Source organism: Altererythrobacter sp. TH136 (assembly GCF_007065885.1).
Classification (GTDB): Bacteria; Pseudomonadota; Alphaproteobacteria; order Sphingomonadales; family Sphingomonadaceae; genus Tsuneonella.
Genome location: NZ_CP041409.1, coordinates 1963797 through 2075220, shown reverse-complemented (window position 1 = coordinate 2075220; position 111424 = coordinate 1963797). Strand labels below are relative to the sequence as shown.

At 67.2% G+C, this 111424-nt stretch carries 107 protein-coding genes, 2 tRNA genes and 1 pseudogene (2 of these 110 only partly in view); 45 read left to right on the top strand and 65 right to left on the bottom strand.

Annotated features, from left to right (window positions below; all coding sequences use genetic code 11):
• Nucleotides 1-257, top strand: partial view of a leucyl/phenylalanyl-tRNA--protein transferase gene (gene aat, locus C0V74_RS10035; protein ID WP_143251650.1) — the end only. Its footprint begins 457 nt before the window's first position; only the last 257 of its 714 coding nucleotides appear in the window; the start codon falls outside the window, past its left edge; the stop codon is at nt 255-257.
• A gap of 35 nt (nt 258-292) precedes the next feature.
• Here aat and C0V74_RS13190 read toward each other — a convergent pair.
• The 4 genes and pseudogenes from C0V74_RS13190 to C0V74_RS10015 form a co-directional block, all read right to left on the bottom strand.
• Nucleotides 293-466 (bottom strand): annotated as a pseudogene (locus C0V74_RS13190) (DUF2155 domain-containing protein); the annotation flags it as partial.
• 224 nt (nt 467-690) lie between these two features.
• Entirely contained in the window at nt 691-1104 is a 414-nt protein-coding gene (locus C0V74_RS10025; protein WP_131621473.1) for an NADH:ubiquinone oxidoreductase subunit NDUFA12, read from the bottom strand.
• 40 nt (nt 1105-1144) lie between these two features.
• Complete coding sequence (locus C0V74_RS10020; protein ID WP_143251649.1) at nt 1145-1624, bottom strand: DUF192 domain-containing protein; 480 nt, start codon at nt 1622-1624, stop codon at nt 1145-1147.
• Nucleotides 1621-2175, bottom strand: a complete 555-nt coding sequence (locus C0V74_RS10015; protein WP_143251648.1) for a RecX family transcriptional regulator — start codon at nt 2173-2175, stop codon at nt 1621-1623. The genes C0V74_RS10020 and C0V74_RS10015 overlap by 4 nt, the downstream gene beginning before the upstream one ends.
• Before the next feature lie 133 nt (nt 2176-2308).
• On the opposite strand from C0V74_RS10015, the gene C0V74_RS10010 reads away from it, so the two are divergent.
• The 4 genes from C0V74_RS10010 (at nt 2309) to C0V74_RS09995 (ending at nt 6463) form a co-directional block, all read left to right on the top strand.
• Nucleotides 2309-4048 (top strand): fatty acyl-AMP ligase, encoded by a 1740-nt coding sequence (locus C0V74_RS10010; protein ID WP_143251647.1) that lies wholly within the window; start codon nt 2309-2311, stop codon nt 4046-4048.
• 102 nt (nt 4049-4150) lie between these two features.
• Nucleotides 4151-5359 (top strand): toxic anion resistance protein, encoded by a 1209-nt coding sequence (locus C0V74_RS10005; protein WP_143251646.1) that lies wholly within the window; start codon nt 4151-4153, stop codon nt 5357-5359.
• 13 nt (nt 5360-5372) lie between these two features.
• On the top strand, nt 5373-6155 hold the full coding sequence (locus tag C0V74_RS10000) for a hypothetical protein (protein ID WP_143251645.1): 783 nt from the start codon (nt 5373-5375) through the stop codon (nt 6153-6155).
• Nucleotides 6155-6463, top strand: a complete 309-nt coding sequence (locus C0V74_RS09995; protein ID WP_143251644.1) for a polyhydroxyalkanoic acid system family protein — start codon at nt 6155-6157, stop codon at nt 6461-6463. Before C0V74_RS10000 ends, C0V74_RS09995 begins: the two co-directional genes overlap by 1 nt.
• 24 nt (nt 6464-6487) lie before the next feature.
• On the opposite strand, the gene C0V74_RS09990 is transcribed toward C0V74_RS09995, so the two are convergent.
• The gene (locus tag C0V74_RS09990; RefSeq protein WP_143251643.1) at nt 6488-6928 is read right to left on the bottom strand and encodes a DUF2721 domain-containing protein; all 441 of its coding nucleotides are present in this window, start codon (nt 6926-6928) and stop codon (nt 6488-6490) included.
• An 84-nt stretch (nt 6929-7012) separates the two neighbouring features.
• Here C0V74_RS09990 and C0V74_RS09985 point away from each other — a divergent pair, with 84 nt between their 5' ends.
• From C0V74_RS09985 to ligD, 3 genes are read left to right on the top strand one after another with little or no spacing between them, the layout of a single operon-like run.
• On the top strand, nt 7013-7906 hold the full coding sequence (locus tag C0V74_RS09985) for a Ku protein (RefSeq protein ID WP_143251642.1): 894 nt from the start codon (nt 7013-7015) through the stop codon (nt 7904-7906).
• Nucleotides 7906-8376, top strand: a complete 471-nt coding sequence (locus C0V74_RS09980; protein ID WP_143251641.1) for an MgtC/SapB family protein — start codon at nt 7906-7908, stop codon at nt 8374-8376. The genes C0V74_RS09985 and C0V74_RS09980 overlap by 1 nt, the downstream gene beginning before the upstream one ends.
• A complete protein-coding gene (gene ligD, locus C0V74_RS09975) occupies nt 8373-10943 on the top strand; it encodes a DNA ligase D (RefSeq protein WP_143251640.1) in 2571 nt (856 codons plus the stop codon). Before C0V74_RS09980 ends, ligD begins: the two co-directional genes overlap by 4 nt.
• Nucleotide 10944: 1 nt before the next feature.
• Here the strand turns inward: ligD and C0V74_RS09970 are convergent, their stop codons facing one another.
• Together C0V74_RS09970 and C0V74_RS09965 are read right to left on the bottom strand one after the other, a co-directional pair.
• Nucleotides 10945-11736 (bottom strand): SDR family oxidoreductase, encoded by a 792-nt coding sequence (locus tag C0V74_RS09970; RefSeq protein ID WP_143251639.1) that lies wholly within the window; start codon nt 11734-11736, stop codon nt 10945-10947.
• A 23-nt stretch (nt 11737-11759) separates the two neighbouring features.
• Entirely contained in the window at nt 11760-12923 is a 1164-nt protein-coding gene (locus tag C0V74_RS09965) for an acyl-CoA dehydrogenase family protein (protein ID WP_131621450.1), read from the bottom strand.
• A 94-nt stretch (nt 12924-13017) separates the two neighbouring features.
• Here C0V74_RS09965 and C0V74_RS09960 point away from each other — a divergent pair, with 94 nt between their 5' ends.
• Nucleotides 13018-13908: an alpha/beta hydrolase gene (locus C0V74_RS09960; protein WP_143251638.1), complete on the top strand. Its 891-nt coding sequence runs from the start codon at nt 13018-13020 to the stop codon at nt 13906-13908.
• Here the strand turns inward: C0V74_RS09960 and C0V74_RS09955 are convergent, their stop codons facing one another.
• The 3 genes from C0V74_RS09955 to C0V74_RS09945 all read right to left on the bottom strand — a co-directional run bounded on the left by C0V74_RS09955 (nt 13909) and on the right by C0V74_RS09945 (nt 17258).
• Nucleotides 13909-15225 (bottom strand): cation:proton antiporter, encoded by a 1317-nt coding sequence (locus tag C0V74_RS09955; protein WP_246844832.1) that lies wholly within the window; start codon nt 15223-15225, stop codon nt 13909-13911. It lies immediately after the preceding gene.
• A 99-nt stretch (nt 15226-15324) separates the two neighbouring features.
• Nucleotides 15325-16485, bottom strand: coding sequence for a CaiB/BaiF CoA-transferase family protein (locus tag C0V74_RS09950; RefSeq protein ID WP_143251637.1), 1161 nt, complete (start codon nt 16483-16485; stop codon nt 15325-15327).
• Nucleotides 16485-17258, bottom strand: a complete 774-nt coding sequence (locus C0V74_RS09945) for a crotonase/enoyl-CoA hydratase family protein (RefSeq protein ID WP_143251636.1) — start codon at nt 17256-17258, stop codon at nt 16485-16487. The genes C0V74_RS09950 and C0V74_RS09945 overlap by 1 nt, the downstream gene beginning before the upstream one ends.
• 99 nt (nt 17259-17357) lie before the next feature.
• Here C0V74_RS09945 and C0V74_RS09940 point away from each other — a divergent pair, with 99 nt between their 5' ends.
• From C0V74_RS09940 to C0V74_RS09915, 6 genes are all read left to right on the top strand, one after another.
• Nucleotides 17358-18617 carry an acetyl-CoA C-acetyltransferase gene (locus C0V74_RS09940; RefSeq protein ID WP_131621639.1) on the top strand — a complete coding sequence of 420 codons (1260 nt, stop codon included), beginning with the start codon at nt 17358-17360 and terminating at the stop codon, nt 18615-18617.
• Nucleotides 18618-18718: 101 nt separating this feature from the next.
• Complete coding sequence (hppD, locus tag C0V74_RS09935; protein ID WP_143251635.1) at nt 18719-19834, top strand: 4-hydroxyphenylpyruvate dioxygenase; 1116 nt, start codon at nt 18719-18721, stop codon at nt 19832-19834.
• Entirely contained in the window at nt 19831-20400 is a 570-nt protein-coding gene (locus tag C0V74_RS09930; RefSeq protein WP_143251634.1) for a VOC family protein, read from the top strand. Before hppD ends, C0V74_RS09930 begins: the two co-directional genes overlap by 4 nt.
• 35 nt (nt 20401-20435) lie before the next feature.
• Nucleotides 20436-21554 carry a UDP-N-acetylglucosamine 2-epimerase (non-hydrolyzing) gene (gene wecB, locus C0V74_RS09925; RefSeq protein ID WP_246844831.1) on the top strand — a complete coding sequence of 373 codons (1119 nt, stop codon included), beginning with the start codon at nt 20436-20438 and terminating at the stop codon, nt 21552-21554.
• Between the two features lie 69 nt (nt 21555-21623).
• The gene (gene wecC / locus C0V74_RS09920) at nt 21624-22922 is read left to right on the top strand and encodes a UDP-N-acetyl-D-mannosamine dehydrogenase (protein WP_143251632.1); all 1299 of its coding nucleotides are present in this window, start codon (nt 21624-21626) and stop codon (nt 22920-22922) included.
• An 86-nt stretch (nt 22923-23008) separates the two neighbouring features.
• Complete coding sequence (locus C0V74_RS09915; protein ID WP_282595919.1) at nt 23009-23245, top strand: hypothetical protein; 237 nt, start codon at nt 23009-23011, stop codon at nt 23243-23245.
• On the opposite strand, the gene C0V74_RS09910 is transcribed toward C0V74_RS09915, so the two are convergent.
• Together C0V74_RS09910 and C0V74_RS09905 are read right to left on the bottom strand one after the other, a co-directional pair.
• Nucleotides 23198-24037, bottom strand: coding sequence for a nucleotidyltransferase family protein (locus C0V74_RS09910; RefSeq protein WP_143251630.1), 840 nt, complete (start codon nt 24035-24037; stop codon nt 23198-23200). The two genes, C0V74_RS09915 and C0V74_RS09910, sit on opposite strands and share 48 nt — an antisense overlap.
• Nucleotides 24034-25086: a phosphoribosylglycinamide synthetase gene (locus tag C0V74_RS09905; RefSeq protein ID WP_143251629.1), complete on the bottom strand. Its 1053-nt coding sequence runs from the start codon at nt 25084-25086 to the stop codon at nt 24034-24036. Before C0V74_RS09905 ends, C0V74_RS09910 begins: the two co-directional genes overlap by 4 nt.
• A 100-nt stretch (nt 25087-25186) precedes the next feature.
• On the opposite strand from C0V74_RS09905, the gene C0V74_RS09900 reads away from it, so the two are divergent.
• Nucleotides 25187-26617, top strand: coding sequence for a hypothetical protein (locus C0V74_RS09900; protein WP_143251628.1), 1431 nt, complete (start codon nt 25187-25189; stop codon nt 26615-26617).
• Nucleotides 26618-26880: 263 nt separating this feature from the next.
• Here C0V74_RS09900 and C0V74_RS09895 read toward each other — a convergent pair whose 3' ends face one another.
• From C0V74_RS09895 to C0V74_RS09875, 5 genes are read right to left on the bottom strand one after another with little or no spacing between them, the layout of a single operon-like run.
• Complete coding sequence (locus C0V74_RS09895; protein WP_143251627.1) at nt 26881-28722, bottom strand: ATP-binding cassette domain-containing protein; 1842 nt, start codon at nt 28720-28722, stop codon at nt 26881-26883.
• 56 nt (nt 28723-28778) lie between these two features.
• Nucleotides 28779-30176: an efflux transporter outer membrane subunit gene (locus tag C0V74_RS09890; RefSeq protein ID WP_143251626.1), complete on the bottom strand. Its 1398-nt coding sequence runs from the start codon at nt 30174-30176 to the stop codon at nt 28779-28781.
• The gene (locus C0V74_RS09885; protein WP_143251625.1) at nt 30176-31201 is read right to left on the bottom strand and encodes a biotin/lipoyl-binding protein; all 1026 of its coding nucleotides are present in this window, start codon (nt 31199-31201) and stop codon (nt 30176-30178) included. The genes C0V74_RS09890 and C0V74_RS09885 overlap by 1 nt, the downstream gene beginning before the upstream one ends.
• Nucleotide 31202: 1 nt before the next feature.
• Entirely contained in the window at nt 31203-31937 is a 735-nt protein-coding gene (locus C0V74_RS09880) for an ABC transporter ATP-binding protein (protein WP_143251624.1), read from the bottom strand.
• Between the two features lie 11 nt (nt 31938-31948).
• Entirely contained in the window at nt 31949-33085 is a 1137-nt protein-coding gene (locus C0V74_RS09875; protein ID WP_131621422.1) for an ABC transporter permease, read from the bottom strand.
• A 71-nt stretch (nt 33086-33156) separates the two neighbouring features.
• On the opposite strand from C0V74_RS09875, the gene C0V74_RS09870 reads away from it, so the two are divergent.
• Nucleotides 33157-33789 carry a TetR/AcrR family transcriptional regulator gene (locus C0V74_RS09870; protein ID WP_143251623.1) on the top strand — a complete coding sequence of 211 codons (633 nt, stop codon included), beginning with the start codon at nt 33157-33159 and terminating at the stop codon, nt 33787-33789.
• 40 nt (nt 33790-33829) lie between these two features.
• Here the strand turns inward: C0V74_RS09870 and C0V74_RS09865 are convergent, their stop codons facing one another.
• A complete protein-coding gene (locus tag C0V74_RS09865; protein WP_246844830.1) occupies nt 33830-34561 on the bottom strand; it encodes a dienelactone hydrolase family protein in 732 nt (243 codons plus the stop codon).
• A 52-nt stretch (nt 34562-34613) separates the two neighbouring features.
• Between C0V74_RS09865 and C0V74_RS09860 the strand changes: the two genes are divergently transcribed.
• On the top strand, nt 34614-34877 hold the full coding sequence (locus C0V74_RS09860) for a hypothetical protein (protein WP_131621418.1): 264 nt from the start codon (nt 34614-34616) through the stop codon (nt 34875-34877).
• 106 nt (nt 34878-34983) lie between these two features.
• On the opposite strand, the gene C0V74_RS09855 is transcribed toward C0V74_RS09860, so the two are convergent.
• From C0V74_RS09855 to C0V74_RS09835, 5 genes are all read right to left on the bottom strand, one after another.
• A tRNA-Lys gene (locus C0V74_RS09855) sits at nt 34984-35059 on the bottom strand.
• A 13-nt stretch (nt 35060-35072) separates the two neighbouring features.
• Entirely contained in the window at nt 35073-35603 is a 531-nt protein-coding gene (gene folK, locus C0V74_RS09850) for a 2-amino-4-hydroxy-6-hydroxymethyldihydropteridine diphosphokinase (protein WP_143251622.1), read from the bottom strand.
• Nucleotides 35578-36447: an N-carbamoylputrescine amidase gene (gene aguB / locus C0V74_RS09845; protein ID WP_143251621.1), complete on the bottom strand. Its 870-nt coding sequence runs from the start codon at nt 36445-36447 to the stop codon at nt 35578-35580. Before aguB ends, folK begins: the two co-directional genes overlap by 26 nt.
• 10 nt (nt 36448-36457) lie before the next feature.
• Nucleotides 36458-37222: an SIMPL domain-containing protein gene (locus C0V74_RS09840; protein ID WP_143251620.1), complete on the bottom strand. Its 765-nt coding sequence runs from the start codon at nt 37220-37222 to the stop codon at nt 36458-36460.
• 61 nt (nt 37223-37283) lie between these two features.
• Nucleotides 37284-38129: a class I SAM-dependent methyltransferase gene (locus tag C0V74_RS09835; protein ID WP_143251619.1), complete on the bottom strand. Its 846-nt coding sequence runs from the start codon at nt 38127-38129 to the stop codon at nt 37284-37286.
• Nucleotides 38130-38229: 100 nt separating this feature from the next.
• Here C0V74_RS09835 and msrA point away from each other — a divergent pair, with 100 nt between their 5' ends.
• The gene (gene msrA, locus C0V74_RS09830; protein ID WP_143251618.1) at nt 38230-38760 is read left to right on the top strand and encodes a peptide-methionine (S)-S-oxide reductase MsrA; all 531 of its coding nucleotides are present in this window, start codon (nt 38230-38232) and stop codon (nt 38758-38760) included.
• A 56-nt stretch (nt 38761-38816) separates the two neighbouring features.
• On the opposite strand, the gene C0V74_RS09825 is transcribed toward msrA, so the two are convergent.
• From C0V74_RS09825 to C0V74_RS09815, 3 genes are all read right to left on the bottom strand, one after another.
• Nucleotides 38817-39809 (bottom strand): TerC family protein, encoded by a 993-nt coding sequence (locus C0V74_RS09825; RefSeq protein ID WP_143251617.1) that lies wholly within the window; start codon nt 39807-39809, stop codon nt 38817-38819.
• A gap of 3 nt (nt 39810-39812) precedes the next feature.
• Nucleotides 39813-39992, bottom strand: coding sequence for a hypothetical protein (locus C0V74_RS09820; protein WP_143251616.1), 180 nt, complete (start codon nt 39990-39992; stop codon nt 39813-39815).
• Between the two features lie 197 nt (nt 39993-40189).
• Nucleotides 40190-41428 (bottom strand): transcription antitermination factor NusB, encoded by a 1239-nt coding sequence (locus C0V74_RS09815; protein WP_143251615.1) that lies wholly within the window; start codon nt 41426-41428, stop codon nt 40190-40192.
• 56 nt (nt 41429-41484) lie between these two features.
• Here C0V74_RS09815 and C0V74_RS09810 point away from each other — a divergent pair, with 56 nt between their 5' ends.
• Complete coding sequence (locus C0V74_RS09810; protein WP_131621361.1) at nt 41485-41640, top strand: DUF1674 domain-containing protein; 156 nt, start codon at nt 41485-41487, stop codon at nt 41638-41640.
• A 9-nt stretch (nt 41641-41649) separates the two neighbouring features.
• On the opposite strand, the gene C0V74_RS09805 is transcribed toward C0V74_RS09810, so the two are convergent.
• Genes C0V74_RS09805 through C0V74_RS09790 form a run of 4 tightly spaced genes read right to left on the bottom strand, consistent with a single transcriptional unit; the run spans nt 41650 to nt 47374 of the window.
• Entirely contained in the window at nt 41650-43068 is a 1419-nt protein-coding gene (locus C0V74_RS09805) for a cytochrome P450 (protein ID WP_143251614.1), read from the bottom strand.
• A 36-nt stretch (nt 43069-43104) separates the two neighbouring features.
• Nucleotides 43105-44112: a ferrochelatase gene (hemH, locus tag C0V74_RS09800; RefSeq protein ID WP_143251613.1), complete on the bottom strand. Its 1008-nt coding sequence runs from the start codon at nt 44110-44112 to the stop codon at nt 43105-43107.
• On the bottom strand, nt 44109-46385 hold the full coding sequence (locus C0V74_RS09795) for a molybdopterin cofactor-binding domain-containing protein (protein WP_143252260.1): 2277 nt from the start codon (nt 46383-46385) through the stop codon (nt 44109-44111). The genes hemH and C0V74_RS09795 overlap by 4 nt, the downstream gene beginning before the upstream one ends.
• A 2-nt stretch (nt 46386-46387) precedes the next feature.
• Nucleotides 46388-47374, bottom strand: coding sequence for an Mrp/NBP35 family ATP-binding protein (locus C0V74_RS09790; RefSeq protein WP_143251612.1), 987 nt, complete (start codon nt 47372-47374; stop codon nt 46388-46390).
• A gap of 76 nt (nt 47375-47450) precedes the next feature.
• On the opposite strand from C0V74_RS09790, the gene hflK reads away from it, so the two are divergent.
• The 3 genes from hflK to C0V74_RS09775 all read left to right on the top strand — a co-directional run bounded on the left by hflK (nt 47451) and on the right by C0V74_RS09775 (nt 51112).
• Complete coding sequence (hflK, locus tag C0V74_RS09785; RefSeq protein WP_246844829.1) at nt 47451-48590, top strand: FtsH protease activity modulator HflK; 1140 nt, start codon at nt 47451-47453, stop codon at nt 48588-48590.
• Nucleotides 48590-49438, top strand: a complete 849-nt coding sequence (locus tag C0V74_RS09780) for a protease modulator HflC (protein ID WP_131621351.1) — start codon at nt 48590-48592, stop codon at nt 49436-49438. The genes hflK and C0V74_RS09780 overlap by 1 nt, the downstream gene beginning before the upstream one ends.
• A 123-nt stretch (nt 49439-49561) precedes the next feature.
• A complete protein-coding gene (locus C0V74_RS09775; protein ID WP_143251611.1) occupies nt 49562-51112 on the top strand; it encodes a Do family serine endopeptidase in 1551 nt (516 codons plus the stop codon).
• A 56-nt stretch (nt 51113-51168) separates the two neighbouring features.
• On the opposite strand, the gene C0V74_RS09770 is transcribed toward C0V74_RS09775, so the two are convergent.
• From C0V74_RS09770 to C0V74_RS09750, 5 genes are all read right to left on the bottom strand, one after another.
• A complete protein-coding gene (locus tag C0V74_RS09770) occupies nt 51169-53367 on the bottom strand; it encodes a PBP1A family penicillin-binding protein (protein ID WP_143251610.1) in 2199 nt (732 codons plus the stop codon).
• Nucleotides 53368-53430: 63 nt separating this feature from the next.
• Nucleotides 53431-53859 carry a peptide-methionine (R)-S-oxide reductase MsrB gene (gene msrB, locus C0V74_RS09765; RefSeq protein WP_143251609.1) on the bottom strand — a complete coding sequence of 143 codons (429 nt, stop codon included), beginning with the start codon at nt 53857-53859 and terminating at the stop codon, nt 53431-53433.
• Between the two features lie 45 nt (nt 53860-53904).
• Nucleotides 53905-54576 carry a glutathione S-transferase family protein gene (locus C0V74_RS09760; protein WP_143251608.1) on the bottom strand — a complete coding sequence of 224 codons (672 nt, stop codon included), beginning with the start codon at nt 54574-54576 and terminating at the stop codon, nt 53905-53907.
• Between the two features lie 69 nt (nt 54577-54645).
• Nucleotides 54646-55065, bottom strand: a complete 420-nt coding sequence (locus C0V74_RS09755) for a hypothetical protein (protein WP_143251607.1) — start codon at nt 55063-55065, stop codon at nt 54646-54648.
• 95 nt (nt 55066-55160) lie between these two features.
• Nucleotides 55161-55529 carry a hypothetical protein gene (locus C0V74_RS09750; protein ID WP_143251606.1) on the bottom strand — a complete coding sequence of 123 codons (369 nt, stop codon included), beginning with the start codon at nt 55527-55529 and terminating at the stop codon, nt 55161-55163.
• Nucleotides 55530-55625: 96 nt separating this feature from the next.
• Between C0V74_RS09750 and C0V74_RS09745 the strand changes: the two genes are divergently transcribed.
• The 3 genes from C0V74_RS09745 to C0V74_RS09735 all read left to right on the top strand — a co-directional run bounded on the left by C0V74_RS09745 (nt 55626) and on the right by C0V74_RS09735 (nt 58021).
• A complete protein-coding gene (locus C0V74_RS09745) occupies nt 55626-57056 on the top strand; it encodes an NAD-dependent succinate-semialdehyde dehydrogenase (RefSeq protein ID WP_143251605.1) in 1431 nt (476 codons plus the stop codon).
• Nucleotides 57057-57143: 87 nt separating this feature from the next.
• On the top strand, nt 57144-57518 hold the full coding sequence (locus C0V74_RS09740; protein ID WP_131621337.1) for a VOC family protein: 375 nt from the start codon (nt 57144-57146) through the stop codon (nt 57516-57518).
• A 5-nt stretch (nt 57519-57523) separates the two neighbouring features.
• A complete protein-coding gene (locus C0V74_RS09735) occupies nt 57524-58021 on the top strand; it encodes a prolyl-tRNA synthetase associated domain-containing protein (protein ID WP_143251604.1) in 498 nt (165 codons plus the stop codon).
• Here C0V74_RS09735 and C0V74_RS09730 read toward each other — a convergent pair.
• From C0V74_RS09730 to lptB, 6 genes are all read right to left on the bottom strand, one after another.
• The gene (locus C0V74_RS09730; protein WP_143251603.1) at nt 58018-58719 is read right to left on the bottom strand and encodes a tRNA (guanine(46)-N(7))-methyltransferase TrmB; all 702 of its coding nucleotides are present in this window, start codon (nt 58717-58719) and stop codon (nt 58018-58020) included. The genes C0V74_RS09735 and C0V74_RS09730 overlap by 4 nt on opposite strands.
• 170 nt (nt 58720-58889) lie before the next feature.
• A complete protein-coding gene (locus C0V74_RS13030) occupies nt 58890-59072 on the bottom strand; it encodes a hypothetical protein (protein ID WP_210413404.1) in 183 nt (60 codons plus the stop codon).
• A 143-nt stretch (nt 59073-59215) separates the two neighbouring features.
• A complete protein-coding gene (locus C0V74_RS09720) occupies nt 59216-59422 on the bottom strand; it encodes a DUF2945 domain-containing protein (RefSeq protein ID WP_131621331.1) in 207 nt (68 codons plus the stop codon).
• A gap of 140 nt (nt 59423-59562) precedes the next feature.
• Nucleotides 59563-60258, bottom strand: a complete 696-nt coding sequence (ctrA, locus tag C0V74_RS09715; protein ID WP_131621329.1) for a response regulator transcription factor CtrA — start codon at nt 60256-60258, stop codon at nt 59563-59565.
• 149 nt (nt 60259-60407) lie between these two features.
• Nucleotides 60408-61853 carry an RNA polymerase factor sigma-54 gene (gene rpoN / locus C0V74_RS09710; RefSeq protein ID WP_143251602.1) on the bottom strand — a complete coding sequence of 482 codons (1446 nt, stop codon included), beginning with the start codon at nt 61851-61853 and terminating at the stop codon, nt 60408-60410.
• A gap of 8 nt (nt 61854-61861) precedes the next feature.
• The gene (gene lptB, locus C0V74_RS09705) at nt 61862-62659 is read right to left on the bottom strand and encodes an LPS export ABC transporter ATP-binding protein (protein WP_143251601.1); all 798 of its coding nucleotides are present in this window, start codon (nt 62657-62659) and stop codon (nt 61862-61864) included.
• 167 nt (nt 62660-62826) lie between these two features.
• On the opposite strand from lptB, the gene C0V74_RS09700 reads away from it, so the two are divergent.
• Nucleotides 62827-63234 (top strand): hypothetical protein, encoded by a 408-nt coding sequence (locus C0V74_RS09700; RefSeq protein ID WP_207912080.1) that lies wholly within the window; start codon nt 62827-62829, stop codon nt 63232-63234.
• Nucleotides 63235-63304: 70 nt separating this feature from the next.
• Entirely contained in the window at nt 63305-64648 is a 1344-nt protein-coding gene (locus C0V74_RS09695) for a TldD/PmbA family protein (protein WP_143251600.1), read from the top strand.
• Here C0V74_RS09695 and ppa read toward each other — a convergent pair whose 3' ends face one another.
• Both ppa and C0V74_RS09685 read right to left on the bottom strand, forming a co-directional pair.
• On the bottom strand, nt 64649-65200 hold the full coding sequence (gene ppa, locus C0V74_RS09690) for an inorganic diphosphatase (RefSeq protein WP_143251599.1): 552 nt from the start codon (nt 65198-65200) through the stop codon (nt 64649-64651).
• A gap of 48 nt (nt 65201-65248) precedes the next feature.
• Nucleotides 65249-67186: a M61 family metallopeptidase gene (locus tag C0V74_RS09685; RefSeq protein WP_143251598.1), complete on the bottom strand. Its 1938-nt coding sequence runs from the start codon at nt 67184-67186 to the stop codon at nt 65249-65251.
• A gap of 96 nt (nt 67187-67282) precedes the next feature.
• Between C0V74_RS09685 and hisS the strand changes: the two genes are divergently transcribed.
• The 6 genes from hisS to metK all read left to right on the top strand — a co-directional run bounded on the left by hisS (nt 67283) and on the right by metK (nt 74528).
• Nucleotides 67283-68599 carry a histidine--tRNA ligase gene (gene hisS / locus C0V74_RS09680; RefSeq protein WP_143251597.1) on the top strand — a complete coding sequence of 439 codons (1317 nt, stop codon included), beginning with the start codon at nt 67283-67285 and terminating at the stop codon, nt 68597-68599.
• Nucleotides 68596-69666, top strand: a complete 1071-nt coding sequence (prfA, locus tag C0V74_RS09675) for a peptide chain release factor 1 (RefSeq protein ID WP_143251596.1) — start codon at nt 68596-68598, stop codon at nt 69664-69666. Before hisS ends, prfA begins: the two co-directional genes overlap by 4 nt.
• A 12-nt stretch (nt 69667-69678) precedes the next feature.
• The gene (prmC, locus tag C0V74_RS09670; protein ID WP_143251595.1) at nt 69679-70509 is read left to right on the top strand and encodes a peptide chain release factor N(5)-glutamine methyltransferase; all 831 of its coding nucleotides are present in this window, start codon (nt 69679-69681) and stop codon (nt 70507-70509) included.
• Between the two features lie 251 nt (nt 70510-70760).
• The gene (locus C0V74_RS09665; RefSeq protein ID WP_143251594.1) at nt 70761-71663 is read left to right on the top strand and encodes a DUF4167 domain-containing protein; all 903 of its coding nucleotides are present in this window, start codon (nt 70761-70763) and stop codon (nt 71661-71663) included.
• Between the two features lie 10 nt (nt 71664-71673).
• Complete coding sequence (gene lnt / locus C0V74_RS09660; protein WP_143251593.1) at nt 71674-73263, top strand: apolipoprotein N-acyltransferase; 1590 nt, start codon at nt 71674-71676, stop codon at nt 73261-73263.
• A gap of 47 nt (nt 73264-73310) precedes the next feature.
• Nucleotides 73311-74528, top strand: coding sequence for a methionine adenosyltransferase (metK, locus tag C0V74_RS09655; protein WP_143251592.1), 1218 nt, complete (start codon nt 73311-73313; stop codon nt 74526-74528).
• A gap of 9 nt (nt 74529-74537) precedes the next feature.
• Here the strand turns inward: metK and C0V74_RS09650 are convergent, their stop codons facing one another.
• From C0V74_RS09650 to C0V74_RS09630, 5 genes are read right to left on the bottom strand one after another with little or no spacing between them, the layout of a single operon-like run.
• Nucleotides 74538-75809, bottom strand: coding sequence for an MFS transporter (locus tag C0V74_RS09650; protein ID WP_168194196.1), 1272 nt, complete (start codon nt 75807-75809; stop codon nt 74538-74540).
• Nucleotides 75806-76936, bottom strand: a complete 1131-nt coding sequence (locus tag C0V74_RS09645; RefSeq protein WP_143251590.1) for a nitronate monooxygenase — start codon at nt 76934-76936, stop codon at nt 75806-75808. The genes C0V74_RS09650 and C0V74_RS09645 overlap by 4 nt, the downstream gene beginning before the upstream one ends.
• Entirely contained in the window at nt 76933-77580 is a 648-nt protein-coding gene (locus C0V74_RS09640; protein ID WP_143251589.1) for a CoA transferase subunit B, read from the bottom strand. The genes C0V74_RS09645 and C0V74_RS09640 overlap by 4 nt, the downstream gene beginning before the upstream one ends.
• Before the next feature lie 11 nt (nt 77581-77591).
• A complete protein-coding gene (locus C0V74_RS09635; RefSeq protein ID WP_143251588.1) occupies nt 77592-78461 on the bottom strand; it encodes a hypothetical protein in 870 nt (289 codons plus the stop codon).
• An 11-nt stretch (nt 78462-78472) separates the two neighbouring features.
• Nucleotides 78473-79189, bottom strand: coding sequence for a CoA transferase subunit A (locus C0V74_RS09630; protein ID WP_143251587.1), 717 nt, complete (start codon nt 79187-79189; stop codon nt 78473-78475).
• Between the two features lie 403 nt (nt 79190-79592).
• Between C0V74_RS09630 and C0V74_RS09625 the strand changes: the two genes are divergently transcribed.
• Nucleotides 79593-81941, top strand: coding sequence for a CDC48 family AAA ATPase (locus C0V74_RS09625; RefSeq protein WP_143251586.1), 2349 nt, complete (start codon nt 79593-79595; stop codon nt 81939-81941).
• On the opposite strand, the gene C0V74_RS09620 is transcribed toward C0V74_RS09625, so the two are convergent.
• From C0V74_RS09620 to polA, 3 genes are read right to left on the bottom strand one after another with little or no spacing between them, the layout of a single operon-like run.
• Entirely contained in the window at nt 81938-82999 is a 1062-nt protein-coding gene (locus C0V74_RS09620) for a mechanosensitive ion channel domain-containing protein (protein ID WP_143251585.1), read from the bottom strand. The two genes, C0V74_RS09625 and C0V74_RS09620, sit on opposite strands and share 4 nt — an antisense overlap.
• 48 nt (nt 83000-83047) lie before the next feature.
• Nucleotides 83048-84340, bottom strand: coding sequence for a CHASE3 domain-containing protein (locus C0V74_RS09615; protein WP_143251584.1), 1293 nt, complete (start codon nt 84338-84340; stop codon nt 83048-83050).
• 32 nt (nt 84341-84372) lie between these two features.
• Nucleotides 84373-87216 carry a DNA polymerase I gene (gene polA / locus C0V74_RS09610; protein ID WP_143251583.1) on the bottom strand — a complete coding sequence of 948 codons (2844 nt, stop codon included), beginning with the start codon at nt 87214-87216 and terminating at the stop codon, nt 84373-84375.
• Nucleotides 87217-87413: 197 nt separating this feature from the next.
• Here polA and C0V74_RS09605 point away from each other — a divergent pair, with 197 nt between their 5' ends.
• Entirely contained in the window at nt 87414-87686 is a 273-nt protein-coding gene (locus C0V74_RS09605; RefSeq protein ID WP_143251582.1) for a hypothetical protein, read from the top strand.
• Nucleotides 87687-87863: 177 nt separating this feature from the next.
• Here the strand turns inward: C0V74_RS09605 and C0V74_RS09600 are convergent, their stop codons facing one another.
• Entirely contained in the window at nt 87864-88868 is a 1005-nt protein-coding gene (locus C0V74_RS09600) for a serine hydrolase (RefSeq protein WP_131621292.1), read from the bottom strand.
• Between the two features lie 269 nt (nt 88869-89137).
• Nucleotides 89138-89545 (bottom strand): host attachment protein, encoded by a 408-nt coding sequence (locus C0V74_RS09595; protein WP_143251581.1) that lies wholly within the window; start codon nt 89543-89545, stop codon nt 89138-89140.
• Nucleotides 89546-89658: 113 nt separating this feature from the next.
• Between C0V74_RS09595 and C0V74_RS12915 the strand changes: the two genes are divergently transcribed.
• Entirely contained in the window at nt 89659-89832 is a 174-nt protein-coding gene (locus C0V74_RS12915) for a hypothetical protein (protein WP_168194195.1), read from the top strand.
• 115 nt (nt 89833-89947) lie between these two features.
• On the opposite strand, the gene groL is transcribed toward C0V74_RS12915, so the two are convergent.
• The 3 genes from groL to C0V74_RS09580 all read right to left on the bottom strand — a co-directional run bounded on the left by groL (nt 89948) and on the right by C0V74_RS09580 (nt 93446).
• Nucleotides 89948-91594 (bottom strand): chaperonin GroEL, encoded by a 1647-nt coding sequence (groL, locus tag C0V74_RS09590; RefSeq protein ID WP_131621288.1) that lies wholly within the window; start codon nt 91592-91594, stop codon nt 89948-89950.
• Nucleotides 91595-91647: 53 nt separating this feature from the next.
• A complete protein-coding gene (gene groES / locus C0V74_RS09585) occupies nt 91648-91935 on the bottom strand; it encodes a co-chaperone GroES (RefSeq protein WP_131621286.1) in 288 nt (95 codons plus the stop codon).
• A gap of 116 nt (nt 91936-92051) precedes the next feature.
• The gene (locus tag C0V74_RS09580) at nt 92052-93446 is read right to left on the bottom strand and encodes an MATE family efflux transporter (protein WP_143251580.1); all 1395 of its coding nucleotides are present in this window, start codon (nt 93444-93446) and stop codon (nt 92052-92054) included.
• 107 nt (nt 93447-93553) lie between these two features.
• Between C0V74_RS09580 and C0V74_RS09575 the strand changes: the two genes are divergently transcribed.
• From C0V74_RS09575 to C0V74_RS09555, 5 genes are all read left to right on the top strand, one after another.
• Nucleotides 93554-94087, top strand: a complete 534-nt coding sequence (locus C0V74_RS09575; RefSeq protein ID WP_143251579.1) for an acyloxyacyl hydrolase — start codon at nt 93554-93556, stop codon at nt 94085-94087.
• A 62-nt stretch (nt 94088-94149) separates the two neighbouring features.
• The gene (locus tag C0V74_RS09570; RefSeq protein ID WP_143251578.1) at nt 94150-94572 is read left to right on the top strand and encodes a c-type cytochrome; all 423 of its coding nucleotides are present in this window, start codon (nt 94150-94152) and stop codon (nt 94570-94572) included.
• Nucleotides 94572-96383, top strand: coding sequence for a cation:proton antiporter (locus tag C0V74_RS09565; protein ID WP_143251577.1), 1812 nt, complete (start codon nt 94572-94574; stop codon nt 96381-96383). Before C0V74_RS09570 ends, C0V74_RS09565 begins: the two co-directional genes overlap by 1 nt.
• Nucleotides 96380-97561 carry a saccharopine dehydrogenase NADP-binding domain-containing protein gene (locus tag C0V74_RS09560; RefSeq protein ID WP_143251576.1) on the top strand — a complete coding sequence of 394 codons (1182 nt, stop codon included), beginning with the start codon at nt 96380-96382 and terminating at the stop codon, nt 97559-97561. Before C0V74_RS09565 ends, C0V74_RS09560 begins: the two co-directional genes overlap by 4 nt.
• Before the next feature lie 64 nt (nt 97562-97625).
• Nucleotides 97626-98150, top strand: coding sequence for a DoxX family protein (locus C0V74_RS09555; RefSeq protein WP_143251575.1), 525 nt, complete (start codon nt 97626-97628; stop codon nt 98148-98150).
• Nucleotides 98151-98172: 22 nt separating this feature from the next.
• Here the strand turns inward: C0V74_RS09555 and C0V74_RS09550 are convergent, their stop codons facing one another.
• Complete coding sequence (locus C0V74_RS09550; protein ID WP_143251574.1) at nt 98173-100347, bottom strand: TonB-dependent receptor; 2175 nt, start codon at nt 100345-100347, stop codon at nt 98173-98175.
• A gap of 164 nt (nt 100348-100511) precedes the next feature.
• Nucleotides 100512-100586: transfer RNA gene (locus C0V74_RS09545), tRNA-Gly, on the bottom strand.
• A 200-nt stretch (nt 100587-100786) separates the two neighbouring features.
• Between C0V74_RS09545 and C0V74_RS09540 the strand changes: the two genes are divergently transcribed.
• Together C0V74_RS09540 and C0V74_RS09535 are read left to right on the top strand one after the other, a co-directional pair.
• The gene (locus C0V74_RS09540) at nt 100787-101686 is read left to right on the top strand and encodes a tetratricopeptide repeat protein (protein WP_143252258.1); all 900 of its coding nucleotides are present in this window, start codon (nt 100787-100789) and stop codon (nt 101684-101686) included.
• A gap of 2 nt (nt 101687-101688) precedes the next feature.
• Nucleotides 101689-102300 (top strand): LON peptidase substrate-binding domain-containing protein, encoded by a 612-nt coding sequence (locus C0V74_RS09535; protein WP_246844828.1) that lies wholly within the window; start codon nt 101689-101691, stop codon nt 102298-102300.
• Nucleotide 102301: 1 nt separating this feature from the next.
• On the opposite strand, the gene C0V74_RS09530 is transcribed toward C0V74_RS09535, so the two are convergent.
• The 5 genes from C0V74_RS09530 to argB form a co-directional block, all read right to left on the bottom strand.
• Nucleotides 102302-102934: a MarC family protein gene (locus tag C0V74_RS09530; protein WP_143251572.1), complete on the bottom strand. Its 633-nt coding sequence runs from the start codon at nt 102932-102934 to the stop codon at nt 102302-102304.
• A 7-nt stretch (nt 102935-102941) separates the two neighbouring features.
• On the bottom strand, nt 102942-103661 hold the full coding sequence (locus tag C0V74_RS09525; RefSeq protein ID WP_143251571.1) for a hypothetical protein: 720 nt from the start codon (nt 103659-103661) through the stop codon (nt 102942-102944).
• A 48-nt stretch (nt 103662-103709) separates the two neighbouring features.
• On the bottom strand, nt 103710-104603 hold the full coding sequence (gene folD / locus C0V74_RS09520; RefSeq protein WP_143251570.1) for a bifunctional methylenetetrahydrofolate dehydrogenase/methenyltetrahydrofolate cyclohydrolase FolD: 894 nt from the start codon (nt 104601-104603) through the stop codon (nt 103710-103712).
• On the bottom strand, nt 104603-104884 hold the full coding sequence (locus C0V74_RS09515; protein ID WP_143251569.1) for a YggT family protein: 282 nt from the start codon (nt 104882-104884) through the stop codon (nt 104603-104605). Before C0V74_RS09515 ends, folD begins: the two co-directional genes overlap by 1 nt.
• A 76-nt stretch (nt 104885-104960) precedes the next feature.
• Complete coding sequence (gene argB / locus C0V74_RS09510; RefSeq protein ID WP_143251568.1) at nt 104961-105857, bottom strand: acetylglutamate kinase; 897 nt, start codon at nt 105855-105857, stop codon at nt 104961-104963.
• A 148-nt stretch (nt 105858-106005) separates the two neighbouring features.
• Between argB and C0V74_RS09505 the strand changes: the two genes are divergently transcribed.
• Nucleotides 106006-106446 carry a nuclear transport factor 2 family protein gene (locus C0V74_RS09505; RefSeq protein ID WP_143251567.1) on the top strand — a complete coding sequence of 147 codons (441 nt, stop codon included), beginning with the start codon at nt 106006-106008 and terminating at the stop codon, nt 106444-106446.
• A 31-nt stretch (nt 106447-106477) separates the two neighbouring features.
• Here the strand turns inward: C0V74_RS09505 and C0V74_RS09500 are convergent, their stop codons facing one another.
• Entirely contained in the window at nt 106478-107011 is a 534-nt protein-coding gene (locus tag C0V74_RS09500) for a hypothetical protein (protein ID WP_143251566.1), read from the bottom strand.
• A gap of 89 nt (nt 107012-107100) precedes the next feature.
• Nucleotides 107101-111424, bottom strand: partial view of a DNA-directed RNA polymerase subunit beta' gene (gene rpoC, locus C0V74_RS09495; protein WP_143251565.1) — the 3' portion only. The gene runs 26 nt beyond the window's last position; only the last 4324 of its 4350 coding nucleotides appear in the window; its start codon lies beyond the right edge, outside the window; its stop codon occupies nt 107101-107103.

Here is a 111424-nt window from a genome sequence, read left to right as displayed (position 1 = left end):
TCGCGCTCGCCTGGCTGGTCGGATTGCTGAAGCGGGGGGGATCAGTCCTGCTGGACTGCCAGTTCATGACCGAGCATCTGGGCTCGCTCGGCGCGGTAGAAATCCCGCAACCTCGTTATGTAGCGTTGCTCGAAGACGCGGCGGGTGTCGGCGCTGCTTCGCTCCCGGCAGCGTTCGGTGCACTCGACGAAGCGGCCGCCGGTCGAGGCTCGTCGCCCGGAAAGCTCATCTTACAGTCCTTGACCCAGACGTCGTAGATCGGGTGCTCGACCACGTTCAGGCTGGGCGATTCCTTGAACAGCCAGCCTGAAAACTGCTTCTTCCAGGTATCGTTGTCCCCGGCTCCGCGGACGAAAACCTGGGCGAAGGCGCCTGTCTGCTTGGGAAACTCCCACGGCGCCGTTCGCTCACAAGCGGCCAGGCGGACGATGACGTTATCCCACCGCTGCGCTTCGCCAGGCTTCATGGTGAAATCGCGCGACAGGTTGTTCCGCTTGTTCAGCACCCCGATCACCGCGACGCGGTCCTTCATCGGGCTGCCCTCTCCGGCATCGACCGGCCGAACGGATTGCGTGCTGCGCAGATCTTCCGGAATATCGGTTTCGACGGGGCGCGGCGCCGGCGGACCTTTCGAACAGGCGCCCAGCGCGATGAGCGCCGGTGCCATCAGAGCGACCTTGAGCGACATCGTCAGGCTTCCGGGTTCCACGCTTCGTAGTCACCGGTCGCCGCCGCGCGCCGCCCACCCCGCTCCAGCGCCCCTTGCGGACGATATGCCTGGAGTGTGCCGGTCGCGTTGGGAGAGTGTTCGGCCTCCCAGATGCGCGCGGGCGGCAGGCGGCTTTCGGGCACGCCGTCGAATTGTCCGTGCAGCCAACCGTGCCATTCGGGCGGCACGTTGCTGGAATCGTTCGCGCCCGAGTAGATCACCCAGCGCCGCTCGCTACCCGCGAACGGCTGGCCCGGTTTCACCCGCTTCTTGGCGCGGAAATACCGGTTGCCGGCCAGATCGCTGCCGACCTCCTCGCCATTGAGGGCGCTGAACAGCGAGGTGCCGATGGTCGCACCGTTCCACCAGGTGAAGATTTTGGAAAAGAAACCCATGGCCGGCGCGGTTAGCCGATTCGCGCACCAGCGCCAAGCGCTACCACGAGACCCGTGCCCCCGGCCCGATGCCGAGTTCGGCGGCGCGGCCACCGGGGATTTCCAGCACGGCGCTCGACAGACCGACCGCCCCCACCGAAGCCAGCGAATACGGCGTGGTGCGGGCGGCGATGTTCAGCACCCGCCTGTCCGGACCGATGAAGATGATGTCGAGGGGCAGCGGCGTGTTCTTCATCCAGAAGCTGGGCACATCGTTCGGCTGGCGAGGAAAGATCATCCCTTCATCAGGCCCAAGCTTGGTGCGGAACATCAGCCCCTGGGCCTGCTCTTCAGCGCTGCGAGCAACTTCGACCTGAAACGTGTGGCTCCCCTGGGGGGTGGCCACCGTCAGCGGAACGACCGGCAAGCCCGACACCGGGTGGGCTGAGGCGACGGTCGGCGCCGAACCCGCCTGTGTCGCAGGCTGGGGTGAACAGGCAGCGAGCGCTGCTACGGCGGCTGCGGCGATCATGCGTTTCATGGGGTTTCCTCGGGCTCTGCAGCCCACTGCTCGGCCGCGGCGATACTTGGCGCTTCGATTACCGCGCGCGCCGCGTCAAAGCCATGCCCCGCGCGCAGCATCGCGGCGAGTTGTTTCTGGCGCAGGTCACGGTCGGACGGCGGGCCCCACGGCCCCAGCCTGCGGCGGGCGGCAAGCGCGATCGCGGCGCGGCGTTCCTCGCCCTTGTCAGCCCGGATTTCGTCGCGCACTTCCGCCGCGATCCCGTCCGCGTTCAACGCCTGGGCGACCCGGCGCGGGCCGTATCCCCGGCGCAGCAGGCCGCCGCTCTTGGTGCGGGCGTAAGCCTCGTCGTCCAGATAACCCAGATCGACGAACCGCCGGGCTATGGCCGACGGGTCGGCGGATCGTTCGCCGTCCCAGCCCCGCTCCCGGATCTTGCGCACGAGGTAGGCCTCGAGCTTCGCCTCGCTGGTGGCGAACCGCGCGACATACGCCAGCGCCAGTTCCTCCAGCCGCGCGGAGTCGAGCGGACGGGGCTTGCGAGGGCGACGGGAGCGGTCATCTGGCATGGCTCGCCATATTCGTGCCACACTGTATCACGATTGGGAAATATGAACCATACGGGGGTTGGGACGCGCACCGGCTCGAACCGCGGGCGATAAGCGCCGGGACTGTGCGCTGACGACGGGTTTCTCACCAGACATGACAGATACAAAGCAGATGCAAACGCCGAACGACTGTCCCCTGCCCCGCCGGCGGGCCGACTTTGCGAGTTTCGCGGAGGCGATCGATTACGCGGCGCGCAGCGCCAAGGGGCTGAATTTTCACGACATGCGCGGGGACCTTGAACGTCCCTACTCGTTTCGCGAGATGCGCGACGATGGCCTCGCGATGGCCCGGCGTCTGGTCGCCGCCGGCATTGGCAAGGACGATCGCATCGCCCTGATCGCGGAGACCAGCCCCGAATTCGCCGCGCTGTTCTGCGGGTGTATCTATGCAGGTGCCTGGCCCGTGCCCTTGCCGCTGCCGACGACGTTTGGCGGCAAGGAAGGCTATATCGAGCAGCTGGCGGTGCAGCTTGAAAGCGCCGATCCGGCGATCCTGTTCTTCCCCGCAGAGATCGGTGAGATGGCGCAGGCCGCGGCCGATCGGCAGGGCTGCAAGGGTGTAAGCTGGGAGGATTTCGCGCGGGCCGATGCGCCGGATTGCGCTCTTCCCGAGGCGCAGCCGGACGACATCTGCTATCTCCAATATTCCAGCGGATCGACCCGTTTCCCGACTGGCGTTGCGGTCACTCACCGCGCGCTGCTGCATAACCTGTGCGGTCACGCCACCGGGGTGGATCTGGGCACGAACGACCGGGTGGTAAGCTGGTTGCCGTGGTATCACGACATGGGCCTGGTCGGTTGCTTCCTGTCACCGATCGCCAATCAGGTAAGCTGCGACTACCTCAAGACCGAGCACTTCGCGCGGCGGCCCCTCGCCTGGCTCGATCTCATCAGCCGCAATCCCGGCAACACGCTGAGCTATTCCCCCACGTTCGGGTACGACATCTGCGCGCGGCGTATTTCCAGCCAGAGCCAGGTCGCCGAACGGTTCGACCTATCGCGTTGGCGGACCGCAGGCAACGGGGCGGACATGATCCGGCCCGACGTGATGCAGAGCTTCGTCAACGCGTTCGCGCAGGCCGGGTTCAAGGCAAGCGCGTTTACGCCGAGCTATGGCTTGGCCGAGGCGACGCTGGCGGTCACCGTCATGCCTCCGGGCGAAGGCATCCGGGTCGAACTGGTTGAGGAGGAAGCGCTGTCAGGCGCCCCGCGCGATCTCAGCCGCCCTGCGCGCTACCGGGCGATCGTGAACTGCGGCAAGCCGCTTCCGGGAATGGAAGTCGAAATCCGCGGCGAGCAGGACCGGGTCAAGGGCGACCACCAGATCGGCAAGGTGTGGTGCCGGGGCGAAAGCGTGATGCACTCGTACTTCCGCAACGAGGAAGCGACCAACGACTGCCTGGTAGGCGGATGGCTCGACACCGGGGACATGGGTTACATGGCGGACGGTTATCTGTTCATCGTCGGGCGGGCGAAGGACATGATCATCATCAACGGCAAGAACCACTGGCCGCAGGACATCGAGTGGGCGGTGGAGCAGCTTCCCGGCTTCAACCACGGCGATATCGCGGCTTTCTCGGTCGAATCGGAGAACGGTGAGGAGGTGCCCGCGGTGCTGGTCCATTGCCGGGTGTCGGACCCTGAGGAACGGGTTAGGTTGCACGACCAGATCCGCGACAAGGTGCGTTCCATCACCGGCATGAACTGCGTGGTTGAACTGGTTCCGCCGCGCACCCTGCCGCGCACCAGTTCAGGTAAGCTGTCCCGCGCCAAGGCCAAGCGGCTGTACCTGTCGGGCGAAATCGAGCCGATCAAGCTGCTCGAAGCCGCCTGAAGTCCACGCACAAAAGGTTCAACCTCGCGTCTGGCGTGCTAGACGGGCTTGAAACACGCGCTACCTGTTTTATGTAGCTAACACAGCGTGCCGAGAGGACCCATGGCCGAAACCCAGACCAAGACCGCCACCGCGACCGAATTCGAACTGACCCCGCCCGATCCGGTGCCGGTTGTTTCGGCTGAAAAGGCTGCCGGTCTGGTGCCGGTGGGCGACGACAAGAAATCCAAGCTGGAGGAAAAGGCCGACGCGTTCGTCGCCGACCTCGTGGCGCAAGATGCCAATTCCCCGGAATTCGGGCGCAAGGTCGACCAGATCACCAACATGGGCCGCAAGGAGATCATGGCGGCCGCCGGGCATTCCAACCGGTTCCTCGACCGGCCGGTCCGGGCAATGGACAAGGATGAGGGCGTCGGCGCGAACCTCGCTGAACTGCGGCGGGTGGTGGAGGATCTCGATCCCGGCCGGCGCGGGGCGAAAAGCGGGACACGCAAGATCCTGGGAATCATCCCGTTCGGGAACAAGCTGACCAATTATTTCCGAAGCTACCAGTCCGCGCAGACTCACATCCAGTCGATCCTGGGCAACCTGGCCAGCGGCAAGGACGAGCTGCTGATGGACAATGCCGCGATCGACGTCGAGCGGCAGAAGCTGTGGGAGGCGATGGGCAATCTGGAACAGATGATCCACATTTCCAAGACGCTCGACGAGAAGCTGGAGGACAAGGCCAACGAACTCGACGCGACCGATCCCGCCAAGGCGCGGGCGATCCGCGAAACCGCGCTGTTCTATGTCCGCCAGCGCACCCAGGACCTCCTGACCCAGATGGCGGTCAGTGTGCAGGGGTACCTGAGCCTGGACCTGGTCAAGAAGAACAACGTCGAGCTGGTGAAGGGCGTCGACCGCGCCAGCACCACCACCGTAGGCGCGTTGCGCACCGCCGTCACCGTGGCCGAGGCGATGACCAACCAGCGGCTGGTGCTCAACCAGATCACCGCGCTCAATTCCACCACTGCCAACATCATCGACAGCACATCGAAGCTGCTGCGCGAGCAGACCGGCAAGATCCACGAACAGGCCGCCGCCAGCACGATCCCGCTGGAAACGCTGCAGCGCGCGTTCCAGAACATCTACGACACGATGGACGAGGTGGACGCGTTCAAGCTGCGGGCGCTGGATTCGATGAAGCAGACGGTGACCACGCTGTCAGGCGAGGTCGAACGGTCGAAGGGCTACATCGCCCGCGCCGAAGGGCAGGCCAAGGCCGCCGCGCAGATGACCGAATCCAAGCTGCTGAGCGTCGAGAGCTAAAAGGAATAGCCGCTTGGCCAACCTAACCCGCGATACCGATCGAGCGCTGGCCGAAGCACGCCGGGTGCGTGACGACAACCGCGCCGGCGGGCGTCACCGGCGCGCCGCGCAGGCATCCATCGGGCGCGAATCCAAGCGGATGAAAAGTCGCCATCTCGGCAAGAAAATCCGCAACATCCTCATCGCGCTGTTCGCGCTGTGGATCGCCAGCGGCGTGTTCGGGACGATCGTGGGCGGCATCGGCTTCATGGGGGTCATGGCGCTGATCGTGGCCAGCGTGGTGGCGCTGGTGGTGCTGACCAGGTTCCCCCGGATGAAGGTGCCCCAGCGCGCCGACCTTGCCCGCGCGACCGATGCGCAGCAACTGGTCGGCCGCACCGAACTGTGGCTGGAAGCGCAGCGCCCCGCCCTGCCCGCCCCGGCCGCCGAAATGGTGGGCAAAATCGGCGTCCAGCTCGATGCGCTGGGCCTGCAGCTCGGCGGCATCGACCCTGCTCACCCCGCCGCGCACGAGGTCCGCACCCTGGTGGGCGAAACCCTGCCCGAAGTGGTCGACAGCTATCGCCGCATCCCGCAGCACCTGCGGACCGAACAGCGCGCCGGCGCCACCCCGGACGACCAGCTCGCCGGGGGCCTCAGCAAGATCAGCGACGAGATCGACCGGGTGACCCGGCAGCTCGCCGAAGGATCGCTCGATGATCTGGCGATCAAGACCCGCTACCTCGATTACAAGTACGGCGAGGGCGACGTCGCTCTGCCCGCTCCCCCGATCTCCCCAGCCAAGGACCCCGCCTGATGCGCGTCGCCATTCCGCATACGCTTGAAAACGACGTGGTGCGCGATCGGCTCAAGTCGAAAAGCCACAAGATCGCCGACAGCATTCCCGGCGGCGGGACGGTGCGGACCATGTGGCCGAGCGAGAACCGGATGACGATGGACATCATGGCGATGGGCCAGACGCTGCATGCGCACGTCGATCTGGAACCGGGGCAACTGGTGTTCGAAGTGCCGCTGCCGGCGGCGCTGTCGTTCGTCGAGCCGATGATCGCCAGCGCGATTCAGTCGCAGGGCAAGAAGCTGGTCGCCCCGCCGAAGGACGCGTAACCGCTCCCCCTGCGGGAGACACCCCTACAGCGGCCGTTCCTGCTCCAGGTATTCCGCGGGGATCCGCAGCGCGGCCGAGGCGGTCTGCGTTTCGCGCAGGAACAGCACCAGCGCCCACATCAGCAGGCCGATCGAGGCCATAAAGGTGCCGGCGGCCACGCGCTGCAAATCGAGCCCGGCCAGCTCCTCTAGGAACAGCAGCGCTACGGTCAGTCCGATCGCCAGGCTGCCCACGACCAGGCTGCGCATCGAGCGGCCGATCAGGTTGATCCGCCGGTCGATCATGCGGATTTCGCGCACGACCATGTCGTGATCGGCGCCCTCGGTTTCCGCATGGCGGCCTTGCAGCGCACGGCTGCGATCGACCACCCGGCTGAGCCGGGTGGACAGCAGGTTGAGGATGTTGCTGATCGCCACCAGCACGAACACCGGCGCGAGCGCGAGTTGGATGGTCTGCGCGATCATGTCCGCCGCAGATAGGTACCCCGGGCACCGATTGGAACCGAATCTGCCGATGAATCGCTGACCCTGCACAGCAAGGGGATAACCATGGCCGCACGCGCATATTGGACGGGTCAGATCAGGCTGGCGCTCGTCTCCATTCCCGTCGAAATCTATTCCGCCACCAAGAGCGGCGCGGCGATCCAGTTCCACCAGATTCACGAACCCAGCGGCAAGCGGATCAATTACGAAAAGGTCGTCCAAGGCATCGGTCCGGTCGACCGGGACGAGATCGTCAAGGGCTTCGAGGTATCCAAGGGCAATTACGTCTTGCTGGAAGAGGACGAGATCGAGGCGGTCAAGATCGAGAGCAAGCGCACGCTGGAACTGGTGCAGTTCGTCGACACCAACGAGATCGACGTGTTCTATTTCGAAAAGCCGTATTACGTCGTGCCGCAGGACGAGCTGGCGGAAGAAGCCTTTGTGGTGCTGCGCGAAGCCTTGCGCGCCCGCAAGAAGACTGCGCTGGGCCAGCTGTCGATGCGCGGCCGCGAACAGCTCGTGTCCCTGAAACCCTGCGGCAAGGGGATCGTACTGGAGACCTTGCGCTACGAGGACGAGGTCAGGAAAGCGCAGGATTATTTCAAGGACATTCCCGCCACCAAGCCGGCGAAGGAGATGCTGGAACTGGCGGGATCGCTGATCGACCAGAAAAGCGCGCCGTTCGATGCGAGCGAGTTCCATGACCGCTACGTCGACGCCCTGCGCGGGCTGATCGAGAAGAAGGCGAAGGCCAAGGGCAAGAAGATCCTGGAAGAAGTGGAAGAGCCCGCCTCCGCGCGCGGGTCCAACGTGATCGACCTGATGGCGGCGCTGAAGAATTCGGTCGGCGGCGGCGACAGCGGCAAGAAGGCGGCGAAGCCCGCCGCCAAGGCCAAGACGCCGGCCAAGAAGCCAGCAGCCAAGAAGGAGGCTGCACCCAAGGCGAGGAAACGCGCCTGATGGAGCTCAACGATCCGATCCTGGTGCACTGGCTCGACACCGATGTGCTGATGCGCATCGGGATCGCCGCCATCATCGGGCTGCTGCTGGGGATCGACCGCGAAGTTCACCGCCGCGCGGCGGGCCTGCGCACGCACGGTCTGATCTGCGTGTCGGCGGCGACCATGACCGTGTCGATGATCTCGCTATACAACCAGATCGGCGGCGAGCGGGCCGATGTGCTGCGCATCTTCGAGGCGACCGGATCGTTCATCGGCATCATCGGCGCGGGGCTGATCGTGTTCAGCAAGGGCCGGGTGCAGAACCTGACCACGGCGGCGCATCTGGGGCTGACCGCGGTGATCGGAATCGCCTGCGGCGCCGGGCAGTGGCCGCTGGTGCTGATCGGGTCGCTCGTCTCGATCGTCATGCTGACCGTGCTGGGGGAACTCGCCAAACGCTTTTGGCCCGATCAGGAGGTCGTGGAATGACCAGCGCCCGCACGAAAGCCGCCGATCCGCTCAAGGAATACAACGCCAAGCGCGATTTCAAGAAGACCGCCGAACCCGCCGGCAAGCGGGCTGCCAGCGCCAAGCAGGAAGGCGGGCGGCTGGTGGTGCAGAAACACGATGCGACGCGCCTGCACTGGGACTTGCGGCTGGAAGCGGACGGCGTCCTCAAAAGCTGGGCGGTGACCAAGGGCCCCAGCCCCGATCCCGACATCAAGCGGCTCGCGGTCCAGACCGAGGACCACCCGATGTCCTATGGCGATTTCGAAGGGACCATCCCCAAGGGCGAATACGGCGGCGGCACGGTGATGCTGTGGGATCGCGGCACCTGGGAGCCGGTCGAGGGCAAGAGCTGGAAAGATCTTGAGAAGGGCCACCTCCATTTCCGCTGCGACGGGGAGCGGATGAAAGGCGAATGGCTGCTGATCCGCCTCAAGCGCCGGCCGAAGGAAAAGCGCGACAACTGGCTGCTGCGCAAGATCAACGATGAATACGCAGCCGAGGGCGATCCGTTGGTCGACCACGCCCTCACCAGCGTGCTGACGGGTCGCTCGATGGCGGAGATCGCCGCCGACGCGGACGGGGCGCATTCGCTGAAGGGCAAGCGCGGCGATACCTTTGCCAGGGAAATGGCCAAGGCTGCGAAGCACAACGCCGGCAAGGCCAAGCCGAAGCCGCGCGCGAAACAGAAGTCCGGCAAGCCGCCGGCCTTCCGCGAACCGCAGCTCGCGACGCTGGTCGACAGCGTGCCGGCGGGCAACAAGTGGATGCACGAGATCAAGTTCGACGGCTATCGCGCGCTGATCGCGGCCGCCGGCGACAAGGTCCAGGTGTGGACCCGCGGCGGCAAGGACTGGAGCGACAAGTTTGGCCCCCTTGTCGAAGCGGTCGCCGCGCTCGACCTGCCGCCGTGCCTGGTCGACGGCGAGATCATCGCCTGCGACGCCAAGGGCAATCCCGACTTCTCCTCGCTCCAGGCGGTGCTGAAGCGCGGCCACGGCAGCCAGAAGCCGAGCGACAAGCTGTCGTTCCACGCCTTCGACCTGCTGGAGGCGAATGGCGAGGACCTGACGAAGCTCCCCAACATCGAACGCAAGGAGCGGCTGGAGGCGCTGCTCGCCGCTGCGCAGCCGCCGATCCACGTCGCCGATCACGTGCTCGGCGCGGGCGAGAAGCTGTTCCGGGCGATGTGCGACGCGGACCAGGAAGGGATCATCTCCAAGGCGATCGACGCGCCATATCGCCACGCGCGCAGCAAAAGCTGGGTCAAGGTCAAGTGCACCCGGCGGCAGGAATTCGTCATCATCGGATGGAAGAAATCGACCGCCAAGGGGCGGCCGTTCTCCTCCATCCTGCTGGCGCAGCACGAGGATGGCGCGCTGGTCTACAAGGGCAATGTCGGCACCGGCTTCAACACCGATACCCTGCATGATCTGGCGGCGCGGTTCGCCAAGCTGCAAACCGATGATCCGCCGGCCGAGGTCGACCGCGTATCGCGCCGGGGCGTGACCTGGGTGAAACCGGAACTGGTGGCCGAGATCGCCTTTGCCGAATTCACCGGTCCCACCAGCGAAAGCGGCGGCGGCCATATCCGCCACGGCAGCTTCCTGGGCCTGCGCGGCGACAAGGATGCGGCCGAGGTCGTGCCCGAAGTGCCGCAGGCGGCGCCCGAAGCTCCTCCGGCCAAGGAACTGGTCAAGATCTCCAACCGCGAGCGGGTGATCTTCCCCGAAAGCGGCCAGACCAAGGGGCAGCTCGCCGACTATTACCAAGCGATCGCCCCGCTGATGCTGCCGTGGGCCGCGCAGCGCCCGATCAGCCTGGTGCGCTGCCCCCAGGGCCGCGGCAAGAAATGCTTCTTCCAGAAGCATGACAGCGGATCGTTCGGTGCCTCGGTCCACCACGTGCCGATCCGCGAGAAGGACGGGCACCACGAGTACTACCTTTATGTCGAGGATGTCGAAGGGCTGCTGACCTGCGTGCAGATGGGCACGATCGAATTCCACGGCTGGGGCGCCCGCACCGCGGACGTCGAGCTGCCCGACCGGATGGTGATCGACCTCGATCCCGACGAGGGGCTGGATTTCGAAGACGTCAAACGCGCCGCGATCGACTTCCATGCGCGGCTGGAGGACCTGGGCCTGGTCAGTTACGCGATGCTGTCAGGCGGCAAGGGGGTGCACGTGGTGGTGCCCCTGACCCCGGGTCATTCGTGGGACCAGCACAAGGATTTCTCCAAGCGCTTTGCCGAGGCGATGAGCATGGCCGAACCCGACCGCTTCGTCGCGAACATGAGCAAGGCCAAGCGCGTGGGGAAGATCTTCATCGATTATTTGCGCAACCAGCGCGGCAGTACCGCGGTGCTGCCCTACTCCGCGCGCGCCCGCCCCGGCGCTCCGGTGGCGGTGCCGGTGTCGTGGGACGAGCTGGAAGGGTTTCCTTCCGCGCACGAATTCAACATCCTCGACGCCGATAAGCTGCTCGAGCGGGCAAAGAACAAGGCGCTCGCCGGCTGGGGCTTTGCCGAACAGTCGTTGCCGGATTTCTAGCTCAGCCGAGGCCGCGCGCCAGGTCCATGCGGCCCGCATCGCCAACCGAGCTGCCGCCGTCGACGTCGAGGATCGCGCCGGTGATATAGCTGGCGGCGGGCGAGCACAGGAACGCCGCCGCATCGGCGATCTCGCCGATCTCGCCCCAGCGCTTCATCGGGATGCGGCTCTCGCTCGCTTCCTTCATGCCGGGATTGGGCGAGAGGCGCTCCATCCCCTCGGTCCCGGCGATCGGCCCGGGCGAAATGCCGTTGACCCGGACGTCCGGCCCCCACTCGATCGCCAGCGTGCGAACCACCTGGTTGACCCCCGCCTTGGCCGCGCAGGCATGGATCTGCAGCGCCATTGCCTGATCGGCCTGGCCCGCGGTGATCGCGATCAGCGAGGCACCGGGTTTATTGAGGAGATCGTGGCACGCACGCAGCGTGTTGAAGGTGCCGAGCAGGTCGATATCGACCACCGTCTTGAACGCATTGGCCGACATGCCGAGCGCGGGCGCGAGGAAATTGCCCGCCGCGCCCGCGATCACGATGTCGAGGAGGCCGAAATCGCCCGCGGTCTGTTCCAGCGCCGCGCGGATCGCGCCGTAATCGCGCACGTCGGCTGACAGGCCAAGCGCGTCCCCGCCGATCTCGCCCGCGGCGCGCGCTGCCTTTTCCGCGTCGCGCCCGCACACCGCGACCTTCGCGCCCAGCTCCGCCAGCCGCTTGGCGATGCCAAGGTTGATCCCGCTGGTCCCCCCGGCGACGAACGCCACCTTGCCGGCCAGCAACCCGTCGCGAAAAGTCGTCATCGGTCATCTCCCCTGGCGCGGCATCACATGCTGCGCGCGATCAGCATCTTCATGATCTCGTTCGATCCGCCGTAGATGCGGCTGATCCGGCTGTCGCGGAACATGCGCGCGATCGGGTATTCGTTGATGTACCCCCAGCCGCCGTAGAACTGCAGGCACTTGTCGACCACCTCGCCCTGCAACTCGGTCAGCCAGTACTTGGCGATCGATGCGGTCGTGACGTCAAGCTCGCCCTTCAGCACCTTGTCGGTGCAGTCGTTGATGAACACCTTGGCGGCGGTCGCCCGCGCCTTGAGGTCGGCGAGCACGAACTGGGTGTTCTGGAAGTCCCAGATCGTCTGGCCGAATGCCTTGCGCTGCTTGACGTATTCGACCGTGGCGTCGAGCGCCTTTTCGATGGTGATCATCGAGCCGATGGCGATCGACAGGCGTTCCTGCGGCAGTTCGCCCATCAGCTGATAGAACCCGCGCCCTTCCACTCCGCCGAGCACGTTCTCGGCCGGAATGAACACGTCATCGAAGAACAGCTCGCTGGTGTCCGCCGCGTCCTGGCCGATCTTGTCCAGCTTCTTGCCGCGGCGGAAGCCGTCGGCGCCGTCGGTTTCCAGGCACATCAGGCTGATGCCCTTGGCGCCCTGGGTCGGATCGGTCTTGGCGACCACGATGATGAAGTTGGCAAGCTGGCCGCTGGAAATGAACGTCTTCGCGCCGTTGAGGCGGTAGCCGTTGCCCTCCTTCGTCGCGGTGGTGGTGATGCTCTGCAGGTCCGACCCCGCGCCGGGTTCGGTCATGGCGATCGCGCTGATCAGTTCGCCGGTGACCAGCTTGGGCAGCCACTTCTTCTTCTGCTCTTCCGTGCCGTGACGCACCACGTAGGGCAGGATGATCACGTTGTGGAGCGACGAGGCGAACCCGTCGACGCCCTTTTCCGCCTGCTGTTCCAGCAGCACCAGATCGTGGCGGAAATCCCCGCCGTGGCCGCCGTATTCCTCCGGCACGGTCATGCCCAGCAAACCGGCTTGGCCCGCCTCTTCCCAGAACGCCCGCTCGACCATCCCGTCCTCGCGCCATTTCTCGACCCGCTGTTCGGGCGCGTGCTGGTCGAAGAACTTGCCCACGGCGTCGCGGAACACCGCGATCTCCTCATCCTGCATGAACTGGGGATCGGGAACGTCGATGACGGGCATGGCTGGTCCTCTCGGGTTTTCTGTGGTTGGACGAAACCGTATCAGGCGGGTAGCAATCCGCAACGCATTTTGACGCTTACGTTAAGGGCAACGCATGACCGTATCGGGGCCAGTGGCCAGCGGGCCGACCAGCCAGAGTTATATCTCGCAGCGAACCAAGCTGCATTACGCGGACTGGGGCAACCCGGACGCACCGCCGCTGATCCTGCTGCATGGCGGGCGGGATCACTGCCGCAACTGGGACTGGACCGCTGAGGCGCTGCGGAGCGACTGGCACGTCATCTGCCCCGATCTGCGCGGCCACGGCGACAGCGAATGGAACAACAACGGCCTCTATTCGACGATGGGCTATGTCTATGACCTGGCGCAGCTGATCCACCAGCTGGGCCTGGCGCCCGTGACGATCGTCGCGCATTCGCTGGGCGGCAACATCTCCACCCGCTACACCGGGCTCTACCCCGACAACGTCCGGCGGCTGGTGACCATCGAGGGTCTGGGCCCCAGCCCCAAGATGGTCGAGCAGCGCCGCGCCCGCCCGTATGGCGAACAGTGGACCAAGTGGATCGACAAGAAGCGCGAGGCGAGCGCGCGGTCGGTGCGCAAGTACGCCACGTTCGAAGACTGCCTGCAACGGATGCGGGAGGCGAACAGCTACCTGTCGGACAGCCAGGCCCACCACCTCACGCTGCACGCGGTGATGCGCAACGAGGACGGTACGTTTAGCTGGAAGTTCGATCCGCACCTCCACGCGTGGCCGCCGGATGACGTTCCGACCAAGGGCCAGCAGGCGCTGTGGGGCGCGATCACCTGCCCGACGCTGATGATCTACGGCGCGGATTCCTGGGCTTCGAACCCGGAAGCCGACGGGCGGCTGCAGCACTTCGGGCCGAACGTGCGGGTCAGCGAATACGAACGCGCGGGCCACTGGGTGCACCACGACCGGTTCGATGACTTCATCGCCGAGGTGCGGGAGTTCATCGCCTGATCAGTCGGTCGGCAGCGAAGTCTCGATCCCGCGGTTCTTGTAGTAGTTCCCCAGCTTGCGCAGGGAGGGCGTCACCAGCACTCCGTGCATCAGGATGGATACGGCGATGATCAGGCCAAGCGTGCCCCACAAGCTGTATTCGTAATCGAACGAACCGTGGTTGAGGCCATAGCTGAGGTAGTAGACCGACCCCAGCCCGCGGATGCCGAAGAAGGCGATGATCGCCAGTTCCAGCTTCGGACGCTTCACCCCGATCAGGCTGATCGCGCCGGCGAGGGGGCGGATCACCAGCAGCATGATCGCGGCGAACAGCGCCTCCTCCCACCCGATATCGGCGAGTAGCCCGGCCGCGATCATGCCGCCGAACAGCAGCAGCAGCAGCATCATCATCAGCCGTTCGGATTCGTCGGCGAAATCGTGCAGCTTGCGGTTGAAGTCCTGGTCGCTGGCGGCGCGGCGGATCGCCAGCCCGGCGACGAACACCGCGAGAAAGCCGTAGCCATGCGCGAACTCGGTGGCGGCATAGATGAACAGCGTCGCGCCGAGCGCGATGAACCCGTCTCCGGTGCGCGAGAGGCGGGTATCCGCCGGCAGGCGATAGATGATGTACCCGATCAGCCAGCCCAGCCCGGTCCCGACGATCAGGCCGACGACCAGCTTCTGCACCACGTCCACCAGCACCCAGTGGCTCATCACGTCAAGCGTGAGGCTGCCGGCCGCGGCGACGGCGATGGCCAGGTGGATGAACGGGAACGCCAGGGCATCGTTCAGTCCCGCCTCGCTGGTCAGCGCGAACTTGGATTCGGCTTGCCCCTCGTCCTCGTCGTGTTCGATCTGCACGTCGCCCGCAAGCACCGGATCGGTCGGGGCGAGCGAGCCTGCCATCAGCAGCGCCGTCGCCAGGCCCAGCCCCAGCAGATGATGGCCCAGCAGCATCACCATCGCGATCGTCAGCGGCATGGCGATGCCCAGCAGGCGCCAGGTCACGTTCCACCGTTTCCAGCTGATCACGCGCTGTATCTTCAGCCCGCCGCCCATCAGCGATACGATCACGATCAGTTCGGTCGCCCGCTCGACCAGCACCGGCGTGTTGTCCGGGTGCGGCGCCCAGCTGGAAAACGGGGGAAGGGAAAAGATCGCGAAGCCGATGCCGACACACATGATCGGCAGCGACAACGGCAGCCGCTTGAGGAACAGCGGCACCCAGGCGACGAACAGGATCATCGCGCCGACCCCGAACATCATCGGCAGGTAATATTCCGCCAGGCGCGGCGCCTGAGCGGCGATGGTCGCAGCTTCGGACAAGAGCGGGATCACGGCGTCTCCGGGGGAAATGTCGCCCCCCGCCAGCGCCGGGGATGCACACAAACGAACCGGAGGCGATAACGTGCCGCGGTCAGCCCGCGACCTCCATTCTCAGGCGACGGTCCCCGCCACGCGCAAGGTGCCGATCTCGTCCGCGCCGATGCCCAGCGCGCTTAGGATGCCGTCCGTCTGGTCCCCCGGCATCGGCGCGGGCTGCGGCGTGGCAGTTGCGGACCCGGAATAGCGCGGCGCCGGAGCGGGCTGCACATGGCCGCCCACCTCGACGAACGTCTGGCGCGCCTGGTTGTGCGGGTGTGCGGCGGCTTCGCTCATGGTGAGCACCGGCGCATAGCAGACGTCGGAATGTTCCATCAGCGTGTCCCACTCGGCGCGGGTCCTGGTCTTGAACAGCGCGGCCAGCTTGTCCTTGAGCGCGCCCCACTGCGCGCGGTCGTGCTGGGCGTCGAAGTCGGCGTCCTCCGCCAGACCGGCGCGGGCGCGAAGCTCGGCATAGAACTGCGGCTCGATACTGCCGATCGAGACGAACTTGCCGTCCGCGGTTTCATAGGTGTCATAGAAATGCGCGCCGGTGTCGAGCATGTTGACGCCCAGGTCCTCCGACCAGACGCCCATGTTCTTCATGCCGTGCAGCATGCTCATCAGCACCGCGGTGCCGTCAGTCATCGCGGCGTCGATCACCTGGCCTTCACCGCCGTTTGCGACGTGCAACAGCGCGGAAACCATGCCGAACGCCAGCATCATCCCGCCGCCGCCGAAATCGCCCACCAGGTTGATCGGCGGGGTCGGCTTGCCCCCCGCGCGCCCGAAGTGCGCCAGCGCCCCGGCGAGCGCGATGTAGTTGATGTCGTGCCCGGCATAGGGGGCATACGGCCCCGTCTGCCCCCAGCCGGTCATCCGGCCGTAAACGAGCTTGGGATTGTCGGCGAGCAGCTCCTCAGGACCCAGCCCCAGCCGCTCCATCACGCCGGGCCGGAAGCCTTCGATGATTCCGTCGGCGCTCGCCGCGATCTTCCGCGCCAGCGCCACGCCTTGCGCGCTCTTGAGGTCGATCGCGATCGACTTGCGGCCGCGCGCCAGCACGTCAGCCGACGTGACCGGCTGCGATCCGCCGCGTGAGCCGCTGGCGCGATCGATGCGGATCACCTCGGCACCGTGATCGGCCAGCATCATGCCGCAGAACGGCCCCGGCCCGATGCCGGCGAACTCGACGATGCGGATGCCGTCCAGCGGTCCCTTGCCGGCCTGGGGCATTACTTGCCTTTCCAGTTGGGGCTGCGCTTTTCCGCGAACGCCAGGCTGCCTTCGCGCGCGTCCTCGCTCATGAACACCTGCGGCATCAGCTCGCCCTGCTTGTCCCAGCGCTCCTCCATCGACCAGCCGGGCGATTCGTTGATCACCTGCTTCGATACGCGGACGGCGACCGGGCCGTTGGCGGTCACGGTCTTGGCGAGCTCCAGCGCCGCATCGAGCGCGGGACCGTCAGTCACCCGGTTGATGAGGCCAAGATCATAGGCGCGCTGCGCGTCGATGAAATCACCGGTCAGCGCCAGCTCCATCGCGATCTTGGGCGGGATCATCGTCGGCAGCTTGACCAGCCCGCCCGCCGCGGCGGCAAGCCCGCGCTTGGCTTCGGGAATGCCGAACTTGGACTTTGAGTTGGCGACGATCAGGTCGCAGCTGATCATCAGTTCCATGCCGCCGGCCAGCGCATAGCCTTCAACCGCCGCGATCAGCGGCTTGACCGGACCTTTCTCGGTGATCCCGCCGAACCCGCGCCCTTCGACGAACGGCCGTTCGCCGCGCAGGAAGCCTTTGAGGTCCATCCCCGAACAGAACGTGCCGCCCGCGCCGGTCAGGATCGCGACCCGCAAGCTATCGTCGGCATCGAGCCGGTCCATTGCTTCTGCGATCGCTTCGGCCGCGGCCTTGTTCATCGCGTTCTTGGCTTCGGGGCGGTTGATGGTGACGATCAGGACGCCATCGCGCACCTCGGTCAGAACTTCGCCCTGCGTTTCCTCGGCCATGGCCACTCTCCCATTTCGCTTTGCAACTTGACTTGTGCGGGTTGTCGGCAAGGTTTACGCTTGCGTCAACCTGATTCCAGAAGCGAGAGGATTACCAGCATGGGCGAGGCATATATCATCGACGCGGTGCGCACCCCGCGGGGCGTGGGCAAGCCGGGCAAGGGCGCGCTGAGCCACCTGCATCCGCAGCATCTGGCTGCCACGGTCCTCAAGGCGATCAAGGAACGCAACCACCTCGACACCGCGACGGTGGACGACATCGTCTGGTCCACCAGCAGCCAGAACGGCAAGCAGGGCGGCGACCTCGGCCGCATGGCGGCGTTGTCCGCCGGCTATGACGTCAAGGCCAGCGGCACCACGCTGGACCGGTTCTGCGGCGGCGGCATCAGCTCGGTGAACTTCGCGGCGGCTTCGGTCATGTCGGGCATGGAAGACTGCGTCATCGCCGGCGGGACCGAGATGATGAGCTACACCTCCGCCTACGCGGCCGAGCAGGCCAATGCCGGGCTGCCGCCACGGGGCATGGGGTCGGGGCACAAGGCGCTCGACGAGCTTCACCCCCAGTCGCACCAGGGCGTCTGCGGCGATGCGATCGCCACGATCGAGGGGATCGACCGCGAGAGCCTCGACGCGCTCGCCCTCGAAAGCCAGCGGCGCGCTGACCGCGCGATCAAGGAAGGCCGGTTCGACAAGTCACTGGTGCCGGTGCACAACCCCGATGGCTCGGTGGCGCTCGACCGCGAGGAGTTCCCTCGCCCCGAGACGACCGCCGAGGGTCTGGCGGCGCTGAACCCCAGCTTCGCCAAGATCGCCGATTTCGAAATCGGCGGGACGACCTTCCGCAAGCAGATCAACCGGCGCTACCCCGACGTCGAGATCCAGCACTTCCATCACGCCGGCAACAGTTCGGGCGTGGTCGATGGGGCCGCGGCGCTGCTGATCGCTTCGCCTGAATATGCCCAGAAGAACGGCCTCAAGCCGCGCGCGCGGATCGTGGCCTATGCCAACCAGGGCGACGACCCGACGCTGATGCTCAACGCGCCCGTTCCGGCGGCGAAGAAGGTGCTGGAAAAGGCCGGCCTGACCAAGGACGACATCGACGTGTGGGAGATCAACGAGGCGTTCGCGGTGGTGGCTGAAAAGTTCATCCGCGACCTTGATCTGCCGCGCGAGAAGGTAAACCCCAACGGCGGCGCGATGGCGCTCGGCCACCCGATCGGGGCGACCGGTTCGATCCTGGTCGGCACCGCGCTCGACGAGCTGGAGCGGACCGGCGGCCGTTATGGCCTCATCACGATGTGCGCGGCGGGCGGCATGGCCCCGGCGCTGATCATCGAGCGGATCGACGCGGAAGCCTGATCCCGCCCGATCCCCTGGAACGACCTTGCAGCGGCGGGCTTTGACGGAAAGCCCGCCGTTTGCTATTTGGTTGCACAAGAAACTACTCCGGGAGCACTGCCATGGCCGACCTGTTCGACAATCCCATTGGCCTCGACGGGTTCGAGTTCGTCGAATTCTGCGCGCCCGAGAAGGGCATGCTGGAACCGGTGTTCCAGAGCATGGGCTTCAGCCACGTCGCCAACCACCGTTCCAAGGACGTGCAACTGTGGCGTCAGGGCGGCATCAACCTGATCGCCAACTACGAACCGCGCAGTGCGGCGTGGTACTTCGCGCGCGAGCACGGCCCCAGCGCGTGCGGCATGGGCTTCCGCGTGCGCGACGCGCGCCAGGCATATGCGCGGTTGCTCGAAAAGGGGGCAGAACCGGTGCAGGTGGAAACCGGGCCGATGGAACTGCACATTCCGGCAATCCGCGGCATCGGCGGTGCGATCGTCTATTTGATCGATCGATACGAAGGGAAGACCGGTGAGGACGACCTAACCATCTACGACATCGACTTCGAATACCTGCCCGGTGTGGAGCGCCGCCCCGCAGGCGCCGGTTTCAGCCACATCGATCACCTGACGCACAACGTCTACGGTGGGCGGATGAAGTTCTGGGCGGATTACTACGAAACCCTGTTCAACTTCCGCGAGATCCGCTTCTTCGACATCAAGGGCGAATATACCGGCCTCACCTCCAAGGCGCTGACCGCGCCCGACGGCAAGATCCGCATCCCGCTCAACGAGGAAGGCGAAGGCGGCAAGGGCCAGATCGAGGAATTCCTGCGCGAATTCAACGGCGAGGGCATCCAGCACATTGCGCTGATCTGCGACGATCTGGTGACCGCGTGGGACAAGCTCAAGCAGTACGGCGTCCCCTTCATGACCGCCCCGCCCGAAACATATTACCGGATGCTCGACGAGCGGCTGCCGAACCACGGCGAGCCTGCCGAGGAACTCAAGACCCGCGGCATCCTGCTCGACGGCACGACCGAAGGCGGATCGCCCCGCCTGCTGCTGCAGATCTTCGCCCAGGCGCAGGTCGGGCCGGTGTTCTTCGAATTCATCCAGCGCAAGGGTGACGAAGGCTTTGGCGAAGGCAACTTCAAGGCGCTGTTCGAAAGCATGGAGCGCGACCAGATCGAACGCGGCGCGCTGAAGGTGGACCAGCCGGTCGGGGAGCCGGCGGAATGAACGCGCAGGCACCCAGGCTCGGCGGCATCCATCACGCGGCCTATCGCTGCAAGGACGCCAAGGAGACCGTCGAATGGTACTCCCGCGTGCTCGGCATGGAATACACCACCGCCTTTGCCGAGGATCACGTCCCCTCGACCGGCGAGTACGACCCGTACATGCACGTCTTCCTCGATGCGGGTAATGGCAACGTGCTGGCGTTCTTCGAACTGCCCAACCAGACCGACATGGGCCGCGACGAGAATACCCCGGCCTGGGTCCAGCACCTGGCGTTCAAGGTCGCCAGCGAGGACGAGCTGCTGGCCGCCAAGGCGCATGTCGAGGCGCAGGGGATCGACGTGCTCGGCCCCACGCACCACGGGATCTTCAAGTCGATCTACTTCTTCGATCCCAACGGCCACCGGGTTGAACTGGCGACCGACATCGGCACCGATGAACAGTATGCCGAGCTGAAACGGGTCGCGCCGATGATGCTGGAGGAATGGAGCCAGACCAAGAAAGCGCCCCGCCACGCCGACTGGCTGCACGAACTCGCCCGCCAGGAACACGCCGCCAAGCAGGGTTAACGGCTTCGTAGATGGCCGGTGCTAGCGGGAGCGCCATGAACCCGCGCAAGGTCCTCAACGTTTTCGGCACCCGCCCCGAAGCGATCAAGCTGTTCCCGCTGATCCATGCCCTGGGGGACGACCCGCGCTTCGACAGCCGGGTGTGCGTGTCGGGCCAGCATCGCGGGATGCTCGACCAGGTGCTGGAGATCGCCGCGATCGTGCCCGATCACGATCTCGACCTGATGCAACCCGACCAGACGCTCGACGCGCTGACCGCGAACCTGCTCACCGGCATCGGCCGGGTGCTGGATGCCGAAGCGCCCGACTGGGTCGTGGTACAGGGAGACACGGCCACGGCCATGGCCGGAGCTCTTGCCGCCTATTACCGCAAGATACCCGTCGCGCATGTCGAGGCGGGCCTGCGCAGCGGCAACATCCACCATCCCTGGCCCGAGGAAGTGAACCGCAAGATCGTCGGCGCGTTCGCCGCGCTGCACTTTGCCCCGACCGCAACGGCCGCCGAGGCGCTGCGGCGCGAGAACGTGGCGCCCGGCACAATCCACGTCACCGGCAACACGGTGATCGACGCGCTGCACTGGATCACCGCCCGGATCGAGCGGGAGCCCGGCCTTGCCGGGGGTCTCGCCGAGCTGGAAGCGCGGTTCGCCGGCAAGCGGATCATCGGCGTGACCAGCCACCGCCGCGAGAACTTCGGCGGCGGGATGGAAGCGATCGCCGAAGCCGTCACCCGCCTCGCTGCGCGACCCGATGTGGCGGTGATTTTCCCGGTCCACCTCAACCCCAATGTCCGGCGCGTGATGAACGCGGGCCTGGGCGGGCTCGACAACGTGGCGCTGATCGACCCGCTCGACTACCCGCACTTCGCCCGCCTGCTCGGCATCTCCACCCTGATGCTGACCGATAGCGGCGGGGTGCAGGAAGAAGCGCCCGCGCTCGGCAAGCCGGTGCTGGTCATGCGCGAGACTACCGAGCGCCCCGAAGGCGTGGCCGCCGGGACGGCCCGCCTGGTCGGCACCGACGCCGACCGGATCGTCGCGGAGGCCGAGCGGCTGCTCGACGAACCTGCCGCCTACGAAGCGATGGCCCGCGCGCACAATCCGTTCGGTGACGGCAAGGCGACCGGGCGGATCGTGGAACTGCTCGCCACCTGAGCGGCATCGTTACCGCATTGTTTACTCCCCCGCGCCTAGGGCTCGGCCAAAGCAATTTGCGGGAACATCATGCGCGGGACAAGCAAACCGGAAGTCTGTGTCATCGGCCTTGGCTATATCGGCCTGCCGACGGCGGCGATCATCGCCCGCGCGAACTGCCGTGTCACCGGGATCGACGTGAATGCGCAGGTGGTCGACACGATCAATCGGGGCGAGATTCATATCGAGGAAGTCGACCTCGACGGGCTGGTCCAGGGCGTGGTGCAGCGCGGCATGCTGCGCGCCGCGACCGAGATCGTGCCCGCCGACGTGTTCGTGATCGCGGTGCCGACGCCGTTCGAGAAGGACGGCAACCACACGCCCGACGTCAGCCATGTGCTCGCCGCCGCGACCAGCCTCGCCGCGGTGCTGAAAAAGGGTGACTGCATCATCCTCGAATCGACCTCGCCGGTCGGCACTACCGAGAAACTGCGCGACCGGCTGGCAGGACTGCGGCCGGACCTGAAGATGCCGGGGCTGACCCGGGACACGCCCGATATCTCGATCGCCTATTGCCCCGAGCGGGTTCTGCCCGGCCGCATCCTGGAGGAACTGACTCACAACGATCGTTCGATCGGTGGGATCACCCCGCGCTGCGCGCGCAAGGCGCTGGCGTTCTACAAGCTGTTCGTGCGCGGCACCTGCGTCACCACCGATGCCCGTTCAGCCGAGATGACCAAGCTGGTCGAGAACGCCTATCGCGACGTCAACATCGCGTTCGCCAACGAACTGTCGATGATCGCCGACCGCATGGGTCTCGATGTGTGGGAGGTGATCCGCCTCGCCAACCGGCATCCGCGGGTCAACATCCTCCAGCCCGGCCCGGGCGTCGGCGGCCACTGCATTGCGGTGGACCCGTGGTTCATCGTCAGCTCCGCCCCCGAAGAGGCCAGGGTCATCCGCACCGCGCGCGAGGTCAACGACGCCAAGATGCACCACGTGCTCGCCCGCGCGAACGCGCTCGTCGAAGCGCACCCGCACGTGCCGGTCGCGTGCCTCGGCCTGGCCTTCAAGGCGAACATCGACGATTTCCGCGAAAGCCCCGCCCGCTTCGTCGCCGCCAGCCTGGCGCGCAAGTTCGGCAGCCGGATGCGGGTGGTCGAGCCGTATGCCAGCGAACTGCCGCCGGAGTTCGCCGATACCGGCGCGACGCTGGTCGACATCGACACCGCGCTGGAGACCTGCGGCGTGCTGATCGTGCTGGTCGATCATGACGTGTTTCGCGTGGTGCCGCTGGAGGAACGCAGCCGCGCGGCGGTCTACGATACGCGCGGCATCTGGCCCGACGCCGGCGAACCCGCCCGGCCGGACCTTCGTCTGGCAGGCTGAGAAGCGTTCCGAACCCTTTGTTGCTTCGCCAAGGGCGCACTACCCCGTCCGAATTGCTCCGGAATGGACGGGAACAGCCTTTGCGAGTGGTTATCTTCGGCCTCGGCTACGTGGGCTGCACCGCCGCTGGCTGCATCGCGAGCCAGGGCCATCACGTCATCGGGATCGACGTGTCGCAGGCGAAGGTGGATGCGATCAAGGCGGGCAAGTCTCCGGTTCATGAACCGGGCCTCGATGCGCTGATCGAGACGGCATCAAAGACGCATGCGACGCTTTTACCGCTTCGTAGAGATCGCCTCCTCGTCGCGGAGTTCATCAACTGACGGACCGGCGCGCCGTGCCAGGATGTCCTCCACGCAGCCCAGCGTCCGGTCGTTGTCGACGTCGATCGCCTGCGATCCGTCACGGATGATCACCGGGGTCACGGTGCGGCCGATCCGGCGTGAAATCCGCCGCATCGCAGCCGCCAGGCTAAGGACCGAGAGCCGCATTAGGACGAGGTTGAGCACTCCGAACGCCTCCACGATCCGGCCGACGTTCTTGGCGAACTGGCCGCCGCCGCGGAACACCTCGGCCGCGGCGAGCGACGACCGGTCGGCCATCGCGTACAGGTTGCAGTTGGAATATTCATCGTCGCGGAAGCGATAGAACCGCCGCTGCCCTTCGGCGTGGGCAGCCAGCACCGACGCCTTGTTCGCCATCCCGATGGCGACGTCCGAACCGGTGACCGCGTCGAGCATCGCATCGATCGATGCTGCCGTCAGCAACGCATGATCGGCGGTGGTGATCAGGATCGGCCCGGCATGCTTGCCGACTGCGGCAAATACGCTATCGGGCAAAGTGCCGGCGGCCGGCGTGAAGCTGACCTTGGCCGTGCTGATCGAGGCGCGCCGCAGCACCTCGGTAATCGGATCGAATGCCTCCGGCTCGGCCGAGATGACGATCTCGGAAATCCGCTCATGATCCGCCAGCGTCCGCGCGACATAGGTGATCAGCGGCTCGCCCCGCACGGGGATCAACGCCTTGTGCGACAGGCCGAATCTTTGCGCCAGGGCATTGACCGTGCCCGCGCGCTGCCCGGCCAGGACGACCGCTCGCGCCGCAGGACCGCTCATGCCCAGAGCCGCGTGCCGGACCCGAGCAGGCCGTGCCGGTCGAGGCTTTCGGTCAGGATCGTTTCGATCAGCTCGCTTTGCGACCAGCCAAGCAGCGCGGCGGAACGGCCGAACACCTTCTGCGACCACAGGTTGCAGTTGAGGTTGACCTCGAGGAAGTGAACGACACCGCTGCTCGCATCGTACCGGAATTCGAACCGGCCGTAATCGAACGGGTGGTAAGTGGTCGCCAGCGCGCGGGTATGCCGCGCGATCAGGTCAATCACGGCAGGGTCGGCCGAATCCGCCAGCGGCACGAGACTGTATTTCTGCTCGCGTTCCACCAGGTCGCGCTTTTCCTGATAGGTGCGAAGGTGCGCCGGGTCGGCCTGTTCGAACAGCATCATCGGCATGATCGCGGGCTGACCGCCGCTGATGATCACCGGGACTTCGACATCGCTCCCGTCCAGGAACGGCTCGACGATGGCGTCGTGGCCGTCGTCGTGGATTTCCTCGATCGCCTTCACCGCCGCCGCCGTATCGGACGCATCGCGCACCCCCCAGCTGGCTGACGAGGCATTGGGCTTGATCACCAGCCGGTCGCCGGCGGGCAGCGTGGCCGCGTCCACCGGGGCGCCGCGGCGGAAGATCGCCCACGGCGCGGTGGGGACGCCTTTCGATTGCGCCTCCAGCTTCGCCAGATGCTTGTCGTCGCTCAGGCCGCGCAGGATCGGGGTCGCCCCCAGGTACGGCACCCCGAGCCGGGTCGCGAGCAGCGGCAGCAGCATCTCGGAATTCAGAAAGCCCCCGCGATTGAGCAGCGGAAAGATGAAATCGCAGCCCGGATCGGCGAACAGCGCCTCGTAGCTGTCGGCCAGTTGCAGGTTGATCCCCAGCCCCTCCAGAACTTCGCGCATCTCGCGGTGGTAGGCCGCGTGATTGCCATCTTCGTGGTGCAGCCCGCTCTGCCAGAACACATGCTTGGCGATGAGGAGGATCCGCAGCCGCTCCCGCGCGGTTTCGGGCAAGCGGGCGCGCCGCGGTTCGGCAAAGGCCAGGTTGGGGTGCATCAAAGTAGTCTTTCTCTTGTGTGCTGCGCCGCTATGTAGGCGGGCGGGGCGCCGAACAGAAGGCGCTCCACTAGTCGCGGACGACCGGCAGGTGAAGAGAATGGTGGAAGCAAGGTTCGTGGCCGCGTTGCTGGCGTCCGGCGGGGATGGCCGGATCGAGCTGCGCAGCGGCGCGAATACGAACCAGTACGGCGCCTCCCCCTTCCCGCGATCGGTGCGGGCCTATGCCTCGTCCACCGCGAACGACGTGTCGCTGGCGGCGTTCGAGCACTTGCACGATGTCCTGTCAGGCTGGCCGCAGGACTTTGCGCACAGCCCAGACTTCTACCGCGCCTCCCTGGAACAGCTGCGCACCTGCATTCGCCAGTCGTGGATGCTGGCCGACGAGGTGGAGATCGCGTTCGCCGCGTCGGGCACTGATCTCGAATACCTGCCGCTGGCGGCGGCGGCTGCCAACAGCGCCTTGCCGGTCACCAACATCCTGGTCGGTCAGGACGAGGTCGGCAGCGGTTGCCTGCTGGCCGCGAGCGGCCGCCACTTCGCTGACAAGACCCCGCTCGGGATCGCGGTGGCCAAAGGAGAGGCGCTGGCGCAACTCGGGGCGACGACGGTCGTGGCCGTTCCCATCCGCGACGACGCAGGCACCGCGCTGACCAGCGCCGAACTCTCGGCCCTGATCGAACACGCCGCGCGGCAGGCCATCGCCGATGGGCGGCAGGTGCTGATCCACGTGGTTCACGGGTCGAAAACCGGGCTGGTCCTGCCCGACCTCGCGGCGATCGACGGCTTGCGGCAGCGGCTCGGCGAGCGCGCGCGCTTCGTGGTCGACGCATGCCAGGCGCGCTCGTCGCCCGAAATGCTGGCGCACTATCTTGAACGGGACTGCGCGGTGATGGTCACGGGGTCCAAGTTCATCGGCGGGCCGCCGTTCTCAGGCTTCGCTTTTTTCCCTGCCGCATGGGCGCCGGCCGCGCCTCTGGCCACTGGTCTGAGCCGGGTGTTCGCCCGCAGCGAGTTGCCCGCGAGTTGGACCGCCGCCGCGTTCCTCGACGAACGAACCAATCCCGGACTGCTGTTGCGGCTGCTCGCGGCACAGTTCGAAGTGGAGCGCTTCGCGGCGGTCGCCCCTGATCTGCGCCATCAGGTGATCTCCGCCTTCGGGTCGGCGGTGCGCGGGCTGGCGGAATCGCTGGGTGCATCGCTGGTGTCGCCCTCGCTCGCTACCGACGAACTGCACCACGCCACGCTCGCGACGCTCGATCTGTCGGCGCTTCGTTCGGCTCCGGACTTTGCGATGGCCCAGCGCTGGCACCGGGTGCTGGCCGCGCGCGGGTTGCGGCTGGGGCAGCCGGTGAAATGCGTGCGGCAGAGCGACGGGAACTGGGGCGGGACGCTCCGGCTCAGTCTGTCGATGCCCCTGATCGTGGAGTTTGCGAAACTGTCGGCGGCCGACCTGCGGCACCGGTTGACGACTGACATGAGCCAGATTGCCGATGTGATCCGGGCTGCGGAAAAGCCGGTCGTCGCCTGACGGGGGCGGAAGCTGCGATCGGCAGCGCGGCGAATTCGGCGATCTACGTGCCGGGGCGGGGTATTCGCTTCCCCTTGGTGCGGCTGGTCAAGTGTACCCGTCGGCACCGGTCGCAGCGATAGTGCCGCAGCTCCAGACCTGATCGCGCGATCGCGGCGACAGCCTCGTCGACCGACTCGAACGAAGCCTTCCGGCGGCAGACACTCAGCCTGGTTCGCATCCGCTCCTCTGGCGCCGTTCGTCGGCCCGTGCGGCGGCCCGCGTCATGCCACGCGCTGTTCCAGGCTTTCGCTGGCGCTCAACCAGTCGCTCTCGGCAGCGGCGAGATCCTTTTCCAGGCTCGCCCGGCGCCGCGCCAGGTCGCCCGGCGACGCGGCTGAGCCGCCGATCAGTGCTTCGTCCAGGCGGGCGATCTCGCCCTGCAGGCCCGCGATCCGTTTTTCGATCTCGCCGATGGCGCCGCGCGCCAGACGGGCGTCCTCGCGTTCCTTGGCGCTGGAGCGGCGATCCTTCTTCCCGCGCCCGGCCCGCTTCTCCTTCGGCTGGTTCCGACCGAGCACGAAGTCGATGTAATCCTCGATGCTGCCGTCATAATCGGTCGCGGTGCCGCCATCGACCAGCACCAGCCGGTCTGCGGTGAGCTCCACCATGTGCCGGTCGTGGCTGATCAGGATGACTGCGCCTTCGTAATCGTTGAGCGCCTGCACCAGCGCCTCGCGCGCATCGACGTCGAGGTGGTTGGTCGGCTCGTCCAGGATCAGCAGATGCGGCGCGTCGCGGGTGATCAGCGCCAGCGCCAGCCTCGCGCGCTCCCCGCCCGACAGCTTGGCGACCTGCGTCGTGGCTTTCGGCCCCGAAAAGCCGAATCGGCCAAGCTGCGCACGCACCGCCCCGGGGGTTTTTCCCTCCATCGCGCGTGTCATGTGCTCCAGCGGCGTGGCATCCGAAGCCAGTTCCTCGACCTGGTACTGCGTGAAGTAGCCCACCTTCATCTTGCCCGAGGCCTGCATCGCGCCATCGAGCGTGGGGAGCTGGGCGGCGAGCAGCCGCGCCAGGGTGGTCTTGCCGTTGCCGTTGCGGCCCAGCAGCGCCAGCCGGTCGGTGGGATCGAGGCGCAGGTTCACCCGGCTGAGCACGGGCGTCCCGCCATAGCCCACCGCCGCGTGGTCGAGCACGATGAGGGGCGGCCGCATCTCCTCCGGGCTGGGGAAGTCGAAGCTGAGGCTGGGATCCTCCATCAGCGCCGCGATCGGCTGCATCCTCGCGAGCATCTTGGCCCGCGACTGCGCCTGCTTGGCGGTCGAGGCGCGGGCGCTGTTGCGCGCGACATAGTCCTGCAGCTTGGCCCGCTGCGCATCCTGCGCCGCCTTGGCCGCGGCAAGCTGCGCCGCCCGTTCGGCCCGCTGCGCCTCGAACGCGTCATATCCGCCCGCGTACAGGGTCAGCTTGCCGCCCTGCAGATGCAGGATCGCGGTGACCACGTTGTTCAGCAGGTCCCGTTCGTGGCTGATCATGATCAGCATGCCGGGATAGCTTTTCAGGAAGCTTTCCAGCCACAGGGTGGCTTCCAGATCGAGGTGGTTGGACGGTTCATCCAGCAGCAGCACGTGGGGCGCGGAAAACAGCAGCGCGCCCAGCGCTACCCGCATCTTCCACCCGCCCGAATAACTGTCGAGCGGCTGCGCCTGCATCTCTTCGTCGAACCCCAACCCGGTGAGGATGATCGCCGCGCGCGCTGGCGCCGAGTAGGCGTCGATCGCCAGCAGACGGTCGTGAATGTCGCCGAGGCGGTTGGGATCCTCGCAGGTCTCCGCTTCGGCCAGCAACCGCGTGCGCTCAAGGTCGGCCGCCAGCACCGCCTCGAACGGAGTCGTCTGCCCGCTGGGCGCTTCCTGCGCGATGTAGCCGATCCGCGCGCGGCGCGGCATCTCGATCTCGCCGTCGTCCGGGTCGATTTCGCCGATGATCGCCTTCATCAAGGTGGACTTGCCAGCGCCGTTCCGCCCGATCAGTCCGATCCGGCCGTCAGCCGGGATTGTCGCGTTCGCGCCATCGAGGATCGTGCGGCCGCCCAGCCGCACCGTGAGGTTGTTGATGCTGATCATGATGCGCGGCGCCTAGCAGCGGTGCGCGCGAATCCCAACCATCCTCCCGTCCCGGGTCACTCGCCGCCCACTGCCTGCCATAGCAGGACCCGGGCCCGGCGCGCCCGGCCGGCGGCCGCGGCTGCCCGCTCGCCGCTGCTGTCGGCCGCTCGCCGGGCTTCGAGCACAGTCAGGAAATCGGCCAGTCCCGCTTGTTGGCGAAAGCCCGCCAGCTGGGCCGCGCGCTGCAGGCTGGCCGCTTCCTGGGCGGCGGCGGCGGCCTCCCGGTCGGCCGATGCGACCAGTGCATAGGCGCCCTCCGCATCGCCAAGGGCGGTGACCACCGCCCCGCGATAGGCCTCGAACGACGCCGTTTTCTCGGCTGCCGCCCCCTCAATTTCCGCCCGAATCCGGCCGAAATCCAGCAGCGGCGCGACGACCGAGGCGGCCAGATTGCCGATCACCGAATCGGTTTCGAGCAGATCCCCCAGCCCGAACGCGAGCAGGCCGACGGCGGCCGACAGGTCGAACACCGGGAACCGCCGCCGGGCCGTCGCCGCGAGTTCCGCGTCAGCGGCGGCGAGGGTCGCGGCAGCCGCCACGATGTCCGGCCGGTTGGTGAGTAGTGCGGACGGCAGCGCCGGCGGCGGTGGCGGCAGCACCGCCGTACCCGCTTCACGGGCCAGCGACGCCCGCACATCGCCGGCGCCCTGAGCGGTCAGCGTCACCAGGCGGCCCAGCAGCCGCGCGCGATCGCTGTCGAGCGCGGTGAGACGGCTGCGCGAGGACGCCGCCGAACCTTCTGCCCGCACCCTGTCGAAACCGGGCGCGATCCCCGCCCGTTCGCGCACCCCGGCAAGGCGCGCCAGCTCTTCGGCGGAGGCAAGGTCGGCGCGCAGTTCCGCTTCGCGCGCAGCCAGCGTCCGCCAGTCGATCACGGCGCCCGCTATTTCGGACACCAGCGCGATGCGCACCGCGCGGGCCGAAGCGGTCGTCGCGTCGATCCGCGACAGCGCCGCGCGCTCCCGCGCGCGCAGCCCCCCGAAGATATCGGGGTCCCAGCGGGCGGTGAGGTTCGCCGCATACGCTACCCGCTCGCTGTCAGCCTGTATCCCCGGCGGCAGGTTCGCGGAAAATTGCGCCGGATTGGAGCGGGTGCCGGTCACGCCCCCGTTGATCCCGATTTCGGGAAGGCGCTGCGCCCCGGCGCGGTCGGCACCGGCGCGCGCCTGCTCGATCCGGGCGGCGGCCTCGGCCAAGGTGGGCGATGCGGCGAGCGCCTGCGCCGTCAGCAGCTGGAACGCCGCATCGTCGCGCGGCAGCAAGGCCGCCAGCTCCGCGCCGACCGTCGCCTCAGGCGCGTAAGCATACGTTTCGGGCAGTTCCGGCACCGGCGTGGCGATCTCGGGCGGCGGTCCTGCGGCGCAGGCCGACAAGGTCACGGCGCTGGCCGCGGCCAGAAGCATGCGCGTCATCACGTGGTCGCTTTCGCGGTCTGGCTGGGGGCGGTCTTGCGGGCGGCAGCCTTGCGGGCGGGAATGTACGCATCGACCTGCTGCCCCACGCGAAACAATTCGTCCGCCGGGGGTAGCTGGTAGATCACTTGCAGGACCCGCACGTCGACCCGTTCGGCGGCGCTGTTGGTGAGCGAGCGCTTGGGGACCACCAGCGGTTCGGCGCGAACGAAGGTCGCCTGCACCTGCCGGTCCGCCGCCCCGCGCGGCGATACCGTGGCGGAGGCGCCCAGCGCGACGTGGGGCGCCTGCTCTTCGTCGATGTCGATCCGTACGTGAAGCGGCTGCGTCTGGCCCATCTCAATGAACGGTTGCGCGTTGCCGCCTGCGCCTGTCGTGCTGACGTATTCACCTTCGCGGATGTTGACCGCCAGGATCTCGCCGGCGCGCGGCGCGCGGACCGTCAGCCGCCCGATCTCGGTGCGGGCGGAGTTGGCGCGCGCTTCCGCCGACTGGAGCTGCGCCCGCGCGAGCGCGATGCGTTCGCCCGCCGCCGCGGCCTCTCCCTCGGCGCGGATGACCTCGACCCGGCTGACCGCGGCGGGATCGGACACGCTGCGGAACAGCGCCAGCTGGCGCCGTGCGGTCACCGACGCACTTTGCGCTTCGGCGATCCCGGCCCGCGCCGCGGCGATGGCGGCCTCCGCCTCGCGCAGCTGGGCGCGCACCGCGCGGTCGTCGACGGTGAACAGCACTTGTCCGCGCGCCACCTGGTCGCCCGGTTGCACCGCCAGCCGCGTCACCAGGCCCGACAGCGCCGAGCCGATCTGGATCAGCTCGCTCGACGGTTCGACCACCCCCGACCCGGCGACCCGGGGCTGGCTGGCGAGCGCGGCAGGTGCGCGTGCGGGTTCGCGGGCAGGCTCGGAAAGCTGGCGGTCAGGCAGTCCGCCAGCGATGAACAGCGCCGCCACCAGCAATCCGGCTACCGCTATCGCCGGCAGGACCTGGCGTGAGAAATTGAGGTTCTTCCACTCGATCGTCATGTCAGTGTCCTTCGGGCATGTCCTTGCCGTCGTGGGTGACGCGGCCGTCCTCCAGCACGAGGATCCGGTCAGCGAGATCGAAAATGCGATTGTCGTGCGTCACGATGATGCACGCGCGGTCCGGCGCCACCGCCACCTCGCGTAGCAGGTCCATGACCCGGCGACCCGATGCCGCGTCGAGCGCGGCGGTTGGCTCGTCGCACACCACCAGGCGCGGCTGATGGACCAGCGCCCGCGCGATCGCGACGCGCTGCTGCTGGCCGCCCGACAGCTGGCTGGGCAACTTGGCCGCCTGGTCGCCGATGTTGAGCTTGTCCATCATGGCGACCGCCCGGGCGCGGGCCTCGCTCCGCCCCATCCCCTGCGCAATAAGTGGCACGGCCGCGTTGCTCGCGGCGTCGATCGAGGGGATCAGGTTGTACTGCTGGAAAATGAAGCCGATGTTGTTCAGCCGGAACTCGACCAGCGCCGTGTCGCTCAGGCCATAGATGTCGGTCCCGAACACCTTCACCTCGCCCAGCGTCGGCCACAGGATGCCGCACATGATCGAGATCAGGGTGGTCTTGCCTGAACCGCTTTCACCGACGAGGTAGGTCAACTCTCCCGCCCGGACATCGAGGTCGATGCCGTGGAGCACGGTGATCGTCTGCTGCCCCGCCTTAAAGTCGCGCGTGACGCCGCGGGTGCTGATCGCCGCTTCCCCGGGCGCGCTGCCGCCGATCGGGCCGCTGTCCATCGCCGCATCCATCAGCGGAACACCGAAGCGGGTTCGGTGCGCAGGACGTTGCGCAACGCCAGCCAGCCCGTCAGCGCCAGGATCAGCGCGACCGCCGCCAAGCTGATCAGCGGGATCTGCCACGGGATGTAGAACCCCTTGAAGGTGGGATTGCTGGAGAAACTCCAGATGAAGGCGACCGTCCCCAGCACGCCCAGGCCATAGCCGATCAGGCCGACCAGGCCGGCTTGCGCGGCGACCATTCGCCTGATCTTGCCGTTGGTCACGCCGATCGCCTTGAGCGCGCCGAACTGCTTGATGTTGTCGCGGATGAACAGGCTGAAGGTCAGCCCGACGATCGCTACGCCGACGATGAACCCCAGTGCCACGGTGATCCCGAAGTTGAGCGGGATGCCGGTGTTGTCGATGATGAACTGAATGCCGTCTCGGGCCAGCTCGTCGCGCGTCCGCGCCCGCAGTCCCGTATCCTCGTGAATGCGCTGCGCCAGGGTGCCTGCGGAAACGCCGTCCGCCGCCCCGACCAGCACGAACGACAGCCGGTTGCGCGTTCCCGGCACGTAGCGAAGCGCCTGCGTGTACTTGGTGTACAGCGTCACCTGGCTGGTGAAGCTGGGAAGCGCATCCGCCACGCCGCGGATCACCGCCCGCTGATCGTTCAGCTCCAGCCGCTGGCCGATCGGGCTGCTGCCATCCTCGAACAGCCGGGTGACGCCGACATCGTCGATAATCACGCTGTCGGGCTGCGACAGGACTTCCGCGCTGCCCATGACCATCGAGCGCGGCAGGCCGATGAGGGTCGCGTCGTCCACCCCGATGATCGCCACCCCTTCCAGGTCGCCATCGCCCGAACGCACCGAAGCTGATGCGCGCAGGTGCGGCACCGCCCATTCGACGCCCGGCACGCTGCGCACCTTGTCGAGCGCGGTCGATGGCATCGGATAATTGACATCGGTGGTGCGGCTGACCTCGTCCATCACCCACACATCGGCGCTGGAGACGTTGTACACCCCGCTCGATCCGCGCTCGATCAGGTTGACGAAGATTGTCAGCTGTTGGGTGATGAGCAGGGTCGAGAACGCGATGCCGAACACCAGGCCGTAGAACTTCTGCGCGTCGCCGGTCAGCATGCGGATGGCAATCCAGATCATGCCGTCTTGCCTCCCTCCATGCGCAGGCCCATTACTGAACGCCTGCGTTTAATTGAACTGGACCGTTCAGGATGTCAAACGATCATGGCTCTACCAAGGGTCGGCCGGCCGATCCGGCGAAACGCGAGGCGATCCTCGCCGCCGCCAGCGCGGCGTTTTTCGAACACGGGTTTGGCGGAGCGTCGATCGAGCAGATCGCGGCCGACGCGAATGTGTCCAAGGTCACCGTGTACAATCACTTCGGCGACAAGCGCGCATTGTTCACCGCTGCGGTCGAGGAGGAGTGCAGCCGCCTCAGGACCCATTTCTCGATCGATGATATCGGCCGCAGGTCCTTGCGCGAGCATTTGACCGCGATCGGCACCGGGATGGTCGCGTTCCTGTCGCGCCCCGAGATGGTCCAGTTCGAGCGCCGCATCGCTGCGGAGACCGAAAAGGAACCTGAACTGGGCGCGGTGTTCCTGGCGGCGGGTCCGCACCGGATGAAACAGGCGTTCGCCCGGTTCATCCGCCAGATGTGCGATGCCGGCACGATGCAGGCGGACGACCCTGACCTCGCAGCGGAGCAGTTCGTCAGCATGTGCAAGGGGATGGGGGATCTGGAACGGCGGTTCGGCCATCCCAGCGATCCGGTTCGCAACCAGGCGCGGATCGCCGGCGCGGTCGATGTGTTCTGCTGCGCCTATGCCGCGGAAACGCCGTAACGCGGCGACCACCTCGTACGCTTTGCCAGGCGGCTGGACGCTACCGGCGCAGCGCCTCGGCCACGAAATCGCGCCCCAGCCTGATCCCGTGTGGATCGACGCTGTGCCCCAGCCCCATGGATACGTGCGTGGTCACCTCGACGCCTGCGCGCCTGAGCTCGCTCTCCGCCAGATGGAGCGCGGCGACCGGCACCACCGGATCGGCCGAGCCGTGAACCAGCAAGACCGGCGGCTTGGCCTCCGGAAGACGGTGCAACTCGCCGGCTCCGGTCAGCATGCCGGAATAGCCGACGATCGCCGCCACCGGCCGGGGTCGTCGCAAACCCACGTGCAGCGCCATCATCGTGCCCTGGCTGAACCCGACCAGCGCCAGGTCCCGTTCGGTCAGATCGTACTGCGCCAGCTTGCGATCGAGGAACGCGTCGATCGCGGGCGCGGCGGACGAGGCACCTGCGGCAAGCGCCTGCGGGTGGAAGCCGGTCAGGCCCCACCACTGATACCCTGACGCCATGAACCCGCACCGCTGCGGGGCATGCGGCGCCAGAAACAGCGCGTCCGGCAATGCGTCCTGCCAATGCGGCGCGAACGAGATCATGTCTTTGCCGCTCGAGCCATAGCCATGGAGCAGCAGCACGATCTGCCTGGGTGCCCCGCCAGAACGCGGCGCGAGGCTGGCACCGTTGACGATCTTCAATTCGCGTAACTCCCGCTGGCGCCGGTCCACCGCCTCGGACCCGCTGCGCCAAGTGGGGTGGCGCGGCGCGATGTCCAACCCAGGCTGCGTAATGCTTCGCCTTGGGCGCGAGCGGCGCTAAGCCCGGGTCATGGACCTCGATCATTTGCTCGACCATTACTTCGGCACCACCGATCTGGCGCACGCGTCGCTCGCGATGCGGGAAGCGGGGCTGGATCGCCTGCGCGTCGATTTCGGCCTGTCCGCCGACCGGTCGCGCCGCTTCGCGCTATGGTCGCTGCTGTATCTGCTGGGCGAAGCGCCGGATCTCGATATAGCGTTCAAGCTGGAGGAGGATCGGGACGCCGCGCGAAACCTGATGGACCTGCTCGCACGGACCGAGCAGGAAACCTGATCCCGAACGGGTACCGCATGTCTCTACGCCGTGCCGTCCGCCTGCCACACGCGCGCACCCCACCAAATCTGACGAGGCGCCGCACGTCTGTGAATGGCTGCGGGAGTGGTGAGCCCTGCTGGGTTCGAACCAGCGACCTACTGATTAAAAGTCAGTTGCTCTACCGACTGAGCTAAGGGCCCCACGCGGTGGGCCCTAGGGCAGCGGATTGCTGCGGGTCAAGCGGGCGTAGAGCTGGCGGACGGTGAAGCCGGTGACCGGATCGCGCCAGCGGGGTGCGATGCGCGTGGCCGGCGCCAGAACGAACGTGCGCTCGCGGTAGCGGGGGTGGGGGATGGTCAGCGGCCGGCTCGCCCAGGCGCCGGCGCTCCACAGCACAACATCTAAATCCAGCACGCGGGCGCCCCAGCGCTGGCCGCGGCGGCGGCGGCCATAAGCGCCCTCAATGTGCTGCAGCCTCTCCAACAGGCATTCGGGCGGCAGCGCGGTGGCGATGAGCGCAGCGCTGTTGGCATAGCGGCGGCGCGAGGGGCCAAGCGGTGCGCTGGCGATGACGGGCGCGGCGGCGAGCACGGTGATGCCGGCGCGGCCCAGTTCCTCCAGCGCCGCCGCGATCACCGCCCGCGGGCTTCCCAGCCGCGCGTGGCGCATGTTCGAGCCGAGCGCGATCAGGTAGCGGTGCGGCCGCTTGGCCAGGCGCTCAGATATCCTCGCAGATCCGGCCATAAAGCTGCGGCCGGCGATCGCGGAAGAAGCCCATGCCGGCACGGTGCTTCGCCGCCCGGTCAAGGTCGAGGGTGGCGACCAGCGCCCCGCTTTCGCTCGCGCCATATTCGCTTACGAAATCGCCCCACTCGTCGGTGACGAAGCTGTGACCATAGAACCGCGCGCCATCCTCGTCGCCGATCCGGTTGGCGGCGATCACCGGCATGCAGTTTGACACCGCATGGCCCAGCATCGCCCGGCGCCACATGCGGCTGGTATCGAGATCGGCGTCGTATGGCTCGGACCCGATCGCGGTGGGATAGAACAGCAGTTCGGCGCCCAGCAGCGCCATCACCCGCGCGCATTCGGGATACCACTGGTCCCAGCAGATGCCGACCCCGATGCGCGTTGCGCCCCCGTTTGCAAGCGGCACGTCCCACACCTTGAACCCGTCGTTGCCGGGGCGGAAGTAGTACTTCTCCTCGTACCCCGGACCATCGGGAATGTGGCTTTTGCGGTACGTGCCCATGATCTCGCCATCGGCGCCGATCATCGCCAGGGTGTTGTAATAGTGGTGCCCGTCGCGCTCGAAGAAGCTGGTCGGGATCGCGACCTCCAGCCTCGCCGCCAGCTTTTGCATGGCCACCACCGATGGATGCTCGGCCACGGGGCGGGCGAGCGCGAACAGCGCCTCGTCCTCCACCTGGCAGAAATAGCGGCCCGAGAAGAGCTCGGGCGGGCAGACGATCTGCGCGCCCTTGCCCGCCGCCTCCTCCACCAGCGCCGATACCGCGGCGATGTTCTCGCTCTCGTCGTGCGAGGACAGATCGAGCTGGAGCGCGGCGACGGAAACGGTGCGGGCCATAGCGCAGCGGTTATTTCGGGCGCAGCGCGAAGTCCACCTGAATGAACACGTCCGAATTCGTGGTGCCGATCATCATTCCCGCCCCGCCGCCGCGCATCACTGGCGGAGGTGGCGGCGCGACGGGCACCGCCTGTTCGGGGCGCGGCGCGGCGACGTCGATCGCGGTGGCGTCCGCGGCGCGGAAATAGGTGCTGCCCTGGCTGCCGCCCGCATCGCGGATGTAGAGCACCCGGCTGACCTCCATGTCCGCCGCCCTGGCGTAAGCGTTCGCGCGGGTGCGGGCTGCCTTGTAGGCATCGGCATAGGCGAGGTTGGCGGTCGCTTCCGGATCGGTCATCGACAGGTTGGGGCCGGAGACGATGTTGGCCCCCGCCTCGGTCACGGCGGTGACCGCGGCGCTGGTCCGGGCCGGGTCCCGCAGCGTGACGTTGACCACGTTGGCGGCCTGGAATTGCCCGCGCCGGTCGCCGTAATCGATCCGCTGGACCGACACCGCGCGGGTCTGCAGGTCCCGTTCCGGAACGCCGAGCGTCCGCAGCGCGCCGACGATCTCCTCGATCTTGGCGTTGTTGGCGGCGCTAGCATCCTTCGCGGTACGGGCCCAGGTCTCCACCCCCGCCTGGAACTCGGCCTTGTCAGGCTTCGATTCGGCGTGGCCGGACGCGCTCACCGACAGCAGCGTCTCGCTCCGGTCGACCCCGCGCGGATCGTCCGCCCCGCCGCCGCAGCCAGCCAGCACGAGGCTCGGGGCGATAAACAGCAGACGTGGTGGCATGAGACGCGACTCCAGGGTTCGATGTAACAGTGTCACATCGAACCCTGGCTTTGGCAATCGGTTAAGCGCGCTTGCGGAACAGCAGGGTCATGCGGTCGCTTTCGCCCAGGTTCTCAAGCTCCGGCCGCTTGGTGCTCCATGACGGCTTCATTTCCCACACCCCGCCGGCGTGGTTGGCGGGATCGCGCGAGTTGGCGTTATAGTCGGCGGTGCCAACCAGCTCGAACCCGTTGATCTCCATGAACTTGATCACGTCGGCTTCGCGCAGGTAGCCCTTGCTGCCGTCGGTGTAGGAAAACGGCGCATCGGCCTTCGCGCGGTGTTGTTCGATGCCGATCATGCCGCCGGGTTTCAGCAGCTCGCGCATCGCCTTGATCTCGCGGTCGGCGATGTTCCAGCGCATCAGGTTGTGCATCATGCGCATGACCAGGATGCGGTCGAACGTGCCCTTCTCCGCTTCCGCGGGGGCTTCCAGCGTCATGGCGGCGAAGCGATCGGCCGGGATGCCCGACCAGCCGGCGATGTCGGCGGGGTACTTGGCCGCACCTTCGCGGATGCCGGCTTGCGTCTTTTCGTTGAACGCGCCCGAGGTGGGATCGAAATAGAGGCCGACCAGCTTGCCCTTGGGGCCCAGGTACAGTCCCAGCAGGCGCGAATACCACTCGCCGCCGGGCGCATATTCACCGACCTTCATGTCCGGCGCGACCTGGAAGAACGCGAGCGTTTCGGCGGGCTTGCGCCACTGGTCGCGCGCGCGGTCCGCGTCCCGGCGCGGATCGGCGACCGCAGCCGCCAGCGCCGGATCGACTGCAACCGCGGCGGCGGCGGTGGACGTCGGCGGGGTCTGCGCACTGGCCGGAACGGCAGCGGCGAGCATCGGCAACAACAACAGCGCAAGTGAGCGCATGACAGGTCTCTCCCTAAAAAATTCGCCCGCAGCTTATCCGAGCGGGTGGCGGTGACAAGCTCTGCTGCGCTTCCTATCTCCCCGGCCAAAGGAGATTGGCATGAGCGAACAGGCTATCATCGCAGGCGGGTGCTTCTGGTGCACCGAGGCGGTCTTCCGCGACGTGGTCGGCGTCAGCGCGGTCGAAAGCGGTTATATCGGCGGCACCGTCGCGAACCCGACCTACAAGCAGGTCTGCGGCGGCGACACCGGCCATGCCGAAGCCATCCGCGTGACGTTCGACCCGCACGCGATCAGCCTGGCGGAACTCTACGACGTGTTCCTGGGCACGCACGATCCGACCCAGCTCAACCGGCAGGGCAACGACGTGGGCACGCAGTACCGCAGCGCGATCTTTCCGCTCGATGACACCCAGCGCGCCGAGGCCGAAGCGGCCATCGACCGCTGGAACGCCGAGCATGGCGGCAACGCGGTGACCACGATCGAGGACGCGTCGCAGTGGTATCCGGCCGAAGACTACCACCAGGAGTACTGGGAAGGCGAAGGCCAGCGGAACCCGTATTGCCAGGCGACCATCCCGCCCAAGCTGCTCAAGCTGCGCAAGAGCTTCCAGAACAAGGTCAAGGCCTGACCAGCCCACCGGCACCGCCGGGATGATGGCCGCAGCCCCCATCCCGGCGGCGCTGCCTACGCGCCTTCCACCCGGGCCGGGATACCCTGCCCGCGCGTCTTCCACAGCGACCAGGCGACACCCCCGGCCAGGATCGCGAAGGTGATGCCGAGCGACACCGACGGCGGGATCTTCGCCAACCCCAGCGCATCGGCGACGAAGATCTTCGAACCGATGAACACCAGCAGCAGGCTGAGCGCGTACTTGAGGTAGTGGAACCGGTCGACCATCGCCGCGAGCGCGAAGTACAGCGCGCGCAGTCCCAGGATCGCGAAGATGTTCGACGTGTAGACGATGAACGGATCGGTGGTGATGGCGAAGATCGCCGGCACCGAATCGACCGCGAACACCACGTCGACGAATTCGATCATGATCAGCGCCAGGAACAGCGGGGTCATGAACCAGGCAACCCGGCCGGTGGCCGGATCGGGCTGCCGCACCCAGAACCGCTGGCCGTGCAGTGTATCGGTCACGCGAAAGCGGCGCCGTACCCAGCGCAGGATCGGGGAGGCGCCGACATCGTACTGCTCGTCAGCCGAACGCCACATCTTGATCCCGGTCAGGATCAGGAACCCGGCGAACAGGTACAGCACCCAGTCCCATTCCTGCACCGCCGCGGCGCCGAAACCGATCATGATCGCGCGCAGCACGATCACGCCCAGCACGCCCCAGAACAGCACCCGGTGCTGGTACAGGCGGGGAATCCCGAAATAGGCGAAGATCATCGCGATGACGAAGACGTTGTCCATCGCCAGGCTTTTCTCGATCACGAAGCCGGTGATGTAATTCATGCCCGCAGTAGCGCCCATGTACCACCACACCCACGCGCCGAAGCACAGCCCCAGCGTGATGTAGAAGCCCGACATCACCAGGCTTTCGCGCACCCCGATCTCGCGCTCCTTCCGGTGCAGAACGCCGAGATCGAGCACCAGCAGCGCGATCACGATGCCGATGAAGCCAAGCCAGATCCATACCGGCGTGCCCAGCCACAAAGCGGTCAAAGGCTCCATGGTTCAGCTCCCCACTGGTGCGGGGGTGAGCAGCGCGCGGGACAACCGCCGACCCAGCTGCGCGCGGCGGCGGCGCAGCAGCGCCAACCGGCGCGGATCGTGCGCGGACTTGATCCGCTCCAGCCGCAGGGCATCGTCGATGCGTTGCTGCATCAGCATCGAAAGAAAAGTGAAAGGTCGCATGTGTGCCATCCTCCTTGTGCGTTGCACGTGATCGGATGACAGCGACGAAGCCGCATTGGACCCTGCACCGGTGTCACCCGATGCGGTCCGACATCGCGCCGCGCGAAAGCGCTGCGCCAGAGGGGCCCGGCCCGCTGTGATCAGGAATAGGTGCGGTCCATTGGCGTTTCAAGAACGCGAAGGACGAATTCGCGCCGCTACCCTCTCCAGCGGGCGACGAAGAAGCCGTCGAGCCCGCGTTCGATCATCGCGGGATCGGTGCGCAGCCACCCCGCGGCAGTCGGGACCAAGCCCGCCGGAAGCTCGTCAGGCGCGATCGGGGCGGGCGCAAGACTGACGCGGGCCGCCTGGTCCTCCCCCTCTTCCCGCTCCAGCGAGCAGGTTGCGTAAACCAGCGTCCCGCCGGGCGCGAGCCATCCGGCGGCGCGGCCCAGCAGCGCCGCCTGCAGCTCCGCCATTTCCGCGATCTGCCGCGGGCCGATCCGGTGCAGCACATCGGGATGGCGGCGGCAGGTGCCGGTCGCGGTGCACGGGGCATCGAGCAGGATCGCGTCGTATGGGCGGGCAGGCTCCCACTTCAACGCATCGGCGGCGACCACTTCAGCGGCCAGGCCCACTCGGTCGAGATTGTCGACCAGCCGGTCGAGGCGTTTCACGCTCTTGTCGAGACTGGTGACCTGCCACCCGGCGGCGGCGAGCTGCAGCGTCTTGCCTCCGGGCGCGGCGCACAGATCGAGCACGCGGCGCCCGTCGCCCTCGCCCAGCAGACGCGCGGGGATCGACGCGGCGAGATCCTGCACCCACCAGGCGCCCTCCTCGAACCCCGCCAGCCGCTCCACCGCGCTGCCCCGGGGAAGCCGCACATGGCCGGGAGCCAGCGAGATACCGCCCAGTTCCTCCGCCCAGCGCGTCGTCTGCGTCCAGTCCTTAAGCGACAGGTCAAGCGGCGGCGGTTCGGCCAGCGCGGCGGCGATGGCGGCCGAGCGTTCCCCCCAGCGCTCGATCACGGCGGGCGGCAAGGTCGGCACCGGCGGCAGCGCCGCCGCGCGCTTCACCAGCGTCGAGAACACCCCGTGCGCCAGCCGCCGCGGGCCGCCGTCAAGCAGTTCCAGCCCGGTGGAGATCACCGCGTGCGGCGGGGTGTCGAGCCGCAACCACTGTGCCAGCATCATCCGCAGCACGGTCCGCGGCTTGGCGTCTTCAGGCAGCACGTCCCTGGTCGCGCTGTCGATCAGCGCGTCGAGATCGAGCAGCCAGCGCAAAGTCTCGCTGGCGATCGCGCGGGCCAGGCCGCGGTCGCTCGGCGTCAGACCCTTGGCATACTGGCCTTCCGCCAGATCGAGCGTTTCGCCCCGGCGCAGCACGGCGTCGAGCATCCGCAGCGCCGCGGTGCGCGCGGCCAGTCCCTGAATTTTCGCGCCTGCTGTTTTCGCCATGCCGCGCGCCCTATCGGCGATTGCAACCGAGCGCCAGCGCACCCATCTCGGGCGCCATGGAACGAGCGACCAAGCGCCCCGAGAAATTCGACAAGCCGGCCCACTGGACCAATGCGCCGGCACCCGAACCCGCACCCGCCACGGAGGAAGAGGTACTCAGCCCCACCCGCTATGGCGACTGGGTCAAGGACGGCGTGGCAATCGATTTCTAGCGGACGCGCCTAAAGCGGCCGGAAGGTGACCTTCAAACCGTCCTTGGGCTTGGGGATCGGCCACGGCTGCCACTCCGGATCGTACCCCTCGGCAATCTCGATCCGGTAGCGCTGCAGCAGCTGCGCCATCAGGATCTTCACCTGCATGTACGCAAAATGCAGTCCCAGGCACATGTGCGCGCCGCCGCCGAACGGGATCCATGCATACTTGTGCCGCGCCTTTACCTTGTCGGGGGTGAACCGCATCGGGTCGAAGGTTTCCGGGCTGTCCCAGTATTCTTCCATGTGATGGGTCAGGTGCGCGTTGAACCCGCACTGCGCGCCGGCCGGGATGCGGATGCCGTTGAATTCGAAGCTTCTCAGCGCCCGGCGCGGGATCGACGGAACCGGGGCGATCAGACGCAGCGATTCCTTGAACGCCATCTCCATCAGCTCGAACTTGCCAAGGTCGTCGTAGGTCGCGCCGCGCGGATTGCCGCTGGCGTCGGGACCGCCGGTGACCGCGAACACCTCCTGCCGCACCTTCTCCTGCCACTCGGGGTTCTGCGCGAGGTGGAACACCAGGCTCGTCGCGCTCGAGGTGATGGTGTCGTGCGCCGCCATCATCAGGAAATTCATGTGATCGACCACCTCGTCGACCGGCAGCAGGCTGCCATCGTCACGGGTCGCGGTGGCGAACTGGCTGAACATGTCCTGCCCCACGCCCTCGCCCGCGCGGCGCTTCAACGTTTCGCGGGTGAAATACTCGACCAGGAATTCGCGGCCCTTCACCCCCTTGCGCATCTGGGTGAACGGCAGGGGCTTGCGCACCGGGGTGATCGAGGCGGCGACCATGTCGACGAACGCCTGGTTGATCTTGTCCGCCTCCGGCCCCCACGGCACGCCGATGAAGCTGTCGGCGGCCAGCTCCAGCGTGAGCTGCTTGATCGCGGGGTAGAACAGCATCGGGCCGGTCCACTTGGCGACCTCGGCGGCGATCCCGCGGTCGAGCGCGCCGGCGTAATGGCGCATCGGTTCGGGCTTGAAGGCGATCGACAGCGCGCGCCGGTCCATCCGGTGGTGATCGAAATCGAGCAGCATCAGCCCACGCGGGAAAAGCTTGTGCAGGGCCGGGCTCCACCCCTGTTCGCTGGAGAAGATCTTGTCGCGGTCGAACAGCAGTAGCTCGTTCGCCTCCGCCCCGATCAGCGAGACGTGCCAATGACCCAGGTTCCGGTTCTTGTAGACCGGGCCATACGTGCGGAACATGCGCCAGGCGAACCCGTGCGGGTCCTTCAGCATGTTGAACAGGTTGCCGATCACCGGCGGCCCCGCCTCGCCCGGAATGTGCGCTACATCGGCATCGGACAGCCGGCCTTCCGACCAGTGGGAGGGCGAAGTTTCCTCGCTGACGTGCGGCGATGCGACAGGCTTGGCAAGCGTGGCCATGGCAGGCTCCTGATAATTGACAGGAGTGTAAGTGAGCTACACCCAGCCTGCAAGTTCGCGCCTTACCAGCGCCTCCAGCATCGCCATGCCTGGTTCGCGGTCGTTCAGGCAGACCAGGGTGGTGAACTCCTCGCCGCCGGCTTCCAAGAACGTCTCACGCCCCCTGATCGCCAGCTCCTCGAGCGTTTCCAGGCAATCGGCCGAAAAACCCGGCGCGGCGATCGCCAGCCGCTTCGTGCCGCGGCGAGCCTCATCCACCAGCACGACGTCGGTTGCCGGTTCCAGCCACCTGGCCCGGCCGAAGCGGGACTGGAACGTGGTCACGATCCGCAAGTCCGGCCGGCCCAGCTTCGCTTCGAGCAGCCGCGCGGTCTTGCGGCAATGGCAGTGGTATGGATCGCCCAGTTCAAGCGTGCGCTGCGGCATTCCGTGGAAGCTCAGCAGCAGGACCTCGGGCGAAATGCCAGGTTGCATCAATTGTGCGCCGAGATCGGCCGCCAGAGCGTCGATATAATGCGGATCGTCGTAGTATGCGGGCAGCGTGCGCAGCGCCGGTTGCCAACGCATTGTCCGCAGCTTGTCCGCAGCCTTGTCCACCACCGTCGCCGTGGTCGCGGCGCTGTATTGCGGATAGAGCGGGGCGAGCAGGATGCGGTTGCAGCCGGCATCCATCAGCGCCTGCAAGGCCACCCCGATCTCCGGCTTTCCGTAGCGCATGGCATGGCTGACTTTGACGGTTTCCCCTAGCCTTTTCTGGAGCTTAGCGGCCTGCGCGGCGGTGATCGCCGCCAAGGGGGAGCCGTTCTCGGTCCATACCTGAGCATAGGCATGCGCGCTCTTTTTGGGGCGCGTCGTCAGCACCGCGCCGCGCAGGATCGGCTGCCAGATCAGCGGCGGAATTTCCACCACCCGCCGGTCAGAAAGAAATTCCGCGAGGTAACGCCGCACCGATCGGGCATCGGGCGCATCCGGGGTGCCGAGATTGACCAGCAGCACCCCGACTTTGCCGGTTTCAACCCGGGGATGTCCGGCTGGCTGGTTCATATTCCCTCCGATAGCAGTGGCAGGCGGCGCAAACGCAGTCCGGTCGCAGAGTGCAGCGCGTTGGCGATGGCCGGAGCGGCGATCACCGCGCCGATTTCGCCGGGGTCGGCCGGTTCGCCGTCGCCGGCGATGATCTCGACTGAAATGTCAGGACAATCCGCGAGCCGCGGCAACGCCAGGGCGCCAAGGCTGCTCTCGGTCGGCAGCCCGTCCGCGAACGAAATCGCCGACCCGGTGGCAAGACTGGTGCCGAACACCAGCCCGCCTTCGATCTGCTGGCGCGCAATATCCTGATTGACCACCCGCCCCAGGTCCACCGCAGCGGACAGCTTGCTCACCCGCACACCGCCCTCGCCAGCCCGGGCGGTGGCGACGCAGGCGATGCGTGCGACCGCCTCGCCAGTCGCGGGATTGCCGATCCGCCAGCACGCCAGCCCATTTCCGCTCTGCCGCGCACCGCCATCCCATTGGGCCAGGCGAGCCGCCCTCTGGAGGCATTCGGCCAGCCGGGGATCCCCGCCCAGCAGCGCCATGCGAAACGACAGCGGCTCGCGCCCCACGCGGGCGGCGAGTTCGTCGATGAAGCTTTCAACGATGAACGCAAGATACCCCGCCGCATTGCCGCGCATGCGCCCGGTCGGCAGGCCGATATCGACCGGCACGTGATCGATCGCGACCGCCGGAATCGCGTAAGGGCTCAGCGCGCCTTCGAACGCCAGCGGATCAGGATCCTCCGCCGCATCGAGCGCGGCGAAGGCGGTCTTGTTGCCAAACAGGCGCTCGCCGAATTCTCGCGTCGTGGCGGGCATCGCCACCCGCATGCGCAGCGCACCGGGCGTGCCGTCCTCCCGCGCCGTCCAAGCGCTGGCGAGGCAAGCAAGCGGCGACCGCGGGCGCCCCGCCACCATCTCCTGCCAGCGCGACCATACGAGTTGAACCGGTGCGCCGACTTCAGCGGCGATGACCGCCGCCTCGATCGCGTGATCATGCTCCAGCCGCCGGTCGAAGCTGCCCCCGGCACTCATTGGATACAGCACCACATCGGCGGCGGAGAGCCCGACCGCCTTCGCGGCCGCAGCCTTAGCAGCGGCGGGGGCCTGGCTTGCAAGCCAGAGCTCCAGCCGCCCGTCGGCGACCCGCGCGGTCGCGCTGGCGGTTTCGAGCGTGGCGTGAGTGGCCGGCGCGATTTCATAGCGGTACGTGACAGTCGGCTCGCCGAGATCGCGGTCGCCCTCGCCGCGCGTCGCGATCCGGCTGGCTTCGCCCTTGGTAAGCGCTTCGTCGAGCCGCTGGTCAATGATCCCGCTGTCGGCACGGTTCTCTGTCCGCCAACGCGGACGCAGCGCCGTCAGCGCCTGTTCGGCAGCCCACCAAGTATCCGCCACCGCGGCGATCCAGCGGCGCGATTTGACCACCTGGCGCAAGCCCAGGGTACGGGCGCCAGCCTTGCTGCCATAGCCGCTGAGCACGGCGTCACCCACCGGCCCGTGACGTATCGCGGCATAGAGCATGCCAGGCAGGCGCACGTCGCCCGCGAACTGGAAACCGCCGTCCACCTTGGCGGGCAGATCGAGCCGCGGGTAGGCAAGGTCCTGCGACGCCCCGACCGCGATCGGCCGTTCGCTGTAGGGAGCAGGTTTCAGCGGCGGCGGATCGGGGGCGTCGAACCGCGCCGCCTCCTCCGCCAGCGCGGCGAACGAGAGCTGCCTACCGCCGTGGAGAACCAGCCCCCCTTGCGCCTCGCACTCCTCGTAATTCACGCCCCAGCGCTCGGCCGCGGCCATGCACAGCATCGCGCGCGCCGCGGCGGCCGCTTCGCGCGCCGGGCGCTCGTAAGCGCCGAGCGAGGTGCCGTCCGCCGTAGCCATGAAACCGTTCTCCCCCGCCCAGCGACGGGTGACGAGATCGCCAGGCTCATCCGCAACTCCGGGTGCTAGCGGCAGCCATAGCGGCGCCCACTTCGCGGCCAGCGGCAGGTTGGAATAGGCGCCCGAGACCGGCGCCGGCTCGACCGCCACCTGCCGCCAGTCGGCGCCCATTTCGGCAGCGACGATCTGCGGGATCAGGGTGGTGATCCCCTGCCCCATCTCCAGCTGCGGGACCGCCACCGTCAGCACCCCGTCGCGGGCCAGCTTGAGCCAAGCGCCGAACGCCCATTCGCCCCGCCCGGGGGTCAGCGGCACGCCATAGTCGCGCGGCCACAGTCCCCATGCCACGAGCAACCCGCCGCCGACCGCGGCTCCCGCGAGCAGGCCCCGGCGGCTGATCTGCATCGTCAGGCGGAACCCGGCCCGGCCCGCTGGTCGAGCCACTGACCTAGCCTGGCGGCGATCGCGTGAAACGCGTCCGCACCCTCTCCGTCGCCCGCGGCGGGAGGCGTTCCGGCATCGCTCGCCTCGCGCACCGCCAGGCTCAGCGGAATGCGTCCCAGGAATGGCAGGCCCGCCTCCGCCGCCGCATCCTCGACCCCGCCGCTTCCGAACGGATCGCTCGATTCGCCGCAATGCGGGCAAACATACCCGGACATGTTCTCGACCAGCCCGATGATCGGGACGGCGCCCTTGCCGAACAGTTCGGCTGCGCGCTGGGCGTCGATCAGCGCTAGGTCTTGCGGCGTGGAGACAATGACCGCACCTGCAGGCTTGTGCTTCTGCAGCATGGTGATCTGCACGTCGCCGGTGCCGGGCGGCAGGTCGAGCAGCAGGACTTCCGTGTCGCCCCAGTGCGCGTCGACCAGCTGGCCGAACGCGCCGCTCGCCATCGGACCGCGCCAGGCGAGCGCCTTGCCCGGCTCCACCAGATGGCCCATCGACAGCATCTTGACCCCGAAGCGGCTGTCGATCGGGATCAGCTTGTCGTTTTCGGCCTGCGGTCGCTGCCCTTCGGTGTCGAGCAGCGTCGGCTGGCTGGGACCATAGACGTCTGCATCGACCAGCCCCACCTTGCGGCCGCTGCGCGCCAACGCCACCGCCAGATTGGCGGTCAGCGTCGACTTGCCGACCCCGCCCTTGCCCGACCCCACGGCCACGATCACCGGACCGCTGCGCACCGGTTTGTCCGCCATGATCGCCACTCGCACTTCGGCCACGTCGGGTGCCGCGCCGAGCACATCCTTCACCGCCGTCTCCAGCGCATCGCGTTCGGCAGCGCCCAACCCCGATCCGTCGAGGATCGCGGTCACCCTGCCGTCCGTCCACTTAAGCGACTGCACGCGGGCCGCGACGGGTTGCGGCAGGCGCGCGGTCAATGTTGTCTCGTCCATCAGGGCCGGCGCACTAGCACCAATTTCGCCGTCACCACCCCTGTTTTTCCGGCCGATGCCACCTATAAGTGTAAGCATGGACATCAATGATGGGATGGGGCGCCTGGTCGGCCTCGCCATGGCTGGAAAAAGCCCGTGGGGTGGAAAGCAGCCGGGGGACAAGCCTGGGCCGGACAAAGGCGGCCCCGGCGAGACGGCGGGATCGGGCGATGGTCCGCCGAAGGCGAAGGGTCCGCGCAACCCGTGGTTGCCTTCAGCCGATGAGCCGCGTCGCTCGGCGAGTATCGAGGACATCTTCAAGAACCGCGGTCCCGAAGGTCCGCGCCGCACCGGCGGCGGCGGGCCGGGCTTCCGCCTTCCCGAGCGTCCTGGCGGAAAGAGCTGGTTCCCGCTTGCGGTCGGGGCGATCGCGCTGGTGTGGCTGGGCATCTCTGTGGTCCATCAGGTGGGCCCCAAGGAACAGGGGATCGTCACCACGTTCGGAAAATATTCCAGCACCATGCAGCCGGGCCTCAACTTCTCGTGGCCGTGGCCGATCCAGCAGGTCGACATCGAGGAGGTCAGCGAGTTCCGCATCGAGCAGATCCCCGAAGGATCGGCGCAGAAGCTGATGCTGACCGGCGACCAGAACCTGGTGGATCTCAGTTACATCGTCCGCTGGACGATCAAGGATCTGAAGCAGTTCCGCTTTCAGCTCGATGCGCCCGAGGAAACCGTCCGCGAAGTGGCCGAGGCTGCCATGCGCGCGTCGGTCGCGCAGAAGACCCTCAACGATGTGCTGTCCGGTTCGGGGCGTGCCGACATCGAGCAGAGCGTGCTGACGCGGATGCAAGGCATCCTCGATGCGTACAAGTCGGGCATCGCGGTGCAGGGCGTGCAGATCCGCAAGACCGACCCGCCCAAGGAAGTGGAAGAAGCGTTCAAGGACGTGTCCGCCGCGCAGCAGGATGCCGACGCCGAGATCAACCGCGCCGAGGCCTATGCCCAGCAGATCCTCGCTCGCGCGCAAGGTGATGCGGCGTCGTTCGACAAGATTTATGCTGAATACAAACTGGCCCCCGAGGTGACCAAGCGGCGGTTGTATTATGAAACCATGGAGCGAGTCTTGCGCCAGAACGACAAGACGGTGGTCGAGACAAACGGCGTCCAAACTTACCTGCCCCTGCCCGAACTCAAACGCCGCTCGCAGAGCGCCAATCCCCCGGAGGCCCAGTAATGGAAGCGTTCTGGCAAACCCACCGGACGTCGCTGATCGCGGTCGCGGTTGCCGTGGTCGCGTTGATGTCCACGTTGATCGTCGTGCCCGAAACCCAGCAGGCGGTGATCATCCGAACCGGTGAGCCGGTGGCGACGGTGAATCAGTTCAAGCCCGATCAGCCGTTCGGCCGCACTAACGCAGGTATCTGGTGGCGCATTCCGTTCGTGGACCGGGTGGAGCGCATCGACAAGCGAGTCCTCAGCGTCGACATGGAGCCGCAGACCGTGCTCTCGACCGACCAGTTGCGGCTGAATGTGGATGCCTATGCCCGGTATCGGATCATCGATCCGATCAAGATGGTGCAGACCGCCGGCAACCTGGCGACAGTCGAATCGCAGCTCGGCCAGGTGCTGTCGTCGGTCGTGCGGCAGGAACTTGGGCGGCGCAGCTTCACTGCGCTGCTCGCCGCTGAGCGCGGAACCACCATGGCGAACATCCGCACCAAGCTGGACGTACAGGCGCGCAAATACGGCGCCCAGGTCATCGACGTGCGCATCAAGCGCGCCGATCTGCCCGACGGCACGCCGCTCGAGTCCGCGTTCCGCCGGATGCAGAGCGCACGGCAGCAGGAAGCTGCCACGCTGCGCGCGCAAGGGTCGAAGAACGGCCAGATCATCCGCGCCGAGGCCGAAGCCCAGGCTGCCAAGATCTACGCCCAAGCGTATGGCAAGGACCCGGAGTTCTACGATTTCTACCGCGCCATGCAGAGCTATGACACCACCTTCGCGGCCGATTCCAAGTCGTCGAGCACGATCATCCTGTCGCCCGACAACGAGTATCTGAAGCAGTTCCGCGGAAACAACTGACGAGCCGGCGGATGTTCAATCGCGGTTCAGCCCCGCGGGCGTGATTTCACGCCGATACCGAAACTGGGGGAACACGGCGGAGGCGCCTGCGCTTCCGTCACGCAAGAGGAAGCAAAGGACGTTATGCGCGTGCGATATTCTTACGGACTGACCTCGGCGCTGCTGATCGGAGGCGCCGCGATCTCGCTGGTCACCGGCAACCCCGCCGGGGCTCAGGTGGCTCAAAACGACGACAGTCAAATGGCGCGCGTGGTCCCCCGTGCCGGAGCGCCCGAAAGCTTCGCCGACCTGACCGCGCAGTTGCAGCCGGCGGTGGTCAACATCTCCACCCGCCAGCGCATCCAGGTGCAGGCGCAGCAGAACCCGTTTGCCGGCACCCCGTTCGAAGGGCTGTTCGGCGGACGCGGCGGCAACGGCGGCGCGCAGCAGCCGACCACGCGCGAGGCGCAATCGCTTGGTTCCGGTTTCATCATCTCGGCCGATGGTTATGTCGTCACCAACAACCACGTGATCGCGCCGCAGGGCCGGGGCGAGGTGGCAGAGATCACGGTCACCACCCCCGACGGAACCGAATACCCCGCCGAGCTGATCGGCAACGACGCCGCGTCGGATCTGGCAGTGCTCAAGATCGGCCGTCCGGAGCCCTTCCCGTTCGTGAAGTTCGGCGATTCGCGGCAGGCGCGGGTCGGTGACTGGGTGATCGCCATCGGCAATCCCTTCGCGCTCGGCGGCACCGTCACCAGCGGGATCGTGTCGGCGGTGTACCGCACCACCGGCTCGGGCACCGCTTACGACCGTTACATCCAGACCGATGCGAGCATCAACCGCGGCAACTCGGGTGGGCCGCTGTTCGACATGCAAGGCAACGTCATCGGCATCAACAACGCGATCTTCTCGCCGTCTGGCGGCAGCGTGGGCATCGGCTTTGCCATCCCTGCCGAGATCGCGGCGCCGATCGTGCAGAAGCTGCGGTCCGGCGTCGAGATCGAACGCGGATACCTCGGTGTCTCGCTGCAGTCGGTCGCGGGTGACCTGGCCGATTCACTCAACCTGCCGCAGAATCGCGGCGAATTCGTCCAGTCGGTCGAGCCTGGCCAGGCGGCGGACAATGCGGGCATTCGCCCGGGCGACGTCGTCACTAAGGTGGGCGGCAAGGACGTGACGAGCGATCAGACGTTGTCGTTCCTGGTGGCGAACACTGCGCCCGGCACCCGGCTCCCGATCGAAATCCTGCGGGATGGGCAACGGCGCACGGTGAACGTGACAGTCGGCAAGCGCCCGACCGAGGAGGAGCTTGCCCAGTCGCAGCTGTTCAATAGCGAAGGTCAGGCGGAAGACGACCCGAGCGGCTCAGCCGGCCGAGGGGATGCGTCCCTGGCGCAAAGCCTTGGCCTGCAGCTGTCGCCGATGACGCCGCGCTACGCGCAGCAGCTCGGCGTTTCGGCAGAGACGGACGGGCTGGTCATCCTGGACGTCGCGGCCGGCTCCGATGCCGGCAACAAGGGTCTGCGTCCCGGCGACATCGTGGTGAGCGCGAACTATCGCGAGGTCGATACGGTGGCCGCGCTGGGTTCGATCGTGTCCGCCGCGCAAGCCGCGGGACGCGAGACGGTGTTGCTGCGCATTCAGCGTCGCGGCCGGCCGCTGACCTACGTGCCGATCCGCATCCGCTGAATTTGCTCGCAATGAATGAAGGCCCCGTTCGGCACGTGCCGCGGCGGGGCCTTTCATTAGAACGGCGGGCGTTGGCTGGCGGTGGGCTGGGGTGCCGGAACTCTGATCCGGGGCGGCGGTGGCGCGCCACTGCCCCCCGTCGCGCTGTTCAGGAAATCGTCGCTTGCCGCCTGCGTGCCTTCGTCGCTGGGCTGCGGGCGACGTGCCGGCGGCAACGCCGGTCCCGGCCCACCTTGCTCACCATTGGCCGGGAAAGGATCCTGACCTTGTCCGGGCGCGCCCGATGCCGGCCTTTGCGGCTCAATCAGATTGCCACCCTCGTCGATGTAATAGTAGTCGTCGGGGTCCCCGTACATCTGCTCGTCGTCCGGCTCGAGCTGCCACTCCGGCAACTTCAGTTCAGTGTTGAACTGCTCGATCGGCCGATCGCGCACCGCGTACTTCATGTACGCCGCGAACGCGCGCGCGGGGGCCGTGCCGCCCTGCAAACCGCCAACCGCCTTGGCATCGTCGCGGCCCATCCACACGCCGGTGGTGATCCCGCTCGAAAAGCCCAGGAACCAACCATCCTTGTTGGAGCTGGTGGTGCCGGTCTTGCCTGCGACGGGACGTCCAATCTGCGCGGAGCGCCCAGTGCCGGTGCTGACCGCCGTCTGCAGCAGGTCAGTCATGCCGGCCGCGACGTAGTCCGGCACCAGCCTGGTCGAGTTCTTCGCCTCGTGCCGGTAAAGCACTTCGCCGCCCGTGGTGGTAACCTTCACGATGCCGAACGGTTCGACGCTGTTGCCGCCTGCCGACACCGCCGCAAATGCGCGGGTCATGTCGATCACCCGTGTCTCGCTCGATCCCAGAACCATGGCGGGAAAAGTCGAAATGGGTGTCGAGATGCCAAACCGGCGCGCCATCGACGCCACGGTGCCGAAGCCGACTTCGTTCCCGAGCTGTGCGGCAACGGTGTTCTTGGAATAGGCGAACGCGGTACGAACGTTGATCTCACCCGCGTAGCTGCCGCCGGAATTCCTCGGACTCCACCCGTCGATCGTCACCGGCACATCCTTGACGGTGTCTTCGGGCGTGTACCCCGCCTCCAGCGCGGCAAGGTATACGAACAGCTTCCACGCCGAACCCGGCTGCCGCAAAGCTTCGGTCGCGCGATTGTAGTTGGTCGCCACGTAATCGGTCCCGCCGACCATCGCCAGGATTGCGCCGTCACGGTCGATGCTGACCAGCGCTCCTTGCGCGCCGCTTGGCACGTTGGACTTGATCGCGGTCGCCGCCGCTTGCTGCATGCCCGTATCGAGCGTCGTCCAGACCTCGATCGGCTCGAACGTTTCCGGCAGCAGGATGTCGAGCTGGGGCAGCGCCCAGTCGGTAAAGTACCGAACCGAGTTCTGGCTTTCGTCCTTCTTCAGTTTCACCGCGCTGGGATCGACCGCGGCCTCGCTCGCGGAGATGCGGCCCTGTTCCCGCATCAGGCCGAGCACCACGTTCGCCCGCCCCACCGCGGCGTCGACGTCGGCGGTGGGCGAAAACCGGCTTGGCGCCTTGACCAGCCCGGCGATGATCGCTGCTTCCGCCGTCGACAGCTCGGTCGCGTCATGGCTGAAGAACTTGCGGCTGGCCGAGTCCACCCCGTAAGCGCCACCGCCGAAATAGACCTTGTTGAGGTACAGCTCGAGAATCTGCTGCTTGGAGAACTTGGTCTCCAGCGCCATCGCCAGGATCGCCTCGCGCAGCTTGCGGTCGAACGAACGATTGGAATTGAGAAACAGGTTGCGCGCGAGCTGCTGCGTGATCGTCGACGTCGCCTGAAGGCGCTTTTCGCCGCTGAGCCAGACATAAACCGCGCGTGCCAGGCCGATCGCATCGACCCCAGGATGCGAGAAATACCGCCGATCCTCGACCGAGATCATCGCATCTTTCATCACCTGCGGTATCTGGCTGCTATCGAGCCACTTGCCATAACTCGGCCCCAGCTCGACGATCTCGGTTCCGTCGCGTGCGCGTACGACGATGGTCTGCCCGGGCTGCGTCGCCTTGAGAGCGGAATAAGTCGGCAGCGAGCGCGCGGCGAACAGCACTGCCAGGCCAAGGAACAGCGCGCCGAGCAGCGCGGCCGCGCCGCCCCAGATGACGCCGCGGCGCAGCCACAGGCGCCAGCCGGACCGCTCAGTGGCCCTCTTGCCGGGCCGATTGCTCGATTGCCGCCTGCGCTGCGTCTCCGCAGCGGCGCGCCGGCTTCCTCGCTGAGCCATCTATCGTCCCGACACCCTCATCACGCGAGGGTGCATAGGCGAGATGGAACCCGGCGTGAACGGTTATTGCGCGCCGCCTCCGGCGTCACTGTCCTGCGGGGTGAAATCGAGGGAGGCTGAATTGATGCAATAGCGCAGCCCGCCGTGGTCGCGCGGTCCGTCGGGGAACACGTGGCCCAGGTGCCCGTCGCACTTGGCACAGGTCACTTCGGTTCGGACCATCCCGTGGCTGAGGTCGCGGTGCTCCTCGATCCCCGAACCCTCGGCCGGGGTGTGGAAGGCGGGCCAGCCGCAGCCGCTGTCATACTTGCCATCGCTGTCGAACAGCTTTTCGCCGCACCCGGCGCAGCGATATTCGCCGGCGCCATAGTTCTTGTCGTACTTGCCGGTGAAGGCACGCTCGGTGCCTTTCTCGCGCAGGATGTGAAACTGCTCGGGGCTCAGCTTTTCACGCCATTCGGCAGCGGACAGGTTCTTGAAATCGATCGTCATCGGGAGGTCTCCTTCACGATCATATGGGGTGCACGCGCGAGCCGCTCAACCGTCGACCTGCGCATAGTGGACCGGCGGCTGGATCACCTCCATGCGCTCGGTCAGCAGCGGGCGGAAACTCGGCCGGCTCTTGAACACCGAGTACCAGCCCCGCGACTGCTCGTGCCCGGTCCAGTCGATCCCGCCAAGATAATCCGCGACCGAGATCTGCGCCGCCGCGGCGAGATCTGCCAGGCTCATCGTCGAACCGGCCAGCCACGCCCGCGTATCCACCAGCCAGTCGATATATTCGAGATGCTCGTGCGCCAGCTTCATCGCTTCGCGGAGCACCTTGGAATCGGGCGGCTGACGCAGGACGATGCGCTTCTTCATCCGTTCGTGCAGCAGCGGCGCGGTGACATCGCCATAAAAGTTTTCATCGAACAGCGCGACGAGCCGGCGGATTTCGGCCCGGTTCGTCGCGGTGCCGTTGATCATCGCTGACCGGTCGACGGTTTCCTCGAAGTATTCGCAGATCGCCCGGCTGTCGGCCAGCACGACCCCCTTCGCCTGATCCTCCAGCACCGGGGTGCGACCGGCGGCATTGAGCCGCCAGAATCCATCGGAGGGATCCCACGGGTTTTCCCGCCAAAGTTCGTAACCGACCTGCTTCTCCGACATGAGCAGGCGCACCTTGCGGCTGAACGGGCAGAGCGGAAACTGATAGAGGCGCCACATGGCCGCCGGTCATGCACCACCCCGGCAGCGGAATCTACCGTGGCGACGGAGAATACCCGCGGGAAATCGTCAGCGGATACCGGCCTGGTCGACCGCGTCCTGCATCCGAGCCGCCATCTCGCGCAAAGCCGGGATCATCGCCGACACGCCGCCCGCCATTCCCGCGACCGCATCCATCGCGCGGGGCAGCTTGTCGTGGATCTCGGACGGCACGGTCTCGGCATCTGGAGAGACGTGCCGCAATGTCAGGTTTGGATTGATATCGCGCGGGTCATCCCCAGCAGCCTCGGCCACGGCGCGCGCCAGCGGAGCCAGCGGCACGTCTAGCAAGGCCTCGCTCGCGGCGGCCATGCCCTGGGCCACGCTTTGTTGCAGCACCGGGTCCCGCAGCATGTCGGCCACCCGGGCGGCGTCCTCTTCGGTATGGTCCTGCGCCAGAACAGGGGCGGGGACGACAAGCGCGGCCAGCAGTGCTGATGCAGCGATCATGCGCATGGGCTTCACCTTTCAAGACAAGACGACGGCGCAGTAATCTAAAGTTGGGCCACTTGCCCGCCGCTGAACACACCGCTCGGCCCGTCGCGTCAAAGCCCCGATGCGTCGAGAAGCAACAGGCAGGGGGTCATGGCGGCATCCAGTGCACCGGGCGCCGCAAGCGCTGTCGCCTGCTCCCGTGTCCGGATCGCCACCAGGTCACGGCTCCAGCCGGTCTCATCCATGATCCTGGCGGATGCTTGCACCATAAACTCGCGTCCCCGCTCGCCCAGCGCCGGCCACTGTGCGCCTTCTCCGCGCGTCTGCATCGCCGCGCCGAGCGCAAAAGCGGCCGAACACTTGAGCGCGCTTGCCTGGGGCAGGGACAGCGGCGCAGGTTCGGGCGCGGCATCTGGAACAGTCTGGGCCGCGAGCGGGGAGGCAGCGAGGAGAGCGAGCGGCAGCAGGCGAAGGGTCATGCCGCAGCCTCTAACCGGGTGATCCTGAACCGCGCCAGTCCGCATTGACGGCGCTTGCCCGCCGCGTCATCGAGCCCGCCAAAGGAGAACCGACCCATGGCCGACCACCCCGCTTGCCACCTGCTGATCGCCGGCGAGGCGCTGTCGGGCGAAGGCCGCGACACCCAGGACATCGTCGATCCGGCCACTGGAGAGATGATCGGCAGCGTGCCGCACGCGACCGCCGCAGACCTCGACCGGGCGCTGGAGGCGGCGCAGCGGGGGTTTCGCACTTGGCGCGATACGTCCGCCGATCAGCGGACCGCCATCCTGCTGAAGGCGGCCGCGTTGATCCGCGAACGCGCCGCCGCGATCGGGGAGGCGTTGACGCGCGAACAGGGCAAGCCGCTGAAGGAAGCGATCGGCGAGACCGTCTATTCGGCCATGCTGCTCGAATTCTACGCGCAGGAAATCAAGCGGGTCTATGGCCGCACGCTGGTGCGCCCCGCCGGCCAGAGGGTCGAGGTGCAGTACCATCCGGTGGGCCCGGTCGCAGGGTTTGCCGCCTGGAACTTCCCCTCGCTCAACGTGATGCGCAAGATCGGCGGCGCGTTGGCTGCCGGTTGCTCGGTCATCGTCAAGCCGTCGGAAGAAACCCCCGCTGCGGGACTGGCGCTGGTGCAGGCATGTATCGACGCAGGCGTACCGGGCGATGCGGTGCAGTGCGTGTTCGGGGTGCCCAACGATGTCAGCACGCACCTGCTGGGCTCCCCCATCATTCGCAAGGTGACCTTCACCGGCTCCACCCAGGTCGGCAAGCACCTGGCGAAGCTGGCGGCGGACGACCTGAAAGTCGCGACGATGGAGCTCGGCGGCCATGCACCAGTGCTGGTGTTCGCCGACGCGGATATCGACCGGGCGCTCGACACGATGGCCGCCAATGCGTTCCGCAACGCCGGGCAGGTGTGCGTCAGCCCCACGCGCTTCCTGATCGAGGAGCCGGTGTTCGAACAGTTCCGCGACGGCTTCGTCGAACGAACCGAGGCGCTCAAGGTAGGGAACGGGTTTGCCAAGGATACGGACATGGGGCCGATGGCATCCAGCCGCGGACTCGAGCGGATGGAACAACTGATCGGCGATGCCCGCGACCGTGGCGCGCACGTGCTGACCGGCGGTGAGCGGATCGGCAACCAGGGGTTCTTCCATCAGCCCACGGTGCTGGCCGAGGTGCCGGTGGACGCGACGATCATGAACGAGGAGCCGTTTGGCCCGATCGCGCTGCTCAATCCGGCGGCCGGAGAGGACGCGATGATCGCCGAGGCCAATCGCCTCCCCTATGGCCTGGCAGCGTATACCTGGACCAAGGACCCGGCCCGGCGGCGGCGGCTGGCGGCGGAAATTGAAACGGGCATGCTGGCGATCGATACCGGCAGCGTTTCGGCTGCCGACGCGCCGTTCGGCGGCGTCAAGTGGTCCGGCTATGGCAGCGAGGACGGACGCGAGGGCGTACTCGCCTGCATGGTGCCCAAGACAGTCCACGAAGGCTAGGGTCGCGGGGCTGACCACCACGATCGACCTTGCCCTTGCGGCGCGTTCGGGTAGCAAAGCGCAACTGACAACCGGAGGAGGAAAACGATGTACAGCCACATGATGGTCGGCTCGAACGATATCGAGCGGTCCAAGAAGTTCTACGACGCGACCTTCAAGGCAATCGGCGGACGCGAAGGCATAGTCGATCCCAAGGGCCGGCTGATGTATCTCTACAACAACAGCGCGTTCCTGGTCACCCAGCCGATCGACGGCCAGCCGGCGACCGCGGGCAACGGCTGCACGGTCGGGTTCTCGATGACTCCCGAACAGGCCAATGCCTGGCACAAGGCAGGCGTCGAAGCAGGCGGCACCGCGATCGAGGATCCGCCGGGCGAGCGCGAAGGTTCGGGCATGTACCTTGCCTACCTGCGCGATCCCGACGGCAACAAGCTGTGCGCGCTGCACCGCATCCAGCAGTAGCGTGTGTGAGCGGCGAGGTCGGCTTGCTGGCGGACCTCGCCGCGCTCCACATTCCGTATGCGGCGCATGAGCACGCGGCGGTCTTTACCGTCGCCGAAAGCCGCGCGCTCGATGCCGGCATCCCCGGCGCTCATACCAAGAACCTGTTCCTGAAGGACGCGGCAGGCGCATTCTGGCTGGTGACCGTACCGGCGGAAGCGCGGATCGATCTCAGGGCGCTGCCGCAAGCGATCGGCTGCAAGCGGGTCAGCTTCGCCAAACCCGAAGCCATGCAAAGCCTGCTCGGCATCACGCCCGGATCCGTGACGCCCCTCGCGATGATCAACGCCGTGCCCGATAGCGTCACGGTCGTGCTGGACGAGGGACTCGCGGCGGCTGGGCGGATCAACGTCCATCCGCTGCGCAACACCGGCACGCTTGGCCTGTCGGGCAGCGATGTCCTGCGGCTGCTGCGGCACTGGGGGCACACCCCCGTCATCGCTGCGATACCGGTGACTGGTTAGCGGCGCCGGAAGCGGAAGTACCAGACCTCGTGGTTGTAGACGGTGCGCGCCTTGTGCTCGTACCGCGTCTCGGGCCAGCCCGACGGACGATTTTCCCAGTTTGCGCGTCCGTCGACCACCCACTCGAAGACGTCGGTGAACCGGCGCATCACCATCAACGCGTGGCGCAGGTATACCGCGTGATCGGTCCCGAAGCGCAGTTCTCCCCCTGGCTTGAGCTTGTCCGCCATCATCCGCACTGGCCCGTCGTTCATCATCCGGCGCTTAGCGTGGCGCGCCTTGGGCCACGGATCGGGGTGCAGCAGGTAGAGCATCGTCAGCGCCCCATCGGGCACCCGCGCGAGCGCCTGCAGCGCGTCCCCATGCTGGATGCGGACGTTGGCCAAGCCGCCGTCGCGTACATGTACCAGTGCCTGGGCAACGCCGTTGACGAACGGTTCGGCGCCGATGAAGCCGTGGTCGGGCAGCAGGTCGGCACGATAGGCAAGGTGCTCGCCGCCGCCGAAGCCGATCTCGAAATGCAGGGGGCGATCATCGCCGAACAATCGCGCCGAGGTGACCTCCCCCTCCTCCGGCACCGCGATCTGCGGCAGGAGGGTATCGACCAGCGCCTGCTGCCCGGCTCGCAACGTCTTACCCTGGCTGCGGCCGTAAAGGCGGTTGAGCGTGGTCGGGTCGCCGGGTTTGTTCGCGGTCATCGCCGCGCGCCTAGCCTTACTTGAACCAGGCGGTCCAGACTCCATTGGCGCTAGCCAGCCCCGTGCACGAGGCTGGCCCGGATCTGCATGACTTGCGCCGGGATGTGCCCGGCGCTGCCCAGCGCCGCGACCGATCCAGCGCGGAGCCACGGCGCGTCCGAAAGATCAGCTTATTTCAGTTTTTCAGCCTTGCTGTCGGCCCACTTCTTCCCGGCGTCCCCGCCCCATAACAGCCAGGCGATGAAGCCGGCGGACGGGTCGCTGTCCGAGTTCCACTTGTGGCTACCGGTGTCTTTGTCGACCGCATGGCGCGCGAAGTAGCTGTGCATCGATTTCACGTCAGCTTCGCTCAAGTCGCGGCGGTCGGCGAGCTGGTGCGCGCGTTGACCCCCACTTCGGTACCGCCGCGGCCGAATTTCTCGCGCAGGCGCAAACCGCGCCTCGCTGCCGATGCCATCCGCTGGGTCGGAGTAAAGGTCCGCTCTCCCGCCACCGGTCAGGCCTTGTCGAGCGCCGCGGGTTTATGCGCCGCACGCTTCCCCTCATCGGTCTCGACGATGTATTCGGGATTGTCTTTCGACGCGGCGACCTTGTGCCCCTTGATCGTCGTGGGAGACGTCGCCTTTCGCACCACCTTGCCGTGCGCGGTGCCGCCGTGGCTTTTCCAGGTGACCTTGTCGCCCTTGCTCAGTTCCTTCGCCATCGCTCGTGTTCCTTCACATCTTACCGAGCAACGGAGCGACTTGCGCACCGTTCCGGTGGGCGAACGAAAACCGCCCGGGGACCTTGGCGGCACCCGGGCGGCTCTTCCCCGTCCAAAAGGAACTGGTCGTAAGGCGGCGCTTAAGCGGCCTGCGCCTCGTCCTGCGGGTCGCGCAGCACATAGCCGCGGCCCCAGACGGTCTCGATGTAGTTCTCGCCGCTGCACGCGTGGCTCAGCTTCTTGCGCAGCTTGCAGATGAACACGTCAATGATCTTGAGTTCGGGCTCGTCCATCCCGCCGTACAGGTGGTTGAGGAACATCTCCTTGGTCAGCGTGGTGCCTTTGCGCAAGCTGAGCAGCTCCAGCATCGCGTATTCCTTGCCCGTCAGGTGGACCCGCGCGCCGTCGACTTCGACGGTCTTGGCATCGAGGTTGACCGCCAGTTTGCCCGTGCGGATGACCGACTGGCTGTGTCCCTTTGACCGGCGCACCACGGCGTGAATGCGGGCGACCAGCTCTTCCCGGTGGAACGGCTTGGTCACGTAATCGTCCGCGCCAAAGCCGAAGCTGCGGATCTTGGAATCCATCTCGGCGATACCCGAAAGGATCAGCACCGGTGTCTGCACCTTGGCGACACGCAGTTTCTTGAGCACGTCGTACCCGTGCATGTCGGGCAGGTTCAGGTCGAGCAGGATGATGTCGTAATCATACAGCTTGCCGAGGTCCAAACCCTCTTCCCCGAGGTCGGTCTGATAGACGTTGAATCCCTCGGTCGTGAGCATCAACTCGATCGCCCGTGCCGTCGTCGGCTCATCCTCGATCAGCAGTACGCGCATCGCCGGTCCCCCCTGAAATCCCACTGCCCCTGGTAACGCCCCGTCAACGGGTGTTGCCCTTGGTTAACCACAAAACATCTGAAGGAAAAAGGTTAACGAGGCGTAAAGGGGATTAACACTTTCTGGTGTGGCCCGTCGGACTCAGTGGGTCATCCAACGCCTGCCAGCTTCTTCTGCCGCCTCCGCTGGACGCTCGAGCCGATCCCCAGCGCCTCGCGATATTTGGCGACCGTGCGGCGGGCGAGGTCGAAGCCCTTGTCCTTGAGCAGATCGACCAGGGTGTCATCCGACAGGATAGCTTTCGGGTGCTCCGCCGCGATGAGCGCGCGAATCGCCGCCTTCACCGCCTCCGCGCTTGCCCCACCCTCCCCGTCCGAAGATGCGACGCCGCTGGTGAAGAAGTACTTCAGCTCGAACGTCCCTCGCGGGCAGGCGAGGTATTTGTTGCTGGTCACCCGGCTGACCGTGCTTTCATGCAGATCGATCGCTTCGGCGACCGCGCGCAGGGTCAGCGGCCTTAGTTCGGCCACCCCGCGGCGGAAGAACCCCTCCTGCCGCTTCACGATTTCCGCGGCGACCTTGAGGATAGTCCGTGCCCGCTGGTCGAGCGCCTTGAGCAGCCAGTTGGCTTCCCCCAGCTGTTCCTTCAGCCAGGCCTCGGCCGCCTTGCCGCCGCCTTGCCTGAGCTGGAGATAATACGTCCGGTTGACGATCAGCCGCGGCAAGGTCGCCTCGTTCAACGCGATGTCCCACCCGCCGCCGGCGGGGCGGAGCAGAATGTCCGGCACCACCGCCGCCTCCCCGCCGCCGCCGAACCGCAGCCCGGGCCGGGGATCGTAGGCGCGCAGTTCGGCGAGCATGTCGGCGAAATCTTCGTCATCGACCTCGCACATGCGTTTCAGGCGGGCGACGTCGCCGCGGGCGACCAGGTCGAGATTGTCGATCAGCCGGGCCATGCACGGATCGTAACGGTCGGCTTCGCGGGCCTGCAGCGCGAGGCATTCGGCCAGGGTGCGGGCGCCCACCCCGGTGGGGTCGAGCGATTGCACCACCGCCATCGCGCGCTCCGCCTCGGCCAGCGGGACGCCCAGCGCGTCGGCAAGTTCTGCAAGCGTGCCAGTGAGATAGCCTGCTTCGTCGAGCTGGTCGATGATCGCCCGCGCGACGAATTCCTCGCGCCCGTCGCCCGCTGCGGCGCCGACCTGGGCGTGGAGGTGTTCCGCCAGCGTCGGTCCATCGGTGGCACCCCGTTCGTCGATCCCCGGCCCTTCTTCCCCGCTACCGGAGGAAGCGGCGCTCCACTCGTCGCCGGTGTCGCGGTCGCGGTCGAGCGCGCTTTCATCAAGGTCCAGCGCCGCCTCACCGTCGCCGCTGTCGGCGCCAGCTTCGCGCACAAGAGGTTCAACCTCGCCTTCCGGGGCGTCGTCGCGCCGCACCTCGCCCAGTTCGAGCAGCGGGTTGGCCTCCAGTGTCTCGCCGATGAACATTTCGAGCTCGAGGTTCGACAGCGCGAGCAGGCGGATCGCCTGCTGCAGTTGCGGCGTCATCACCAGCGATTGGCTTTGCCTGAGGTCGAGGCGGGGACCCAGAGCCATCGATCGGCCTACAGGGTGAAGCTTTCGCCGAGATAGAGCCGGCGGACGTTCTCGTCGGCCACCAGCGCTTCGGGCGTTCCGGCGAACAGCACCTGCCCGCCGTAGATGATGCAGGCGCGGTCGACGATCTCGAGGGTCTCGCGCACGTTGTGGTCGGTGATGAGCACGCCGATGCCGCGGGTCTTCAGGTCCTTCACGAGGTCGCGGATGTCGCTGATCGACAGCGGGTCGATCCCGGCAAAGGGTTCGTCGAGCAGCATGATCGACGGCTTGGCGGCCAGCGCCCGGGCGATCTCGCACCGCCGCCGCTCACCGCCCGACAGTGCCATCGCGGCGCTGGTGCGCAGTCGCTGGAGCCCGAACTCGTCGAGCAGCCGGTCAAGCTCGGCCGCACGGGTCGCCTTGTCGGGCTCCACCAGCTCGAGCACGCTGTTGATGTTCTGCTCCACGGTCATGCCGCGAAAGATGCTGGTTTCCTGCGGCAGGTAACCGAGACCCAGGATCGCGCGGCGGTACATCGGCAGCCGGGTCACGTCCTCGCCATCCATCAGGATGCGGCCCGAATCGGGGCGGACCAGGCCCATGATCGAATAGAAGCAGGTCGTCTTGCCCGCGCCGTTCGGCCCCAGCAGGCCAAGCACCTCGCCCTTGCCCACCGTGAGCGAGATATCGCTCAGCACGCTGCGCTTGTCATAGCTCTTGGCGATCGAGATCACCTCCAGCCCGCCGTTCGGCAGGGGCGCGGTGGCATCGGCCGCCGGTATCGGGGCAGGCGCCGGGGCAGGATCGGTAGCAAGCATGGTCATCGCCCCAGCATGTAGCACCACACGAAAGCGTGAAAAGCCCGGTTGGCAGGATTCGTGCATGGTTCGCGGCGGGACGCTTGCCGAATCGTGCGCGGACACCGCCCTTGCGCTTGGCCCACGAATTTGAGACAGTTCCCGCCGGAGAGAGAACTGGGGAGAACAGGGCGATGCCCAAGGCGATCGAGCGCAGCGAAGCGCTGCATCCCACGCATGCGGGCCGTCTGCGCAAGAGCGGGCGGCAGCGCCTCGATTGGCGCAAACGCATGAGCGACAATGTCGCCTATGCCCTGCTGGTTTACACCGGCCTCCAGATCTTCGTCACCGTCCACGCGCTGAAGTCCGGTGCCGACTCGTCGTCGATGATGCCCTACCTCGCGCTGGTCGTGCTGGTGGCGGCGATTATTCCCGCCTGTCGCGCGTTCGAAGGCCGCTGGCTGGGCATTTCGGACGAAGCCGCCGCCGATCCGGGGTACCGGGGCGCCTATCGCCGCGACCAGGCGCTGCTGTGGATTGTCGCCATCGGCCTGCCGTTTGCACTGACCGCGCTGTTCAAGACGCTGTCCTCGGTCTTCTAGCACCGGCTCTCTTGCGCCCGTTGCGGGGCGCCACTTGCCGCGGAGTTTGCGGCACCCTAGCTGCCCCTGCATGCAATCATCCCATCTGCTCGACGCCGCCAGCGCGCTGATCGATCACGCCCGCCGCTGCGGCGCCGACGCCGCCGACGCGACCGGCCACACCTCGTCGGCGCACGGCGTCAGCGTCCGGCTGGGCGTGCTGGAGGACATCGACCGGTCGGAAAGCGCGCAAGTGGGCTTGCGGGCGTTCGTCGGCCAGCGGTCTGCCAGCGTATCGACCAGCGACCTGTCGCCCGCCGGACTGAAGGAATTGGCCGAGCGGGTGGTGGCGATGGCCCGCCATGCGCCGGAAGATCCGTTCGCCGCGCTCGCCCCCGAAGCGGCCGTGGCGCGGGGCCCCTTTCCCGACCTCGCCATCGCGGACGCGAGCGAGCTCTCTGCCGAGGAGCTGCGCGACCGGGCCCGCGCAGTCGAGGACGCGGCGCACGCGGTGTCGGGGGTGCGCAACAGCGAAGGCGGCAGCGCGAGCGTGGGGCGCGGCGGATCGGTGCTGGTGACCAGCACCGGCTTTGCCGCCGCGTTCGAAGGGACCAGCCACGCGCTGTCAGCCAGCGTCATCGCCGGCGAAGGCGACGGGATGCAGCGCGATTACGCGGCACGCAGCGCGCGCCACCTGGCGGACCTGCCGGACCCCGCCGAGGTGGGCCGCCTGGCGGGCGAGCGCGCGGTCGCCCGGCTGGCTCCGGCCACGCCTTCCAGCGGAGCGATGCCGGTGGTGTTCGACCCCCGGGTATCGGCCTCGCTGGTCGGCCACCTGCTAGGTGCGATGGCAGCGCCCTCGATCGCGCGGCGGGCCAGTTTCCTGGTCGGCCGGGAAACGGAGACCCTGTTCCCGGACGGCATCCGGATCGTCGATGACCCGCTGCGGCCGCGCGGACTACGCTCGCGCCCATTCGATGGCGAAGGCATCGCCTGCGCGCCGCACGCACTGGTGGAAGACGGGCGGGTGACCGGCTGGCTCACCAACGTCGCCTCGGCGGCGCAACTGGGCCTGCCCCTGACCGGGCACGCCTCTCGCGGGGGCGGCGGCACGCCGGGGGTGAGCCCCAGCAACGTCGACCTGCTTGCCGGAGACCAGACGGTGAAGGAGTTGATCGCCGACATCGCCGACGGCGTGCTGGTCGATTACCTGATCGGCCAGGGGATCAATCCCGTGACCGGGGATTACAGCCGCGGTGCCGCGGGCCGGCGCATCGTCAATGGCCGGATCGAAGGGCCGGTGGCCGGGTTCACGATCGCCGGCAACCTGATCGACATGTTCGCGTCGATGCGCGCGGCCAGCGACCTCGAAACCTACCGCGCGATCAACGCGCCGACGCTGCGGATTGACGGGATGACGGTCGCCGCCGCCTGATCAGGTGGCGGACGGCTCGATCGGCGTCCGCTTGTACCGTTCGATCGCGTCCACCACCGCGCGGCGGGCGTCGGCCGCATCGCCCCACTTGCCCACCCTCACCCACTTCTCGTGCTCGAGATCCTTGTAGTGGGTGAAAAAGTGTTCGATCTGCTGGAAGATGATCGAAGGCAGGTCCTGCCGTTCGGCCACGTCCGAATAATACGGAAAGGTCGTGTCGATCGGCACGCAGACGAGCTTCTCGTCCCCGCCGTGCTCGTCTTCCAGGTTGAGCACGCCGATCGGCCGGGCGCGCACGACGCAGCCGGGAATGAACGGGCTGCGGCTGATCACCAGCGCGTCGATCGGGTCGCCGTCATCCGACAGGGTATGCGGCACGAAGCCGTAGTTCGCCGGATAGCGCATGGGCGTGTGCAGGATGCGATCGACGAACAGCGCGCCCGACGCCTTGTCGAATTCGTATTTCACCGGCTCGCCCCCGGTGGGCACCTCGATGATCACGTTGAGGCTTTCGGGCGGATTGTCGCCCACGGGAATCTTGTCGATCTGCATGGCGCGCGCCCTAGCGGCGCTGATGGTGCGCCGCAACAAGGTTGATCCTCAGTTCGCGGCTTTCGCCGCCAGCAGCCGGTCGAGCGGCTGCTCGCCCGGCGCGGCGGGTTCGAGCCAGGGATAACGCAGCCCGCCCCGGTAATCGAGCGTGATGGTGTCGTAGAGATCGCCGCGCTTCACCAGCAGCGCGATCGGTGCCTTCGACCGGGCGGCGGCGGTGATCGCGTCCTTCATGCCTTGCGCGCTGTACGCCTCGCCGCCGACCGCGACGATCTTGGCGCCGTTGACGATGCCGGCGTTGAACGCCGGGCCGTCCCACCGGGTGGAGGTGACCGTGCCGTCCTTGTCGAGGTTGAACCCCAGCGAATAGGTCAGCTCCAGCCCCTTGCCGTGATCCATCGCCCCCTTGTCGAACGGATTGGGGGTATCGCGCCAGACCAGCCGATAGCCTGCCATCTCAATGCCCCTGGTGGGCGTGGGCTGGCCGGGCGTGAGCAGGCGGGTCGTCAGGAACTCTGCCCAGTCGTATGGGTGCACGCCGTTGAGCGCGGTGACCACGTCATCGAACGTGTAGGTCAGCTGGCCCCAGTCTCCATCGCGCATCCCGAAGAACGCCCGTGCAAAATCATCGAGGCCCCTGCTCCCGCCGGTGCCTTGGCGAATGATCTGGTCCGCTTCGAGCCAGACGAGCGAGCTTTCGACGTAGTAGTCTTCGCTCCGCTGCAGCGAACTGTACGGGTGCGGCCGGCGGGCGGCCATGATCGGATCGTTGGTGGTGTCGCCGACATCGCGCCATGCGCGGCCCGGCTGCCCTTCGCTGTACACCGCCGCATCGCGCGCCATCCGGCCCAGGATCGTCTCTTTCTTCTGCAGGCCGGAACGCGCGGCGAGCACGTTGCCCCAGAACTGGGTCTGCCCTTCGTACAGCCACAGCAGCGATCCCTGCATCGGGGTGCGGTAGTCGGGCGTCCACAGATCCGCCGGGCGGCGGTACTTGCCGTTCCAGCTGTGCACCAGTTCGTGGGCAATGACGTTGTGGTCCCAGTCCATCGCGTCCCAGTCGGTGAACGAGGTCGGCTCGTACTGGTTTTCGGAACTGCGGTGATGCTCCAGGCCGATGCCGCCCATCCGGTCGGTCAGCGCCAGCAGGAACGTGTATTTGTCGAAATGGCGCGCGCCGAACAGCGCATCGGCCTCGATCACCAGCTTGTTGAACGTGGCGAGGTTCTGCGGCGCGATGGCGAGCTGCGCGGGCTTGTCCGCCACCACGTCCAGCCGCACGTCCTCACCGATCGGCCAGGACTGCGCGTGCTTGCCGGCGAAGATCGGCGAATCGACCAGCGTTTCGTAATCGGTCGCCGCCCAGGTGACCTTGTCACCGGACCGCTTCTGCCCGTCGAGCGCGGTGAACACGCTCCACCCGGCGGGCACCGTCACCGTGGGCCGCACCGCGATCCGGCGGGTGTAATGGCCGGCGGGGTACAGGCTCATCTTCTCCCACTGCAGGTTGAGCATCTCCTGCGTCATCGTCACCCGCCCTTCGGACCCGGTGACAGGCGAGGTGTGGACGAAGCTTGCCACCACGCTGCGCGCTCCGGCAGGCAGTGCCAGCTTGAAGGCATAGACGTCGAGCGGGTCGCGCCGCCACGCGACCGGCTTGCCATTGGCGGTAAAGCGGATGTCCGACAGCAGGCTGATCGGCCCGCGCGCGGCATGGTTGCCGGGGAGCCATTCGGGGTAGAGCAGCGTCAGTTCGCGGGTGCCGGGGCTGAGCGGGATCGTCTGGATGACCCGGTACACCGCGCGGCGGGTGTCGGTCGCGTCGATCGCCAGGTCGATCGTCCCGCCGGGCCAGGCGGTATCGACCGGCAACGGCGTGCCGTCCGCCACCTGGACCGCGACCGGCATCGACCGGTTGGCGTCCTGGGCTGCGACGGGGATGGTGAAAGCGAGGGCGAGGAGCGGGAGCGCGAACCGGTTGATCATGCGGCAAGTCTGTGTCGGATGCGCGGACGCGGCGCAAGCGGCTGCTCGACGAGCGGCTTTCCCGGCAGACACGAACAGGCTAGTGCGCGCCGCGAAATGAGCCAGAAAACCCCGCAAGCCATCCGCGGCACCCAGGACATCTTCGGCGCGGAGGCCGAAGCGTTCGCGTTCGTGGTCGAAACGTTCGAGCGGGTGCGCAAGCTCTATCGCTTCCGCCGGATCGAGATGCCGGTGTTTGAACGGACCGAGGTGTTCGCCCGCTCGATCGGCGAGACCACCGACATCGTGTCGAAAGAAATGTATTCGTTCGAGGATCGCGGCGGCGAGAGCCTGACCCTGCGCCCGGAATTCACCGCCGGCATCGCCCGCGCGTTCATCACCGACGGATGGCAGCAGCACGCGCCGCTGAAGGTCGCCACCCACGGCCCGCTGTTCCGCTATGAACGCCCGCAGAAGGGCCGCTACCGCCAGTTCCACCAGCTCGACGCCGAGATCATCGGCGCCGCCGAGCCGCAGGCCGATGTCGAGCTGCTGGCGATGGCCGACCAGCTGCTGAAGGAACTGGGCATATCCGACGGGGTGACGCTCAACCTCAACACGCTGGGCGATGGCGACAGCCGCGAGGCGTGGCGCGGGGCGCTGGTCGATCACTTCGCGGGAGTGCGCGGGGAGCTGAGCGAGGATTCGCAGGAACGGCTCGACAAAAACCCCTTGCGCATCCTCGACAGCAAGGACCCGCGCGACCAGGCGTTCGTCGCCGACGCTCCCAAGATCGACGATTTCCTGAGCAGCGAAGCGCAGGACTATTTCGCCAAAGTATGCGCCGGGCTGGACGCCGCCGGCGTCGCGTGGACCCGCAACCCGGCGCTGGTGCGCGGGCTCGACTATTACCGCCACACCGCTTTCGAATTCGTCACCGATCGGCTGGGCGCGCAGGGGACGGTGCTCGGCGGCGGGCGCTACGACGGGCTCATCGAGAGCCTCGGCGGGCCGCACACCCCGGCGGTCGGCTGGGCCGCGGGAATCGAGCGGCTGGCGATGCTGGTGGGGGAGCGTCCGCAGGAACGGCTCGATGTGGCGATCATCCCGCTCGACGACGATGGCCTCGCCGATGCGAACCGGATCGCGCGCGACTTGCGCGGTCACTGGAACACGGTGGAAGTATTCGCGACCGGCAAGATCAAGAAGCGGATGAGCCGTGCCAGCGAAGGCGGCGCGCTGCTCGCCGTGCTGATCGGGGAGGATGAACGGCTGGCAGGCGAAGTCACCGTGCGCGACCTCCACGGCGGCGAACAGGTGCGCATGCGGCCCGCAGATTTGCGCGACGCCGTGGCGCAAGCGCAGAACGCCGACTGGCTGCGCGGCCTGGAGCGTGACGGGATCACGCCCCCCGACGAGCCTGATTTCGGATGACTATCCCCGCCGAACGGCTCAACCAGATCCGGCACCGCTTTTCCGAGCTCGAGGCGCGGCTTGGTTCGGGCACGCTGGAGGGCGCGGAGTTCGTCTCCGCCAGCCGCGACTATGCGGAACTGGAACCCGTGGCGCGCACCGCCGAGGAGGTGCTGCAGATGCGCGCCGAACTCGCCGAACTGGAAGCGCTCGACGACAGCGATCCAGAAATGCGCGCGCTGGCGGAAGAAGAGGTACAGCGCCTGCGCGCCGCCCTGCCTGCCGCCGAGCGGGCGCTGTCGATCGCCATGCTTCCGCGCGACAGCGCCGATGCGAAGCCTGCGATGCTGGAAATCCGCGCTGGCACCGGGGGCGACGAGGCCGCGCTGTTCGCGGCGGATCTCTACCGCATGTACGAACGCTTCGCCGCGGAGCAGGGCTGGCGGGTCGAGCCAGTCAGCATGAACGCGTCCGACATCGGCGGGTTCAAGGAAATCGTCGCCAACGTCGCCGGCAACGGGGTGTTCGCCAAGCTCAAGTTCGAAAGCGGCGTGCACCGCGTCCAGCGCGTGCCGGTGACCGAAAGCGGCGGGCGCATCCACACGAGCGCGGCGACCGTCGCCGTCCTCCCCGAGCCGGACGATGTCGATGTGCAGATCGAGGACAAGGACCTCAAGATCGACGTCTACCGCGCGTCCGGCGCCGGCGGCCAGCACGTTAACACCACCGACAGCGCGGTGCGCATCACGCACCTGCCGACCAACACCGTGGTCACCTGTCAGGACGCCCGCAGCCAGCACAAGAACAAGGACAAGGCCATGCAGGTCCTGCGCGCCCGCCTGTTCGAGGCGCAGCGCGAGGCGACTCAGGGCGCCGAGGCCGAAGCGCGCAAGGCGATGGTCGGCAGCGGCGACCGGTCCGAACGCATCCGCACCTACAACTTTCCGCAAGGCCGAGTGACCGATCACCGCATCGGGCTGACGCTGCACAAGCTCGACGAAGTGCTCGCGGGGCCGGGTCTTGCGGAACTGGTCGACGCGCTCACCGCCGAGGACGAGGCCAAGCGGCTTGCCGCTCTCGGCGAATAGGCTGGGCGGCGCATGACCACCGTGGGCGAGGCGCTCCGCGCGGCGGCGGAGCGCCTAGCCGCCACCTCCGACACTGCCCGGCTCGATGCCGAACTGCTGATGGCGCACGCGCTCGGCTGTTCGCGCACCGACCTGTTGCTGCGCCACCTGCGCGATCCGGCGCCGGCCGGCATCGCTGCGTTGATCGACCGGCGCGCGGGGCATGAGCCGGTCGCCTACATCACCGGCACCCAGGACTTTTACGGCCGGACCTTTTCCGTCTCTCCGGCAGTGCTGATCCCGCGCGGCGACAGCGAGACCACGGTCGTCGCGGCGCTGGAGGCGCGGCCGGCCGCGCGGCGGGTGCTCGACTGCGGGACCGGCTCGGGCGCGCTGTTGCTCACCCTGCTGGCCGAAATTCCGCAGGCGCTCGGCACCGGCATCGACCGGTCCGCCGAGGCGCTGGAGATCGCCCGCCGCAATGCCGCCGTGCTGGACCTGGCCGCGCGCGCGCGCCTGGTCGAGGCCGACTGGTCGCGGGCCGGCTGGTCCGCCGGGCTTGGCCGGTTCGACCTCGTCATCGCCAATCCGCCTTACGTAGAAGATGATGCGGCGCTGGATGCGACGGTGCGCGATCACGAACCGCACGGGGCGCTGTTCGCCGGGCCGGATGGGCTGGCGGACTATCGCACGCTGATCCCGCAGTTGCCCGCGCTGCTGGAACCAGGCGGGGCGGCGGTGGTCGAGATCGGCCACGCGCAAGCGGCCGCGGTGAGCGCGATTGCGCGCGAGGCGGGCTTTACCGCCGAACTGCGCCGCGACCTTGCCGGGCGGCCCCGCGCGCTTATCCTCCGCCGCGGCTGAGTTTGGGCTTGGCAAACGCGCCTGCGATAGCTACCTCTTTCCCCAAGCCCAGCGGTTTGCGGCGCGTTCGCCACCCGTATGCGGCCCAGCTCCAACATTTGCATGATCTTTTCGGGTTCGGCCCGTGGGCCAGACAAGATGGACAAGGCAAAGCAGGGCACCGCGCACCGATTTCGCGCGACGAGGGGTCATGAGGACGGTTTACCGGCGCGCGGAGCGTCGGCCGATCCACCAGAAGGAAGAGTTTTTCCTTGAACAACAATAACAACAGCAATCGCGGCAATAACAACAACCGGCGCCGTGGTCGGGGCAATCGCCAACAGCAAGGCGGCGGCAACCAGAACCGGATCGACAGCCGCGCACGCGGCAATGCGCCGCAGATGCTCGATAAATACAAGAAGCTGGCGCAGGACGCGCAGCATCACGGCGACCGCGTGCAGGCCGAATATTACCTGCAATTCGCAGATCACTATTTCCGGGTGATCGCCGACAACCGCGTACGCCAGGAAGAGCCCCGCGGCGGCCGCCGCGAAGAGCGCGACTTCTCGAACGAGGAAGACGGCGACGAGGACGATTTCGGCTCCGCGCGCAATGCGCGTGACGATCGCCCCCGTGAAGAACGTCAGCGCGACGACCGCCCCCGAGAAGACCGTCAGCGCGATGAACGCCCCCGCGACGATCGGCAGCGCGACGATCGCCCTCGGGAAGATCGTCCCCGGGAAGACCGTCAACGCGAAGATGGTCAGCGCGACGCCCGCGGCGGCAAGGACCGCGGCCGGGGCGCAGAGCGTCAGCGCCGTCCGCGCGAGGACAACGACGGCAACCGCGAGCAGGCCGAAGGCGAGCGCGCGGTCGAAGGTGACAGCGCCGCAGCCTACGAGCCGGCCGAGAACCCCTTCGTCCGTCCCGCCCGCGAGCGCACCGCCCGCCGGCCACGCACCCGCGCCACTGAAGGCACCGACGAAACCGAAGAGATGGTCGGCGACCGCGGCGAAATCGATGCCGCCGCCCTGCCCCCGTCGATTTCCGCCGGCAGTCCAGTCGCCGACACGGACGGTGAGGCTGCGCCCGCTACGCGCAAGCTGCCCCCGCGCCGGCGCCGCAAGGTGGCTGACGAAGCCGGCGAAGGCGACAACCTGACCGCGGTCGGCTGAGTTCGGCCCGATGGCCGCCGCAGTGCGCGAAGGCCGTGTTCCGGTGGCGCGCGCATTCCTGGCGCATCCGCGGCTAAGCGGCCTTGCCTGCGGGCTGGTCGCCGCGCTTGGCTTTCCCCCGCTCGGCCTGTGGCCATTCACGCTGCTCGGCGTCGCAGGGCTGGCCGCCCTGCTCGCGCGCACGTCCGGCTGGCGGCAGGCGGCGTGGATCGGCTGGCTGTTCGGGCTGGCGCACTTCACCTTTGCCAACAACTGGATCGCGACCGCGTTCACCTATCAGGCGAACATGCCGGCGGCGCTCGGCTGGGCGGCGGTGCCGCTGCTGGCCGTCTATCTCGCGGTCTATCCCGCGATCGGCGCGGCCATCGCCCGCACCGTCGGGGGCACCCGGCCCGTGCCGCTGGCGCTGGCGCTGGGGGGCGGCTGGATCGTGTCCGAATGGCTGCGCAGTTGGGTGTTCACCGGTTACGCATGGGATCCGCTGGGCCTCGCGCTGCTGGGTCCGTTCGACCGGCCGGGCCTCGCCGCGCTGCTGCCGTGGCTCGGCACGTACGGCTTGTCAGGACTGACGGCGCTGATCGGTGGCGGCCTGGCCGCGCTGCTGGCGATCCGCGCCTGGTGGCGCGCGCTCGCCGTGCTCGCGCTGACGATGGTCGGGATGTACCTGCCGGCGCCGCCCAGCCGAGAGGGCACGCTGGCGGTCACGCTGGTCCAGCCCGGGTTCCGGCAGGAGGAGCTCGATCGCCGGGACCTGTACGAACGCCAGTTCGCGGACCTGGCGCGCATGACCGCGCCGCGCCGCGATGCCGGGCAGCGGCTGGTCCTGTGGCCTGAATCCGGCCTGCCCGATTACCTGCGCGACGGCTATCCGCGCCACTACTACCTGGGCGCGACCGCGGGGGCCGATCCGCGGTTCGCCCGCACCCGCATCGGCCAGGTGATCGGCCCGGGCAGCCTGCTGATGACCGGCGCGGTGGACCTGGAGATTGCCGACGGACGCGCCGTGGGCGCGTACAACGTGGTCACCGTGCTGGACCCGGCGGGCAACATCCGCGGCAGCTACAGCAAGGCGCATCTGGTGCCGTACGGCGAGTACCTGGCGCTGCGCTGGCTGCTCGAGCCGCTCGGCGCGTCGCGCCTGGTGGCGGGAAGCTTTGATTTCATCCCCGGTCCGGGACCACGCACGCTCGACCTTGGCGCCTATGGCCGCGCCGGCATCCAGATCTGCTACGAGATCATCTTCTCCGGTCAGGTGGTCGATCGGGCACACCGGCCGGAATTCATCTTCAACCCGTCCAACGATGGCTGGTTCGGCCACTTCGGCCCGCCGCAGCACCTCGCGCAGGCGCGGATGCGGGCGATCGAGGAAGGGCTGCCGGTGCTCCGCGCGACGGTCAACGGCATCAGCGCGGTGGTCGACGCCCGCGGGGTGGTGCGCGCTCACCTGCCCACCAGCCATGTGCCGGGGCGCATCGACACCGTCGTTCCGCCCGCGTTGCCGGCGACGTTGTTCGCGCGGACGGGCAACGTACTGCCGCTTGCATGGGCGATACTGATCCTAGCCGCCTGCGTGCTTGTCAGGCGCAGGCGCGGCGGCTAGGCGGCAGCCAACATATAAAGCTTTCCTTATATGGGGAACTCAAGCCGATGCGCGCCGAATACCTGTTCACGTCCGAAAGTGTCTCCGAAGGCCACCCGGACAAAGTCTCTGACCAGATTTCCGACGCGATCGTCGACCTGTTCCTGTCGAAAGACCCCGAAGCGCGGGTGGCGTGCGAGACGCTGACCACCACGCAGAAGGTGGTGCTGGCGGGCGAGATCCGCTGCAAGGGCGTGTACGAGAACGGCCAGTGGGCCGATGGCGCGCTGGACGAGATCGAGCGTACGGTGCGCGATGTCGTGAAGGACATCGGGTACGAGCAGGACGGCTTCCACTGGCAGACGCTGGACTTCCAGAACAACCTGCACGGGCAGAGCGCACACATCGCGCAAGGCGTGGACGCGGGCGAGAACAAGGACGAGGGCGCGGGCGACCAGGGCATCATGTTCGGTTTCGCCTGTGACGAGACCCCCGACCTGATGCCGGCGACGCTCGATTACAGCCACAAGATCCTCGCCCGGATGGCGGCCGACCGCCACTCCGGCAAGGCGCCGTTCCTGCAGCCCGACGCCAAGAGCCAGGTCACCCTGCGGTTCCGTGATGGCCAGCCGGTCGCCGCGACCGCCATCGTCGTCTCGACCCAGCACGCCGAAGGGTATGATGAGGGCGCGCACGAGGCCGAACTGCACAACTATGTAAAAGCCGTCGTCGCCGACGTGCTGCCGCGCGAATTGTTGACCAACGAGACGGTCTACCACATCAATCCGACCGGCAGCTTCGTGATCGGCGGGCCTGACGGCGACGCCGGGCTGACCGGGCGCAAGATCATCGTCGATACCTATGGCGGCGCGGCCCCGCACGGCGGCGGCGCCTTTTCGGGCAAGGACCCGACCAAGGTCGATCGCTCGGCCGCCTACGTCACCCGTTACCTGGCCAAGAACGTGGTCGCCGCTGGCCTTGCGCGGCGCTGCACGATCCAGATCGCCTACGCCATCGGCGTATCGCAGCCGCTGAGCCTGTACGTCGACACCCACGGCACCGGCACCGTCCCGGACGAGAAGCTGGAGCAGGCGATTACCGAGGTTGCGGGCAAGCGCCTTGGCGGCCTGACCCCGCGCGGAATTCGCGAAGGGCTCGGCCTCAACAAGCCGATCTACCGCAAGACGGCAGCCTACGGGCACTTCGGGCGGACTCCCACGGGCGAGGATTTTCCGTGGGAGAAGACCGATCTCGGCGACGCGCTGAAGGCGGCGACCGCCGCCTGACCCATCCGCCTAGGCGCGCAGTTCGCGCACCGCGGCCAGATCGTCGTTCAGGGTGCGGCCGGCGCGCCAGTAGTGCGCCGCCGCCCACCACGACATCAGCGCCGTACCTGCCATCGCGTAACCGAGCGCGACGTCGCTCGGCAGCCCGTCGGCGGCCAGGCGGTCGCTCAGCCACCCGACCAGCACCGGCCCCAGCCCGCCGACCATGCCGGTGAAGATGTTCACCAGCGCATGGCCGGTCGCGCGCATCCGCGGGTCGAGCAGGTTTTGAATCGTCCCGGCGGTCGGGCCCAGGAAGGTGAACAGCAGCAGCGTCGACACCGCGCTCAGCACGAACAGCGATCCGAAATCGCTGCGGGTCATCGCCAGCGCGAACAGCGGCGCGGCGAGCAACAGGCACAGCGCGGGGAATTGCCCGTAAGCGCCGGGGAAGCGGGGAGCCAGCCGGTCGACGATCGTCCCGCCCAGCGCCACCGAGATCGCCGCCGGAACGCTGGCGGCAAGCGCAGTCATTAGGCCCGCTTCGCCCACTGGCAGGCCGAACCGGCGAGTCATGAGCGCCGAGAAGAATGCGATCAGCCCGAACCCGACCATCGAGGCGAGCGCCGACCCGATCACCAGGTGCTTCACGCTCTTGAGGCGCGCCATCCGGGCGATCACCGCCTTTAGTGGAGGCACACGCTCATCGGTCACGGTGTCGTGCCCGCCGCGCACCGGCTCCTTGACGAACAGCCAGACCAGCAGCGCGAGCAGGATGCCTGGCAGCCCGGTGACGATGAACGCCCAGCGCCAGCCCCATGCCTGCGCCACGAACCCGCCGCCCGCCAGCCCGATCATCGCGCCGAGCGGCGCCGCCAGCAGGAGGATCGACATCGCGCTCGCACGGCGGTTCGGCGGGTAATAATCGGCAATCACCGACTGGTTGGCGGGCAAGCCGACCGCCTCACCAATCCCCACCGCGACCCGCGCGGCGAGCAACTGGGTCCACGTAGTGACCGCGCCGCTCGCGGTTGCCGCCACCGACCACAGCAAGGTGCCTACGGCGGTGAAGGTGAGCCGCCGCCGGCTCTCCGCCAACCGTGCGACGAACACGCCCAGCACGATATTAAGCGACGAGTAGGCAAAGCCCAGCCAGCCGATCTGCTCGTCGTTGAGGCCGAATTCCGCTTTCAACGGCTCGACCAGCGCGTTCACCACGACACGGTCGACGAACCCGATCGTCCCGATCGCGGTCAGCAGGATCAGCGCAAGTGTTGGCGAGCGCCGCCGCCAGCCGCTCAAGCGAGCGACCCGCTCAGCCGCTCGACCGCCTCGACGAATTCCTCGCGGAACGCCTGCACCACCGCGCGGGCCGGGCGCACTTCGTCCACCAGGCCGACGCCCTGCCCGACGAAGTAACTCACCAGTTCGCGCGCTTGAGCGTTCCCGGCCTCGGCAGCGCGCTCGATCCGGGCGAACGCGGGTTCCGACACCATTCCCATCAGCGGCATGGGCAGGGTGCCCGGACCGTCCGTGGCATCCCACGCCTCGTGCCACGCGGTGCGGAGCTGGCGCGCAGGCTTGCCCGTGCGGCTTTTCGAGCGGACCGTGTCGCGGCTGCGGGCAGCGACCATCCGGGCGCGGAAGGTCTCGCTGGTTTCCGCCTCGGGGGTGGCGAGCCAGACGCTGCCGGTCCACGCCCCTTGCGCGCCGGCCGCCATCATCGCGGCCATCTGGCCGCCCGTCATGATGCCGCCCGCGGCAAGCACGGGGGTCGCGTGGCCGGCCTGCTCCAGCGCGCGGACCACTTCGGGGATCAGCACCAGCGTCGAGACTTCGCCGCAGTGCCCGCCCGCTTCGCCGCCTTGCGCGACGATGATGTCCACCCCTGCCGCGGCCTGCCGCAGGGCGTGTTCCTTGGCGCCGACCAGCGCCGCCACCGGCACGCCGCGCCGCTTGCCCTCCGCCACCATTTCAGGCGGCGCGATGCCGAGCGCGTTGGCGATCAGCCGGATCGGGTGGCGAAAGGCGACCTCCATCAGCGCGAGGCCGTTTTCTGGCGTGATGCCCATCCGCTCACGCAGTTGCGGCACCTCGGCGCTCGCCTCGATCCCGTAGCGCGACAGGATGTCCGCGGCGAACCGGGGGTACTGCGGATCGATCGCTGCCGCTCGCTCGCGGTTATCGCTGAAGCCGGCGACCCGCGGGTCGATCGTTTCGGGCACCAGCACGTCCACGCCGTATGGGGCGCCATCGACGTGCGCGTCGATCCACGCGAGTTCTTCCTCCAGCTGTTCGGGCGAAAAGCGGGTTGCGCCCAGAACGCCGAACCCGCCCGCCTTGCTGACCGCCGCCACCACGTCGCGGCAGTGGGAAAAGGCGAACAGCGGGAACTCGGCGCCGGTCAGGCGGCAGACGGCGTTGTTCATGCCGCGACCGCCACGTCGTACTTCGCGGTGGTCTTGGCGGCGATCTCGTCGGCGGTGACCCCGGGTGCGGTCTCCAGCAGGCGGAACGGGCTGGCGTGGTCGGGCCGCTGGAATACCGCGAGATCGGTGACGATCATGTCGATCACGTTCATGCCGGTCAGCGGCAGGGTGCACTGTGGGATGAACTTGGGGCTGCCGTCCTTGGCGGTATGTTCCATCACCACGATGATCTTCTTGACCCCGGCGACCAGGTCCATCGCCCCGCCCATGCCCTTGATCATCTTGCCGGGAATCATCCAGTTGGCGATGTCGCCCCCTTCGCTGACCTCCATCGCACCCAGCACGGTCAGGTCGATGTGCCCGCCGCGGATCATCGCGAAGCTCGCCGCGCTATCGAAATAGGCGCTGTTGGGCAGTTCGCTGATGGTCTGCTTGCCGGCGTTGATCAGGTCGGGATCGACCTCGTCATCGTAGGGGAACGGCCCGATGCCGAGCATGCCGTTCTCGCTCTGCAGCGTCACGTGCATCCCCTCCGGGATATGGTTGGCGACCAGCGTCGGGATGCCGATGCCCAGGTTGACGTAAAAGCCGTCCTGCAGCTCCCGGGCGGCGCGGGCCGCCATCTCGTCACGGGTCCAGGGCATCGCGTATTCCTTCAGCTTGGTGAGGGGGAGGTCAGGGGTTGGGGAATCAGGAACCAGCCCTTGCCGATCAACGCTTCCAGCGGCGCGGCGGCGGCGGGGTTCTTGAGATACTGGAACAGTTCGTCGAAGTCGGCGCGCTCGTCACCCGCCAGGGCGACGACGCAGAATTCGGCCGCGAAGTCCGCCAGGCGGGTCTGCTTGCGCTCCTGCGGATAGCGCAGCAGGACCAGTTCGTCCCGGCCCGCGGGATCGAGGCCCGCCGCGATCAGCGCCTTGCGCACCGCGCCTGCCTGATCGGCGGTGTTCGCGGTGGTCCACGCCACCGCGATACCTTGCGCGCGCAAGCTCGCCAGCGTGCCTGCCAGCAGCGGATCGCCGCGCAGCGCGCCGGACGGGTCCAGCAGGCTTTCGCCGGGATCGAGGTCGATCAGCACGGCGGCGGGCAGGGCCGTGCAGGCTTTCGTCGCCGGCCTCAATGTGCCGGGGCTGACCAGCAGCGCCGAACGCCGCTCGTCGCTGCTCTCCGGCAGGGCACCTTGCGCGGCGACATACGTGGCGAACTGGTCGTAAGCGACGATCCGTAGCTGGACCGGATCGAACCGCGCCGGATCGATGACCTGCGCGTGGACCCCGCCTGCAAGGCTGTGGGGCGGCAGACCGGACGCGATGGCAGCAGGGGCAACGGTGGCGGGTGCATCGGCAGCGGGAGCCAGGTCAGGCGCGACTTGCTGAGCGGCGGCGACGGATACCTCAGGTGCGGCGCGATCGCCCCTGCCCGCCGCCAGCCCGCCCGCCGCCAGTACCGGCAGCGCAGCCGCCACGCAGCCTGACATCAGCAGCGCCGACGCGGCAAGCAGGCAGATCGACAGCGGCGTGCGCACGGATCAGTCGCTCAGGCGACCCGCTCGCGCGTCGTGCGGAACTCGATTTTCTTGTCGTAGGGCGCGCCGACGATCATCCGCTGCACATAGACCCCGGGCAAGTGGATGCAGTCGGGATCGAGGCTGCCGGCGGGGACTACTTCCTCCACTTCGACGACGCACACCTTGCCGCAGGTCGCCGCGGGCAGGTTGAAATTGCGCGCGGTCTTGCGGAACACGAGGTTGCCGGTTTCATCCGCCTTCCACGCCTTCACGATCGCCAGGTCCGCGAAGATCCCGTGTTCGAGGATGTAGTCCTCGGGACCATTGGGACCCGCGAACGACTTCACTTCCTTGCCCTCCGCCACCGCGGTGCCGACGCCGGTCTTAGTGTAAAAGCCGGGAATGCCCGCGCCGCCGGCCCGCATCCGCTCGGCCAGAGTACCCTGTGGGCAGAACTCCACCTCCAGTTCGCCGGCGAGGTACTGGCGCTCGAATTCCTTGTTCTCGCCAACGTAGCTGGAGATCATCTTCCTGACCTGCCGGGTGCGCAGCAGCTTGCCGATGCCTTCGTTGTCGATGCCCGCGTTGTTCGAGCAGAACGTGAGGCCGGTGACGCCGCTGTCGCGGATCGCGTCGATCAGCCGGTCGGGCACCCCGCACAGGCCAAAGCCGCCGCTGGCGATCAACATGTCGTTGCGCAAAACCCCTTCGAGAGCGGCGGCGGCGGTCGGGTAGAGCTTGTCCATGCGCGGTCTTTAGATGCTGCCCCGCCCGCTGTCACGGGGCGGCGAAGGGCAATCGCATCTACCGCAGTGCGTCATAACGCTGACACAAGCGCGTGGAGAGCGAGCCTTTTTCTCATATCGGCCAACGGATTAACTATAGAGTTGCGTATCGCGCAACTGTCCATGTCTTTTTCGCACTTGCACAAAAACGGCTCCCTCCGCATATCGGGCGGGCCTTTTCAGGCATCCTCTCCCAAGACTTCCAAGGCCCGGCGGGTATATCCCTCCGGGCCTTTTTTTCGCCGCCGGTCGGCGCGATGGTCGGCCGATCGGGGCACCGAATGTCTTGCCGTTCATTGGCAAAGCATGGCCGGCTTCCTAGCTCTGGGAGGAACGGGATAGAGCGACAGGAGGGTCCAACCCGATGGCCGACAACAACGCGCCCAGCGCGACAGACGATAACACGATCCGCCTCCAGGTTGCCGCCGCGCGGCAGGAAGAAAGCGGTCAGGGCATTGCCCGGATGCCGCGCAGCGTCTTCCAGGCGCTCGGCATCACCGAAGGCGATGTGGTGGAGATCAGCGGGAAGCGGACCACCGCCGCCATCGCCGTGCAGGCCTACGACGAAGACCAGACGCTGGAGGTGATCCGCCTCGACGGTCTGCAGCGCGGCAACGCCGAGACCGCGTCGGGCGAACACGTGATGATCCGCCGGGCAGAGGCCCGGCCGGCGACCCGGGTGGTGTTCGCGCCCGCGCAGCGCGAGATGCGGCTGCAAGGCCCGACCGAGGCACTGAAGCGCAATTTCTTCCGCAAGCCGCTGACCGCCGGCGACGTGGTCGCGACCACCGGGCAGCAGCCGGTCAACAACATGCCGCCCGAAGTGCGCCGGATGTTCAACGCGCCGGCCTATGCGCTCACCCAGATCCGGCTGACCGTGGTCTCGACCACGCCGAAGGGCATCGTCTGCATCGACGAGAATACCGAAGTCGAACTGCGTTCCGAATTCGAAGAGCCGCGCGATGGCCGGGCGGTGGTCAACTACGACGATGTCGGCGGAATCGGCGACACCATTCAGCAGCTGCGCGAGATGGTCGAGCTGCCGCTGCGTTACCCCGAACTGTTCACCCGCCTGGGCGTCGATCCGCCCAAGGGCGTGCTGTTGCACGGTCCGCCAGGCACCGGCAAGACCCGGCTTGCGCAAGCCGTCGCCAACGAAAGCGACGCCACCTTCATCACCATCAACGGACCCGAGATCATGGGTTCGGGCTACGGCGAGAGCGAGAAGCGCCTGCGCGAGGTGTTCGAGGAAGCTGGCAAGAACGCGCCAGCGATCATCTTCATCGACGAGATCGATTCGATCGCGCCCAAGCGCAGCCAGGTCGCCGGCGAAGCCGAGAAGCGCCTCGTCGCGCAGTTGCTGACGCTGATGGACGGGCTGGAGGCGCGCTCCAACATCGTGGTCATCGCCGCCACCAACCGGCCGGACGCGATCGACGAGGCGCTCCGCCGTCCAGGCCGGTTCGACCGCGAGATCGTGATCGGCGTGCCTGACGAGAACGGCCGCCGCGAGATCCTGGCGATCCATACCCGCGGGATGCCGCTGGGCGACCGGGTCGATCTCGACGAGCTGTCGCGCACCACGCACGGGTTCGTCGGCGCGGACATCGCTGCGCTCGCTCGCGAGGCGGCGATCGAAGCCGTCCGCCGGATCATGCCGCGGCTCGACCTCGATGCCCGCGAGATTCCGCCCGAGGTGCTCGAAGACCTGATGGTCACGCGCGAGGACTTCTTCTCCGCATTGAAGCGCGTGCAGCCGAGCGCGATGCGCGAGGTGATGGTCCAGGTGCCCAACGTTGGGTGGGACGACATCGGCGGTCTGGCCGAAGCGACCGAGAAGCTGAAAGAGGGCATCGAGCTGCCGCTCAAGAATCCCGAGGCGTTCCGGCGGCTGGGTATTCGCCCGGCCAAGGGGTTCCTGCTTTACGGTCCTCCGGGCACCGGCAAGACGCTGCTGGCCAAGGCGGTCGCCAAGGAGGCGGAGGCGAACTTCATCTCGATGAAGAGCAGCGACCTGCTGTCGAAATGGTACGGGGAAAGCGAGCAGCAGATCGCTCGCCTGTTCCAGCGCGCGCGGTCGGTCAGCCCGTGCGTGATCTTCATCGACGAGATCGACAGCCTGGTCCCCGCGCGCGGATCGGGTCAGGGCGAGCCGGCGGTCACTGGGCGGGTCGTCAACACGATTCTGGCCGAAATGGACGGTCTTGAAGAACTGCAGTCAGTGGTTGTGATCGGCGCGACCAACCGCCCGACGCTGGTCGATCCGGCGCTGCTTCGCCCCGGCCGGTTCGACGAGCTGGTCTATGTCGGCACCCCCGACAAGGCGGGGCGTGAGCGCATCCTGGGCATCCATGCCAAGGACATGCCGCTCAATGCCGACGTCGATCTCGGCAAAATCGCGGCCGATACCGAACGGTTCACCGGCGCCGATCTGGAGGACGTGACCCGCCGTGCCGGCCTCAACGCGCTGCGCCGCGCGGGCGGCGATGTGCAGGACGTGACCGCGGCGGACTTCGCCAAGGCGCTGGATGATTCGCGCGCCACCGTCACTCCGGCGATGGAGGAGGAATACAAGAAGCTGCGCGGCGAACTGAAGAAGCGGGCGGCGGAGACCGGCTCCGGCATCGGCTTCATCAGCGAAGGGATGGTCACGCCGACGCGCGAGTACAAGCACGCGCCCGCCGCGATCGACCGCAAGGACGACGGCGACTAGCTGCCCGAGCCGGCAGCGACGGCGGCGTGGAGCAGCGCCTTTGGCTGCTCCCGCCGCAGCCAGTCGAGCATGTGTTCACGCAAGGCGCTGCGCAGTTCGAACAGGTCGCCGACCGTGGCTGCGCTGACCGACAGGCGTAACTCCATCGATCCGGGCCGCGTCTCGGTGACGTAGACCGCGCCGGTGCGCTTGTCCCATTTGGGCTGACTGGCCAGGAACCGCTCAAACTCCGCTCGGATCGGCGCGACTTCGGCCGCCTGGTCGAGGTGGAGGAACACCGGCCCGGTCAGCAGCTCGCTCATCCGGGTCCAGTTTTCGAAGCTGTTTTCCAGGAACCGCACGGTGGGCACGATCGCCACCCGCTCATCCCACATCCGCACGACCACGAAGCTCATGCGGATTTCTTCCACCCGGCCCGAGAACCCGTCGATCACCACAAAATCGCCCAGGCGCAGCGGTTCGGTCAGCGCCATCTGCAAGCCACCGATCAACGACTTCAGCGCCGGCTGGGCAGCCGCGCCGACCGCCAGGGCCGCCAGACCGGCTGAGGCGAGCAGGGTCACGCCCACTTCGCGCACGCCCGGCAGCTGGAACAGCACCAGTCCCACGGTGATGAAGACGATCACGAACGTCGCGGTGCGCGACAGGATCGCGACCCGCGTGCGGCGGCTGCGCGCGGCGGCGATATCGGTCGAGATCTCCGCCCGGTGCTCCAACGCGGCAGACAGCGCCCGCACCACCGCGTACGCAATCCAGCCGAGCAGCGCGGGCACCACGAACTTGCCGACCACGTTCCAGACACTCGCCACCCACACATCGGCCTGAGCGGCCAGGGACACCGCGACCGCCGCGGCGGCCCAGCGCGCGGGGCTGCGCACCTGATCGACGATCACGCCATCGACCGGGGTGTCGGTACGGCCGGCTATCCGGCTCAGAATGGCGAACACCAACCGGTGCACCACCGCCGCCACCAGCAGCGCGCCGCCCAGGACGATGGTAGCGTGGAGAACTTCGACCCAGTCGAGATTGTAGCGGGAGGGATCCAGGTCACGGAACATGGCCGGGGACTTATGACCCGGCGGCGGGGGACACAACCCCGCGGGCGCCTAGCCCGACAGGGGGAAGCGCATCGCCACGTGCACGCCCCCGGGGGTGAACTGGCGCTCGATCGTGCCGCGTAGCTGGCGCGCTGCGCTGGTCATCAGCAGGCTGCCGAAACCGGCCCGTTCAGGCTCCGCGACGCATCCTGGCTGTTCCTCGCGCCATTCGATCTCCAGGTCGTCGTCGATGCGGCGCCACTCCACGGTCAGTGCCCCACCCTCCGACCAGCAGCCGTACTTGACCGCGTTGGTGGCGAGTTCGTGCAGCACCAGGCCAAGCGGCGTGACCTGGCGCGCGGGCAGCGCAGTTTCCGGGCCGTCGAGCGTCGCGCGGCGCTCGGACGACAGGTACGGCTTGACCGCGGTTTCGATCAGCGCGCGGAGCGAAGCGCCCATTTCGGGCGATCCTTGCGTCACTTCGTGAGCGGCCAGCAACGCGTGGATGCGATCGGCGATACTGTCGACCACCGGCTTGGCCTCGGGCGCGTCCTTGGCGCTCATCCGGACGATCGCCAGGATCACCGCGAACAGATTCTTCACCCGGTGGTTGAGTTCGCGCGCCAGCAGGTCGGCCTGATCCCGCGCCTGCGCCACCAGCTCCGCCTGCGCGGCTTCCGCATCGGCCCGCGCGGCCCGCGCGACGAGCCGGTAGCCAAGCGCGAGCGCGACCAGCAGCAGCGCCGAAAGCCCGATGAGCAGGGGTACCACGCGCCCTTCCGCCGCGGCGGTCTCACGGGTCGCGAGCGCGAGCTGTTCCTGCTCGATCCGCTCCAGCTCGCGGAAGGCCATGCGCAAGCGCTCCATGACCTCCTGCCCCTCGTCGGTCAGCACCCGGTTGCGCGCCTCGAGGACCTGCCCGCTCGACACCAAGGCCACCGATTCAGCCATTTCGCCGAACTTCGAGACCGTCAGGTTCTCGACCTGGTCGATCAGCTCGGCCTGCCGGGGATTGGCATCGTTTCGGACAAGCTGGCGCAGCCGCGAGAACGCCGGCCCGTACTGCTCACGCGCCAGGTGGTACGGCCCCAGATAACGCTGATCCAGAGTGATAAGGTAGCCACGCTGGCCGGTTTCCGCGTTCAGCACCGCCCGGTTGATGATCGCCAGTTCAGACAGGACATTGCTCGTCTGCCGCGCCTCCGCGCGTTCGCGCCGCTCGGACTCGACCGTCTGGAAGATCAGCACAACCGCGCTCAGCAGCGATACCGCGACCAGCGTGAACGCGATCAGGTTGGCGCTGCGCGCCAGCGCGCGGCGAAAGACCGGGCCGCGCCCGTCAGTGCTGTGCGATGCGTCCATAAAGATCGACTAAGCGCGAATCGGGGGCCGGGCTAGTGCGCCGCGCCCCAACTCGTGCCGGTGCCGATGTCGATCCCCAATGGCACATCGAGCGCCACTGCAGGCCGCGCCGCTTCGGCCATGATCCGCTCGATGACCGGTCGCGCTGCCTCGACGTCGCCCTCGGGCAGCTCGAACACCAGTTCGTCGTGGACCTGCAGCAGCATGCGCACGTGCCCCAGCCCTGCGTCCTCGAGCGCGGGCATCATCCGCGCCATCGCGCGCTTGATGATGTCCGCGCTGGTCCCCTGGATCGGCGCGTTGATCGCCGCCCGTTCCGATCCCGAGCGTTCATTCGGGTTCTTGGAATTGATCCGCGGGAACCAGGTTTTGCGGCCGAACAGGGTTTCCGAATACCCCTTGTCCCGCACGCTCTCCAGCGTGGTGTGGATGTAGTGCTGGATGCCGGGAAAGCGCTGGAAATAGGTGTCGATGATCGCCTGCGCCTCGTCCGCCTCGATCCCCAGCCGGCCGCCCAGCCCCCAACGGCTGATGCCGTAGAGGATGGCGAAGTTGACGGTCTTGGCCTTGGCGCGCGTATCGCGGTCGACCGTGCCGAACATCTCGAGCGCGGTGCGCGAGTGGATGTCCTCGCCGCCCGAGAATGCCTCTTTCAGCGGGGGGACATCGGCCATGTGCGCGGCCAGCCGCAACTCGATTTGGCTGTAATCGGCAGCGAGCAGCACGTGCCCCTCCTCCGCGACGAACGCCTCGCGAATCTGGCGGCCGATCTCGGTCCGGATGGGAATATTCTGCAGGTTGGGATCGGTCGAGGACAGCCGCCCGGTCTGCGCGCCCACCAAGCTGTAGCAGGTGTGCACCCGGCCGGTGGCGGGGTTGATCGCCGCCTGCAACGCATCGGTGTAGGTGTTCTTGAGCTTGGTCAGCTGGCGCCATTCGAGCACCTTGGTGGCGACTTCCGCCCCCTGCGCCGCGAGCCCTTCGAGGATCGCCTGGTCGGTCGAGTACTGGCCGCTCTTGCCTTTGCGCCCGCCCTTGTAGCCCAGCTTGTCGAACAGGATGTCGCCGAGCTGCTTCGGGCTGCCGATGGTGAATTCGACTCCGCAGCAGTCCCACACCTCGCGCTCGATGCGGGTGATCTCGCGCGCGAATTCATCGGACAGTTGCGCGAGGCGCGCACGATCGACCTTGATCCCGTGCCGCTCCATCTGCGCGACCACCGGGATCAGCGGCCGATCGACCCGGTGATAGACCCTTGCGCCGCCCTCGGTGGCGAGACGGGGCTTGAGGTGTTTCCACAGCCGCCAGGTGACGTCGGCATCCTCGGCCGCGTACTGCGTCGCCTTGTCGAGCGGCACTTCGCCGAAGGGAATCGCTTTCTTGCCGGTCCCGCAGATTTCTTTGAACGTCAGCGTCGTGTGGCCGAGGTGCCGCTCTGACAACTCGTCCATCCCGTGCCCGCCGCCGATCCCGTCAAGGCTGCGGCCCGCGTCGAGCGCAAAGCTGACGATCATCGTGTCGTCGATCGGCGCCAGATCGATCCTGGCGCAGCGCGACAGGATATTGATGTCGTACTTGATGTTCTGCCCGACCTTGAGGACCGCCGGGCTTTCCAGCAGCGGACGCAGCGCATCGTACGCGGCCTGCCGTTCGATCTGCACCGGCCGCTCGGCAAACATGTCGCTGCCGCCGTGCCCGAGCGGAATGTAGCACGCGTCGTTCGGGCCGAGGGCGAGGCTGATCCCCGCGAGTTCCGCCGTCATCGCGTCGAGGCTGCTGGTCTCGGTATCGATCGCCACCAGCCGCGCGGCGAACGCGCGCTCGATCCAGTGCATCAGGCGTTCGAGGCTGGTGACGCATTCATAGGCGGTGCGGTCGACCGGCGGATAATCGGGCAGCGGCTGGCGATTGCCGTCGGGCGCGGCGGGCGCCCCGGCATTCTGTGCCTTGGCCGGGTTGAGCTGGGTGGCGCGTTCCGGGCTGCCCTTGCCGCCGTCGAGCCGCTTCAGCAGGCTGGTGAAGCCGTGTTCGGACAGGAAAGCCGCGAGCGGCTCCTTCGGCACCGTGTCGAGCTTCATGTCGTCGATCGGGATCGGCAGGTCGCAGTCCTCCTTCAGCTGCACCAGCGTGCGGCTGAGTTCCGCCATCGCGCGCCCCTCGATCAGCCGCTCGCGCAGCTTGCCGGCCTTCAAGGACGGCGCGGCGTCGAGCGCGGCGGTGAGGCTGCCGTGATCCTGGATCAGTTTCGACGCGGTCTTGGGCCCGATCCCGAAGATGCCCGGAATGTTGTCGACGCTGTCGCCCATCAGCGCCAGCACGTCGCCCACCAGTTCGGGCGGGACGCCGAACTTCTCGACCACCTCGGGGATGTCGATCCGCTGGTTCTTCATCGTATCGAGCATGTCGATACAACCCCCGCCCTCGGCACATTTGCCGACCAGCTGCATCAGATCCTTGTCGCTGGAAACGATGGTGACGTCCCATCCCCGGCGGGTCGCCTCGCGGGCGTACGAGGCGATGAGATCGTCCGCCTCGAGATCGTCCTCCTCGATGCAGGGCAGGCTGAACGCGCGGGTCGCGTCGCGGATCAGCGGGAATTGAGGCACCAGGTCGTCAGGCGGCGGCGGGCGGTTGGCCTTGTACTGATCGTACAGTGCGTTGCGAAAACTGGTCGACCCCTTGTCGAGGATTACCGCGAGATGCGTCGGCCCATCCGCCTTGTTGAGGTCTTCCGCCAGCTTCCACAGCATGGTGGTGTACCCGTACACCGCCCCCACCGGCGTGCCGGCAGGGTTGGTCAGCGGCGGCAGGCGATGATACGCGCGGAAGATGTAGGCCGATCCATCGACCAGATAGAGATGCTGCTTGTCTGCCATCGCCGCCCTGCTAGCAGCGCGCGGCCTGGGCTGACAGCCGCTTTTGCGGAACTTCCAACCCGGCGGCACAGCGGTGGCCCGCCCTAATTGCGGCAACAATTTGGCAAAAAGGCTTGCGCTGCCACAAAGCCGCCACTATTTGGGTGGGGCACGGTGTCTCACCGAGCATTCAGAGCTGTTCAAAGGAACAACGAACTATGCGTAAGATCATTCTCGCCGCCGCCGCTGGCGCCGCCGCCCTCACCCTGTCGGCTTGCTCGGAAAAGACCGAAGACGCCGCTGCGACGACCGCCGATTCGGCCATGGCCGACACTTCGGCGAACGCTGAAGCCGCTGGCGAAGCCGTTGACGCTGCTGCCACCGACGTCGCGACCGGCGCTGCCGAAGCCACCGACGCTGCCGCTGCTGGCGCTGCCGCTGCTGAAGCCGAAGTGCAGGACGAATCGACCGCCGAAGCTGCGGTCGACTAAGCTTTCGCACTCGCGAAACAAACAGAAGGGCGGTGCCGCGAGGCGCCGCCCTTTTGCTTTGCCGGGCGTACGCAGGATGAGCGCGCCGCCTGGACTGTCTTCAGGGGTCAGCCGGCGCTGTCACCGGCAGCGGGGGCCAGCGCGTCGCGGCACAACGGCCGCGACATCAGCGAAACGTCAGTAGCTGGCCGAAGCGTACGCGCGGGCGGGCTGCGTTGCATAACCGTCGTACAGCGCACGGGCGATGTTCGCGATCTTGGCCTCACGCGCGGGGCGCGAGCCTTGCCCCGTCACATAAATCGCCACAGCGATCGCGCGGCCATCGGGGGTGTTGATGATCCCGATGTCGCTGGACGTGTTGTTGAGCGAGCCGGTCTTGTGCGCCACTTGCGCGCCGCTGGGCAGCATCGCGGGGATGCGGCGGGTGCCGGTCTTGCAGCGGCTCATCGCGCCCAGGATCACCTGACGGCTGCGGTCGGTCAAGAACTTGCCCTGGTACAACCCGGTGAGCAGGCTGACCATCGCCTGGGGCGTGGCGCTGTCACGGACATCGACGCTGCGTGCCGGATCGATCTCGCCATCGTCGCGCACCAGGGTGGCGATGTCGCGGGTGAGGTTAAATTCGCCGATGCCGTTGCGCTGCGCCCAGGAATTGACCGCCGCCGGTCCGCCAACCGCCGCGAGCAGCGCGTCGGTCGCCGGATTGCTCGACCGGGTGATCATCATCTCGATGAGGTCGACCGCCTTGTAGTACTTGCCCGGCACCACCGGCGCCTTGCTGGAGGAGAACCGTGCCGAGGCAACGGGCACCATCAACGGAAATTCGCTGGTGAGCGAGAAACGGCCGCGCTCGACCCCTTCCATGAAGGTGGCGGCGATGGCGATCTTGCTGGTGGAGGCCATCGGAAAGCGCTGGTCGCCCAACACCGAAACCTGCCGACCGCTCGCCAAGTCAACCGCGTAGACGCCGATCCGGCCGTTCGAACCATCAGCGATCCGCGCGACCATCGCCTCGATCGGACTGCGCGCACCCGCGTCGTAGCTCAGCGGTTTGCGGACCTCCGTCCCCAAGACCGCGTCGAACGTGTTCGCGAAGTCGGCCTCAGCCGCCTGTGCGGAGCCGAAGCTCGTGAAACCCAGCGCCAGCGCGGCGCACCATTTTCCGATACGGTTCATCGCCATGACCCCCAATATGATCCCGTCATGCTTTGCATCTGATTAACGGGAAGCGGCGCCAAGGCACAACGTGCGCGCGACGAGGAGTGTCTGTCGCGCGACACAAAGAACCTACGCGCGGGAACTTGGGGTCAGATCATTAAAACGAAACTGCGCTCGAGCGTGATCTATTGTCGGACGATCCCGAAGCGCACCGGCCAAAACGTGACCGGACGTTGGGACTCACTCTCGGCAGCGTTGCGCGCGGCGGGTCAGCCGCGCGCACCGACCAATGTTTACGCCAATGTGAGCGCCCGTTCGATCGCCTCGAGCGGCTGATTGGTCAGGTCCTTGGCCACCTCGCCCACGATGCGGTCCTTGACCACCTGGTGGCACTGCAAGCGGATCTCGCCGAGGGTCTTGGGGTCGGCGGCGATGACCAGGGGGTCGGTCTCACCGTCGTGCGTCGCCTTCTTGAAGAAATCGGCGATCGCCGCTCCGTGCGCGAGTTCATCGATGTTGCTCGACGAGCCGGCCGTGTTCGCAGCCTCGTGGTGGCGCACGCCGGCGCTGAAGTTGGTCAGCAACAGGTCCTGCTCGCTGACCTTTTCGAGCTTGGGCTCGAACGGCTGGCCGACATTCCGCATGATGATCAGTCGCTCTCCGTTGGCGAGGGCGACGAGTGCGTGGTGCGGAATTTTCATGTCGGGGGGTCTCCTTGTGGCTTCGCAGGGATCAACGGGCGGCCCGCCCCTTGGTGCCCGTTAACATGCCGCTGACGCATGCCTGCTAGGGGTTTTCGCTCAGGAGACCGATCATGAAATTCGTAATGCTCAACTCGCGCGGCGGCGACTATCTCGTCGTAGCGCAGAACATCGCCTGGCTGCGAACGGATGAGAACGGCCAGACCAAGGTGGGCATCGTCGGCGGGCAGCCCCTGTTGGTGACGGGTTCGATCGACGAGGTCGCAGCCACCGTTCTCGCCGCATAGATCACGTCAGGATCAGGGCGCGCAAAGGAAACGGGCCGGGGGATCGCTCCCCCGGCCCGTCTTTTTATCTGAGCGGAACGCCCGGGCAGGACCCGGGTGGACCGACAGCGCGGACTTAGAAGCCCATGCCGCCCATGTCGCCCATGCCGCCGCCGGGCATTCCGCCCATCGCCGGCTTGTCGTCGGGCTTCTCGCTGATCGCTGCTTCAGTGGTGATCAGGAGGCCGGCGACCGAGGCCGCGTTCTGCAGCGCGGTGCGCACGACCTTGGTCGGGTCGATCACGCCGGCGGTGACGAGGTTCTCGTAGGTATCGGTCTGCGCGTTGAAGCCGATGTTCTCGTCGTTGCCGTCGATCAGCTTGCCCGAAACAACCGCGCCGTCATGGCCCGCGTTCGAAGCGATCTGGCGCACCAGCGAGGTGAGCGACTTGCGGACGATGTCGACGCCGCGGGTCTGGTCCTCGTTGGCACCGGTCAGGCCTTCGAGCGCCTTGGCCGAGTACAGCAGAGCCGTGCCGCCGCCGGGGACGATGCCTTCTTCAACCGCCGCGCGGGTCGCGTGGAGGGCGTCGTCGACGCGGTCCTTGCGCTCCTTCACTTCGACTTCCGAAGCGCCGCCGACCTTGATCACGGCCACGCCGCCGGCGAGCTTCGCCAGCCGCTCCTGCAGCTTTTCACGGTCATAGTCGCTGCTGGTCGCATCGATCTGGGTGCGGATTTCGCCCACGCGCGCCTTGATGTCGTCGGCCGAGCCGGCGCCATCGACGATGGTGGTGTTGTCCTTGTCGATCGACACGCGCTTGGCCTGGCCGAGCATGCCCACCGTGACGTTCTCGAGCTTGATGCCGAGGTCTTCGGAAATCATCTCGCCCTGCGTCAGGATCGCGATGTCCTGCAGCATCGCCTTGCGGCGATCGCCGAAGCCGGGAGCCTTGACCGCCGCGACCTTCAGGCCGCCGCGCAGCTTGTTGACCACCAGGGTCGCCAGCGCTTCGCCTTCGATGTCCTCGGCAATGATCAGCAGCGGACGGCCCGACTGCACCACGGCCTCGAGGATCGGCAGCATCGCCTGGAGCGACGACAGCTTCTTCTCGTGGATCAGGATGTAGGGGTTATCCAACTCGACCGTCATCTTGTCGGGGTTGGTGATGAAGTAGGGGCTGAGATAGCCGCGGTCGAACTGCATGCCTTCGACGACGTCGAGCTCGAACTCGAGGCCCTTGGCTTCCTCGACGGTGATCACGCCTTCCTTGCCGACCTTTTCCATCGCTTCCGCGATCTTGTTGCCGACTTCGGTGTCGCCGTTGGCCGAGATGATGCCGACCTGGGCGATCTCGTGCGAGCCGGACACTTCCTTCGAACGGCTCTTCAGGTTCTCGGTGATCTTCTCGACCGCCATGTCGATGCCGCGCTTCAGGTCCATCGGGTTCATGCCGGCGGCAACCGACTTCATGCCTTCGGTCACGATCGCCTGGGCGAGCACGGTGGCGGTGGTGGTGCCGTCACCGGCGTTGTCGTTGGTGCGGCTCGCGACTTCCTTGAGCATCTGCGCGCCCATGTTCTCGAACTTGTCCTTGAGTTCGATTTCCTTGGCGACGGTGACGCCGTCCTTGGTGATGCGCGGCGAGCCGAAGCTCTTGTCGATCACGACGTTGCGGCCCTTGGGGCCCAGCGTGACCTTTACGGCATTGGCGAGGGTGTCGACGCCGGCGAGAATGCGTTCGCGCGCGTCGCGCGAAAAGCGTACGTCCTTGGCAGCCATTGGTGTTTCTCCTGAAAGTCTTGGGTAAGTGAAAAGCGGTGGGGGTCAGGCGATCAGCCGACGATCCCCATGATGTCGCTTTCTTTCATGATCAGCAGGTCTTCGCCGTCGAGCTTGACCTCGGTGCCGGACCACTTGCCGAACAATACGCGGTCGCCGGCCTTGACCTCGAGCGGGTGAACCTGGCCCTGGTCGTTACGCGCGCCGGTGCCGACGGAGACGACTTCGCCTTCGCTCGGCTTTTCCTGGGCGCTGTCGGGGATGATGATGCCGCCGGCGGTCTTGCTGTCAGCCTCGATACGGCGGACAAGAACGCGGTCGTGCAACGGACGAAATGCCATGTCGCTAAGCCCTTTCGGTTGGTGAATGCTCTTGGCACTCTCGATGCAAGAGTGCCAGCGCCTGGGCATTTAGTGCGCCATCCCGAGGCGTCAAGCAGCGCGGGGCGGATAAATCGTCAGGCGGCGCGCGCGGTCAGCCCGATCCGGTCGCGCAAGGCCCATCGCCAGGTCAGCAGCGCGGCCGAGAATACCAGCCCGATCGCCAGGCCCACCCACACGCCGAACCCTTCGAGCGGGGTGAAGAAGCCGAGCCAGATCGCCGCGCCGAACCCGGGCACCCAGTAGCTGAAGATCGCGATCGCCATCGGCACGCGCGTGTCTTGCACTCCGCGCAAGGCGCCCGCCGCGACCGCCTGCACCCCGTCGAACAATTGGAACGCCGCGGCCATAATCATGTAGCTGACCGCGAACCGCACCATGGCGGCATTCGCGGGCGCCGCAGGATCGACGTAGATGCGCAGGAGCAACGTCGGCATGAACAGCATCGCCGCCGCGGTCAGGCACATGAAGCCAGCGGCCACCGCGATGCCGATCCAGCCCGCCCGGCCGATCGCGTCCCGATCGCCCGCGCCGAAATGGTAACCCACCCGAATGGTCGCGGCCTGGCCGATCCCGAACGGCACCTGGAACGCCAGCGCCGCGATCTGGAGCGCGACCGTGTGGCCGGCGAGTTCCGATTCTCCGATCCGCCCCATCAGCAGGGCCGCGCCGCTGAACAGCCCCGCCTCCGCGATGATGATCACCATCACCGGCGTGCCCAGGCGAGCGATCTCGCGCAGCCGGGTCCACTCAGGGCGCCACCAGTTGCCGAGGATCCGGTATCGGCGGAGACGCCGGTCCGCGCCGATGGCGACGACATAGCTCGCCAGCACGAACAGCGAGGTGAACACGCTGGCAAGCGCCGACCCCTCAAGACCGAGCGCCGGTGCGCCCAGGTTGCCGAACACGAACATCCAGTTGAACAGCAAGCTCGCGCCCAGCGCCAGCGCAGTGATCGCGGTGGCGAAGATCGGCCGGCCGAGAGCGGAGACGAAGTTGCGCAGCACGCTCGCCATCACCATCGGGATCATCGCCCACATGATGATCTGCAGGAAGTCCCCCGCGCGCCGGGACAAGGCGGCGGACTGTCCGCTGGCGAGCATCAGCGCTTCGCCAAACCAGCAGATCGCCATGCCCACGCCGCCGGCGACCACTGCCAGCCACAACGCCATGCGGACTGAGCGGCGCACTTCGCGCACGGCGTGCCGGCGCCGGCCAAGTTCTTCCGCAATCAGCGCCGCGACGATTCCGGTCAGCCCGGAGAACGCCCACATCAGCAGGCCGAACAAGGCGATGCCAAGCGCCGAGGCGGCGAGTTCGCGTTCTCCCAGCCGGGCGACGAAGATCACGTCAACCGCGTGGACCAGCATCTGCAACAGGTTGGCGAGCGCCAACGGCCAGGCGAGCGCCAAGGTGGCCGCCAGCTCGGCGCGCCAAAGTCCGTTTCGGGCCGAGGGGGCTGCGTGCGCCATAAAGCCGGCCCGGATAGGCGCGCGCCGCGATACAGGAAAGCGCCGGATCGGGGGCGCGCCCGTTTGCCTTCAGCTTGCCGCAAGCTTGCCACAGCCAGAGGCGGGCGATGAAGATCAAGCTCTCTCTCGCCGCTGCGCTCGGCGCGGCCGCAATCGCTGCTCCCGCTCATGCGGGCGAACTCTACGGCGGCGTGTACCGGCACGCGGTCGATACCCCGTTCACGCTCGATACGCAGGAAGGCGGCGTCGACGTGCAGGTCGGTTACCGGTTGGACCCTGTTCTGCCGGTAGTGGGGATCGAGCCCTACGTGTTCGGGTCGGTCAACAGCGAGAGCGGCGGGACCGACTTCGTGGGCGCGGGCATCAGCCGCAAGTTCAGCCTGGGCGGCGTGTATGTGCGTCCGGGCGTCGGGCTGGTGCTGCACAACGCGCCGTCGCTGCGGACCAATCCGGACACCGGCGTGCGCACCGATCTTGGCAGCAGAGTGCTGTTCGAGCCGGAAATCGCCATCGGCCTCGCGCTCGCGCCGCGCGTCAGCGTCGAGGCGAGCTGGGTGCATATCTCCAACGCGCGATTGTTCAATTCACAGCAAAATCCCGGCATCGATTTGATCGGCGTGCGCGCCAACCTGAAGCTTTGACGGCCACGCGGTAAGCTTTACATGGCGGGAGGCGCACTCCCGCGCCCGGAACGCTGCATCGCATGATCCGCTGTGCCCTTGCCGCATCGGCGATCGTTTTGCTCACCGCTTGCGGACAGGCGGCGCGCGAGAGCGACAACCCCGCGCCCGATGCGTCGCCGGGGACCGGTGGACATGCTTCCGGATCCGTGGTGGCGCAGGCTCCGGCCGCGTTCGGTCAATGCACGGTCTGCCACACGACCGAGCCGGGCAAGCACCTGGTCGGGCCGTCGCTCGCGGGGGTCTATGGCCAGCCGGCCGCCTCGGCTGCGGGCTATCCCTATAGCGCCGCGCTGAAGCAGGCGGGGCTTACCTGGGATGATGCGTCACTCGGCCGTTTCCTGGAGGCGCCGATGCGGGCGGTACCGGGCACCAGAATGACTCATGCCGGTCTGAAGGATCCGGCCGCGCGCGACGCGGTGATCGCTTACATGAAGGTCCTGTGATGGAGGCGGCGCACGGCACCAGCCACTTCCTGCGCGACGGAGTGGTGATGCTGGGCTTCGCGCTCGGCTTCGTGCTGCTGTTCCGCCGGCTCGGACTGGGGGCCACGCTGGGCTACCTGGTCGCGGGCGTGGTGATCGGGCCGCAAGTGCTGGGCCTGATCGGCGATGCCGAATCGATGATCGGCTTTGCGGAACTTGGCATCGTGCTGCTGCTGTTCATCGTCGGCCTGGAACTGGCACCGGCCCGCCTGTGGGCGATGAAGCGCGAGATCCTGGGCCTGGGACTGGTCCAGGTGGCGCTGTGCGGCATCGCCCTCACCGCCGCCATCGGCCTGGCCACCAACTTCAGCTGGGCGGCGGCGGTCGCGCTCGGCATGCCGCTGGCGCTGTCCTCGACCGCGCAGGTGCTGCCGATGCTGCAATCGGCGGGGCGGCTCAAGACGCCGTTCGGAGAGCGGGCGTTCTCGATCCTGCTGTTCCAGGACCTGTCGATCATCGCGATGATCACCGTGGTCGCCGCGCTGTCGCGCAACCCCGCCGACGCCGGGGGACCGCCGGGCTGGCAGCTGGCGCTGATGACGCTCGCGGCCATCGCCGGGCTGATCATCGCGGGCCGGTTCCTGGTGCGCCCGCTGTTCCGCCTGATCGGCGGACTGGGCGAGCGCGAGATGTTCATCGTCGCGGCCCTGTTCACCATCGCCGCGTGTGCCGGAACGATGGAACTGCTCGGTCTGTCGACCGCGCTGGGCGCGTTCCTCGCCGGGGTGATGCTGGCCGACACCCCGTACCGCCACGAGCTGGAGACCGACGTCGAGCCGTTCCGCTCAATCCTGCTCGGCTTGTTCTTCCTGGCCGTTGGCATGATGCTCGACCTCCAGGCCATCGCCGACCGGCCGGTGTTCGTGGCGGTGGCCGCGATCGGTCTGATCGCGATCAAGGCGTCGGTGATCGGCGGCATTGCGATGATCATCGGCATGGGCTGGCGCAACGCGCTCGCCCTGGGCCTGCTGCTCAGCCAGGGCGGTGAATTCGGGTTCGTGATGTTCGCCCAGGCACAGGCTGGCCTGCTGATCAGCCCCGAAGCGGCGAGTCTGTTCGGCGCGGTGGTGACGCTGTCGATGGCCTCGACCCCGTTCCTGATGATGCTCACCGCCCCGCTGCGGCGCGCGGCCCAGTCCACCGAGCAGCGCGAAGAACCCAACAACGATGGCGCGGGCGCGCTGGTCATCGGCTATGGCCGGTTCGGCCAGACGGTGGCACAGATGCTGATGCTGAGCGACATCAGGGTCACCCTGATCGACATCGACACCGAAATGATCGACGTCGCCGGCACCTTCGGTTCGAAGGTCTACTTCGGCGATGGCACCCGGATCGATCTGCTGCGGCAGGCCGGGGCGGCGGATGCCGAGGCGCTGCTGTTCTGCCTCGACGGCGCGCAGCTTGACGCGGGCGTGCTCGGTGCGGTGCGGGAAGCCTTCCCGCGCCCGAAAATCTTCGTCCGCGCGTTCGACCGCCGCACGCTGATCGACTTGCGCGACGCCCCACACGACTTTGCGGTGCGCGAGGTCATGGAATCCGCCGTTACGATGGCCCGCGCAGCGCTGGAGATGCTGGGCGAAAACCTCCAGGATATCGATGCCGCGGAGCAGGAGTATCGGCGCAACGACGACGAACGGCTCGATGCGCAGCGCGCGGCGGGCGATTATGGCGCGGCCCGGGAGATGGTCATCAGCCACCAGACCGAACTGGCGGCCCGCGCAAGGCTGCGGATTCCGGGTCGCCCCACGAACCGTACAGGAGCAGGACGATGAGCAACGACAGCCGCGAATTCGACATCGTGATCTACGGCGCCACCGGCTACACCGGCCGCCTCGTCGCCGAGCATTTCGTGCGCGAATACGGCACCCGGCCCGACGCGCCCAAGTGGGCGATGGCCGGACGCAGCAGGGACAAGCTGGCAGAGGTGCGCGACCTGATCGGCGCGCCGGCGGACACGCCGCTGGTCATCGCCGACGCAAGCGATCCGGGCACGCTCGACGCGCTGTGCCACCGCACCCGCGTGGTGCTGACCACCGTCGGCCCGTACCAGCTGTATGGCAGCGAACTGGTCGCCGCCTGCGCCCGCTCCGGCACCGACTATGCCGATCTGTGCGGTGAGCCGGCCTGGATGCGCGAGATGATCGACGCGCATCACGAACACGCCAAGTCGAGCGGCGCGCGAATCGCCTTTTCCAGCGGGTTCGATTCGATCCCGTTCGATCTCGGCGTGCTGATGCTGCAGAAGGCGGCGGTCGCTCGCTTCGGCAAGCCGGTCCCGCGGGTGCGCTGCCGGGTGCGCGACATGAAGGGGACGTTTTCGGGCGGGACCGCGGCCAGCCTGACCGCCACGATGAAGGCGGTGGCGAAGAACCCGCGGCTCGTATCGCTGCTGTCGAGCCCGTTCGCGCTCACTCCGGGGTTCGAAGGACCGGACCAGCCGGCGGGCATGATCCCGCACTATGAGGATGACTTGGGCCGCTGGGCCGCGCCGTTCATCATGGCGACCATCAACACCAAGAACGTCCACCGGACCAACTTCCTGAGCGGTTTCCCCTACGGCGAGGACTTCCGCTACGACGAGATGATGCTGACCAGCCCAGGAGAGGCCGGCAAAGCCGCCGCCAACGCTGTGGTTGAGCTGCTCAAGAACCCGTTCGGGGCCAAGCCGCCCGCGCCGGGCGAAGGCCCTACGCCCGAGGAGCGCGAAAGCGGGCACTACGACGCGCTGTTTGTCGGCGAAATGCCGTCCGGCGAAAAGCTGCGATATGCCGTCAAGGGCCGCTACGATCCGGGATACGGCTCGACCAGCCGGATGCTGGGCGAGACCGGCATGGCACTGCTCGCAAGCGACGCGCCGGGGGGGATCGGCACGCCAGGCTCGATTCTGGGCGAAGCGCTGGTCGAGCGACTGCGCGACCATGCGGAGATCACCTTCGCGGTGGAGGAATAGCCGCGCCGGCACCTTTGCCGGCGTCGATGCGTTGAGGGTCGCATAAGGGGAAAGGAATACCGCCATGTCCACTATTGCCGCCGTCATCGGCCGCCTGATGCTCGCGCTGATCTTCGTCGTCTCCGGCATCCAGAAGATCATCGACCCGGCGCCGACCGCGCAGATGCTCGTCTCGAAAAGCCTGCCGGCCACGCTGGCGATGCCGACCGGCATCTTCGAGCTGGTCGCTGGGCTGCTGCTCGCGCTCGGCATCATGACGCGGCTGGCGTCGTTCCTGCTCGCCGGCTTCACCTTGCTGACGATATTCTTCTTCCACAACCAGTTCGGCGATCCCATGCAGGCGACGCAGGCGTTGAAGAACACCGCCATCGCGGGCGGGCTGCTGGTCGTGTTCGCATATGGGCAAATGCGCTGGAGCTACGATCACATGCGTGCGAACCGGAAGGGCGAGCTCGCCGCGCGCGAGGCGGATGAGCGCGCGCGCGAGGCCGAACTGCGCGCCGCGCGGGCAGAGGGCGCGGCGACTGCCGCCGGCGTCCCCCTGACTGACGCGGACCACCACGGGCGCACCAAGCGCCGGTGGTTCTGAACGCTCCTGCCGCGCGCGCCAGCTAGAGGCTGGTGCGCAGCGACAGCCTGAAGCTGCGGCCCGGCAGCGGGACGAAATCCTTAGTGAAGCTGACGTGCCGGCGGCCTTCGGTGTCGAAGATATTGTCGACCGCCGCCAGCACGCTGATGTTCTGCCGCCCGCTGAAGGGACGCCAGGCGATCGAGGCATTGACGAAGGCGAAGCTGTCGGTGCGCGTTTCGAACGGCGCGGTGCGGTTCTGCGCCGCGAACCATTCGACCTCCCCCCGCACGTCAACCGCGCCGGACTCGAGCGCCAGGGCACCGGACAGGCCGAGCGGCGGGATTCGCGGCAACGAGGTGCCGCCGGCCAGCTTGGCCCGGACGTATTCGCCGCGCGCTTCGGCCATCAGCCGCGCATCCGGGCTGAAGGTGGCGACCGGCAGCTTAACCTCGCCCTCGACCCCGAAGTAGTCGGCATCCCCCTGCCGATAGGCAAACACCGGCAGGTCGTCTTCCTCCTCGCCGGTCTCGTCGAGGTAGATGAAGTCGGAAAACCAGTTCTTGAACACCGCCATGCTCACTTGGGCAGGTCCAACCGCTCCGCGAACATAGCCTTCAAGTCCCCAAGCCTTTTCCAGCGTCAGGTCGGGATCGCCGACTTCGAACGCCTGCGTTGCAATGTGCGGTCCGTTGGCGAACAGCTCCTCGCCCGCCGGCGCCCGCGCCACGCGCGTACCGTTCACCCCCGCGCGCAGGCCCGATCCCAGACCGAGCGACACGCCGAGCGCGCCCGAGAAGCCATTGAACGAGCGTGACAGTCCAAGCGTGCGCGCGCTGACGTTGCTCTTCTCATAACGCACCGCGCCCTCGATCTCGAACGGGCCGTTGCCGTATTCCTGCAGGGTGAAGAAGCCGATCTGCTCGCTCTGGTTCGGCGCCACGAAGGCCTCCTCCCCCACCGCCGAGAAGTCGCGGAAGTAGTATTGCGCGCCGAACGATCCGCGCAGTGCGCCGAGGTCGGCCTGGACGAACTCGAGCCGCGCCTCCAGCCCCTCGATGTCGAACACGGTGCCGACCTCGGCGCCTTCGAATTCGGTGTGGGTGTAGTCGCTGTATCCGACGCGGGTCAGCAACCGGTCGACGAACCCGCCGCCAATCGCCAGATCGCCCCGGAAATCGGCCCGGAACTGGCGCAGGTCGATCGACACGCCGCCCTCCTCCTCGCCGGCATCCCCGGCCTCTTCGCCCTCTTCATGATGGTGGTGACCCGCGCCCGGGCGTTCGGGCACGCCGTAGCGGCTGTCGTACCAGCCGGCCGAGATTCCCATCGTGCTGTCGCCGCGAAACAGCGCCAGCCCCGCGTTCGCCGACCATGCACGGGCGAAGCTGTTGGCTAGCGTACCGCGCTGGTCGGCGGCCTCGCGCAGCTCGGCGGCTTCGTCCAAGTGGCCCTCCGCCTGTTCCTCGGACGCGGCGGCCAGCAATTCGGCGCGCAGCGCCCTCGACGCGACGAAGCCGGGCACGGTCAGGTCGCCCGCATCGCGGTAGGACCCGTCGGCATGAAACACAAAGCCGCCACCCAGCGGCGCATCGACCGACCCGCCGAGGCTGTATTCGTCGTTCACCGTCGCATAGCCAGCGAGCGCGTCGACGTGGATCGCCTCGTCGGGCACCCGGCGCGGGATGCGTTTGTCGATCACGTTGACCGCACCGCCGATCGCCTGGCTTCCATAAAGCAGCACCGCCGGCCCGCGCAGCACCTCGATCCGTTCGGCTGTCAGCGGATCGATGCTGACGCCGTGATCGTCGGAGGTATTCGAGGCGTCGAGCGCGCCGATCCCATCGAACAGCACCCGCACCCGCTCGCCGGAAAAACCGCGCAGGACCGGCCGCGCCACCCCGGGCGCGAAGCTGGACGAGGTGACCCCGGGCAGGTCCTCCAGCACATTGCCGATCTGCCCGGTCAGGTTGCGCTGAAGTTCCAGCCCTTCGACCACGCTGGTGCCGGCCAGCACATCGAGCCGTTCGAGACCCGGCGCGGTGACCACGATCTCTCCAGTCGGGTCGGTTTGCCGGGTATGCAGGTCATCGACCACCGCCCCGCGCGTGGCGGGGATGCCGGGTGTCGGTCCAGCGGTCTGGGCCAGGGCCGGCTGACTGGTGAGGGCGACGGCAAGTGCCGACAACGATACGCGCGCGGAAACCAGAGGGGCCATGATCATCCTGATGTTTGGACCAAAGGCACACGCAAGCCTTGCGTGTGATGAAATATCATCGCGCCATAGGGATGCGCCAGCGGCTTGCGCAAGCCCCCCTCGCGATCAGCGGAGGCTGCCGGCCGATCAACGGAATCCGGGATCGCAGGGATGCTGAGGAAGCCTGGAGCGGGCGAAGGGAGTCGAACCCTCGACCTTCTGCATGGCAAGCAGACGCTCTACCACTGAGCTACGCCCGCTCAGGCGTGTGTCGTCCGTATCGGGACGACCGAAGGAGCATGCCCCTCCGGTGGGAGGCGCGCGGTTAGCAAAGCACCGATGGGGCCGCAAGCGCTATTTGGCCTCAGGCGTTTTCGCTTCACAATCGGCCGCGAACGCCCACATTAACGCGGTACCGGCGTGCCGGCTCAACAGCCAAGGGGATAGATACGTGGCCAGCATGGGGCTCAACCTAGAAGAGCAGAAGGCGGTCGACGCCTTCCGCAAGAACATCGTCGAGCCCTCGATGACCAACCTGGTGGTCCTCGATTTCTGGGCCGAATGGTGCGGTCCGTGCAAGGCGCTGACCCCGGTCCTGGAAAAGGTGTGCGGCGAATACGCCGACAAGGGCGTGGTCCTGGCCAAGGTCAACGTGGACGAGGAGCAGTTCATCGCCGCGCAGTTCCAGGTCCGCTCCATCCCGACGGTCTATGCGATGTTTCAGGGACAGCCCGTCGCTGACCTGACCAATGCGCGCACCGAATCGCAGCTGCGCGAAATGCTTGACCAGCTTCTTGCCCAACTGCCGATCGGCGCGGCGGAGGAAACCGCGCCCGAGATCGCGCAGTTCATCGAGATGGGCGAGCAAATCCTGGCCGAAGGCGACGCCGAACGCGCCGCCGGCATTTTCGCCCAGGTGACCGAGATGGCGCCCGACAATGCCCCTGCCCGCGCCGGCCTGATCCGCGCGCTGGTCGCCGCCGGCCGCACCGATGAAGCCCGCGCGGCCAGCACCGGTCTGGATGAGGCGCTGGCTGGCGACCCGGCCGTGAGAGCCGCGCTCAGCGCGCTGGAGCTTGCGGGAGAGCGCGTCGACGACAGCGAGTTGCAGGCCCTGCGCGCCGCTGCCGCCGAGCGTCCGACCGACATGGATGCGCAGCTTGCCTTCGCGGAAGCGGCCTATGCCGCCGGTGAACGCGACGACGCCGCCGGCACCCTGTTGGCAATGATCCAGCACGATCGCGAATGGAGCGACGGCGCGGCGCGCGCGCGACTGCTGAAGATCTTCGAAGCGGTGGGCCTGGAAGATCCGTGGGTCGTCACCACCCGGCGCAAACTGTCGCGCGTACTGTTCGGCTAGCCGTGCCCACGCGCCTGTCCATCTTCCCCATTCCGGGTGCGATCCTGTTTCCGGGTCTGCATCTGCCGCTTCATGTGTTCGAGCCGCGGTACCGCGCGCTGGTGGGCGATGCGCTGGCTCGCGATCGGCGGGTGGCGATGATCCAGCCGCAGCGCGCCGCCGACGACGCCCCGCTGTACGAGGTCGGCTGCGTCGGCAAGATCGAGGAGGTTGAGGCGCTCGACGACGGGCGGTACAACATCGTGCTGACCGGCGAGGCCCGCTTCCGGGTGCTGCGCGAACTCGATGTGTCGACCCCCTTTCGCCAAGTCGAAGGCGAACTGCTGCCGGAAGACGAGCACGCCGCCCTTGCCAGCGTCGAACGCGCGGGGTTCGAACAGGAGGCGCGGCGGTTTGCCGAAGCGCAGGGCTATCTGGTCGATTGGGATTCGGTGGCCCGGCTCGACGACCGGACACTGATCGATGGGGTCAGCCAGATCGCGCCGTTCGATGCCGCCGCCAAGCAGGCGCTGCTCGAATGCCCGTCCTTGACCGAGCGGTGCGAATTGCTCGTCCAGCTGATGCAGTTCTTCGGCCATGGCGACCCTGAAGAAGGCCGCGTGACGCTGCAGTAGGTTACAGCGCGAAGCTCTGCTTCAAGCCATCGATCACGTATTGCGCGGCCAGCGCGGCCAGCAGCACGCCCAGCAGGCGGGTTATCACCGCTTCCACCCGCGCTCCGAACAGCTTCATCAGCGGGCTGGCCGCGATCAGCGCCAGCAGCGTCAGCACCAGCACCGCCGCGAGCGCGGCCAGCACCATCGCGGTGTTCGCCACGCCCTGCGCCTTGGCCGTCAACAGCATGATCGACGCGATGGCGCCCGGTCCTGCCAGCATCGGCATGGCCATGGGGAAGACGGACACGTCCTCGATCTCCGTGCCCTCGTGCTCCGCCGCGACGCGCTCGGCGCGTTGTTCGCGCCGTTCGGTGCGCTTTTCGAACACCATGTCGAGAGCGATGAGGAACAGCATCAGTCCTCCGGCGATGCGGAAGCTGTCGAGTTCGATGTGCAGCGCGCCGAGCAGGTCCTCTCCGAACAGGGCGAACACCACCAGGATCGCCCCGGCGATCAGGCACGCCCGCACCGCCATGCTGCGCGACTGGGCCGGTGTCGCGCCCTTGGTCAGCCCGGCATAGATCGGCGCACACCCGGGCGGGTCGATCACCACGAACAGGGTGATAAAGGCGGAGAGGAACAGCTCGATCATCGCCGGATCAGCAGCTTGGCCTGGTGCCGTTGGCGGGCACGGCCGGCGCCTTCGCCACCTTGCGGAACACCTCGTGCATCGCGCCGTCCTGCATGGCGTTCAGCACCAAGGTTCGGCCGCAATCGGCCCGCAGCTCGGTAGTCCACGACAGCGTGCCGTCGTCCGACTGACCGGACGCCCACGTCGCGGCGCGGCGCGCCTTGGCGACACGCGCCACGCGGTTGGAACGGCCCTCGGGACAATCGGCGACCCGCGCGGCAATCATCTCCGGTTCGGCATAGCCCGCTTCGAGGTCAAAACCCTGATCGAGCACCCAGCGGTAGTCGCCGTTGTCCTGCCGCTGCCAGATGGTCACGAACCGGGTGCGCTTGCCGGTCGGGTGGAGTGCGGGACCGGTCGACAGCGCGAAGCTGCCATCGCAGCTGGACCACACCTGGTCGGGTTCCCATTCGATCGCCTTGGCGGGGTCGGGCGCATCCTTCAGCGCGGCTTGCACGTTTTCCCATTGCGGCCCCGGCCATTGCGCGTCCCTGGTCGCGAACTGGCGAAAGGCGGTCCACGTCCCCTGGTCCTTCGCCGCGCGGGCGAAAGCGAGTTCGGTCGCGATCACCTCGCTCGGATTCGCGATGGGCCGCAGCGGCCGGTTCGTGCCGGTCGGGCCGGCAGCGCAGCCTGCGAGCAACAGTGTCATGGCCGAGGAGAAGGCCAGCGCGGCAAGTGTCTTCATGGGACGTTTCCTACACCTTCGCGCACCGCTTGTCTGTCCCGCCTGCGGTCAAAGCCCCGCCGGCGCCGGGATACCTGCGATGCGATGCGCGGCGACGATCGTGTTGCGCAACAGCACGGCGATGGTCATCGGGCCGACCCCGCCCGGCACCGGGGTGATCGACCCGGCGACTTCGCTCGCTTCGGCAAATGCCACATCCCCGACCAGCCGTCCCCTCGCCTCGCCCTCGGCGGGAGGGAGCCGGTTGATGCCGACGTCGATTACCGCCGCGCCCGGCCTGATCCAGTCCGCGCGGACCATTTCCGGCCGGCCGACCGCGGCGACCACGATGTCGGCCCGGCGGACCACGTCGGCAAGGTCTTGGGTGCGGCTGTGCGCGACCGTCACGGTGGCGTTGGCGTTGACCAACAGCTGCGCCATCGGTCGCCCCACCAGCTGCGAGCGGCCGATCACCACCGCGTCCTTGCCCGACAGATCGCCCAGCCGATCCTGCAGCAGCAACATGCAGCCGAACGGCGTGCACGGAAACAGGCCCGGCCGCTGGTTGGCGAGCGCGGCGATATTGGGATCGGTCAGCCCGTCCACGTCCTTCGCCGGATCGATCAGCGCGATCACCGCCTGGTCGTCGAGCGCGGCCGGAAGCGGCAGCTGGACCAGGATGCCGTCGACCGCCGGATCGGCGTTCAGCCGGCGGACGAGCGCCTCAAGCTCGGCCTGCGCGATGTCTGCCGGGACCCGGTGTTCGAAGCTCGCCATGCCGGCAGCAAGCGTCGCGTTGCCCTTGGATGCGACATAGACCTGGCTGGCCGGATCGTCGCCCACGAGGACCACCGCGAGCCCCGCCTTGCGCCCTGCCTGCTGTTCGAACGCGGCGGCCGCTGCGGCGACCCGCTCGCGCAGGCGGGCCGCGAATGCTTTTCCGTCGATGACCTCGGCGGCCATCAGACGCCCCGGACGCTCTCGAGCACGATGATGATCGCGTAGATCAGCAGCAGCAGGACCATCGGCGAGAAATCGATCGCGCCGGTATCCGGCAGCAGGCGGCGGATCGGGCGCAGGATCGGCTCGAACAACCGGGCGATGGCATCGTGCACCGCGACAAAGAAGGTGTTGTCGCGTCCGATCACGTTGAAGCTGAACAGCAGCCCGATGATGAACCAGATGATCACGAGCATGTTCGCCGCGTTGGCGAGCATCATGAAAATGTCGATCAGGACGTCCATCGGTTCCTCAAGGATGTGGAGGGTTGCAAGGTTGCTCTAGCCAGCGCAGCGGGGTGTATCAACCGGGCAATACGGCCTAAGCCGCATGGATCAGCGTACCGACGCCGGTAGCGGTGAAGAATTCCAGCAGCATCGCATGCGGCACCCGGCCGTCGAGCACCACCGCCGCCTCGCAGCCAGCCTCCACCGCCTTCACGCAGGTCTCCAGCTTGGGGATCATCCCGCCGGTGATGGTCCCGTCGTCCAGCAGCGCGGCGACATCCGCCGGCGTGAGATCCGCCAGCAGGGTCCCGTCCTTGCCCAGCACGCCCGGCACGTCGGTCAGCAGGAACAACCGCGCCGCGCCCAGCGCCGCCGCGATCGCGCCGGCCATCGTATCGGCGTTGATATTGAAGGTCTCGCCGCCCGCGCCCGCGCCGATGGGAGCGATCACCGGGATCATCCCCGCAGACACTGCGGTATCGATCAGGGCGGTGTCCACCGTCGCCGGTTCACCCACGAAGCCCAGGTCGACCGCCTGTTCGATGCGGCTGTCGGGATCGGTCACCGTGCGCGTGACCTTGGTTGCGGTGACCAGGCCGCCATCCTTGCCCGACACGCCCAGCGCCTTGCCGCCGGCCTGCGCGATCCAGCCGACCAGTTCCTTGTTGATCGCACCCGACAGGACCATCTCGGCCACTTCGGCAGTCGCCTTGTCGGTGACCCGCAACCCGTCGACGAACGTGCTCTCGACCCCCAGTTTCTTGAGCATCGCCCCGATCTGCGGCCCGCCGCCGTGGACCACCACCGGGTTGATGCCGACCGCTTTTAGCAGCACGATGTCTTCCGCAAAATCGCGCGCGGCGGCCGGATCGCCCATCGCGTGGCCGCCGTATTTCACCACGAAGGTGCGGCCGGCGTAGCGCTGCAGATAGGGCAGCGCCTCGATCAGCACTTCGGCCTTGGCCAACGTGGTGTGGGTCTCGCCGGTCATCGTTTGTCCTTGGCAACGCTGGAAGGGGCGGGAGGCGGCATGCTTCGCGCGCTTAGCGACTGCGCGGCACAAGGGAAAGCGTCCGGGTTGCCCGGCCTCCCCAATATGGATAGGGCCCGCCGCAAGAAAAAAGAGCACGGGTCAGCAAGTGTACGAACAATTCCGGCAGCGCCTCGCCGCTGCCTACGATCAATGGGGCGAGAGCCGCGGCACCACCCCCGCCTCCTTCTTCGACCTCATGGACCAGGCGATCGAGTTCCACTCGGTGCTGGAACGCGCCTTTCCCTGCGATTCGGTCAGCGGTCCGTTCAGCGGCAAAGCGGCGGTGATCGGGTACTGGACGGCGCTGGCGGAAAGCTGGGAAATGCTTTCGAGCAAGACCGAGGCGATCGTGTCCGAAGGCGACAGGGTGGTATGGATCGGCCGCGTCCACTGGCGCCACCGCCGGACCTTGCGCACGCTGGAAACGCCCAAGATCGACGTGTGGACCGTCTGGCAGGACCGCGCGATCCGTTATTACGAGATGGTCGACAGCGCCAGCTATGGCCGGGCGGTCGCGGCACAAGAAGAGAGCGTGCACCAGGCCTGACGCCCGCGCGGTGCAGCCGGCGGTTTCGCCGCTACTGCGAGAACAACAGCAGGCTGTGACCGCCGCCTGAAATCAGCACTCCATTCTGCTCGGTCCGGACCACGGTGGTCGCCGCGTCCAGCGCGCGCATAACGTGGGGCAACCGCGGCAACAGTCCGATCGTGCACACCGGTTCGGGCGGCGTGCCTGGCGGCGGCGGCGGGCCCGCGCCAGCCGGGGGGCCAAACTGGATGCCGGTCCCGCTGATACGATAGCTGCGAATGAAGCGGGCACAGCGCGGCTCCCACCAGAGTTCGTCCGCGTTGCCGCTCAAGGCCAGTCCCACCGGCTCGTTGAAGTCCGCGCCGTCGATGCCCGCGACCCGCCATTCGCCCGCCAGGCTCGTCACCAGGGCGGTTGCCGGTGCAGCGGCGGGGGAAGATGCGGGGGACGCGGCCGGGGGCGCGGCGGCGCCGGTGGATTCGGGCCGGTTCGCGTTGTCGGACACTGGGGTTGGCGTGGGCGCCCCGTCGGGAGCGCACGAGGCCAGCACCGCGCTGGAAAACAAGACGATCGGGAGTCGCATGACCGCGGCAAGGTGCGCCGGGGCGCGGCAAAAGAAAAGCCCCGCCGGATCGCTCCGGCGGGGCTTCATCTCGCGCGTGTCCGCGACGATTACTCGCCTTCGGTCTCGGCCTCGACCGGAGCTTCGTCGCTCTGCAGCAGGTAGTCCCCGGCATCCGCATCGGTGCCGTGGGTCTCCCCCTCCATTGCGCCGAGCGGATCGTCGCCGATGGCCGCTTCCGGGCCCTGAGCGAGTTCGGCTGCATGCTCCTCTTCAGCCGAGTTCGCCGCGATCAACGCTTCCTGGGTCTTCTGCCAGGCGGCGCGGAGCGAGGCATCGCGGCTGTTGGCGGCAATCCGCATCCGGTTCATGCCGGCGCCAGTGCCCGCCGGGATGAGCCGGCCGACGATGACGTTCTCCTTGAGCCCGATCAGCGAGTCCTTCTTCCCCTCGACCGCCGCCTGCGTGAGCACGCGGGTGGTTTCCTGGAAGGAGGCCGCCGAGATGAACGACCGGGTCTGCAGCGAAGCCTTGGTGATGCCGAGCAGCACCGGCTTGCCTTCGGCCGGGGTCTTGCCCTTGCCGAGCTTGCTGTTGAGCTCGTCCATCTCCTCGCGGTCGACTTCCTCGCCCGGCAGCAGCACGGTGTCGCCGCCGTTCGTGATCTCGACCTTCTGCAGCATCTGGCGAACGATCACCTCGATGTGCTTGTCGTTGATCTTCACGCCCTGGAGCCGGTAGACTTCCTGGATCTCGTCGACGAGGTACTCGGCCAGCGCCTCGATCCCCATGACTTCGAGGATGTCGTGCGGGTTGGGCGAGCCCGAGACCAGCGTGTCGCCCTTCTTGACGTTGTCGCCTTCCTGGACGTCGATCACCTTGGTCTTGGCGATCAGGTACTCCACCGGATCGCCCTCTTCCGGAACGATCGCGATCTTGCGCTTCGCCTTGTAGTCACGGACAAACTCGATCCGGCCGCTGATCTTGGCGATCACCGACACGTCCTTAGGCATCCGCGCCTCGAACAGCTCCGCCACCCGCGGCAGACCGCCGGTGATGTCGCGCGTCTTGGCCGCTTCGCGCGACGCACGGGCGAGAATGTCACCCGCGGCCACTTCCTGACCATCGTCGACCGACAGCGAGGTACCCGGAGCCAGCATGTAACGCGCCGCTTCCGTCTCGTCGCCGGCTTCGTTCAGCAGGGTCAGGCGGGGACGCAGATCGTCCTTCTTCTTGCGGCTCGACGCACGCAGTTCGGTGACGACGCGCTGGGCGATGCCGGTGGCGTCATCGACGCGCTCTTCCATGGTCTGACCGTCGATCAGGTCCTGGAAGCGCACGATGCCCGACTGCTCGGTGATGATCGGCAGGGTGAACGGATCCCACTCGGCCAGGCGTTCGCCTTCCTTCACCTGGTCCCCGTGGGTGTGCATCAGCACGGTCCCGTAAGGCACCTTGTGAATTTCGCGCTCGCGCCCTTCGGCGTCGATCACCACGATCTCGCCGTTGCGGGCGAGGCTGAGGATGCGGTTCCGCTTGTCGACGATCGTCGGCATGTCGCGGTATTCCACCCGGCCGTCCGAGATCGCCTCGAGGTGCGATGTCTCGTTGACCTGCGCGGCGCCGCCGATGTGGAACGTGCGCATGGTCAGCTGGGTGCCCGGCTCACCGATCGACTGCGCGGCGATCACGCCGACCGCCTCGCCGATGTTGACCGGCGTACCGCGGGCGAGATCGCGCCCGTAGCAGGTGCCGCAGACGCCCTGTTCGGCCTCGCAGATCAGCGGCGAACGGATCTTGGCCGACTGGACTTCGGCCGCCTCAATCGCGGTGACCATCGGCTCGTCGAGCAGGGTGCCCGCCTTGACGATGACTTCGCCAGTCTTGGCGTTGACCAGATCTTCCGCGGTCGTGCGACCGAGGATGCGCTCGCCGAGCGAGGCGATCACCGAACCACCCTGCACGATCGCGCGCATTTCCAGCGCCCGCTCGGTGCCGCAGTCGTCGACGATCACGACGCAATCCTGCGAAACGTCCACCAGGCGGCGGGTCAGGTAGCCCGAGTTCGCCGTCTTCAACGCCGTGTCCGCGAGGCCCTTGCGGGCGCCGTGGGTGGAGTTGAAGTATTCAAGAACGGTCAGGCCTTCCTTGAAGTTCGAGATGATCGGCGTCTCGATGATCTCGCCCGAAGGCTTGGCCATCAGGCCGCGCATCCCGGCCAGCTGCTTCATCTGCGCTGGCGAACCACGCGCGCCGGAGTGGCTCATCATGTAGATCGAGTTGATCTGCGCTTCCTTGCCGTTCTCGTCGACCGGCTGCGCGCGGATTTCGTCCATCATGGCATTCGCCACAGTGTCGCCGGTCCGGCTCCACGCGTCGATCACCTTGTTGTACTTTTCCTGCTGGGTGATGAGGCCATCCTGGTACTGCTGCTCGTAGTCCGCCACCAGCGCCTTGGCCTCCTCGATCAGCCCTTCCTTGGCGTCGGGGATGATCATGTCGTCCTTGCCGAAGCTGATGCCCGCCTTGAACGCGTTGCGGAAGCCGAGGCTCATGATCGCGTCGGCGAACAGCACCGTGTCCTTCTGGCCGGTGTGACGATAGACCTGGTCGATGACGTCACCGATCTCCTTCTTGGTGAGAAGGCGGTTGATGACCTCAAACGGCACGGTGTGCTTCTTGGGCAGGCATTCGCCGATCAGCATACGGCCGGGGGTGGTGATCACCCGCTTCATGTATTCCTTGCCAGCCTCGTCGACCTGCGGAACGCGCGTGATGATCTTGGAGTGCAGCGTGACCATCTTGGTCTCGAGCGCCTGGTGCACTTCTGCCATGTCCGAGAAGCGCGGCAGCCGCTCGATCTGCTCGCCATTCTCGCCGTCGATGAACTCAGGCGTCTTCTCCTGGCGTTCCATCGACAGGTAATAGAGGCCCAGGACCATGTCCTGCGAAGGCACGATGATCGGCTTGCCGTTGGCGGGCGAGAGGATGTTGTTCGTGCTCATCATCAGCACGCGCGCTTCCAGCTGTGCCTCAAGGCTCAGCGGAACGTGCACGGCCATCTGGTCACCGTCGAAGTCGGCGTTGAACGCGGCGCAGACCAGCGGGTGCAGCTGGATCGCCTTGCCTTCGATCAGCACCGGCTCGAACGCCTGGATGCCCAGGCGGTGAAGCGTCGGCGCGCGGTTGAGAAGAACGGGGTGCTCGCGGATCACTTCGTCCAGGATGTCCCAGACTTCCTTGCGCTCCTTCTCGACCCACTTCTTCGCCTGCTTGAGGGTCATCGACAGACCCTTGGCGTCGAGGCGGGCGTAGATGAACGGCTTGAACAGCTCGAGCGCCATCTTCTTGGGCAACCCGCACTGGTGCAGCTTGAGTTCCGGCCCGGTGACGATCACCGAACGGCCCGAATAGTCGACGCGCTTGCCGAGCAGGTTCTGCCGGAAGCGGCCCTGCTTGCCCTTGAGCATGTCGGACAGCGACTTGAGCGGACGCTTGTTCGCACCCGTGATCACACGGCCACGGCGGCCGTTGTCGAACAACGCGTCGACCGCTTCCTGCAGCATGCGCTTTTCGTTGCGGACGATGATGTCCGGCGCGCGCAGTTCGATCAGCCGCTTCAGGCGGTTGTTGCGGTTGATCACGCGGCGGTAGAGGTCGTTAAGGTCCGACGTCGCGAACCGGCCACCGTCAAGCGGCACCAGCGGGCGCAGCTCGGGCGGGATCACCGGAATCACTTCCAGGATCATCCATTCCGGGCGGTTGCCCGAATCGATGAAGCTTTCGACGACCTTCAGCCGCTTGATGATCTTCTTGGGCTTGAGCGTCGACTTGGTGGTCTCGAGCTCTTCGAGCAGCGCGTCGCGCTCGCCGACCAGGTCGAGGTCCATCAGCATCGTCTTGACTGCAGCCGCGCCGATGTCGGCGGTGAACGCGTCTTCGCCGTACTCGTCCTGCGCGTCGAGCAGTTCATCCTCGGTGAGGGTCTGGAACTTCTCGAGCGGGGTCAGGCCGGGCTCGGTGACGATGTAGGCTTCGAAGTACAGCACACGCTCAAGCTGCTTCAACTGCATGTCGAGCAGCAGGCCGATGCGCGACGGCAGCGACTTCAGGAACCAGATGTGCGCAACCGGCGCGGCCAGCTCGATGTGGCCCATGCGCTCACGGCGGACCTTGGTCACGGTTACTTCGACGCCGCACTTCTCGCAGACGACGCCCTTGTACTTCATCCGCTTGTACTTGCCGCACAGGCATTCGTAGTCCTTCACCGGACCGAAGATGCGCGCGCAGAACAGGCCGTCACGCTCTGGCTTGAACGTGCGGTAGTTGATGGTTTCCGGCTTCTTGATCTCGCCGAACGACCAGCTGCGGATGCGCTCGGGCGAGGCGATGCCGATCTGGATCTGGTCGAACGTCTCGGGCTTGGCGAGCTGG

Bases quoted from the DNA above. Each gene is read 5' to 3' on its own strand.
- ctrA (WP_131621329.1), bottom strand. From the start codon at position 60,258: ATGCGCGTACTGCTGATCGAGGATGAGCCGACGACGGCACGGGCGATC.
- C0V74_RS09810 (WP_131621361.1), top strand. From the start codon at position 41,485: ATGGAACGAGCGACCAAGCGCCCCGAGAAATTCGACAAGCCGGCCCAC.
- lptB (WP_143251601.1), bottom strand. From the start codon at position 62,659: ATGACCATGCTTGCTACCGATCCTGCCCCGGCGCCTGCCCCGATACCG.
- C0V74_RS09805 (WP_143251614.1), bottom strand. From the start codon at position 43,068: ATGGCCACGCTTGCCAAGCCTGTCGCATCGCCGCACGTCAGCGAGGAA.
- groES (WP_131621286.1), bottom strand. From the start codon at position 91,935: ATGGCATTTCGTCCGTTGCACGACCGCGTTCTTGTCCGCCGTATCGAG.
- C0V74_RS09965 (WP_131621450.1), bottom strand. From the start codon at position 12,923: ATGCCCGTCATCGACGTTCCCGATCCCCAGTTCATGCAGGATGAGGAG.
- C0V74_RS09985 (WP_143251642.1), top strand. From the start codon at position 7,013: ATGGCCGCACGCGCATATTGGACGGGTCAGATCAGGCTGGCGCTCGTC.
- C0V74_RS09930 (WP_143251634.1), top strand. From the start codon at position 19,831: ATGAACGCGCAGGCACCCAGGCTCGGCGGCATCCATCACGCGGCCTAT.
- ligD (WP_143251640.1), top strand. From the start codon at position 8,373: ATGACCAGCGCCCGCACGAAAGCCGCCGATCCGCTCAAGGAATACAAC.
- C0V74_RS09895 (WP_143251627.1), bottom strand. From the start codon at position 28,722: ATGATCAGCATCAACAACCTCACGGTGCGGCTGGGCGGCCGCACGATC.
- C0V74_RS09840 (WP_143251620.1), bottom strand. From the start codon at position 37,222: ATGCCACCACGTCTGCTGTTTATCGCCCCGAGCCTCGTGCTGGCTGGC.
- C0V74_RS09760 (WP_143251608.1), bottom strand. From the start codon at position 54,576: ATGTGGCGCCTCTATCAGTTTCCGCTCTGCCCGTTCAGCCGCAAGGTG.
- C0V74_RS09870 (WP_143251623.1), top strand. From the start codon at position 33,157: ATGTCAAACGATCATGGCTCTACCAAGGGTCGGCCGGCCGATCCGGCG.
- C0V74_RS09500 (WP_143251566.1), bottom strand. From the start codon at position 107,011: ATGCGACTCCCGATCGTCTTGTTTTCCAGCGCGGTGCTGGCCTCGTGC.
- C0V74_RS09685 (WP_143251598.1), bottom strand. From the start codon at position 67,186: ATGATCAACCGGTTCGCGCTCCCGCTCCTCGCCCTCGCTTTCACCATC.
- C0V74_RS09900 (WP_143251628.1), top strand. From the start codon at position 25,187: ATGGTGGAAGCAAGGTTCGTGGCCGCGTTGCTGGCGTCCGGCGGGGAT.
- wecB (WP_246844831.1), top strand. From the start codon at position 20,436: ATGAACCCGCGCAAGGTCCTCAACGTTTTCGGCACCCGCCCCGAAGCG.
- C0V74_RS09795 (WP_143252260.1), bottom strand. From the start codon at position 46,385: ATGCAGATCAGCCGCCGGGGCCTGCTCGCGGGAGCCGCGGTCGGCGGC.
- C0V74_RS09790 (WP_143251612.1), bottom strand. From the start codon at position 47,374: ATGGACGAGACAACATTGACCGCGCGCCTGCCGCAACCCGTCGCGGCC.
- folD (WP_143251570.1), bottom strand. From the start codon at position 104,603: ATGGCCGCCGAGGTCATCGACGGAAAAGCATTCGCGGCCCGCCTGCGC.
- groL (WP_131621288.1), bottom strand. From the start codon at position 91,594: ATGGCTGCCAAGGACGTACGCTTTTCGCGCGACGCGCGCGAACGCATT.
- C0V74_RS09980 (WP_143251641.1), top strand. From the start codon at position 7,906: ATGGAGCTCAACGATCCGATCCTGGTGCACTGGCTCGACACCGATGTG.
- C0V74_RS09950 (WP_143251637.1), bottom strand. From the start codon at position 16,485: ATGCCCCAGGCCGGCAAGGGACCGCTGGACGGCATCCGCATCGTCGAG.
- C0V74_RS12915 (WP_168194195.1), top strand. From the start codon at position 89,659: ATGAAATTCGTAATGCTCAACTCGCGCGGCGGCGACTATCTCGTCGTA.
- C0V74_RS09910 (WP_143251630.1), bottom strand. From the start codon at position 24,037: ATGAGCGGTCCTGCGGCGCGAGCGGTCGTCCTGGCCGGGCAGCGCGCG.
- C0V74_RS09755 (WP_143251607.1), bottom strand. From the start codon at position 55,065: ATGATCGCTGCATCAGCACTGCTGGCCGCGCTTGTCGTCCCCGCCCCT.
- C0V74_RS09515 (WP_143251569.1), bottom strand. From the start codon at position 104,884: ATGGACGTCCTGATCGACATTTTCATGATGCTCGCCAACGCGGCGAAC.
- hflK (WP_246844829.1), top strand. From the start codon at position 47,451: ATGGACATCAATGATGGGATGGGGCGCCTGGTCGGCCTCGCCATGGCT.
- C0V74_RS09775 (WP_143251611.1), top strand. From the start codon at position 49,562: ATGCGCGTGCGATATTCTTACGGACTGACCTCGGCGCTGCTGATCGGA.
- folK (WP_143251622.1), bottom strand. From the start codon at position 35,603: ATGGCCGGATCTGCGAGGATATCTGAGCGCCTGGCCAAGCGGCCGCAC.
- C0V74_RS09525 (WP_143251571.1), bottom strand. From the start codon at position 103,661: ATGAAGACACTTGCCGCGCTGGCCTTCTCCTCGGCCATGACACTGTTG.
- C0V74_RS09555 (WP_143251575.1), top strand. From the start codon at position 97,626: ATGTCCACTATTGCCGCCGTCATCGGCCGCCTGATGCTCGCGCTGATC.
- C0V74_RS09570 (WP_143251578.1), top strand. From the start codon at position 94,150: ATGATCCGCTGTGCCCTTGCCGCATCGGCGATCGTTTTGCTCACCGCT.
- C0V74_RS09550 (WP_143251574.1), bottom strand. From the start codon at position 100,347: ATGGCCCCTCTGGTTTCCGCGCGCGTATCGTTGTCGGCACTTGCCGTC.
- C0V74_RS09605 (WP_143251582.1), top strand. From the start codon at position 87,414: ATGCGTAAGATCATTCTCGCCGCCGCCGCTGGCGCCGCCGCCCTCACC.
- C0V74_RS09620 (WP_143251585.1), bottom strand. From the start codon at position 82,999: ATGTTCCGTGACCTGGATCCCTCCCGCTACAATCTCGACTGGGTCGAA.
- C0V74_RS09780 (WP_131621351.1), top strand. From the start codon at position 48,590: ATGGAAGCGTTCTGGCAAACCCACCGGACGTCGCTGATCGCGGTCGCG.
- C0V74_RS09720 (WP_131621331.1), bottom strand. From the start codon at position 59,422: ATGGCGAAGGAACTGAGCAAGGGCGACAAGGTCACCTGGAAAAGCCAC.
- C0V74_RS09815 (WP_143251615.1), bottom strand. From the start codon at position 41,428: ATGGCGAAAACAGCAGGCGCGAAAATTCAGGGACTGGCCGCGCGCACC.
- C0V74_RS10005 (WP_143251646.1), top strand. From the start codon at position 4,151: ATGGCCGAAACCCAGACCAAGACCGCCACCGCGACCGAATTCGAACTG.
- C0V74_RS09940 (WP_131621639.1), top strand. From the start codon at position 17,358: ATGGGCGAGGCATATATCATCGACGCGGTGCGCACCCCGCGGGGCGTG.
- wecC (WP_143251632.1), top strand. From the start codon at position 21,624: ATGCGCGGGACAAGCAAACCGGAAGTCTGTGTCATCGGCCTTGGCTAT.
- C0V74_RS10015 (WP_143251648.1), bottom strand. From the start codon at position 2,175: ATGCCAGATGACCGCTCCCGTCGCCCTCGCAAGCCCCGTCCGCTCGAC.
- lnt (WP_143251593.1), top strand. From the start codon at position 71,674: ATGGCCGCCGCAGTGCGCGAAGGCCGTGTTCCGGTGGCGCGCGCATTC.
- C0V74_RS09860 (WP_131621418.1), top strand. From the start codon at position 34,614: ATGGACCTCGATCATTTGCTCGACCATTACTTCGGCACCACCGATCTG.
- C0V74_RS09560 (WP_143251576.1), top strand. From the start codon at position 96,380: ATGAGCAACGACAGCCGCGAATTCGACATCGTGATCTACGGCGCCACC.
- msrB (WP_143251609.1), bottom strand. From the start codon at position 53,859: ATGACGATCGATTTCAAGAACCTGTCCGCTGCCGAATGGCGTGAAAAG.
- rpoN (WP_143251602.1), bottom strand. From the start codon at position 61,853: ATGGCTCTGGGTCCCCGCCTCGACCTCAGGCAAAGCCAATCGCTGGTG.
- C0V74_RS09565 (WP_143251577.1), top strand. From the start codon at position 94,572: ATGGAGGCGGCGCACGGCACCAGCCACTTCCTGCGCGACGGAGTGGTG.
- hemH (WP_143251613.1), bottom strand. From the start codon at position 44,112: ATGAACCAGCCAGCCGGACATCCCCGGGTTGAAACCGGCAAAGTCGGG.
- C0V74_RS09890 (WP_143251626.1), bottom strand. From the start codon at position 30,176: ATGACGCGCATGCTTCTGGCCGCGGCCAGCGCCGTGACCTTGTCGGCC.
- C0V74_RS09750 (WP_143251606.1), bottom strand. From the start codon at position 55,529: ATGACCCTTCGCCTGCTGCCGCTCGCTCTCCTCGCTGCCTCCCCGCTC.
- C0V74_RS09825 (WP_143251617.1), bottom strand. From the start codon at position 39,809: ATGGAGCCTTTGACCGCTTTGTGGCTGGGCACGCCGGTATGGATCTGG.
- C0V74_RS09640 (WP_143251589.1), bottom strand. From the start codon at position 77,580: ATGCCCTGGACCCGTGACGAGATGGCGGCCCGCGCCGCCCGGGAGCTG.
- prmC (WP_143251595.1), top strand. From the start codon at position 69,679: ATGACCACCGTGGGCGAGGCGCTCCGCGCGGCGGCGGAGCGCCTAGCC.
- C0V74_RS09645 (WP_143251590.1), bottom strand. From the start codon at position 76,936: ATGAACAACGCCGTCTGCCGCCTGACCGGCGCCGAGTTCCCGCTGTTC.
- C0V74_RS09995 (WP_143251644.1), top strand. From the start codon at position 6,155: ATGCGCGTCGCCATTCCGCATACGCTTGAAAACGACGTGGTGCGCGAT.
- C0V74_RS09615 (WP_143251584.1), bottom strand. From the start codon at position 84,340: ATGGACGCATCGCACAGCACTGACGGGCGCGGCCCGGTCTTTCGCCGC.
- C0V74_RS09990 (WP_143251643.1), bottom strand. From the start codon at position 6,928: ATGATCGCGCAGACCATCCAACTCGCGCTCGCGCCGGTGTTCGTGCTG.
- C0V74_RS10010 (WP_143251647.1), top strand. From the start codon at position 2,309: ATGACAGATACAAAGCAGATGCAAACGCCGAACGACTGTCCCCTGCCC.
- C0V74_RS09885 (WP_143251625.1), bottom strand. From the start codon at position 31,201: ATGACGATCGAGTGGAAGAACCTCAATTTCTCACGCCAGGTCCTGCCG.
- C0V74_RS09730 (WP_143251603.1), bottom strand. From the start codon at position 58,719: ATGACCGCGAACAAACCCGGCGACCCGACCACGCTCAACCGCCTTTAC.
- C0V74_RS09945 (WP_143251636.1), bottom strand. From the start codon at position 17,258: ATGGCCGAGGAAACGCAGGGCGAAGTTCTGACCGAGGTGCGCGATGGC.
- C0V74_RS09905 (WP_143251629.1), bottom strand. From the start codon at position 25,086: ATGCACCCCAACCTGGCCTTTGCCGAACCGCGGCGCGCCCGCTTGCCC.
- C0V74_RS09580 (WP_143251580.1), bottom strand. From the start codon at position 93,446: ATGGCGCACGCAGCCCCCTCGGCCCGAAACGGACTTTGGCGCGCCGAG.
- C0V74_RS09600 (WP_131621292.1), bottom strand. From the start codon at position 88,868: ATGGCGATGAACCGTATCGGAAAATGGTGCGCCGCGCTGGCGCTGGGT.
- hppD (WP_143251635.1), top strand. From the start codon at position 18,719: ATGGCCGACCTGTTCGACAATCCCATTGGCCTCGACGGGTTCGAGTTC.
- ppa (WP_143251599.1), bottom strand. From the start codon at position 65,200: ATGCAGATCGACAAGATTCCCGTGGGCGACAATCCGCCCGAAAGCCTC.
- C0V74_RS09970 (WP_143251639.1), bottom strand. From the start codon at position 11,736: ATGACGACTTTTCGCGACGGGTTGCTGGCCGGCAAGGTGGCGTTCGTC.
- C0V74_RS09695 (WP_143251600.1), top strand. From the start codon at position 63,305: ATGCAATCATCCCATCTGCTCGACGCCGCCAGCGCGCTGATCGATCAC.
- C0V74_RS09740 (WP_131621337.1), top strand. From the start codon at position 57,144: ATGTACAGCCACATGATGGTCGGCTCGAACGATATCGAGCGGTCCAAG.
- polA (WP_143251583.1), bottom strand. From the start codon at position 87,216: ATGGCAGACAAGCAGCATCTCTATCTGGTCGATGGATCGGCCTACATC.
- C0V74_RS09820 (WP_143251616.1), bottom strand. From the start codon at position 39,992: ATGCGACCTTTCACTTTTCTTTCGATGCTGATGCAGCAACGCATCGAC.
- argB (WP_143251568.1), bottom strand. From the start codon at position 105,857: ATGACCGGCGAGACCCACACCACGTTGGCCAAGGCCGAAGTGCTGATC.
- C0V74_RS09595 (WP_143251581.1), bottom strand. From the start codon at position 89,545: ATGAAAATTCCGCACCACGCACTCGTCGCCCTCGCCAACGGAGAGCGA.
- C0V74_RS09625 (WP_143251586.1), top strand. From the start codon at position 79,593: ATGGCCGACAACAACGCGCCCAGCGCGACAGACGATAACACGATCCGC.
- C0V74_RS09745 (WP_143251605.1), top strand. From the start codon at position 55,626: ATGGCCGACCACCCCGCTTGCCACCTGCTGATCGCCGGCGAGGCGCTG.
- prfA (WP_143251596.1), top strand. From the start codon at position 68,596: ATGACTATCCCCGCCGAACGGCTCAACCAGATCCGGCACCGCTTTTCC.
- C0V74_RS09575 (WP_143251579.1), top strand. From the start codon at position 93,554: ATGAAGATCAAGCTCTCTCTCGCCGCTGCGCTCGGCGCGGCCGCAATC.
- aguB (WP_143251621.1), bottom strand. From the start codon at position 36,447: ATGGCCCGCACCGTTTCCGTCGCCGCGCTCCAGCTCGATCTGTCCTCG.
- C0V74_RS09770 (WP_143251610.1), bottom strand. From the start codon at position 53,367: ATGGCTCAGCGAGGAAGCCGGCGCGCCGCTGCGGAGACGCAGCGCAGG.
- C0V74_RS09630 (WP_143251587.1), bottom strand. From the start codon at position 79,189: ATGGACAAGCTCTACCCGACCGCCGCCGCCGCTCTCGAAGGGGTTTTG.
- C0V74_RS10025 (WP_131621473.1), bottom strand. From the start codon at position 1,104: ATGGGTTTCTTTTCCAAAATCTTCACCTGGTGGAACGGTGCGACCATC.
- C0V74_RS09835 (WP_143251619.1), bottom strand. From the start codon at position 38,129: ATGCGCTCACTTGCGCTGTTGTTGTTGCCGATGCTCGCCGCTGCCGTT.
- C0V74_RS10020 (WP_143251649.1), bottom strand. From the start codon at position 1,624: ATGAAACGCATGATCGCCGCAGCCGCCGTAGCAGCGCTCGCTGCCTGT.
- hisS (WP_143251597.1), top strand. From the start codon at position 67,283: ATGAGCCAGAAAACCCCGCAAGCCATCCGCGGCACCCAGGACATCTTC.
- C0V74_RS09880 (WP_143251624.1), bottom strand. From the start codon at position 31,937: ATGGACAGCGGCCCGATCGGCGGCAGCGCGCCCGGGGAAGCGGCGATC.
- C0V74_RS09530 (WP_143251572.1), bottom strand. From the start codon at position 102,934: ATGATCGAGCTGTTCCTCTCCGCCTTTATCACCCTGTTCGTGGTGATC.
- C0V74_RS09875 (WP_131621422.1), bottom strand. From the start codon at position 33,085: ATGATCTGGATTGCCATCCGCATGCTGACCGGCGACGCGCAGAAGTTC.
- C0V74_RS09540 (WP_143252258.1), top strand. From the start codon at position 100,787: ATGGGGCTCAACCTAGAAGAGCAGAAGGCGGTCGACGCCTTCCGCAAG.
- msrA (WP_143251618.1), top strand. From the start codon at position 38,230: ATGAGCGAACAGGCTATCATCGCAGGCGGGTGCTTCTGGTGCACCGAG.
- C0V74_RS09960 (WP_143251638.1), top strand. From the start codon at position 13,018: ATGACCGTATCGGGGCCAGTGGCCAGCGGGCCGACCAGCCAGAGTTAT.
- C0V74_RS09700 (WP_207912080.1), top strand. From the start codon at position 62,827: ATGCCCAAGGCGATCGAGCGCAGCGAAGCGCTGCATCCCACGCATGCG.
- metK (WP_143251592.1), top strand. From the start codon at position 73,311: ATGCGCGCCGAATACCTGTTCACGTCCGAAAGTGTCTCCGAAGGCCAC.